Source organism: Flavobacterium hibernum, assembly GCF_000832125.1.
In the GTDB taxonomy this organism is placed as follows: domain Bacteria; phylum Bacteroidota; class Bacteroidia; order Flavobacteriales; family Flavobacteriaceae; genus Flavobacterium; species Flavobacterium hibernum.
The window spans coordinates 1-115,343 of the sequence record NZ_JPRK01000011.1 but is presented as its reverse complement, the minus strand read 5'-3'; the positions used below and the strand labels follow the sequence as shown (position 1 = coordinate 115,343).

98 protein-coding genes and 2 other RNA genes (1 of these 100 running past the window's edge) are annotated in these 115,343 nt (G+C 32.5%); 61 read left to right on the top strand and 39 right to left on the bottom strand.

What is annotated here, in order from left to right; translation table 11 throughout:
• Nucleotides 1-250 carry the start of a hypothetical protein gene (locus IW18_RS13370; protein ID WP_041518387.1) on the bottom strand. The gene continues 503 nt to the left of window position 1, outside the view, so only the first 250 of its 753 coding nucleotides appear in the window; it begins with the start codon at nucleotides 248-250; its stop codon lies beyond the left edge, outside the window.
• Nucleotides 251-491: 241 nt separating this feature from the next.
• Here IW18_RS13370 and IW18_RS13365 point away from each other — a divergent pair, with 241 nt between their 5' ends.
• The 4 genes from IW18_RS13365 to IW18_RS13345 all read left to right on the top strand — a co-directional run bounded on the left by IW18_RS13365 (nucleotide 492) and on the right by IW18_RS13345 (nucleotide 2,996).
• Nucleotides 492-782: a GNAT family N-acetyltransferase gene (locus IW18_RS13365; RefSeq protein ID WP_041518386.1), complete on the top strand. Its 291-nt coding sequence runs from the start codon at nucleotides 492-494 to the stop codon at nucleotides 780-782.
• A gap of 217 nt (nucleotides 783-999) precedes the next feature.
• On the top strand, nucleotides 1,000-1,269 hold the full coding sequence (locus IW18_RS13360; RefSeq protein ID WP_041518385.1) for a hypothetical protein: 270 nt from the start codon (nucleotides 1,000-1,002) through the stop codon (nucleotides 1,267-1,269).
• A gap of 145 nt (nucleotides 1,270-1,414) precedes the next feature.
• Nucleotides 1,415-1,831: a hypothetical protein gene (locus IW18_RS13355; protein WP_115098662.1), complete on the top strand. Its 417-nt coding sequence runs from the start codon at nucleotides 1,415-1,417 to the stop codon at nucleotides 1,829-1,831.
• Between the two features lie 511 nt (nucleotides 1,832-2,342).
• Nucleotides 2,343-2,996: a M15 family metallopeptidase gene (locus tag IW18_RS13345; RefSeq protein WP_041518382.1), complete on the top strand. Its 654-nt coding sequence runs from the start codon at nucleotides 2,343-2,345 to the stop codon at nucleotides 2,994-2,996.
• Here IW18_RS13345 and IW18_RS13340 read toward each other — a convergent pair whose 3' ends face one another.
• The 8 genes from IW18_RS13340 to tsaD all read right to left on the bottom strand — a co-directional run bounded on the left by IW18_RS13340 (nucleotide 2,997) and on the right by tsaD (nucleotide 10,281).
• Entirely contained in the window at nucleotides 2,997-3,563 is a 567-nt protein-coding gene (locus IW18_RS13340) for a hypothetical protein (protein ID WP_041518381.1), read from the bottom strand.
• 2 nt (nucleotides 3,564-3,565) lie between these two features.
• Nucleotides 3,566-4,753 carry a THUMP-like domain-containing protein gene (locus tag IW18_RS13335; RefSeq protein WP_041518380.1) on the bottom strand — a complete coding sequence of 396 codons (1,188 nt, stop codon included), beginning with the start codon at nucleotides 4,751-4,753 and terminating at the stop codon, nucleotides 3,566-3,568.
• A 2-nt stretch (nucleotides 4,754-4,755) separates the two neighbouring features.
• Nucleotides 4,756-5,847: an AI-2E family transporter gene (locus IW18_RS13330; RefSeq protein ID WP_041518379.1), complete on the bottom strand. Its 1,092-nt coding sequence runs from the start codon at nucleotides 5,845-5,847 to the stop codon at nucleotides 4,756-4,758.
• A gap of 110 nt (nucleotides 5,848-5,957) precedes the next feature.
• Complete coding sequence (locus IW18_RS13325; protein ID WP_041518378.1) at nucleotides 5,958-6,908, bottom strand: zinc metalloprotease; 951 nt, start codon at nucleotides 6,906-6,908, stop codon at nucleotides 5,958-5,960.
• A gap of 297 nt (nucleotides 6,909-7,205) precedes the next feature.
• A complete protein-coding gene (locus tag IW18_RS13320) occupies nucleotides 7,206-7,703 on the bottom strand; it encodes a TrmH family RNA methyltransferase (protein ID WP_041518377.1) in 498 nt (165 codons plus the stop codon).
• 10 nt (nucleotides 7,704-7,713) lie between these two features.
• On the bottom strand, nucleotides 7,714-8,352 hold the full coding sequence (locus IW18_RS13315; RefSeq protein WP_041518376.1) for a DUF4159 domain-containing protein: 639 nt from the start codon (nucleotides 8,350-8,352) through the stop codon (nucleotides 7,714-7,716).
• Between the two features lie 189 nt (nucleotides 8,353-8,541).
• The gene (locus tag IW18_RS13310) at nucleotides 8,542-9,255 is read right to left on the bottom strand and encodes a 16S rRNA (uracil(1498)-N(3))-methyltransferase (protein WP_041518375.1); all 714 of its coding nucleotides are present in this window, start codon (nucleotides 9,253-9,255) and stop codon (nucleotides 8,542-8,544) included.
• Between the two features lie 3 nt (nucleotides 9,256-9,258).
• Nucleotides 9,259-10,281 (bottom strand): tRNA (adenosine(37)-N6)-threonylcarbamoyltransferase complex transferase subunit TsaD, encoded by a 1,023-nt coding sequence (gene tsaD / locus IW18_RS13305; protein ID WP_041518374.1) that lies wholly within the window; start codon nucleotides 10,279-10,281, stop codon nucleotides 9,259-9,261.
• A 152-nt stretch (nucleotides 10,282-10,433) separates the two neighbouring features.
• Here tsaD and IW18_RS13300 point away from each other — a divergent pair, with 152 nt between their 5' ends.
• From IW18_RS13300 to IW18_RS13275, 6 genes are all read left to right on the top strand, one after another.
• A complete protein-coding gene (locus IW18_RS13300; protein WP_438359803.1) occupies nucleotides 10,434-14,978 on the top strand; it encodes a translocation/assembly module TamB domain-containing protein in 4,545 nt (1,514 codons plus the stop codon).
• Between the two features lie 309 nt (nucleotides 14,979-15,287).
• Nucleotides 15,288-16,274 (top strand): 6-phosphofructokinase, encoded by a 987-nt coding sequence (pfkA, locus tag IW18_RS13295; protein ID WP_041518372.1) that lies wholly within the window; start codon nucleotides 15,288-15,290, stop codon nucleotides 16,272-16,274.
• An 88-nt stretch (nucleotides 16,275-16,362) separates the two neighbouring features.
• Nucleotides 16,363-17,367: a type I glyceraldehyde-3-phosphate dehydrogenase gene (gap, locus tag IW18_RS13290; RefSeq protein ID WP_041518371.1), complete on the top strand. Its 1,005-nt coding sequence runs from the start codon at nucleotides 16,363-16,365 to the stop codon at nucleotides 17,365-17,367.
• A gap of 131 nt (nucleotides 17,368-17,498) precedes the next feature.
• Nucleotides 17,499-18,350, top strand: coding sequence for an N-acetylglucosamine kinase (locus IW18_RS13285; protein WP_041518370.1), 852 nt, complete (start codon nucleotides 17,499-17,501; stop codon nucleotides 18,348-18,350).
• Between the two features lie 15 nt (nucleotides 18,351-18,365).
• Complete coding sequence (locus IW18_RS13280) at nucleotides 18,366-18,740, top strand: methylglyoxal synthase (RefSeq protein WP_041518369.1); 375 nt, start codon at nucleotides 18,366-18,368, stop codon at nucleotides 18,738-18,740.
• Nucleotides 18,741-18,934: 194 nt separating this feature from the next.
• Entirely contained in the window at nucleotides 18,935-19,321 is a 387-nt protein-coding gene (locus tag IW18_RS13275; RefSeq protein WP_041518368.1) for a methylglyoxal synthase, read from the top strand.
• Here IW18_RS13275 and IW18_RS13270 read toward each other — a convergent pair.
• Nucleotides 19,302-19,682, bottom strand: coding sequence for a RidA family protein (locus tag IW18_RS13270; protein WP_041518367.1), 381 nt, complete (start codon nucleotides 19,680-19,682; stop codon nucleotides 19,302-19,304). The two genes, IW18_RS13275 and IW18_RS13270, sit on opposite strands and share 20 nt — an antisense overlap.
• Before the next feature lie 24 nt (nucleotides 19,683-19,706).
• Nucleotides 19,707-22,463, bottom strand: a complete 2,757-nt coding sequence (locus IW18_RS13265) for a putative LPS assembly protein LptD (protein WP_084607951.1) — start codon at nucleotides 22,461-22,463, stop codon at nucleotides 19,707-19,709.
• Nucleotides 22,464-22,512: 49 nt separating this feature from the next.
• On the opposite strand from IW18_RS13265, the gene IW18_RS13260 reads away from it, so the two are divergent.
• The 8 genes from IW18_RS13260 to IW18_RS13225 all read left to right on the top strand — a co-directional run bounded on the left by IW18_RS13260 (nucleotide 22,513) and on the right by IW18_RS13225 (nucleotide 29,987).
• Nucleotides 22,513-23,640 carry an N-acetylmuramoyl-L-alanine amidase family protein gene (locus IW18_RS13260; protein ID WP_041518650.1) on the top strand — a complete coding sequence of 376 codons (1,128 nt, stop codon included), beginning with the start codon at nucleotides 22,513-22,515 and terminating at the stop codon, nucleotides 23,638-23,640.
• A 50-nt stretch (nucleotides 23,641-23,690) separates the two neighbouring features.
• Entirely contained in the window at nucleotides 23,691-24,656 is a 966-nt protein-coding gene (locus IW18_RS13255; protein ID WP_041518366.1) for an MlaD family protein, read from the top strand.
• 4 nt (nucleotides 24,657-24,660) lie between these two features.
• Nucleotides 24,661-25,998 (top strand): (Fe-S)-binding protein, encoded by a 1,338-nt coding sequence (locus tag IW18_RS13250; RefSeq protein ID WP_041518365.1) that lies wholly within the window; start codon nucleotides 24,661-24,663, stop codon nucleotides 25,996-25,998.
• Between the two features lie 136 nt (nucleotides 25,999-26,134).
• The gene (locus tag IW18_RS13245; protein WP_041518364.1) at nucleotides 26,135-26,926 is read left to right on the top strand and encodes a (Fe-S)-binding protein; all 792 of its coding nucleotides are present in this window, start codon (nucleotides 26,135-26,137) and stop codon (nucleotides 26,924-26,926) included.
• A 1-nt stretch (nucleotide 26,927) separates the two neighbouring features.
• Nucleotides 26,928-27,530, top strand: coding sequence for a hypothetical protein (locus IW18_RS13240; protein WP_041518363.1), 603 nt, complete (start codon nucleotides 26,928-26,930; stop codon nucleotides 27,528-27,530).
• Nucleotides 27,531-27,629: 99 nt separating this feature from the next.
• Nucleotides 27,630-28,112 carry a hypothetical protein gene (locus IW18_RS13235; RefSeq protein ID WP_041518362.1) on the top strand — a complete coding sequence of 161 codons (483 nt, stop codon included), beginning with the start codon at nucleotides 27,630-27,632 and terminating at the stop codon, nucleotides 28,110-28,112.
• A 288-nt stretch (nucleotides 28,113-28,400) separates the two neighbouring features.
• Nucleotides 28,401-29,552, top strand: a complete 1,152-nt coding sequence (gene bshA, locus IW18_RS13230; RefSeq protein ID WP_041518361.1) for an N-acetyl-alpha-D-glucosaminyl L-malate synthase BshA — start codon at nucleotides 28,401-28,403, stop codon at nucleotides 29,550-29,552.
• Nucleotides 29,553-29,561: 9 nt separating this feature from the next.
• Nucleotides 29,562-29,987 carry a protease complex subunit PrcB family protein gene (locus tag IW18_RS13225; protein ID WP_041518360.1) on the top strand — a complete coding sequence of 142 codons (426 nt, stop codon included), beginning with the start codon at nucleotides 29,562-29,564 and terminating at the stop codon, nucleotides 29,985-29,987.
• A 140-nt stretch (nucleotides 29,988-30,127) separates the two neighbouring features.
• Here the strand turns inward: IW18_RS13225 and IW18_RS13220 are convergent, their stop codons facing one another.
• Together IW18_RS13220 and IW18_RS13215 are read right to left on the bottom strand one after the other, a co-directional pair.
• Nucleotides 30,128-30,625, bottom strand: coding sequence for a hypothetical protein (locus IW18_RS13220; RefSeq protein WP_041518359.1), 498 nt, complete (start codon nucleotides 30,623-30,625; stop codon nucleotides 30,128-30,130).
• Between the two features lie 158 nt (nucleotides 30,626-30,783).
• Entirely contained in the window at nucleotides 30,784-31,605 is an 822-nt protein-coding gene (locus IW18_RS13215; RefSeq protein ID WP_041518358.1) for a UDP-2,3-diacylglucosamine diphosphatase, read from the bottom strand.
• 188 nt (nucleotides 31,606-31,793) lie between these two features.
• Between IW18_RS13215 and aroC the strand changes: the two genes are divergently transcribed.
• The 3 genes from aroC (at nucleotide 31,794) to IW18_RS13200 (ending at nucleotide 36,514) form a co-directional block, all read left to right on the top strand.
• Nucleotides 31,794-32,852 (top strand): chorismate synthase, encoded by a 1,059-nt coding sequence (aroC, locus tag IW18_RS13210; RefSeq protein ID WP_041518357.1) that lies wholly within the window; start codon nucleotides 31,794-31,796, stop codon nucleotides 32,850-32,852.
• A gap of 54 nt (nucleotides 32,853-32,906) precedes the next feature.
• Entirely contained in the window at nucleotides 32,907-34,187 is a 1,281-nt protein-coding gene (locus IW18_RS13205) for a dicarboxylate/amino acid:cation symporter (RefSeq protein WP_041518356.1), read from the top strand.
• 140 nt (nucleotides 34,188-34,327) lie between these two features.
• Nucleotides 34,328-36,514, top strand: a complete 2,187-nt coding sequence (locus IW18_RS13200) for a response regulator (protein WP_041518355.1) — start codon at nucleotides 34,328-34,330, stop codon at nucleotides 36,512-36,514.
• Here the strand turns inward: IW18_RS13200 and IW18_RS13195 are convergent.
• Together IW18_RS13195 and IW18_RS13190 are read right to left on the bottom strand one after the other, a co-directional pair.
• The gene (locus tag IW18_RS13195) at nucleotides 36,511-37,761 is read right to left on the bottom strand and encodes a DEAD/DEAH box helicase (RefSeq protein ID WP_041518354.1); all 1,251 of its coding nucleotides are present in this window, start codon (nucleotides 37,759-37,761) and stop codon (nucleotides 36,511-36,513) included. The two genes, IW18_RS13200 and IW18_RS13195, sit on opposite strands and share 4 nt — an antisense overlap.
• A gap of 124 nt (nucleotides 37,762-37,885) precedes the next feature.
• Complete coding sequence (locus IW18_RS13190; RefSeq protein WP_041518353.1) at nucleotides 37,886-38,932, bottom strand: formimidoylglutamase; 1,047 nt, start codon at nucleotides 38,930-38,932, stop codon at nucleotides 37,886-37,888.
• Between the two features lie 94 nt (nucleotides 38,933-39,026).
• On the opposite strand from IW18_RS13190, the gene IW18_RS13185 reads away from it, so the two are divergent.
• A complete protein-coding gene (locus IW18_RS13185; RefSeq protein WP_041518352.1) occupies nucleotides 39,027-39,905 on the top strand; it encodes a hypothetical protein in 879 nt (292 codons plus the stop codon).
• Between the two features lie 175 nt (nucleotides 39,906-40,080).
• Here the strand turns inward: IW18_RS13185 and hutI are convergent, their stop codons facing one another.
• On the bottom strand, nucleotides 40,081-41,319 hold the full coding sequence (hutI, locus tag IW18_RS13180) for an imidazolonepropionase (RefSeq protein WP_041518351.1): 1,239 nt from the start codon (nucleotides 41,317-41,319) through the stop codon (nucleotides 40,081-40,083).
• Between the two features lie 88 nt (nucleotides 41,320-41,407).
• Nucleotides 41,408-42,460, bottom strand: a complete 1,053-nt coding sequence (locus IW18_RS13175; protein ID WP_041518350.1) for a glutaminyl-peptide cyclotransferase — start codon at nucleotides 42,458-42,460, stop codon at nucleotides 41,408-41,410.
• Nucleotides 42,461-42,548: 88 nt separating this feature from the next.
• On the opposite strand from IW18_RS13175, the gene ffs reads away from it, so the two are divergent.
• The 3 genes from ffs (at nucleotide 42,549) to IW18_RS13165 (ending at nucleotide 44,017) form a co-directional block, all read left to right on the top strand.
• Nucleotides 42,549-42,646: signal recognition particle sRNA small type (gene ffs / locus IW18_RS22945), an RNA gene on the top strand.
• A gap of 146 nt (nucleotides 42,647-42,792) precedes the next feature.
• Nucleotides 42,793-43,167 carry a hypothetical protein gene (locus IW18_RS13170; protein ID WP_041518349.1) on the top strand — a complete coding sequence of 125 codons (375 nt, stop codon included), beginning with the start codon at nucleotides 42,793-42,795 and terminating at the stop codon, nucleotides 43,165-43,167.
• A gap of 46 nt (nucleotides 43,168-43,213) precedes the next feature.
• The gene (locus IW18_RS13165; RefSeq protein ID WP_041518348.1) at nucleotides 43,214-44,017 is read left to right on the top strand and encodes an SDR family oxidoreductase; all 804 of its coding nucleotides are present in this window, start codon (nucleotides 43,214-43,216) and stop codon (nucleotides 44,015-44,017) included.
• Nucleotides 44,018-44,046: 29 nt separating this feature from the next.
• Here IW18_RS13165 and IW18_RS13160 read toward each other — a convergent pair whose 3' ends face one another.
• Nucleotides 44,047-45,333 (bottom strand): GAF domain-containing sensor histidine kinase, encoded by a 1,287-nt coding sequence (locus IW18_RS13160; RefSeq protein WP_041518347.1) that lies wholly within the window; start codon nucleotides 45,331-45,333, stop codon nucleotides 44,047-44,049.
• A gap of 258 nt (nucleotides 45,334-45,591) precedes the next feature.
• Here IW18_RS13160 and fsa point away from each other — a divergent pair, with 258 nt between their 5' ends.
• Together fsa and IW18_RS13150 are read left to right on the top strand one after the other, a co-directional pair.
• Nucleotides 45,592-46,248 carry a fructose-6-phosphate aldolase gene (gene fsa, locus IW18_RS13155; RefSeq protein WP_041518346.1) on the top strand — a complete coding sequence of 219 codons (657 nt, stop codon included), beginning with the start codon at nucleotides 45,592-45,594 and terminating at the stop codon, nucleotides 46,246-46,248.
• Between the two features lie 88 nt (nucleotides 46,249-46,336).
• Nucleotides 46,337-46,834 carry a hypothetical protein gene (locus tag IW18_RS13150; RefSeq protein WP_041518345.1) on the top strand — a complete coding sequence of 166 codons (498 nt, stop codon included), beginning with the start codon at nucleotides 46,337-46,339 and terminating at the stop codon, nucleotides 46,832-46,834.
• A gap of 141 nt (nucleotides 46,835-46,975) precedes the next feature.
• On the opposite strand, the gene IW18_RS13145 is transcribed toward IW18_RS13150, so the two are convergent.
• The 3 genes from IW18_RS13145 to IW18_RS13135 form a co-directional block, all read right to left on the bottom strand.
• Nucleotides 46,976-48,445 carry an MFS transporter gene (locus tag IW18_RS13145; protein WP_041518344.1) on the bottom strand — a complete coding sequence of 490 codons (1,470 nt, stop codon included), beginning with the start codon at nucleotides 48,443-48,445 and terminating at the stop codon, nucleotides 46,976-46,978.
• Between the two features lie 176 nt (nucleotides 48,446-48,621).
• Nucleotides 48,622-49,323: a LytR/AlgR family response regulator transcription factor gene (locus IW18_RS13140; RefSeq protein WP_041518343.1), complete on the bottom strand. Its 702-nt coding sequence runs from the start codon at nucleotides 49,321-49,323 to the stop codon at nucleotides 48,622-48,624.
• Complete coding sequence (locus IW18_RS13135) at nucleotides 49,313-50,365, bottom strand: sensor histidine kinase (protein ID WP_041518342.1); 1,053 nt, start codon at nucleotides 50,363-50,365, stop codon at nucleotides 49,313-49,315. Before IW18_RS13135 ends, IW18_RS13140 begins: the two co-directional genes overlap by 11 nt.
• Nucleotides 50,366-50,634: 269 nt before the next feature.
• Between IW18_RS13135 and IW18_RS13130 the strand changes: the two genes are divergently transcribed.
• From IW18_RS13130 to IW18_RS13100, 7 genes are all read left to right on the top strand, one after another.
• Entirely contained in the window at nucleotides 50,635-53,823 is a 3,189-nt protein-coding gene (locus IW18_RS13130; protein WP_160113204.1) for a SusC/RagA family TonB-linked outer membrane protein, read from the top strand.
• An 11-nt stretch (nucleotides 53,824-53,834) separates the two neighbouring features.
• Nucleotides 53,835-55,358, top strand: coding sequence for a SusD/RagB family nutrient-binding outer membrane lipoprotein (locus IW18_RS13125; RefSeq protein WP_041518340.1), 1,524 nt, complete (start codon nucleotides 53,835-53,837; stop codon nucleotides 55,356-55,358).
• Between the two features lie 88 nt (nucleotides 55,359-55,446).
• Complete coding sequence (locus IW18_RS13120; RefSeq protein WP_041518339.1) at nucleotides 55,447-56,472, top strand: glycosyl hydrolase family 18 protein; 1,026 nt, start codon at nucleotides 55,447-55,449, stop codon at nucleotides 56,470-56,472.
• Nucleotides 56,473-56,834: 362 nt separating this feature from the next.
• Nucleotides 56,835-59,882 carry a SusC/RagA family TonB-linked outer membrane protein gene (locus tag IW18_RS13115; RefSeq protein WP_041518338.1) on the top strand — a complete coding sequence of 1,016 codons (3,048 nt, stop codon included), beginning with the start codon at nucleotides 56,835-56,837 and terminating at the stop codon, nucleotides 59,880-59,882.
• Nucleotides 59,883-59,893: 11 nt separating this feature from the next.
• Complete coding sequence (locus tag IW18_RS13110) at nucleotides 59,894-61,471, top strand: RagB/SusD family nutrient uptake outer membrane protein (RefSeq protein WP_041518337.1); 1,578 nt, start codon at nucleotides 59,894-59,896, stop codon at nucleotides 61,469-61,471.
• A 111-nt stretch (nucleotides 61,472-61,582) separates the two neighbouring features.
• Nucleotides 61,583-63,520: a glucosamine-6-phosphate deaminase gene (nagB, locus tag IW18_RS13105; RefSeq protein ID WP_041518336.1), complete on the top strand. Its 1,938-nt coding sequence runs from the start codon at nucleotides 61,583-61,585 to the stop codon at nucleotides 63,518-63,520.
• A 158-nt stretch (nucleotides 63,521-63,678) separates the two neighbouring features.
• Complete coding sequence (locus IW18_RS13100; RefSeq protein WP_041518335.1) at nucleotides 63,679-65,745, top strand: beta-N-acetylhexosaminidase; 2,067 nt, start codon at nucleotides 63,679-63,681, stop codon at nucleotides 65,743-65,745.
• 311 nt (nucleotides 65,746-66,056) lie between these two features.
• Here IW18_RS13100 and IW18_RS13095 read toward each other — a convergent pair whose 3' ends face one another.
• Nucleotides 66,057-66,287: a hypothetical protein gene (locus IW18_RS13095; protein ID WP_041518334.1), complete on the bottom strand. Its 231-nt coding sequence runs from the start codon at nucleotides 66,285-66,287 to the stop codon at nucleotides 66,057-66,059.
• Nucleotides 66,288-66,707: 420 nt separating this feature from the next.
• Between IW18_RS13095 and IW18_RS13090 the strand changes: the two genes are divergently transcribed.
• Nucleotides 66,708-67,478, top strand: coding sequence for a TlpA family protein disulfide reductase (locus IW18_RS13090; protein WP_041518333.1), 771 nt, complete (start codon nucleotides 66,708-66,710; stop codon nucleotides 67,476-67,478).
• Between the two features lie 165 nt (nucleotides 67,479-67,643).
• Entirely contained in the window at nucleotides 67,644-69,263 is a 1,620-nt protein-coding gene (locus IW18_RS13085) for an ABC-F family ATP-binding cassette domain-containing protein (protein WP_041518332.1), read from the top strand.
• Between the two features lie 60 nt (nucleotides 69,264-69,323).
• Here the strand turns inward: IW18_RS13085 and IW18_RS23200 are convergent, their stop codons facing one another.
• From IW18_RS23200 to IW18_RS13075, 3 genes are all read right to left on the bottom strand, one after another.
• A complete protein-coding gene (locus IW18_RS23200; protein ID WP_165587334.1) occupies nucleotides 69,324-69,497 on the bottom strand; it encodes a hypothetical protein in 174 nt (57 codons plus the stop codon).
• Between the two features lie 394 nt (nucleotides 69,498-69,891).
• Nucleotides 69,892-70,650, bottom strand: a complete 759-nt coding sequence (locus IW18_RS13080; RefSeq protein ID WP_041518331.1) for a hypothetical protein — start codon at nucleotides 70,648-70,650, stop codon at nucleotides 69,892-69,894.
• A complete protein-coding gene (locus IW18_RS13075) occupies nucleotides 70,637-71,149 on the bottom strand; it encodes a putative phage abortive infection protein (protein ID WP_041518330.1) in 513 nt (170 codons plus the stop codon). The genes IW18_RS13080 and IW18_RS13075 overlap by 14 nt, the downstream gene beginning before the upstream one ends.
• A 666-nt stretch (nucleotides 71,150-71,815) precedes the next feature.
• Between IW18_RS13075 and pyrR the strand changes: the two genes are divergently transcribed.
• The 7 genes from pyrR to IW18_RS13040 all read left to right on the top strand — a co-directional run bounded on the left by pyrR (nucleotide 71,816) and on the right by IW18_RS13040 (nucleotide 77,089).
• Nucleotides 71,816-72,355, top strand: coding sequence for a bifunctional pyr operon transcriptional regulator/uracil phosphoribosyltransferase PyrR (gene pyrR / locus IW18_RS13070; protein WP_041518329.1), 540 nt, complete (start codon nucleotides 71,816-71,818; stop codon nucleotides 72,353-72,355).
• 101 nt (nucleotides 72,356-72,456) lie between these two features.
• Complete coding sequence (locus IW18_RS13065) at nucleotides 72,457-73,098, top strand: DUF6891 domain-containing protein (RefSeq protein ID WP_041518328.1); 642 nt, start codon at nucleotides 72,457-72,459, stop codon at nucleotides 73,096-73,098.
• Between the two features lie 84 nt (nucleotides 73,099-73,182).
• A complete protein-coding gene (locus IW18_RS13060) occupies nucleotides 73,183-74,109 on the top strand; it encodes an aspartate carbamoyltransferase catalytic subunit (RefSeq protein ID WP_029273654.1) in 927 nt (308 codons plus the stop codon).
• 250 nt (nucleotides 74,110-74,359) lie between these two features.
• The gene (locus tag IW18_RS13055; RefSeq protein ID WP_041518327.1) at nucleotides 74,360-74,692 is read left to right on the top strand and encodes a hypothetical protein; all 333 of its coding nucleotides are present in this window, start codon (nucleotides 74,360-74,362) and stop codon (nucleotides 74,690-74,692) included.
• A gap of 82 nt (nucleotides 74,693-74,774) precedes the next feature.
• Nucleotides 74,775-75,680, top strand: coding sequence for a ribonuclease Z (locus IW18_RS13050; RefSeq protein ID WP_041518326.1), 906 nt, complete (start codon nucleotides 74,775-74,777; stop codon nucleotides 75,678-75,680).
• Nucleotides 75,681-75,761: 81 nt separating this feature from the next.
• A complete protein-coding gene (gene pdxH / locus IW18_RS13045) occupies nucleotides 75,762-76,406 on the top strand; it encodes a pyridoxamine 5'-phosphate oxidase (protein ID WP_041518325.1) in 645 nt (214 codons plus the stop codon).
• Between the two features lie 170 nt (nucleotides 76,407-76,576).
• Complete coding sequence (locus tag IW18_RS13040) at nucleotides 76,577-77,089, top strand: CAP domain-containing protein (protein ID WP_041518324.1); 513 nt, start codon at nucleotides 76,577-76,579, stop codon at nucleotides 77,087-77,089.
• A 133-nt stretch (nucleotides 77,090-77,222) separates the two neighbouring features.
• Here IW18_RS13040 and IW18_RS13035 read toward each other — a convergent pair whose 3' ends face one another.
• The 4 genes from IW18_RS13035 to IW18_RS13020 all read right to left on the bottom strand — a co-directional run bounded on the left by IW18_RS13035 (nucleotide 77,223) and on the right by IW18_RS13020 (nucleotide 86,721).
• Nucleotides 77,223-79,157, bottom strand: coding sequence for an OmpA family protein (locus tag IW18_RS13035; protein ID WP_041518323.1), 1,935 nt, complete (start codon nucleotides 79,155-79,157; stop codon nucleotides 77,223-77,225).
• A gap of 11 nt (nucleotides 79,158-79,168) precedes the next feature.
• On the bottom strand, nucleotides 79,169-80,086 hold the full coding sequence (locus IW18_RS13030; RefSeq protein ID WP_041518322.1) for a PorP/SprF family type IX secretion system membrane protein: 918 nt from the start codon (nucleotides 80,084-80,086) through the stop codon (nucleotides 79,169-79,171).
• Nucleotides 80,087-80,251: 165 nt separating this feature from the next.
• A complete protein-coding gene (locus IW18_RS13025; protein ID WP_449404066.1) occupies nucleotides 80,252-83,719 on the bottom strand; it encodes a T9SS type B sorting domain-containing protein in 3,468 nt (1,155 codons plus the stop codon).
• Between the two features lie 146 nt (nucleotides 83,720-83,865).
• Nucleotides 83,866-86,721: a choice-of-anchor L domain-containing protein gene (locus tag IW18_RS13020; protein WP_041518320.1), complete on the bottom strand. Its 2,856-nt coding sequence runs from the start codon at nucleotides 86,719-86,721 to the stop codon at nucleotides 83,866-83,868.
• A 500-nt stretch (nucleotides 86,722-87,221) separates the two neighbouring features.
• On the opposite strand from IW18_RS13020, the gene IW18_RS13015 reads away from it, so the two are divergent.
• The 6 genes from IW18_RS13015 (at nucleotide 87,222) to IW18_RS12990 (ending at nucleotide 92,615) form a co-directional block, all read left to right on the top strand.
• Nucleotides 87,222-87,707 carry a SixA phosphatase family protein gene (locus tag IW18_RS13015; protein ID WP_041518319.1) on the top strand — a complete coding sequence of 162 codons (486 nt, stop codon included), beginning with the start codon at nucleotides 87,222-87,224 and terminating at the stop codon, nucleotides 87,705-87,707.
• Between the two features lie 5 nt (nucleotides 87,708-87,712).
• Nucleotides 87,713-89,794: a polyphosphate kinase 1 gene (gene ppk1 / locus IW18_RS13010; RefSeq protein WP_041518318.1), complete on the top strand. Its 2,082-nt coding sequence runs from the start codon at nucleotides 87,713-87,715 to the stop codon at nucleotides 89,792-89,794.
• Nucleotides 89,795-89,827: 33 nt separating this feature from the next.
• Nucleotides 89,828-90,718: a Ppx/GppA phosphatase family protein gene (locus tag IW18_RS13005; RefSeq protein WP_041518317.1), complete on the top strand. Its 891-nt coding sequence runs from the start codon at nucleotides 89,828-89,830 to the stop codon at nucleotides 90,716-90,718.
• A 106-nt stretch (nucleotides 90,719-90,824) separates the two neighbouring features.
• On the top strand, nucleotides 90,825-91,406 hold the full coding sequence (locus IW18_RS13000; RefSeq protein WP_041518316.1) for a TMEM175 family protein: 582 nt from the start codon (nucleotides 90,825-90,827) through the stop codon (nucleotides 91,404-91,406).
• A 12-nt stretch (nucleotides 91,407-91,418) separates the two neighbouring features.
• Nucleotides 91,419-91,979 (top strand): Crp/Fnr family transcriptional regulator, encoded by a 561-nt coding sequence (locus tag IW18_RS12995; protein WP_041518315.1) that lies wholly within the window; start codon nucleotides 91,419-91,421, stop codon nucleotides 91,977-91,979.
• A 57-nt stretch (nucleotides 91,980-92,036) separates the two neighbouring features.
• Entirely contained in the window at nucleotides 92,037-92,615 is a 579-nt protein-coding gene (locus tag IW18_RS12990; RefSeq protein ID WP_041518314.1) for an NAD(P)H-dependent oxidoreductase, read from the top strand.
• A 33-nt stretch (nucleotides 92,616-92,648) separates the two neighbouring features.
• On the opposite strand, the gene IW18_RS12985 is transcribed toward IW18_RS12990, so the two are convergent.
• A complete protein-coding gene (locus tag IW18_RS12985; protein WP_240475561.1) occupies nucleotides 92,649-93,023 on the bottom strand; it encodes a DNA polymerase III in 375 nt (124 codons plus the stop codon).
• A 275-nt stretch (nucleotides 93,024-93,298) separates the two neighbouring features.
• On the bottom strand, nucleotides 93,299-94,384 hold the full coding sequence (dnaX, locus tag IW18_RS12980) for a DNA polymerase III subunit gamma/tau (RefSeq protein WP_041518313.1): 1,086 nt from the start codon (nucleotides 94,382-94,384) through the stop codon (nucleotides 93,299-93,301).
• A 315-nt stretch (nucleotides 94,385-94,699) separates the two neighbouring features.
• Between dnaX and IW18_RS12975 the strand changes: the two genes are divergently transcribed.
• From IW18_RS12975 to IW18_RS12960, 4 genes are all read left to right on the top strand, one after another.
• The gene (locus IW18_RS12975) at nucleotides 94,700-95,755 is read left to right on the top strand and encodes a hypothetical protein (RefSeq protein ID WP_041518312.1); all 1,056 of its coding nucleotides are present in this window, start codon (nucleotides 94,700-94,702) and stop codon (nucleotides 95,753-95,755) included.
• A 56-nt stretch (nucleotides 95,756-95,811) separates the two neighbouring features.
• Nucleotides 95,812-96,294, top strand: a complete 483-nt coding sequence (locus IW18_RS12970; protein ID WP_123902495.1) for a hypothetical protein — start codon at nucleotides 95,812-95,814, stop codon at nucleotides 96,292-96,294.
• Nucleotides 96,295-96,472: 178 nt separating this feature from the next.
• The gene (locus IW18_RS12965; RefSeq protein WP_041518310.1) at nucleotides 96,473-96,952 is read left to right on the top strand and encodes a BON domain-containing protein; all 480 of its coding nucleotides are present in this window, start codon (nucleotides 96,473-96,475) and stop codon (nucleotides 96,950-96,952) included.
• A gap of 8 nt (nucleotides 96,953-96,960) precedes the next feature.
• A complete protein-coding gene (locus IW18_RS12960; protein ID WP_041518309.1) occupies nucleotides 96,961-97,332 on the top strand; it encodes a LysM peptidoglycan-binding domain-containing protein in 372 nt (123 codons plus the stop codon).
• Between the two features lie 500 nt (nucleotides 97,333-97,832).
• Here the strand turns inward: IW18_RS12960 and IW18_RS12955 are convergent, their stop codons facing one another.
• Nucleotides 97,833-98,126, bottom strand: coding sequence for a hypothetical protein (locus IW18_RS12955; protein WP_041518308.1), 294 nt, complete (start codon nucleotides 98,124-98,126; stop codon nucleotides 97,833-97,835).
• Between the two features lie 124 nt (nucleotides 98,127-98,250).
• Here IW18_RS12955 and rnpB point away from each other — a divergent pair.
• Together rnpB and IW18_RS12950 are read left to right on the top strand one after the other, a co-directional pair.
• An RNA gene (rnpB, locus tag IW18_RS22705) (RNase P RNA component class A) lies at nucleotides 98,251-98,568 on the top strand.
• A gap of 87 nt (nucleotides 98,569-98,655) precedes the next feature.
• Entirely contained in the window at nucleotides 98,656-99,576 is a 921-nt protein-coding gene (locus tag IW18_RS12950) for a ketopantoate reductase family protein (RefSeq protein ID WP_052480164.1), read from the top strand.
• Nucleotides 99,577-99,579: 3 nt separating this feature from the next.
• Here IW18_RS12950 and IW18_RS12945 read toward each other — a convergent pair whose 3' ends face one another.
• Complete coding sequence (locus tag IW18_RS12945) at nucleotides 99,580-99,774, bottom strand: hypothetical protein (protein ID WP_041518307.1); 195 nt, start codon at nucleotides 99,772-99,774, stop codon at nucleotides 99,580-99,582.
• Nucleotides 99,775-99,999: 225 nt separating this feature from the next.
• On the opposite strand from IW18_RS12945, the gene IW18_RS12940 reads away from it, so the two are divergent.
• Complete coding sequence (locus IW18_RS12940) at nucleotides 100,000-100,542, top strand: DUF3575 domain-containing protein (RefSeq protein WP_041518306.1); 543 nt, start codon at nucleotides 100,000-100,002, stop codon at nucleotides 100,540-100,542.
• A gap of 33 nt (nucleotides 100,543-100,575) precedes the next feature.
• Here the strand turns inward: IW18_RS12940 and IW18_RS12935 are convergent, their stop codons facing one another.
• A complete protein-coding gene (locus tag IW18_RS12935) occupies nucleotides 100,576-101,265 on the bottom strand; it encodes a response regulator transcription factor (RefSeq protein ID WP_041518305.1) in 690 nt (229 codons plus the stop codon).
• Between the two features lie 10 nt (nucleotides 101,266-101,275).
• Nucleotides 101,276-102,634 carry a sensor histidine kinase gene (locus tag IW18_RS12930; RefSeq protein ID WP_041518304.1) on the bottom strand — a complete coding sequence of 453 codons (1,359 nt, stop codon included), beginning with the start codon at nucleotides 102,632-102,634 and terminating at the stop codon, nucleotides 101,276-101,278.
• A gap of 239 nt (nucleotides 102,635-102,873) precedes the next feature.
• Between IW18_RS12930 and IW18_RS12925 the strand changes: the two genes are divergently transcribed.
• Both IW18_RS12925 and IW18_RS12920 read left to right on the top strand, forming a co-directional pair.
• Nucleotides 102,874-104,976 (top strand): outer membrane beta-barrel family protein, encoded by a 2,103-nt coding sequence (locus IW18_RS12925; RefSeq protein WP_041518303.1) that lies wholly within the window; start codon nucleotides 102,874-102,876, stop codon nucleotides 104,974-104,976.
• A gap of 238 nt (nucleotides 104,977-105,214) precedes the next feature.
• Nucleotides 105,215-105,871, top strand: coding sequence for a hypothetical protein (locus IW18_RS12920; protein ID WP_041518302.1), 657 nt, complete (start codon nucleotides 105,215-105,217; stop codon nucleotides 105,869-105,871).
• Nucleotides 105,872-105,937: 66 nt separating this feature from the next.
• Here the strand turns inward: IW18_RS12920 and IW18_RS12915 are convergent, their stop codons facing one another.
• Together IW18_RS12915 and IW18_RS12910 are read right to left on the bottom strand one after the other, a co-directional pair.
• Nucleotides 105,938-106,543, bottom strand: a complete 606-nt coding sequence (locus tag IW18_RS12915; protein WP_041518301.1) for an RsmD family RNA methyltransferase — start codon at nucleotides 106,541-106,543, stop codon at nucleotides 105,938-105,940.
• The gene (locus IW18_RS12910; RefSeq protein WP_041518300.1) at nucleotides 106,540-107,361 is read right to left on the bottom strand and encodes a DUF3822 family protein; all 822 of its coding nucleotides are present in this window, start codon (nucleotides 107,359-107,361) and stop codon (nucleotides 106,540-106,542) included. Before IW18_RS12910 ends, IW18_RS12915 begins: the two co-directional genes overlap by 4 nt.
• Nucleotides 107,362-107,792: 431 nt before the next feature.
• On the opposite strand from IW18_RS12910, the gene IW18_RS12905 reads away from it, so the two are divergent.
• Nucleotides 107,793-109,217, top strand: a complete 1,425-nt coding sequence (locus tag IW18_RS12905; RefSeq protein ID WP_041518299.1) for an ATP-dependent DNA helicase — start codon at nucleotides 107,793-107,795, stop codon at nucleotides 109,215-109,217.
• Nucleotides 109,218-109,314: 97 nt separating this feature from the next.
• Nucleotides 109,315-110,145, top strand: a complete 831-nt coding sequence (ygiD, locus tag IW18_RS12900) for a 4,5-DOPA-extradiol-dioxygenase (protein ID WP_041518298.1) — start codon at nucleotides 109,315-109,317, stop codon at nucleotides 110,143-110,145.
• A gap of 156 nt (nucleotides 110,146-110,301) precedes the next feature.
• On the opposite strand, the gene IW18_RS12895 is transcribed toward ygiD, so the two are convergent.
• Entirely contained in the window at nucleotides 110,302-111,636 is a 1,335-nt protein-coding gene (locus IW18_RS12895; protein WP_041518297.1) for an outer membrane protein assembly factor BamB family protein, read from the bottom strand.
• A 132-nt stretch (nucleotides 111,637-111,768) separates the two neighbouring features.
• Here IW18_RS12895 and kdsB point away from each other — a divergent pair, with 132 nt between their 5' ends.
• A complete protein-coding gene (gene kdsB / locus IW18_RS12890) occupies nucleotides 111,769-112,500 on the top strand; it encodes a 3-deoxy-manno-octulosonate cytidylyltransferase (RefSeq protein ID WP_041518296.1) in 732 nt (243 codons plus the stop codon).
• 333 nt (nucleotides 112,501-112,833) lie between these two features.
• Here kdsB and IW18_RS12885 read toward each other — a convergent pair whose 3' ends face one another.
• Nucleotides 112,834-115,245, bottom strand: coding sequence for an alpha-ketoacid dehydrogenase subunit alpha/beta (locus IW18_RS12885; protein WP_041518295.1), 2,412 nt, complete (start codon nucleotides 115,243-115,245; stop codon nucleotides 112,834-112,836).
• Nucleotides 115,246-115,343 lie beyond the last annotated feature (98 nt).

Genomic DNA, 115,343 nt, shown 5'->3' with positions numbered 1-115,343 from the left:
CTGTAAGTCCTGTAAAAGGAAATCCGTCTAAACCACCCATTTTAAAAGGGCCTAAAAATTCTAGTGCCCTGGCTGGATATTGAATACTGTTTACATCGTCGCTGCAAATACTATCGGCTAACATGATCTGAGCGGGCTCCAGATCTAGTTTTTCTTCAACATAATCAATAACTTTGTTTATAAAATCTATGGTAGTTAACGCATTAGGATAATGCTTTTTGATAATTTGTAGTTTTTCTCTTTTTTTCATTTTCTAAAGAATTAGAAGTTCTGCCACAATTTTAGAGCACAAAATGATGAATTTGCAAATGCTCTCTGCAATACGTTGAAAAATGTTGCAGTAGTAAAGTTATAAAATTTCACCTAGAGTAAAACTTCAGTTTAAGTTTGTTTTTAGAAATAATGAGTTTTGTTGTTCTGAATTTCTTGTCCTAGATTAAGCGTTGTGCGCTCTATTCTGTATTAATTTTACAACACTAAAAAAAATCATCATGGAATACACTGTAATAAATAATGAAAAAGATAAACGTTTTGAGATTCATCTTGACGGTAAAATTGCGTTTGAACAATACAAATTGTTTAGCGGTGGTATCGCTTATATTCATACCGAAGTTCCGCCGGAATTAGGAGGAAAAGGAATAGCTGCTTACATAGCAAAATATGTTTTGGATTATGCCGAGGAACATCATCTAAAAGTAAAACCTTATTGTCCGTATATAAAAGCTTATATCGATAAGCATCCGGAATATCAGGCAAATTCATTGTTTCATAATAAAGAATAAAAATAGCTTACGTAATTGTATTTTGTTATAATATGATAGTTATTAAATTAAAAAAGTACACGCAATTTTCGGCACTAAAAATGAAGTTTATTCATTAACGAAATCCATTAAAAAAAATATTCAGTAAAGCCAAAAGTTATAATTTTTGGCTTTAATACTTAAATAATAGTACCTTTCTGCAAAGTATTGTTTTAAAAAATCTAGTTCCAGATCGTTTATGAAAAAGAGTTTGTTTACCGTAATAATTATTGCAATAGTGTACTTTTTAGCAACAGCTTTATATAGTTTGTTGTTTGGACTTCCGCCATTTAATACGGGTTTCGTTGTGGGATATCCGGCAATATATTATCAATTTGACATTTCAGGAACCGAAACACAATCTGGTTTTATGGGAGGTATTAATCTTGTTACTAATGTTCTAATTGTTTTGATTATCTTCTTTATACTTAAAATTATAAAGAAAAAACGAGTGAATAAATTATCGTAAAATAATGACAGAAAAGATACTTTCAAAACGATGGATATACTTCGTGATGGTGTTTATATTAATTATCTTTCAAAGAGGATACAGATTGATTTTAAATTTTCCCTTTGTACTAAATGCGTCATTGTTTCTGTTTTCTTCTTTAATTATGTTTATACTTTTATTTCAATATAATCAAAAAGAAAAAGAAAAAAACAAAATCAAACTAACTAAAAAGAAACAGAAAGTATACGATAAAGTAGATCTGTTTATTGATCTTTTGGGATGTCTTATTTTGGCATTTTTTATTTTTATCACGATCAAAGTAGCCATTAATTTTTATTTAGAATGTAAAGCAAATGATTCGCCTACTCAGGAAATAAAGTTACCAATAGAAAATTATATTTCAGGCAGATCAGATTTAGTGTATTATCATTTTGAAGATAAAGGATATAGTTTGGGTTATAGTAATCCGGATCACTTGTCAAGAAAAAATATAATAGAACATTATATTCTGAACATAAAATATAGCAAATCTGTTCTTGATATGTATGTTATAAAAGAGTATAATATCGAAATCAAATGAAGAAAAAAGCTTTAATCTTGCTGCTAATTCTAATTAATATAAGTATCATATTTTATATTAATTTTAAAATCGAGACAGACATTTCGTATCATTCAGGAAAAGATGGTGGAATTTTTTCCGGATTTAAGATGATCATACTTTTAAGCTCTATTTACTTTCTGGTCTTAACAAAACATAATAAATTTATCTTTTTTATAATTGGTTTTCTTATTGGGATTGTTTCATTTCTCGTAAGTTATTTTGCTGTATTTTGGATTTCTAATTCCAGTGATATTTACTTTTATCTACTTGCAATGTTGCTTTTTGTTTTGTCATTTCATCTCATAGAAAAACATCGAACTATCGTAAAACTAAATGCTAAAAATTAAATTCAAAGTGTTTGCAATGGAAAAATGGTGAGTTTTAAAGGTAATTTAAAGGCTATCTAAATCTTACATTTTAAAGACTTTCTAAATATTAAATAAGAGAATGGATTTTTTTGTTTAATTTCATTTTTCAAATTTCACAGCTCATGTTACGATTTACTAAAACTCTATTCTTTCTGATTTCTCTTTTTTGGATGGTTTCTTCACAAGCTCAAAATGAGGTATATTCAAGCGAAACAACACAGGAAATTGCCGATACTACTTTTGTAAATTTAAGAGATTACAGCAGCGATTTTGTTTATGATATGAAATATGCTACCGAAGATAATTTTCTAAAAGCCAAAGTATACGATTGCGCCGAGTGTATGTTGCGCTATAAAACAGTTAAAGCATTAATAGCAGCCAATAAAGAGTTTATGAAAGACAACTGTAAGATTAAACTTTTTGATTGTTACAGACCTTTATCAATTCAGCAAAAAATGTGGGAGATTGTGCCAAAGCCAGAGTATGTTGCTGATCCAAAAAAAGGCTCCATCCATAATAGAGGAGGAGCCGTTGATATTACTTTAGTCAATGCTAATGGAGTAGAACTCGAAATGGGAACTTCTTTTGATTTCTTTGGGATTCAGGCAAGTCATAATTATAAAAAATTGCCCGTATCTGTAAAAGCAAATCGAAAATACCTGAAAGATATAATGATAAAAAATGGCTTCAACTCATTTGATTCAGAATGGTGGCATTATAATTTGAAAACAGGTTTAAAAGATAATGTTTCCAATCAAAAATGGGATTGCAATTAATTATTCAACACATCTAATGTTTTCGATGAAATACGTATTGGGATGATAAACTTTACCATTCAACTCCGAAGTTAAGTCGGCTTTTACAATATAATCTTCTGTATCTGTTAAGTATTTAATTCGCATGATTGAGATTGGAGATTTTTTTAGTTCTTCAAAATTATCTTTCATAAACATAAAAATTCCTGTGTTTACACGGTTATCAAAACCTTTATCATCGCGAATAAGCGTTCCGCAGTTTTCTTGGTTAATATGCATTAGCGTAACGATTTTTCCGTTTTCTAACTGCAAAAAGATTTTTGAGTTTTTATCGAAGCAATTCGCTTTTATAAAATCTTTGCTTTTTTGAATCAATTGTAAATTTAAAGTTGGTAAACCATCTGTCTGAGCCAACGAAAAGAAGATGTAATTAAAAGTACCACCAAAATACTTTTCGCTAACCATATATTCGTTAGTTACTTTATAACTACCAATAGAGTCATTTACATTTGCACTGTATTCACACGGTTTTTGGGCAAAAGCAGTAAAGGTTAATAAAAAAAGGGTTAGTGTAATTAGTTGTTTCATTTTTAAGTTATTTTTCTGCAAATTAAAACTATTTTGTTATCATTTTTATCAGTTGTAAAAAAACAATACAAATTTCCTCCATTTTTTATTTTCCATTTTTTTCGAATGTTTTCTACCGTGTCCGGAAAGTTTCGCGTTGTGATATTTGCTTGCTGATTAGCAAGTTCAGATTTCATTTCGTTTTTACTGTAACCAATCACTTTTTCGACTTCAAAACGACGTCCCGGAAAATCGATTAATTCATCAGAAGTATATAAATGAGAATGTTTGTGCAGTTTATTAATGTCAAAAATAGTGCTGACTTCATCAAAACCACCAGATTTCATAATGGCCGAATTTGGCTCGTAAACATACTTTTGTGGTAAATGATACGATGCGTAAACAGTTTCGTCGCCCAAAACAAATTCAAAAGTTTCAATCTTTTCTTTTAAAATATTGGCTGTTTTAATCGTGATTTCGCCTTTGTAATGATTGTGAATTTCAAACAGCAATTCTTTTACTTCATTTTCAAGTGCAATAATATGAATGTTTTTAACGAATTTGAGTTCAGATAAACCTGCCGAGATATCTAATAACGGAGCAGTTTTTATTAAAATAGAGTTGGCTTTCTCAAAATAGAAATCTAATAAATCCGGAACGTTTGGCAAACAGTCTTTTAGCATAAAAACTTTACCTTTAGCATCGTTTCTACGCGAAGGATCAATGTAAATCCAATCCCATTTAAAACCTGATGCAGCTTCGTTTAAGATGTTGGCAGAATCATCGGCATAACAAAAACAATTTTTTACACCTAATTGTTCAAAATTATATTTTACAATCTCCGATAATTCTTCATTGATTTCGCAATGTGCAACGACTTTAAATTTTTTGGAAAAGTAATAATCATCAACACCAAAACCTCCCGTAAGATCAATTAAAGTTTTTCCTTCAATTAAGGAAGCTTTATAAATTGCCGTTTTTTCAGATGAGGTTTGTTCTACAGATATTTTACTAGGATAAATAATGTTTTCAGTCGAAAACCAAGTTGGTAATTTTTCCTTTGCTTTAGATTTTGCTCCAATTTGATTTAGAATTAAAATCCAATCTATTTCAGGAAAAGGGTTTTTCTGAAGTGCTAATTTTGAAACTAAAACGCCACTATTTTCAGTTATAAAATCTTGAATATCCTGGCGTAATATAATAGTGTTCAATGCTAAATTCTTTCGGTTAATACAGATACAACTTTATTGTTAGGAAAAAATTCTTTTAAAATTACTTTTACCATCGTAAAAACCGGAATTGCAATGATCATTCCAACAATCCCAAAAGTAATTCCACTAATTAAAGTTACCAAGAATATTTCTAACGGGTGCGAATTTACACTTTTTGATGAAATTATCGGTTGACTGATGTTATTATCAATAGCCTGAACCAACAAAAATCCGATGATTACATATATTGTTCTCGGAAGAATTTCGGTCTGAAAATCACTTCCAATCATGCTAATCATAGTTAAAAGTCCAGCCAATATAGTTCCAATTATTGGCCCTATGTATGGAATAACATTTAAAATGGCGCATAAAAAAGCTATTACAAACGCATTCTTATTTCCAAAAATCATTAAAACAATTAGATATAAAATAAATACCACCGTTAATTGTAGTAGTAAACCAATAAAGTATCGGGTTAAAAAATGATTTATTTTTGCGATAGAGTTTAATATTTTATCCTCATTTGTGTCAGGAAGAATTTTTCTGGCACTTAGTTTAAAAGCATCCTGATCTTTAATAAAGAAAAAGGTGATAAAAAATACAGATACCAATCCCATTCCCATATTTGCCATAAAACCCAAGATTGAATTTAGAAAACCAGTAAAATAGGTAAAGTCAATAATAGACGTAATTTTAGAATCTTTTAGAACTTTATTTAAATCTACATGTTGAATATTAAAATAAGCTTCAATCGTATGTTCGGTTTCAATAAACTGCTGCTGTAAACTGTTAGTATCTAATAAAGATAAATTATTGGCTTGTGAAATTATTAAAGGCACAAATAATAATATAAATCCAACGATCGCCAGAATAAATAAAATAAGAGCAGTTGTTGCAGCAAGCGAGTTGCTAAATTTTAATCTGTGTTTTAAAAATTGTACCAACGGATTTGCAATTAAACACAATATTAGCGAAATACATAAATAAACAATTACAGTTTGTATTTCGTATAAAAAGTATAATACGGCCGCTACAATCAAGATAGTTGCTAAGGCTCTTAAAATTCCGTTCGAAATATTTTTTGATGTTGTCATGATTCTAATTTAGATGCTAAATATAGGAAAAAGCTTTTTAAATTTTAGTGAGAAACAAAAAAAAGCGAGATGATATTATCTCGCTTTTAGTTTTATTATTTTGTTGTCTTTTAGATTCCAAAAGCTGCTCTTGGACCACCGGAAGCAAATATAGCGGCCATTCTGCTTTTTTGCCCTTGCGAGAACATATACATAGCATTATCATCAACATAATCCATATAATTCATAGTCATTTCTACAGGAGTTCCTGTGCAAGTGCTATAATGAGGATATGCAGGAACACCGTAATTTTCTTCATTATGAGTAGGAGTATCTGCTACTAAATCGCTTCCGCAATTTGCATCTCCCCAAATATGACGTAAATTCATCCAGTGACCTACTTCGTGAGTTCCGGTTCTTCCTAAGTTGAATGGTGCATTTGCAGCGCCAGATAAGCCAAAATACTTAGAATCAATTACAACTCCATCTGTAGCAGATGCGCCACCAGGAAATTGTGCATAACCTAAGATTCCGCCACCAATGGCACATGACCATAAGTTAAGTTTTGTAGTTGGAGATGTTGGCGCAAGACCTCCTTGAGCCGTTTTTTTCATCGCATCGTTAGTTCCCCATGAAGTTTTGGTAGTCGATTTTCTAATAATCTGATCTAAAACAAATGTAATTCCAACATTAGCTTTTACCCCTGCAAAAAGAGCAGGAACATTATTGTAATCTGAGTTTAATGCATTGAAATCTTTGTTCAGTACATCAATTTGCGATTGAATTTGCGCGTCAGAAATATTCTGAGCTGCGGTTCTGTATAAAACATTTACAACAACCGGAATTTCGATTTTTCCATTTACAAGACGATTGGTAATCAAACTCCTGTTTGTAAAAGCTTCAATTTCATTCATTCTGATGGCTAACATCGGATCAGCTTTCAATTGAGCTTCTAACACTTGTTGTGATGCACATGCACGACGTGTTGCTGTATTAGTTTCTGAACCAGTAGATTCAGTTTGGTCATTTTGGCAAGCAAACAGCATTAACGCTGCAAGTGCGGTAAAAAGAACTTTTTTCATAATAATTTGGGTTTTTGTTATAAAAAATTAAATTTGGTTATTTATAACGCAATTTTATAACAAAATGATGTTGTAGCAAAATTTTTACAATAGAATATTTGTGAGAATTTTACAAACCCTTACAAACACTGATTCCTATAAAAAATGATTAAAAAATATTGATAAGTTTTTTCTGTCTTTTTAATTTTTTAAATGCATTTTGTCGTGATTATCTGTATTTCAACGATTATTTTATCAAATCAATTTGATGTAAAAAAAGGAAATGGTACTTCTAAAGGAAATTTTAGAGTTCAGTTTTTATAAAGAAGTAATCTCATAAAGGGCAATGCTCGCAGCTTGCACAACATTCATACTGGAGTTTTTTCCGAACATATTTATGTGTACAATTTGGTTCGAAATTTTTAAAAGTTCATCAGAAATCCCATCAATTTCACTTCCTAGCAATAGGGCTATTTTTTGATTTTTAGGAATTACAACTTCTTTTAGCGGTTTACTATTACTTGCAATTTCCAAAGCAATAATTTCAAAGTTGTTTTGAAGTAAGTAATCAACCAAGTCAGTTGTTTCTTCAATAACAATATGTGGTACATGTAAGTGTGTACTGCGTGAGGTTTTGTTTATTTTTCGGGGAGTTAATGGAATATCTTTTCCTAAAAAAATAATATTCTCGACACCAAAAGCTTCACTAATTCTAAATAATGAACCAATATTTTGTTGAAAGTAAATATGATCGCAAACCAGTGTAATTGGAAACGTTTTTCTTTCAAATTGATTTTCTTCGTGAGTTAGTTGCACTTTGTAGCGTTTAATTGGTAAAAATATAATTGATAATGTTGGCGCCCATTTTTAAAGCTTTTTCTCTAGCAGCGGCAGTGTCATTATGTACTTCAGGATCTTCCCATCCATCACCTAAATCACATTCGTAAGTATATAAAAGGACTAATTTATTGTCTACAAAAATTCCAAAAGCTTGTGCACGAGTACCATCATGTTCGTGAATTTTTGGTAAACCGTTCGGGAAAGGATATGGTTTTTGAAATATTGGATGATTTGCCGGAAGCTCTATTAAATTATTGTTTGGAAAAATCTTTTTAATTTCTTTTCGAATATATTGATCCATTCCATAGTTATCATCAATATGAAGAAACCCACCGCCATTTAGATAATTTCTAAGATTAGCAACATCATCATCACTAAAAACCACATTTCCGTGTCCTGTCATGTGTACAAAAGGATACGAAAGTAAATCTGGATTACTAGGCTCAACAGTAGATGGTTTTGCTTTTATTTTGGTGTTAATATTAGCATTACAAAATTTGATCAAATTGGGCAATGATGTTGGATTTGCGTACCAATCGCCACCACCACTATATTTTAGCAATGCAATTTCTTGTGAAAAAGAAGAAATTGAAAAAAGTAACAATAAGTAAACTATACGTTTCATATAATGATAAATTATTATGTAATATTTTTAAACGCTTTTTTGTCTTTCCTTTTTTTTTGTCATCCTGAGCGAAGTCGAAGATACACTAGTAACTCCGAACAGAATGTTGTCAATCTTTGTCGATCAACGAGTGAGATCTCTCGTTCCTCGAGATGACAAAACTAGCGTCATTGATGGGAATAAAGGACTTTAATTCGTTACTTCATTATAAAAAACAACACTATGGCAAGCCACAATCGCAGCAGTTTCTGTACGTAAACGAGTATTTCCTAACGCAACGGGCTGAAAATTATTTTCTAAAGCCAATGCAATTTCTTTATCAGAGAAATCTCCTTCTGGACCAATTAAAATTGTTACGTTTTCATTTGGTTTCAAAACTTCTTTTAAAGATTTTTTATCTGTTTCTTCGCAATGCGCGATTAATTGCAAGCCGTCATTTTTTTGTTTAATGAATTCCTTAAAAGAAATAGCTGGATTTAATTTTGGCAAAAAAGTTTCGTTAGATTGTTTCATTGCCGATAAAATGATCTTTTCAAAACGCTCTAAATTAATCACTTTTCGCTCAGAACGATCACAAATAACTGGAGTAATTTCCTGAATTCCAATTTCGGTAGCTTTTTCTAAAAACCATTCAAAACGATCGTTCATTTTGGTTGGAGCGACCGCCAAATGCAAACGGAATTTTGGTTCCGGAGATTTTGTTATCGAAAGAACCTTAACAATACATTTATTGTCTGATGCTAAAGTAATTTCGGTTTCGAATAATAAACCAAAACCATTGGTAACGTGTAATATATCTGAATCTTTTTTTCTTAAAACCTTTATAATGTGTCGGCTTTCTTCTTTATCAAAAGAAAAGCTTTCAGTTCTTTCATCAATATCAGGATTGTAAAATAATTGCATAATTTAAAATTGAATTCGCGCTTTCGAAACAACTGCTGAAGTTTCAAAACGACTTGATAAATATTTTTGATATCCTACAATTCCTATCATTGCAGCGTTATCGGTTGTGTATTCAAATTTAGGAACAAAGGTTTTCCAACCGTATTTTCCTTCACTTTCTTTTAATCTGGTTCTAATTCCTGAGTTTGCCGAAACTCCTCCGCCAATAGCGATTTGTTTGATTCCGGTTTCCTTAACCGCTAATTTTAGCTTGTCCATCAAAATTTCGATAATTGTGTATTGAATAGAAGCACAAATATCATTTAGATTTTCTTCGATAAAATTTGGATTCTCTAATTTTTGCTTCTGAATAAAATATAGAATTGCTGTTTTTAATCCAGAGAAACTAAAGTCTAATCCGGGAACTTTTGGTTTCGTAAAAGCAAAAGCTTTTGGGTTTCCTTCTTTTGCATATTTATCAATCAATGGCCCGCCTGGGTAGGGAAGACCAAGAATTTTTGCACTTTTATCAAAAGCTTCTCCAACGGCATCATCCGTAGTTTCTCCAATAATTTCCATATCAAAAAAGCCATTTACTTTTACAATTTGTGTATGACCGCCACTTATGGTTAAAGCTAAAAACGGAAATCCAGGTTTATCAAAACCTTCTTCGTCTATAAAATGAGCCAAAATATGGGCATGCATATGATTTACAGCAATCAACGGAATGTTTAAGGCCAATGATAACGATTTGCTAAAAGAGCTTCCTACCAATAATGACCCCATTAAGCCCGGACCTTGTGTAAAGGCAATGGCAGTTAATTGATCTTTTTGTACATTTGCTTTACGAAGTGCGGCATCTATTACGGGTACAATATTTTGTTGATGTGCTCTCGAAGCCAGTTCAGGAACTACACCGCCATATTGCGTGTGAATTAACTGGTTGGCAACAACATTTGAGAGTACTTTGTCGTTATGTAAAACCGCGGCAGCAGTATCGTCGCATGAACTTTCGATGGCAAGAATAAAAACCTCTGAATTTTGCATATAAAGGCACGAATTTTGAATTATATTTGACAAATCAAATATTTGATTTTCTTTTATTATAAGGAGAAGCCAAAATTAAAGAATTTTTATCAAAAACAGCCGTTCTTTGTCTGTTCAAAATAAATTTAAAAGAAAACTAAAATAAAAGAGCTATCAGAAAAGTAAAAAAAATAATATCACGAACCCTAATTGGGTTAATTTTACTTTTGTTAGCACTGGCTATCATATTGGCTTTGCCTGTTGTTCAAACAAAAATCGCAAAATACATTACCGAAACTTTAAACGAAGATTTTAAAACCGATATTTCTGTAGAGAAAGTTGCGATCAATATTTTTGGTGGTGTAAAACTCAAGAAGGTGCTCATTCTGGATCATCACAAAAAGACTTTAATTTACTCTGATATTATTACTACTGATATTGTAAGTGTAAAAAGATTAATCGATGGTGATTTAATCTTTGGCGATCTGCGTTTAACAGGATTGATTTTCAATTTGAAAACTTATAAAAACGAAGACGAGAACAATATTAATAAGTTTATCAAACGATTTGAAACTAGTCCACAAAGAACCAAATCGAGTAAGCACTTTTTGTTAACAGCAAAGAATGCTTATATTTCTAAAGGAGCTTTTTCTGTTATTGATGAAAATAAAGCGACACCTAAATTTCTGGATTTTAAAAAGTTGAACGCGTATATAAGTGATTTTAAACTTTATGGGCCAGATGTAAATACTACCATTCATAGGTTTTCATTTTTAGATCATCGTGGTTTGTACGTTTCAAATTTTGCAGGAAAATTTAGTTATACCAAAAAGCAGATAAAAGTTGAAAATTTGGCTATAAAAACCAAAAGATCATCAATTTACGGATTGGCTATTCTAAATTATAAAATAGAGGATTTTCTTGATTTTACAGATAAAGTAAAGTTTAATGTTGTTTTAGATTCTGCTTCGTTAGCGTCTAATGATATTCGCTATTTTTACGATGGTTTAGGTAAAAATCAGCACTTTAAAATTAAAACAAAAATACGAGGAACATTAAATGATCTTAATTTAAGACATCTTAATTTGAGTGATACAAATGGTTCTAAGATTAATGGTACCATAAATTTTAAAAATCTTTTGGGGAGCAAAACTCAAAAGTTTGCAATGGACGGAAAGTTTGATAAACTTGTTTCAAGCTATGATAATTTAGTCGTTTTATTGCCAGGTATTTTAGGAAAGAAACTTCCAAAAGAACTTCAGCGCGTTGGTAAATTTAATATTGTTGGAAAAGCAAAAGTTTCGACAACGGCTTTGGAGGCTAAATTTAAAATGGTTACCGACTTAGGTAATGGTGAAGCCGATTTACACATGAATAATATTGATTTTATCGATAAAGCATCTTATTCCGGAAATGTAATTCTGGAAAATTTTAATGTTGGTGCTTTGTTAGATCGAAAAGATATTGGAAAAACGACCTTAAATTTAGATGTTGATGGTGTTGGTTTTACTGAGAAATATCTAAACACGATTATAAAAGGTGATATCGCAAAACTGGATTATAATAAATATACTTATAATAATATTGTAGTTAATGGAAACTTTAAATTGCCCTATTATAAAGGACAAGTTTCTATAAATGATCCAAATTTAAATTTGACTTTTGATGGTTTGGTTGATTTGAGTAAACGCGAAAGTAAATACGATTTTCATATTAATGTAGAAAATGCCGATTTGCGTAAACTTAAATTTGTAAGCGATTCTATATCTTATTTTAGAGGTGATGCAATTGTTGCTGTTAGCGGAAATTCTATTGAAAATCTTCAGGGAAGCGTTTCGATCAAAGATGCTGTTTATCAAAATCCAAAATCAACGTATGCTTTTGATGATATTACAGTAAACTCTAATTTTGATGCTGATAAGTTGCGTACCATAACAATTAGCTCCAATGATGTTGTGAATGGAGAGATAGTTGGTAAGTTTCAGTTTGCACAATTGGATAAATTAGTAATGAATTCAGTTGGAAGTCTTTATACGAACTACAAGCCTTACAAAGTTAAAAAAGGACAATTTTTGCGTTTCAATTTTCATGTTTACGATAAAGTTGTTGAAATGCTGTATCCGGAAATTAATATTGATTCGAGTACTGTGGTGCGCGGAAAAATTGATGCCGATTTACAGGAGTTTAAGTTCAAATTCAACTCTAAAAAGATTACCGCAGCAAAAAATACATTTGATAATATCAGAATCAATGTCGACAATAAAAATGCGCTTTATAATGCTTTTGTCGAGTTGGATAGTATTAAAACTCCATATTATAAAGTACGTGATTTTAACTTAATCAATGTAACATCAAAAGATACCTTGTTTGTTCGATCTGAGTTTAAAGGTGGCGAAAAAGGCGAGGATTATTTTAATCTCGATTTGTATCATACTATTGATAAGAATAAAAATAATATTGTTGGTATCAAGAAATCTGAAATGAAATTTAAAGATTATCTGTGGTATTTAAATGAAGATGAAGAGAAAGATAATCAGATTGTATTTGATCAATTCTTTAAAAATTTTACCATTGACAATATTATATTATCCCACGAAAATCAGAAAATCGATTTAAATGGTGTAATAAAAGGAAGTGACTATAAGGACATTGTACTGAATTTTGAAGATGTTGATATCAATAAGATTACACCATTTAATTCTAAGTTTGTTTTTAATGGTAACTTAAATGGAAATGTCAATTATAAGCAGAATAAGAATGTTTTTCAGCCAACGGCATCCATTGTAATTGATCATCTTAATTTGAACAAGACTGATTTAGGAACTTTGAATTTTGATATTGCGGGAGACGAAACTTTTAAAAAGTTTACCATAAACTCGTCTATTCAAAATGGATTTGCAGAATCGTTTAGAGCAGGCGGAACTTTTGCAATCGAGAATAAGGAAACTTTCCTGGATTTGAATTTAAAACTGGAAGGATTTAATCTGGCTACTTTAGGTACAGTTGGAGGAGATGTTTTGTCTAACATTCGCGGATCAGTTTCGGGTAATGCTGCGGTGGTCGGGAATCTTAAAAAACCGGAAATAAACGGACGATTGTATGTTGAAAAGGCTGGAATGACAATTCCGTATCTTAATGTGGATTATGAATTGAGCGATCGTACCGTAATCGATTTAACAGATGAGAAGTTTTTGTTTAGAAATAATCAGCTTACCGATACAAAATACGGAACTAAAGGTTTGTTAAACGGAAGTATTGAACATCATAATTTTGGCGATTGGAAATTAGACTTAAATATTACCTCAAAAAGATTGGTGGCACTTGATACAAAAGATAGTGAAGATGCGGCGTATTTTGGTACAGCATTTATAAATGGATCTGCGAGCATAAAAGGACCAACAGAAAGTTTGTTTATAAAGGTAGACGCCAAATCTGAAAAAGGAACCGAAGTCAAGATACCTATTAATAATGCCCAGAGTGTAGGAGAGAGTAGTTGGATTCATTTTGTAACGCCAAAAGAAAAATACAACCTAGCAAATGGTATTGTAGAAAAGACAAGAAACTATAATGGTCTGGAACTGGAATTTGATTTTGATATTACGCCAGATGCAGAGGTCGAAGTAATCTTAGATAGGAATTCCGGACATGGTATGAAAGGAAAAGGTTATGGATCGTTGCTGTTTAAAATTAATACACTTGGTAAGTTTAATATGTGGGGAGATTTCCAGGCATACGAAGGAACATACAACTTTAAATATGGTGGATTAATCGATAAAAAATTCACCGTTAAAAAAGGAGGATCTATTATTTGGGAAGGAAACCCGATGAAAGCACAGTTAAATCTAGAAGCAGTTTATAAAACTTCGGCAAATCCGGCTGTATTGCTTGATAATACATCTTCGTTCAATAAAAAAGTACCTGTAGAAGTTGTGATAGGTTTAAGAGGAGATTTAACAAGTCCGGAGCCTAATTTTGATATTCAGTTTCCATCCGTAAGTAATGTATTAAAATCTGAAATACAATATAAGTTAGATGATAAAGATATTCGTCAAACGCAGGCATTGTATCTATTGTCTACAGGTTCGTTTATGAGTACAGACGGATTTAGTCAGGGCGATTTGTCAGGAACACTTACAGAAACAGCATCTAGTTTGTTAGGAGGTATTATTAAATCAGATAACGATAAAGTCAACATCGATTTAAATTACATATCTGCTGATAAAAGATTGGGTCAGGAAGCAGATGGACAATTTGTTGCAAATATAACCTCTCAGGTAAATGAAAGAATCACTATAAACGGAAAACTAGGAGTTCCGGTTGGAGGTGTTAATGAATCTGCGATTGTTGGAGATATCGAGATATTATACAGAGTAAATGAAGATGGCTCAATGAATCTTCGTTTATTCAATAAAGAAAATGATATCAATTATATAGGACAGGGAATTGGTTATACTCAAGGAGTTGGTATTTCGTACGAAGTAGATTTTGATACCTTTAGTGAGTTGGTTAATAAACTCTTTAAAAATCATAAATTAGAAAGAGCTAAAAAAGGTTCTTCGGATGATTTACAAGATTCATATTTAAATCCGGACTTTGTTAATTTCTCTAATAAAAAAGATGCCGAGAAGAATAAAAAGAAACCGGATAAGAAGGAGGAAGAGAAGAAAACTACTCAGCCGCAAAACAATCAAGGATTAATTCCTGATAATGATTATTAACTGATTTGTTAAAAATATATTATATAAAACCATTCACTGCGGTGAATGGTTTTTTTTGTGCTAATTTTAAAGATTGATTTTTTTAAAGACGTTGATATGAATAGTAGAATTTTATAACACTTCATTTATGTATTGTTAATTTTAAAGATTTAATTAAAAAAAGTACCTTTTATTATTTTAAATGAATTTTTTGCTATTAAAAAACTTATTAACGAAAACGTTTGAATTTAACATATTTTATTAATTTATTATAAACATAACCCGAGAAGTGGTGAATGTTTGCTAATTTTACACTTTAATACTTAAATAATGCCAAAAACAATAAAAAAAGTTGGTGTTCTAACATCTGGGGGAGACTCACCAGGAATGAATGCCGCAATACGATCAGTTGTTCGAACATGTGCTTTTCATAATATAGAATGCATCGGAATTTATAGAGGGTATCAAGGAATGATCGAAGGTGACTTCAAAGAAATGGGACCTCGAAGTGTAAATAATATTGTAAACAAAGGTGGAACGATCTTAAAATCGGCTCGTTCAGTTGAGTTTAGAACCCCTGAAGGTAGAAAAAAAGCACACGAAAATCTTTTAAAAGCAGGAATAGATGCTCTTGTTGTTATTGGAGGAGACGGAAGTTTTACCGGAGGATTAATTTTTAATTCAGAATACGGTTTTCCGGTAATGGGAATTCCTGGTACAATCGATAATGATATTTTTGGAACAAGTCATACATTAGGTTATGATACTGCTTTAAATACAGTTGTAGATTGTATTGATAAAATTAGAGATACAGCAAGTTCACATAATCGTCTGTTTTTTGTAGAGGTTATGGGTAGAGATGCAGGGCATATTGCTCTTAATGCCGGAATTGGAGCAGGTGCCGAAGAAATTCTTATTCCTGAAGAAGATTTAGGTTTAGATAGATTACTAGACTCTCTTCAAAAAAGTAAAGCTTCAGGAAAATCATCAAGTATAGTGGTAATTGCCGAAGGAGATAAAATTGGTAAAAACGTGTTCGAATTAAAAGATTACGTTGAAGCTAATTTACCTGAGTATGATGTAAGAGTATCTGTTTTAGGACACATGCAGCGTGGTGGTTCTCCATCTTGTTTTGATCGTGTTTTAGCAAGCCGTTTAGGTGTAAAAGCTGTAGAATCATTGATCGAAGGAAAATCGAATTATATGGTTGGATTACAGGCAGACAAAGTAGTTTTAACGCCTCTTGAACAAGCAATTAAAGGTAAATCTGAAATTGATAGAGAATTGTTGAGAGTATCTGAAATCATGTCAACATAAAATAAAAGTTTAAAAAGGAAAGAAGTTTATTGTGAGGAAATTAGACTTTAAATTAGTGTAATAAAAACAAAAGCAAAAATTAAGTAAAATGTCAAAAGTAAAATTAGGAATAAACGGATTTGGACGTATCGGAAGAATCGTTTTTAGAGAAACTTTCAATAGAGATAATGTAGAGGTAGTAGCAATCAACGATTTATTAGATGTTGATCACTTAGCTTACTTATTAAAATATGATTCTGTTCACGGACGTTTCAATGGAACTGTAGAAGTAAAAGAAGGAAAACTTTTTGTAAACGGAAGAAATATCCGTATCACTGCAGAAAGAAATCCAGCTGACTTAAAATGGAATGAAGTTGATGTTGATGTAGTTGCTGAATGTACTGGTATCTTCACAACTATCGAAACTGCAAACGAGCACATTAAAGGTGGTGCTAAAAAAGTGATCATTTCTGCTCCATCTGCAGATGCTCCAATGTTTGTAATGGGTGTAAACCACGAAACTGCAAAAGCTTCAGATTTAGTTGTTTCTAATGCTTCTTGTACTACAAACTGTTTAGCTCCTTTAGCTAAAGTAATTCACGATAATTTCGAAATTGTTGAAGGTTTAATGACAACTGTTCATGCTACAACTTCAACTCAAATGACTGCTGATGGTCCTTCTAGAAAAGACTGGAGAGGTGGACGTGCTGCAAGCATTAACATTATCCCATCTTCAACTGGAGCTGCTAAAGCTGTTGGAAAAGTAATTCCTGCTTTAAATGGAAAATTAACTGGAATGTCTTTCCGTGTTCCTACTGCTGACGTTTCTGTAGTAGATTTAACTGTAAAAGTAGCTAAAGAAACTTCTTACGAAGAAATTATGGCTGTTTTAAAGAAAGCTTCTGAAAATGAATTAAAAGGTATTTTAGGATATACTGAAGATGCAGTTGTATCTCAAGATTTTATTTCTGACAAAAGAACTTCAATCGTTGATGCTACAGCAGGAATTGGTTTAAATTCAACTTTCTTTAAACTTGTTTCTTGGTACGATAATGAGTACGGTTACTCAAGTAAATTGATCGATTTATCTGTACATATTGCAGGTTTAAAATAATATTATATATTTTTGTAAAGTCCCGTTATTTAATTGTAACGGGATTTTTCTTATTTTGTTACTTCTTTAATTAATGTAAAAAATACACTTTTTATTTAGCTAAAGAAAAACTAATCCAAAAACTAAATAAAATGAAATTAATAGTTGATAGTGGATCTACCAAAGCCGATTGGATTGCAATTGATGATAATGGAAAGGTATTATTCACGACACAAACTTTAGGATTAAATCCTGAAATCCTTGATAAACCCGAAATCATCGAAAGATTGAATGATCGTTTTGATATTTTACAAAATAAAAAGGAAGCTACACACCTGTTTTTTTACGGAGCTGGTTGTGGAACTGATAGAATGAAAACAGAGCTTTCGCAAGTATTTCAAGAATATTTTACTAACGCTATTGTAGAAGTTCAGGAAGATACTTACGCAGCAGTTTATGCTACTACTCCAAAAGGAGAAGAGGCAATTGTGAGTATTTTGGGAACAGGTTCAAACTGTAGTTTTTTTGATGGAAAAGTTTTACATCAAAAAGTTCAGTCATTAGGCTATATTGTAATGGATGACTGTAGTGGAAATGTTTTTGGAAAAGAATTGATCAGAAAGTACTATTTCAATAAAATGCCTAAAGATTTAGCTGTTGAATTTGAAAAAGAGTATGATGTTGATCCTGATTTTATCAAAAACAAATTATACAAAGAGCCAAATCCAAATGCTTACTTAGCAACTTTTGCAAAGTTCTTGATCAAGCATAAAGACTCAGAGTTTTGCAGAAAAATCATTTTCAAAGGAATGAAGTCTTTTGTAAAGAACTACATCAAGCAATTTGATAATTGTAAAGAAGTTCCTGTGCACTTCGTAGGTTCTATTGCTTTTTATTTAAAAGATGAATTACAAGAAACATTTGATAAGTATGAACTTCAATTAGGAAACGTTTTAAGACGTCCTATTGACGGATTAATTGCTTACCATGTTGCTAATCAATAAAAATATAAGTAAAATATGGAAATTGCTATAATAGCTCACGATGGAAAAAAAGCAGATATGGTTCAGTTTTTAAATAAAAACAAAACACTTCTTCTTAAGGAAAACATTAAACTAATCGCAACAGGAACAACAGGTAGTAAAGCAGTTAACGCTGGTTTTAAGGTAAAAAGAATGCTTTCTGGACCAATGGGAGGTGATGCGCAAATTGCTGCGCGTGTAGCCGAAGGTAAAACACAGATGGTTTTCTTTTTTAAAGATCCACTTGCAAGCCACGCTCATGAAGTCGACATAAATATGCTTATTCGTGTTTGTGATGTGCATAATGTACCATTAGCAACAAATGAAGCTTCGGCGCAATTATTGTTAAATGCTGTCGCGTTGCAATTATAGAAATTCCTATTTTTAGATATATATAAGAACCGTTTCATTTGATGAAACGGTTTTTTATTGCTTATAAATTCATGAAAATGATTTATTTGTAGTTTTTTATTGTTATTTATTTAAATGTTTGGTAATTAATATCTTACATTGAATTTATTTGCTTTTTTTAAAGTAAATTTGAGTAATATAATTACTGTTAAATCATGAAAAAACATACTTTAATTGCAATAATTGCTCATGATAATAAAAAGGCAGATATGATTCAGTTTTTAATTAAAAACGGAATTACGCTACAATATGATAAAATAAAGCTTATTGCAACGGGAATATTAGGAAGGAATGCAGAGAAGTCAGGATTTAAGGTAAAAAAAATGCTTCCGTGTTCAATGGGTGGTGATGCTCAAATAGCGTCTAAAGTAGCAGGAGGTAAAATCAACGTCGTCTTTATGTTTACAGATCCTTTAGTGACAAATGCACATGAGGTAGATATAAAGATGCTTGTCAGGATTTGTGATGTTCATAATGTGCCGTTGGCAACAAATGAAGCAACGGCACAATTGTTTTTAAACGCTATTGTACAGCGATTATAGAAATTTCTACATTTACATTTTTAGGTAAACATGCAACTTGTACCGTTTCGCGTGCAGGAGCAGTTTTTTCGTTAAAATAAGAGCCGTAAACAGTGTTTATAGCGCCAAAGTTGTTCATGTCCATAATAAAGATTGTTGCTTTAACAACGTTCTCAAAAGTCATATTTGCAGCTTCTAGTATAGCGGCAATGTTTTGCATTACTTGAGTCGTTTCGTCGTTGATATTGTCAGTAACCAGTTCTCCAGATGCTGGATTAATAGCAATTTGACCAGAAGCATAAAGTGTGTTTCCTGATAATACGGCTTGATTGTACGGACCAATTGGAGCCGGAGCTTTTTCTGTAAAGATGATTTTTTTCATAACTAATTATTTTGATTCGACGATTTATCGATTAGAAGTACTTCGTTTGTTCCATTTAATATCACTAAGCATTCCTGATTTAATTCCGATAAAGAAATTCCAGTTAGAATTTGTACCAAGTGGACTCCAGTTAAAAGCCATTCTCCAGCTCAACAAGTCTCTTTCAAAACGGAACTGAGTAAAAGTAACACCTTTTTGCACAAAATCGTAACCCGTAGAGATTCCGCCTTTCCATTTTGGAGTGATGTCCATATTGGCAGAAATCATAATAGAGTTTCCAGTAATTTTATTTTCTCTGGCTGCATTAGAATAAGTCAACGAGTACGCCATCGTCATATCCCATGGAATGTGAGAGTTGAAAAATTCGGTTATAACATCTTTGTCATCATCTTTTTTATTGGCAAACTGACTATTTCTACTGTCATTTAAGTCCGTATTAGTACCAAATAAATCATCATTACGTCCACCATTCCGCTGGCTTTGCGTGTTTTTTTCTTCATTGCCACTTCCTTTATTGGAGAAGGAATAATTTAAAGTAACGTTTGCGCTAGTCATTCTAAATAAACTTCCGCCATTATCGATGTTGTAGACATTCATTACTTTACCAGAGTTGTCAATTGCATACGGGTTTAAAACTGCTCCAAAATTGACATTCATCTTGTTGTCTAAAAGTTGTGTTCCACCGCTTAAAATAACAGGTTGCCAAGCAAGAACATCTTTTCCGTCGGCATCAAAATTATAACTTGTGCTAAGGTTTAAATTGTTTAGCAGCATAATTTTTTTAGGTTCTGTTTTTGTGCTGTCTCTGTCTCTAACTTTTGCTTCAAAAGTGTTGCTTAAAGCAAACGATACGATATTAGAATTACTTTTTCCAGGAGCGCCAAAAAGACCATTATCAAATGGTGAATATTGTCCAATTTTTCCAGAAGCATCTACAACGTAGTTGTTGTAATATTGATTAAAACTTGGTGTATAAGAGTAAGTTACGGTTGGTCTCATGACGTGACGAATCGATTGAATTTTTTTGTCGCTACCAAAATTAAAAGTACCATAGATTGTAGTTCCTAAATTTGTACTGAAATTATAAGTTCTGTAAGCATCAAATCCGTTTACGGTTTTGTCAACTACCTTAGCTTGCTCTGCGTCGTAAGTTCTTTCGATTGTTTTAGTTACCCATGTTTCCTGGTAGTTGGTTGAGGCTCCTGCACTAAAATATTTGAATAATTTAAAGTTAGTACTAATAGGAATCGAGTGTTGCATTCCTATTTGTGCGTCTTGAAACATCTGAGGTTTGAAAAACAGGGAATCTGTGGTCTTAAAATAGTTTTTACCGCTTAAGTTATATTGTAAGTTTATGTTTTTTATAAAACCTTTTTTTACACCATCTTTTCCAACAAATGGATATACACGATCAATACTTGCTTGTAACGACGGTAAAGTCATAATGATTTCTTCTGTTTGCGTGTTTTGTTGATGCGTCGCAGTTAACGAAATACGCGCCTGCGGAATTGTGTTGAATGTTTTATTGTATGAAATCGATGAGCTTAATGTGTTGTTCAAATTCGAACCAACGTTGGCTTGATTGATCGATCGCTTAAAGTATTTACTACTACCCATGTTGACAGAGGCAGAGAAAGTTGAATTTGGATTCGATTTAGAGTCTTTTGCATGAGACCACTGAATGTTGTAAATGTTTTGTTTAGAATAGTCGGGATATCCACGCTCACTATTAATTAAGTTTTCAAAACGAACATTTACGTTTCCTCTATATTTATAGCGTTTCGCATACGACGACTCAAAACGCATTGCATAACTACCATTGGTATAATAATCACCAAGAACAGTTAAGTCATAATTATCACTTAATGCAAAATAATAACCCATATTTTGTAGTGAGAAACCTCTAGTATTAGAGTCGTTGTAACTAGGAATAATAATACCCGAAATACTTTTTTCCTGACTCATAGGAAAAAAAGCAAAAGGTAATACTAGGGGTGTAGGAACATCGGCAATTACCATTTGAGTAACACCTACGACAACCTTTTTGTTAGGAACAAATTTTACTTTATTCGTTTTAAAATAGTATTCAGGATCGTCAATATCGGCTGCAGTTGTAAATCGAGCGCCTTTTAAAAAGTAAACAGAATCATTTTCTTTTTTGGTTACGGCCGCTTTGATTTTAAATTCTCCTTGTTCTGTTCTTGAATTATAAATTAATGCCCTTTTTGTTTTAAAATTAAAACGAATAGAATCGGGTTGGACTTCGTTTGAACCTTGTTTAAAGTTAGGATATTGAGTTAAAACTCCCGCAGAATCTTTTATACGACCCGCATAAACTTCGTCTTTGTCGAGATTTAAAACTATAATTCCAGATTTTAGCTCAATATCTTTATAGTAAAGTTCGGCTTCATTATATAAAGTAAGCGTTTTAGCTTTCTTGTCGAATTTTGCGTAATCTTTCGCTTTATATTTAGTAACAGCGTCCAGAGCGCTCTTTTTTGCCTTAACTGTATCGAGTTTTATAGTATCAGTAACGGGTTTTACAACATTGTCTGTTGATGCCGTTTTGGGTTTATCTGTTTGTTTTACAGTTGGTAACGGATTTTTTTTGTTTTTTATCTCTTGCGAATATAATTTACCACATCCTAAAGTTAGGAAAAATGATAAGAAAACGATATTAAATAAGTTTGTATGCAAAGGTTTAAATGCTATTTTTGTAAAATTATGGCCTGTTTTTTGACACGTCAAACTTACATATAATTTTTTGTCAAAAATAATCAATTGTAAAAATTATAGCAGTTGCGTTTTATTAAAATTAACTTTTAGATTTATGAATAGATTTAACAAAATTAAAGTAGTATCTACTTTTTTTCTAACGATATTGTCTTTTTGCGCTTATAGTCAGGCAAATGTTTTTAAGGTAACTCTTGATGCAGGACATGGTGATCATGACTTTGGAGCTGTTTATAGCGGTAGAATTGAAAAAAATATTGCTTTAGCAATTGTTTTAAAAGTTGGTAAACTTTTGGAGGCTAATCCAAATGTCAATGTAATCTATACGCGTAAAACAGATGTTTTTATCGATTTGGTCGAAAGAGCCAATATAGCAAACAGAGCAAATTCTAATATTTTTGTCTCAATACACTGTAATGCTAACAAAAATACAGCGGCAGATGGTACAGAAACTTATGTGATGGGTTTGAGTAAAGTAGCATCGAATCTTGAAGCTGCGAAAAAAGAGAACTCGGTAATTACGTTAGAAAAAGATTATAAACGTAAATATGATGGTTACGATCCAAATTCGCCAGAATCAATGATGGCATTAACCTTAATGCAAGAAGAATACTTAGATAACAGTATTTCGCTAGCCAGTAAAATTGAAGATAACTTTGATAAATTGGGTAAAAAACTTCGTCAAGGAGGAGTAAAGCAAGCACCTTTTATGGTACTTCATAAAGCTTACATGCCTAGAGTATTAGTAGAAACAGGATTTGTTTCGAACCCAACAGAAGGAAATATTTTAAATTCTGAAGAAGGTCAAAATGATATTGCAAAAGCAATTGCAGATGCGATTTTAAGTTATAAAAACGAATATTTTGGAAATGGAAACTCTGAAATTTCAGATGCAAGACCTGTAAGAGATACGTCGACTCCAAAAAAAGCTAAGGTTGTAGAAACAGTAGCAGTTGCTAAGAATGTTCCCAAAGGAACTTTTTTTAAAGTACAACTTATTGCAAGTATCAAGAAAACACCACTAGAGCCTAAAAACTTTAAAGGACTTAAAAATGTAACAATGGTGTACGAAAATAATATTTACAAATATTTTTATGAAGAAACTACAAGTTATGATGCAGCCAAAAAATATTTGGAAGAAGCTAAGAGTAAAGGATATGGGGCTGCTTATCTAATAGCAACCAGAGACGGAGAAAAAATCAGTATTCAAGACGCAATTAAATAATAGCTTCTAGTTCGAATATTTATATTAATTTTGTACAAACACTTAGAATTTTGAAACTAACAAGAGAAATTAAAACGGCTATTTTAGTCATCGCGTCAATTTTACTATTTATTTGGGGCTACAGTTTTTTAAAAGGCAAAGACCTTTTTACAAATTACAAAACATTATATGTAGAATATGATAATGTGGAGGATTTGTCAGCTTCAGCACCCGTTACCTTAAATGGACTTACTATTGGTAAAGTAAGTAAAATCACAATCAATGAAACAACAGGTAAATTATTAGTTGAACTTCAATTAAAAACAGATTTTCCAATTTCTAAAACAAGTAAAGCTTCTTTGTATTCACCAAGTTTAATTGGTGGAAAGCAAATTAAGATCTTGCCTAATTTTGCAGATAAAGATCTTGCTGTAGATGGACAAACTTTAGCGTCTAGTGTAGAATTAGGATTAACTGATTCTTTAGGCGGTAAAATAGAGCCAATTCAGCAAAAACTTGAAAAAATGTTGGTTAACATTGATAATCTGGTTAGCGGATTAAACAATGTTTTAGACAAAAAAGGACAAGAAGACATAAAGAAATCATTAGCAGAATTGAGCCAAACTATGGAGCAGTTTCATAAAGCTTCAGGAAGTATTAATTCTATTTTAGATACTAATAAAGGACAGATTAATGGAGTTGTAACAAACTTCAATAAAATGTCAAGTAACTTTAATAAAATATCTGACTCTTTAAGCAAAGCTGATTTAGGAAAAACAGTTAGAAACTTAAATCAAACTTTAGCTAAGGTTGACGTTCTTATGAGTAATTTAAACTCAGGAAAAGGTACTGCTGGTAAATTGTTGAGCGATGATGCTTTATATAATAACTTGGCTAAAACTTCAAAAGAGTTAGAGTTATTATTGCAAGATGTTCGTCTTTACCCAACACGTTATGTAAATGTTTCTCTTTTTGGAAAGAAAAATAAACCATATGTAGCACCAACAGAAGACGCTAACACAACTACTAAAAATTAATTAGATGAGTTATTTAGATAATATTTTATTCGCTATACTTCTTATAGTTGGTTTCGGTTTTTTTGCATCGAGCGTAAAAAAAATCATCCGAAACATTAATTTAGGAGTAGATGTAAATCGAAAAGATAATTCTAAAGCACGCTGGAAAAACATGGCATTGATTGCTCTTGGGCAATCAAAAATGGTGAGACGCCCTGTAGCCGGAATACTTCATATTTTTGTATATGTAGGTTTTGTAATTATTAATATCGAATTACTCGAAATTATAATCGATGGATTATTTGGTACACATAGAGTTTTTGCACCTTATTTAGGAGTAGTTTATGATGTATTGATCGCTTCATTTGAAATATTAGCAATACTAGTAATTTTTGCAGTGATCGTTTTTTGGATTAGAAGAAATGTGATTCGTTTAAAACGTTTCATTAATCCGGATTTAAACGGATTTCCTAAAAGCGATGCAAATTACATTTTGTATTTTGAAACCGTTTTAATGCTTTTGTTTTTATTGATGAATGCTTCTGATTTGCATTTGCAAAATGTACCAGGAGGATTTTCACATTTTCATAAAGCAGGAAGTTTTCCAATAAGTCAGTTTATTGCACCAATGTTCAACGGAATGTCAAACGAATTAGTAGCACTATTGTTTGAAGTTTTTTGGTGGGTGCATATTGCTGGAATTTTGGTTTTTATGAACTATTTATATTTCTCAAAACATTTACATATACTTTTAGCTTTTCCGAATACCTATTTTGCCAACTTAAATCCGGAAGGACAGTTTGATAATTTAGAATCAGTTACAAAAGAAGTTAAATTAATGATGGATCCAAATGCAGATCCATTTGCTGCGGCTCCAGTCGATGAAAATGCTGTTTCAAGTAAATTTGGTGCAAGTGATGTTCAGGATTTAAACTGGGTACAATTATTAAATGCATACACTTGTACAGAGTGTGGTCGTTGTACTTCATCTTGTCCGGCAAATCAAACGGGTAAAAAATTGTCTCCTCGTAAAATTATGATGGATACAAGAGATCGTTTAACTGAAGTTGGAAAAAATATTGACGCAAACAAAGGTGTATTTGTTCCAGATAATAAAACATTATTAAACGATTATATTACTCCGGAAGAGTTGTGGGCATGTACATCATGTAATGCTTGCGTAGAAGAATGTCCGGTAAATATCAGTCCGCTATCTATTATTATGGATATGCGTCGCTATTTAGTGATGGAACAAAGTGCTGCTCCAATGTCATTAAATGCAATGATGACAAATATTGAGAATAATGGAGCGCCTTGGCAATACAATCAGCAAGATAGATTGAACTGGAAAAACGAAAATTAGAACTAAAATCTTTTAATTAGTTATTTGTTTAACTGTTTAATGGATTTGAATAAAATATTTAAGGTTTTTAGTAGGGTTATAGTAATGAGTGCGATTAACCAAATAAACGATTAACCGATTTAACAACAAAAGTAAGATGTCAGAAAGTTTAGTGGTGCCAACAATGGCAGAAATGCTAGCCGAAGGGAAACAACCAGAAGTTTTATTTTGGGTAGGTTGCGCGGGAAGTTTTGATGATAGAGCAAAGAAAATTACAAAAGCATTTGTACGAATCTTAAATCGTACCAATGTATCTTTTGCAGTTCTTGGTACAGAAGAGAGTTGTACAGGAGATCCTGCAAAACGTGCTGGAAACGAATTTTTGTTTCAAATGCAAGCCATGATGAATATTGAGGTTTTAAATGCATATGAAGCAAAAAAAATAGTTACAGCGTGTCCGCATTGTTTTAATACCTTAAAAAATGAGTATCCTGAATTAGGAGGTCAATACGATGTAATTCATCATACAGAGTTTTTGAAGTCATTAATAGATGATGGAAGACTAACAGTTGAAGGCGGTCAGTTCAAAGGAAAACGAATCACTTTTCACGATCCTTGTTATTTAGGAAGAGCCAATAAAGTATATGAAGCACCAAGAGATTTAATTCAGAAATTAGACGTTGAATTAGTCGAAATGAAACGCTCAAAAGCAAATGGTTTATGTTGTGGGGCAGGAGGAGCGCAAATGTTTAAAGATGCTGAGCCAGGAAATAAAGAAATCAATGTAGAGAGAACAGAAGATGCTCTTGAAACAAAACCAGATATTATTGCAGCAGGTTGTCCGTTTTGTAACACAATGTTAACCGATGGAATCAAACATCAAGAAAAGGAAGGTCAAGTTAAAGTAATGGATATTGCAGAGCTAATTGCTAATGCACAAGATTTATAATATGAAAAAAGTATTTTTATTACTTGTACTATTGTGCGGTGTTGATGGATATTCTCAAGAAGTTTTTGATGTTATAGCAAAAGAAACATGTGAATGTTTACAGGCTAAAAAAGACAAACAACCCAATTTATCTGCTGACGATTTTAAAACTGAAGTTGGTGTTTGTATGATTAAAAGCTACTCAGATCATATGTCTGAATTTAAAGGTGTAGATAAAGTAGATTTTGGTGATAGTGAAGGAATGACAAAGTTAGGAGAAAAAGTTGCCATAAAAATGATGCAGTTTTGTCCTAATGTAATTCTTGAACTTGGAAAAAGTGCACAAAATGCCGAAAAAGAAGTTGAGAAAGAAGATGCATTTGTTGAAGGTGTTGTTGTAGATATTTTATCAGAGCAGTTCGTGACTTTACAAATGAAAGATCAAAAAGGAAGAAGTTATAATCTACTTTTATTAGATTATTTTGATACAGCATCTTTGTTGACTAATAATGAAATAAAGAAAAAAGACAAAGTTAAAGTTAGCTATTCCGAAATTGAATTATTTGATTCTAAAGCAAAAGAATTCAGATATTATAAAATTATAACCAAAATAGAGAGACAATAATTTTAAGGTTGAGAGTTGCTAAGGCTCTGAGTTTCTAAGTTTTTTTACTGAAACTTTCTAAAATCTAAAATTCAAATAATCTAAAATCTAAAATTAAAAATGTATATACCTTTTGAAAATTTACCTGGTGAATCCAAAATTTGGATTTATCAATCGAACAGAAAGTTTTCTGAGGAAGAATTTTCTGAAATAGAAGTCGACTTAAAAGCTTTTGTAGAAGGTTGGGCGGCGCACGGAACAAGTTTAGAAGCTTCGTATTTGTTGAAATATAACCGATTCATTATTTTGGCTGTAAATCAAGATGTGCAAGTGGCGACAGGTTGTTCTATTGATAGTTCGGTAGAGTTTATTCAGAGTTTAGAGAAAAAATACGACGTTGATTTGTTGGATAAAATGAACGTTACTTTTAAACTTGGTGAACATATTGCACACAAACCATTAATTGATTTCAAGAAAATGGTTAAAGATAAATCCGTTTCAGAGAATACGATTGTTTTTAATAATCTTGTAAATAATATCGAAGAATTCAACGAATCTTGGGAAGTTCCTGCTGCTGATAGTTGGCATAGCAGATTTTTCTAGGAAAAGTTTATAATATAGTAAAAGGCATAAAATTTAGATTTTGTGCCTTTTTTTGTTTTTTACGTTACGACAAACCCGACAGGTTTTTAAAACCTGTCGGGTTTAGTGATTAAGGTTCTCTGTATTTCTTAAAACAAGACTTTATAATTTATTGATCTAAAACATTCCAGTAATCTTAAGATTTGACAATTAAATCATGTGTTAAAACTAATATTCACATAAATCTAACAATCTAAATCTTCGATTAAAAGCTATTTTTGAGTACTTTCGTAGTATTAAATTTAATACATGAAAATAGCTATAGTTTGTTATCCGACATTTGGTGGTAGTGGTGTAGTTGCTACAGAACTAGGTCTTGAATTAGCCAGACGCGGACACGAAATCCATTTTATTACTTATAGTCAGCCGGTTAGGTTGGCACTTTTGAATCCTAATGTTCATTATCACGAAGTAAACGTTCCAGAATATCCACTTTTTCACTATCAGCCTTACGAATTGGCTTTGTCAAGCAAATTGGTAGATATGGTGAAATTGTATAAAATTGAGGTGTTGCATGTACATTATGCTATTCCACACGCATATGCAGGCTATATGGCGAAGCAAATGCTAAAAAACGAAGGGATTAATCTTCCAATGATTACTACACTTCACGGAACAGATATTACATTGGTAGGAAATCACCCTTTTTATAAACCAGCGGTGACCTTTAGTATCAATAAATCAGATTATGTGACTTCGGTTTCTCAGAGTTTGAAAGACGATACTTTGAAATTGTTTAAAATCAAAAATAAAATTAGAGTAATTCCTAATTTTATTGAGTTGGATAAAGTGGTAAAAGATCCGCAAGCACCTTGTCATCGTTATGTTATGGCAAAAGAAAATGAGAGAATCATTACACATATCAGTAATTTTAGAAAGGTAAAACGTATTCCGGATATCATTAAAATTTTCTATAATATCCAGAAAGAAATCCCTGCCAAATTAATGATGGTAGGAGATGGTCCGGAAAAAGAAAAAGCCGAAGCTCTGTGCATGGAATTAGGAATTTACGACAAAGTAATTTTCTTTGGAAATAGTAATGAAATTGATAAGATTTTGTGCTTTACAGATTTGTTTTTGCTTCCATCAGAAACAGAAAGTTTTGGTTTGGCTGCATTAGAGGCGATGTCTATGGGGGTTCCTGTGATTTCGAGTAATTCAGGAGGTTTGCCAGAAGTTAATTTTGAAGGCATTTCAGGATATTTAAGTAACGTTGGAGACGTTGAGGAAATGGCTGCAAATGCAATTAAAATTTTAAAAGAAGACGAAGTTTTAAATCAATTTAAAGTAAACGCTTTAGAAGTGGCTAAGAAATTTGATATTAAAAATATCTTGCCTAAATATGAAGCATTATACCAAAGAGCGATTGATGATTATAAAACGGAAAAACAACAATCTTAATAGTAAGAAATGAAAAAAGTACTTTCGGTTTTAGTGATTTTTGTCTTGGTTTCTTGTGGAGCAAAAAAAACATCAGAAGCAAAAACTGCTTTGTATGAAGTTTTGACGGTGCAAACTGATGGTGGCGGAAATATTAAGTTTTTTGAAATTCTGACAGAGCCTAATGAAATCAAAATGTTAGAAAATGATCCGCTTTTAACAGATAAAATGAAACAGGCAGATATTAGCAATTCGAATTATGTAATTCTGAATATGGGCGAGAAAAACACCGGTGGTTATTCTATAGGAGTTGATAAAGTTGAAGAAACCGATAAAAATATTATCATTACGGTTAAAGAAAATGCGCCTGCGACAGATGTGATGGTGATGCAGGTAATTACTTATCCTTATACAGTGGTGAAAATTCATTCTAAAAAAGAAATTATATTTAAGTAATTTATTTAAAAGAAAAAATATCTGGCCGAGCGTCCCGTGACTTCGCTAGAAGCCTTTTTATATTCTTAGCATAAAAAAAATCCTGTCGTTTTGAAGCGACAGGATTTTTTTTACAATTATTTTTTACTTCTATTCTTATTTTAGAACTTGAATTTGATTCCTAAACCAACATCAAATCCAAAGTTGTCATCGTCATAATATCCTGAACCAATTTCTGGTCTTGCATCTAAAGATATTAAAATTGGCACTTCTTTAAAGCCATATTCTATACCAATATCACCGGCAGCAAAAACGTAAGTTCCGCTATCATTATATTTAAGATTGTTGTTGTAATAATCGTGATCCCATGCCGCGATTCCTCCACCAACACCAGCGTACCAGTTAAAGCCACCATCAATATTCCAAACCCATTGGTAAAGCACTACACCTTTTATGGCGTCAACATCACTGCTGTTTCTCCATCCTAAATCAAATTCCAGACGATTGTTTTTAGATAATCCTCTTTGGTACGATACCTCTCCACCAAATCCGTTATTGTCTCCCAAACGTAAACCAAGTGCATTTTTTGCAATTTCTTGAGATTGAGCCGTAAACGCTAATCCTAGTAGCATAATGGCAGATAAAATAATTCTTTTCATAAAAATGGTTATTAATTTTTGTCAAATTTAATATGTGGTACCATTTTCAAACGTATATTATTTTTTGAAATTGTTATATAATTCACATTTTCTATACAACAAAAATAATCTTAATTATAGTTATTTAGTTGAAATGCAATGTTTTGTGTTTTTTAAGATTATCTAGTAATAATAGAAGCAATTAATTCTGAGCTTAGAATATCTTCCATTTCAAAAAGATTTTCTTCTTCAGAAAAATTACTTTCTACATACGAATATAGTTTCCAACGTTTCTTATGATACTCTAAAGCAGTTAGGTTTTCGACCCAGTCTCCAGAATTTAGATATAAAGTAGAACCGTATTTGTTTTCTTTAGTGATTATTTTTGGTTCATGAATATGTCCGCAAATGACATAATCGTATTTTTTTTCGATTGCTAAATCTGTGGCAGTAGTTTCAAAATCAGATATAAATTTAACTGCTTTTTTAACGCTTGCTTTTATTTTTTTAGAAAATGAATATGGTTCGCGACCAAGTTTTGCTAAACACCAGTTTGCAAATCGATTGCTTAAAATTAAATAATCATAACCAAGTCCGCCAAGTTTTGCAATCCATTTTGAGTGTTGAACAGAGGCGTCAAAAACATCTCCGTGAAAGATCCAGGCTTTTTTGTCGTCTAGTTCTAAAACTAATTTATCGACCAAAGCAAAATTCCCCATGTTCATATCGCTAAATTTTCGAAGAATTTCATCGTGATTTCCAGTGATATAATACACTTTTGTGCCTTTTGAAGCCATTCCAATTATCCTTTGAATGACTCTTAAATGAGCTTTTGGAAAATATGATTTTCTAAATTGCCAAGCATCAATAATATCGCCGTTTAGGACTAATGTTTTGGGTTTAATGCTTGATAAATAGTTATTTAATTCTTTAGCGTGACTTCCGTAAGTTCCCAAATGAACATCCGATAGGATGACCAATTCGACATTTCTTTTTTTCAATTTTTCTTTTTTTGAAGTTTAACAAATAAAAGAAACTCTAGTCAGATTTATTTTATCAAAAGGTTACCAATTTGGCGACAATTTTATTAAATTGTAATTTTTAAACTACTTAACCTTTACTTAATAATACTAATTTTAAATTTTTTAATTTAATTCATAAAACTTACATTTGCTCAAAACAAATTACGATGGCAGGAAATAGCTACGGCACACTATATAAGGTTACAACATTTGGAGAGTCTCATGGCGAAGCTTTGGGCGGAATTATAGACGGTTGCCCGTCAGGAATTGAACTTGATTTGGAAGCAATTGAGGTTGAAATGTCACGCAGAAAACCGGGACAATCAGCGATTGTAACACAAAGAAAAGAGCCAGATGCGGTTCAGTTTTTATCTGGAATTTTTGAAGGTAAAACTACTGGAACTCCAATAGGATTTATTATTCCAAATACCAATCAAAAGTCAGATGATTATTCACATATAAAAGATAATTACAGACCAAGTCACGCAGATTACGTATACGACCAAAAATATGGTTTTCGTGATTATCGCGGTGGCGGAAGAAGTTCTGCGAGAGAAACAGCAAGTAGAGTAGTAGCGGGAGCAATTGCCAAACAAATGTTACCCGAAATTAAAATTAATGCATACGTTTCTTCAGTAGGTCCAATTCATTTAGATACACCATATCAAGATTTAGATTTTTCTAAAATAGAAAGTAATCCAGTTCGTTGTCCTGACGAAAAATCGGCAGCAATAATGGAAGAGTATATTCGTGATATTCGTAAACAAGGAGATACCGTTGGTGGGATTGTTTCGTGTGTAATTCAAAACGTTCCGGTTGGTTTAGGTGAGCCTGTTTTTGATAAATTACATGCAGAATTAGGAAAAGCAATGCTTTCAATCAATGCCGTAAAAGGTTTTGAATACGGAAGTGGATTTTCGGGTTCTGAAATGAAAGGAAGTCAGCACAATGATTTATATAATCCTGACGGGACAACAAAAACAAATCTTTCAGGAGGAATTCAGGGTGGAATTAGTAACGGAATGGATATTTATTTCAGAGTTGCTTTTAAACCAGTTGCAACTATCATGCAAACTCAGGATTCATTAGATAATAAAGGAAACATTACACCAATGACAGGAAAAGGACGTCATGATCCGTGTGTTGTACCGCGTGCTGTGCCAATTGTAGAGGCAATGGCAGCAATTGTTTTGGCTGATTTTTATTTAATCAACAAAACATATTAATAAAAGTTAAAACAGTGAGGGTTTTAATATTTTAATTCTAAATAAAACAAATTAATGCAAGTTACAGAAACCAAAAAAAAATCATTTCTTTCAGGATTAACGGGGCAAATTATTGTTGCAATGATTCTTGGAGCAACTTTAGGAATTATTTTGCACAATTATATTTCGCAAGAAGCTGCACTATCCTTTAGTAATAAAATTAAAATGCTGGCAACAATCTTTATCAGATTGGTGCAAATGATTATTTCTCCTTTAGTATTTACGACTTTAGTAGTTGGAATTGCCAAATTGGGAGATTTGAAAACGGTAGGTAGAATTGGAGGAAAAGCACTTGGATGGTTTTTTACGGCTTCATTTATTTCTTTGTTAATTGGATTGTTTTATGTAAATATTTTAGAACCGGGAGTAGGTTTAAAATTAGATCACGTTGATATGTCTGCGGCTTCTGAGGTAACGGCTAAAACAACAACTTTGTCTTTTGAGAATTTTGTTGAACATATCGTTCCTAAAAGTATTTTTGAAGCAATGGCTACCAATGAAATTTTGCAAATCGTAGTATTTGCTATTTTTTTCGGATTAGCAGCTGCATCATTAGGAAATACTGTAAAGCCTGTTATAAATGCTTTTGATAAAATATCGCATGTTGTATTAAAAATGGTAAACTATGTAATGAACTTTGCTCCAATTGGAGTTTTTGGTGCAATTGCTGGAGTATTTGCGATTAGAGATGCCGAAGAATTAATGATTACATACTTTAAATTTTTCGGATCATTTTTAGTAGGGATAAGCACATTATGGATTGTTTTAATAGTTGTGGGTTATATTTTTCTGAAAGGAAGAATGACAGAGTTATTAAGACGCATTATAGGTCCTGTAGCAATTGCTTTTGGAACAACTAGTAGTGAAGCTGTTTTTCCAAAATTAACAGAAGAATTAGAAGAATTTGGTGTTAAGGATAAAATAGTATCATTTATGTTGCCTCTTGGTTATTCATTCAATTTGGATGGAAGTATGATGTATATGACTTTTGCCAGTATTTTTATTGCTCAGTTTTATGGCGTTCATTTGGATTTAGGATCTCAAATGGTAATGCTTTTAGTTTTAATGTTAACAAGTAAAGGTATTGCAGGTGTGCCAAGAGCAAGTTTGGTTGTAGTTGCGGCAACTTGTGGAATGTTTAAAATTCCAATTGAAGGAATCGCCTTAATCTTGCCAATCGATCACTTTTGCGATATGTTTAGAAGCGCTACCAATGTGTTAGGGAATGCTTTAGCAACATCTGTCGTTGGTAAATGGGAAGAAGGTAAAGAAATTGAAGTTGCTACTGAAGAATAACTTTTATGCTGTTTTTTCGTAAGAAAAAAACAGGAGTATTTAAAAGTTTTTAAATAAAAAGAGAAAAGCTGTATTTTTATAGGAAATACGGCTTTTTTTTATTTTTAAACGTATATTTGATCAAATTAGCCTACTTTTTTATGCCCCAAATGCGGATTTTTCTGTTGCTTTTTTTGTTACTGAATTGCTTTGCCAATTCGGCAATTGCGCAATCTGAAAGTTTACCCGAAGCAAAGATTAGTAAACTTGTAGATCAGGCTTGGGAAGATTATAAAGAATCGAATTTTGAAAAATCATTAATTACTTCGCGAATTGCTTTAAATTACGCTACAATTTCCAAAAACGATCTTTTAATCGCAAAAGCGTATAAAATTATAGCTGGAAATTATAGTGAATTATCAGAGTTTGATAAAGCCATTTTCTTTTATAATAAAGGATTATTCTACGCTAATAAAACAGACGATGATACTCTAAAATACAGACTTCATAACAACCTTGGAAATATTTATTGTTTCGAAAAAAAACAATTTAATAAAGGAATAAGTTATTATAAAAAATCGATCGCTTACAGTTTAAAAATTAATGACATGAGTCAGGTTTATTTTACGAACGTAAATATAGCCTGGGCTTATTTTGATATTAATAAATTTGAAGAAGGATATCCTTATTTAAAATTTGTGGGTAATAATTTTGAACGGTACGGCGACAAATCGACTGAAATTGCTGTGAATATGCTCAACGGAATGTATTTTAGTCATCGCAATGATTATAATAAAGCAGATTCTTTTTTTGTAAAAGCTATTCAAGCAGGAAAAAATAACGTAGAAAGATCCGATTTATCATATGCACATTTAGAGTATTCTAAGTTCTTAACCAAAATTAAGAAATACGAAGAGGCTTATAAAAACCTTGCACGTTATGATGAAATTGCAGAACAACTATACAACGAAGAAAAACTCAAGAAAGCTTCTACCGCTGGTTTTAATCTTGAGTTAGACGAATATAAAAGACAGATTGATAAAATTGAAAACGAAAAAGATTCCCAGTATCAAAGTCTTAAAAAATCTCGAATTATCGTAATCTTATTTATCCTGATTTCTCTAATTCTTTTATTTCTGATTATAACATTAATCAAAAATATCAGATTTAAGAAAAGACATAATTTAGAGCTCTTAAAAGCAAAAGAAATTGCTGAAGAAGCCTCATTGCTTAAAACTCAATTTATTTCGACTATAAGCCACGAATTACGTACTCCGCTCTATGGTGTAGTAGGAATAACGAATATGTTGTTGGAAGAACATAAAGAATTATCGCAAAGCACACATTTGAGTGCTTTAAAATTTTCGGCAAGATATTTATTGTCTTTAGTAAATGACATTCTTCAAATTAATAAGATTGAAGAAAATAAAGTTGTACTGGAAAGTTTGACCTTTAATATGTCGGATGAAATAACGATGATTAAAAATTCTCTTTCCTTTTTAGCACAAAAAAACAATAACAAAATATCAATTTCTATAGATCCCTGTATTCCAGAATATTTAATTGGAGATAAATTAAGGTTAGCTCAAATTCTAATGAATTTAGTGAGTAATGCATTAAAGTTTACAAAAGATGGTGAGGTTGGAATTATTGTGAAATTAGACAGAACAGAAGGGAAAATGTATTATCTGGATTTTCTAATTAAAGATAATGGCGTTGGAATTGCGGTTGTAGATCAGGGAAAGATTTTCGAAAAGTTCGTTCAGGTTGGGCGAAAAGATGAAGATTATCAAGGAACTGGCTTAGGATTGAGTATTGTAAAAAGATTATTAGGACTTTTTGGTACTACAATTAATCTCGAAAGTAATATTGGAGAAGGAACTTCATTTACATTTATCATTCCTTTTGAGTACGATCCTAAAAAAACAAAAAAGATTATTGAAGAAATTGAAGTTGATTTAACCTCAAATGAAGTCTATAAAATTTTAATAGTAGAAGATAATCTGATCAATCAATTGGTTACAAAAAAGATTATCGAAAAAAATAATTATACCTGCAAAGTAGTTGATGATGGTTTTGCTGCTTTGGATATATTAGAAAAAGAAGACTTTGATCTTATTTTAATGGATATCAATATGCCTTTGATGAATGGGTTTGAAACCTCCAGAAGAATTCGTTTAAAAGACACGAAAATACCAATCGTTGCTTTGACAGCTTTTGATAAAGACGAAATTACAGATGAAGCACTTTCTTCAGGAATAAATGATATTATTATTAAACCATTTGAACCAGTTAGGCTATTTAAAATTATAAACTACCTTATAAATGAAGCAAAAAACGCTGGTTAATACCAGCGTTTTTTATTTTGTTTAGAAGCATTTGACTTTCTCGATTTATGAGCGCCGCCACTTCGGTTTGAGTTTTTAGGTTTTTCTGCTGTCGCTTCAGGACTTCCAGAATGCCATGGATAAGGATGATCTGTAACGGTTGTTACATCTACCTTTATTAATTTCTGAATATCTTTCCAGTATCCGTGTTCGTCTTTACTACAAAATGAAATTGCAATTCCGCCATTTCCTGCACGTCCAGTACGTCCAATACGGTGTACATATGTTTCTGGAATATTTGGCAAATCAAAATTGATTACAAATGGTAATTGATCAATGTCAATTCCTCGTGCTGCAATATCTGTCGCTACAAGAACACCAACTTCTTTATTTTTAAAAGCATCTAAAACACGTTGTCTTGCATTTTGCGATTTATCACCGTGAATTGCTTCTGCGGGAATATCTTTTTTGCGCAGCGCTTTTACAACATTATCTGCACCATGTTTAGTTCTTGAGAAAACAAGTACGTTTGATAAGTTTTCGTTTTTTATTAAGTGGTACAGCAAGTTTCTTTTTTCTGTTTTTTCAACAAAATAAACACGTTGCTCTACATTTTCGGCTGTTGATGATACCGGAGAAACTTCTACTTTTGCAGGATCTTGAAGAAACATTTCGGCCAACTCACGAATAGCGATTGGCATCGTAGCAGAGAATAATAAAGTCTGACGGTTTTTAGGAGTTAGTTTTACGATCTTTTTTACATCGTTTATAAAACCCATATCCAACATCTGATCTGCTTCGTCTAGAACTAAAGTGTGCAAATGATCTAAATCAAGAAACCCCTGTTTTTGTAAATCTAATAATCTTCCCGGAGTTGCAACCAAAATATCAACACCATTTTTTAGAGCGTCAACTTGTGGGTTTTGAGAAACTCCACCAAAAATAGTCAATTGCGTTAAATTGGTATATTTAGCATAAGTGTCAAAGCTTTGTCCAATTTGAACCGCTAATTCACGAGTAGGAGTAACTATAAGTGCACGAATTACTTTGGCTTTTTTTGTAGAGCCAACAATTCTGTGTAATTGATGTATGATTGGAATAGCAAATGCGGCTGTTTTTCCTGTACCTGTTTGTGCGCAACCAATTAAATCTCTTCCAGCCAAGACAATCGGAATAGATTGTTCCTGAATAGGAGTAGGGTTAAGGTAGCCTTCTTCAAATACGGCTTTTTGTATACTTTTTGAAAGTGATAAATCTTCGAATAACATATCTTATGTATTAAGAATTTAGTTTTAAGTACTAAAATTCTGTGCAAAGATAGGTTTATTCGGTTAATCCTTTATTTGAATCTTGTATTATTTGGGAAATGTGTGGTTTTAACCCCGTTGACCTTCATTGCGTTTTTTCTTTTTCATTATTGGCTTTGATAAAATCAGTAACTAAATAACCAATTAATTTACCAATTAAATTATTGTTCGGAGAATCAGCAAGATCCGGAGCTCCTTCGCATATATGTAAATAAGTAGCATTTCGATGTTGTCCAAAAAATGAAATAAACTGACGTAATTCTTCAACAGAAAAACCGCTTATAGTCATTGCGCTGCTGGCAATATTTGGAATGGCATCTAAGTCTATTTCGATACCAAAAGAATCAGTTTTAATAAATTCTAATGCTAAAGCCATTTCGCGATTAAAATCTTTTTCTTTGCGAATGTTTACGCTATCATAAGTGTTGTAGCGAACGCGATCCTCTATTTTTTTAATAATGTCTAAAACACTTTTAGAGGTATAATTTTCGTGTAATCCAAAAATGAAATATTTTTTTAAGAAACCTTCTTCATATGCATATGAAAAGCCATTTCCGCTATGACGACCTTCTAAAATTCTAAAATCAGAATGAGCGTCAAAATTAATTGCATTTACTGGTTTTCCTTTGGCTAAAGCCGAACCCTTTATGTTTCCGTAAGCATTATTATGTCCGCCACCAATAATAATTGGGATTTTTCCTGCTTTAATAATTGTAAATATGATGTGCGAAACTTCCTTGTCAATTCGTTCGACTAACTGGCTTAGTTTTGATCGGTCGTCGATATCTTGAAAATCAAGATGTTCAACCTCACGCATTTCTTCAGAAACATTTAGTTGTCCTAAAACAATAATCTGGCTGCCTTTACAAAAACGATTGTGTTGAATGTTTGCAATACTTTTTATAGCATTTGACCAAGCCGATGCTGCGCCGGGTCTGCCAAAATTGGCACGTATACCAATATCCTCAGGAATTCCCAATAGAACATACTTAGCTTCGCTCTCTTTTAAAAATGTGATTTTGTCAACTCCCTTAGGAATAACAATCATTTTTTCTCCGAACTTTATTTCACCACTTCGATGATTTGTAACTTTTGCCAAATCATTAACAGTAAACGGGATTAGTTTCTCCATGAAAAAAATTTATTTCCAAAAATAATATAATTGTCGTAACTTACGTTATTAGCTTATATTAATTATTAAATTTGTTTAAAGAAAATTATTAAATATGGAAAACCCAAAGAACAACAACTCAAGTCTAAAGGCGGTAATCGCAGTTTTAGCAGTCCTACTAATTGGTAGCTTAGTGTATATTTTTAAATTATCTTCAGATACAGAAGTAGTTAAAACTGAACTTACAACGACAATGACAGAGAAAGAATCTGTTATGAAAGATTTGCAAGAATTGAAGTCAACTTATGATGCTGCAATTGCTGAAAATACTTCAATGTCTGATGAGTTAATTCAGGAAAGAGACAAAGTAGTAGCTCTAATGGATGATTTGAATAAGTCTAAAGGAGATGTGTCTAAATTTAGATCACAAGTTCAGGCGATGCAAGGTAAAATGAAGACTTTAGTTGCTGAGAATGACGAATTGAAAAAACAAAATGGTGTTTTAACAACTCAAAGAGACAGTACAATTGTAGTTTTAGGAGAATCTAAAAAATATAATGAAGTATTAGTTGGTCAAAACGAAGAATTGGCTAAAACTGTTGAAAAAGGTGCTAAGTTATCAGTATTGAATACAAAAACTGCTGCATACAAATTAAGAAGCTCAGGAAAACAAATTGAAACTGATAAAGCAAGTCGTGCTGATGTTTTAAAAATTAGTTTTACCATCGCTGAAAACCAAATCGCTAAATCTGGTGATAAAACATATTATGTACAGGTTATCGATTCTAAAAATAATGTTTTAGGAGAAAAGAAAACAGAAAGTTTTGGTGACAATAGTTTAACTTATAGTTTTAAAACTACTGTTAAATATGAAAACAAAACAGTAAATGTTAGTGAAGATTTACCAGGTAAAGATTTTGCTAAAGGAACTTATTTTATCAATGTTTATGATAATGACGAATTGGTTTCTAAAACAAGTTTTAACTTGAGATAATACGTCCAAACAGGAAATACCACTTAGATATTAAAGGTCTGTGATTTGCTTCACAGACCTTTTTTTATTTATAGCTATTTTCTTTTTTTTGGTTTGTTTCTCTTTGCTTTTTTGTCTGTTTACGTGACTTCTAAGATAAATTAGCAATTAGATTTGAATATTTTATAAAGGAGTGTTATTTTAGAATTTCTCCTTCTAGAAAAACAGTTTCAATTAAGTTACTTCCAAAAGCATAAGGAATTTGATAATAAGAAGAAATAGGTTTTGTAAGGATTAAATTTGCCTTTTTACCTTTTGTAATACTTCCATGAGTTTCTGAAATACCCATTGCATAAGCACCGTTTATTGTTGCAGCATTTATAGCTTCTTCCGGTGTCATTTTCATTTTGATGCAAGCAGTTGCGACGACAAAATTCATATTCCCGGATGGAGTAGAACCAGGGTTAAAATCTGTTGCCAAAGCAAGTGGTAAACCTGCTTTAATCATTTCGCGCGCTGGTGTATACGGAATGCTTAAAAAGTAAGAGCATGATGGCAACGCAACGGGCATTGTTTCTGTATCTTTTAAAGCTTCAATATCTTCAGGGTTCATAATTTCTAGATGATCAACAGAAAGGGCTTTAAATTTAATTCCGGCTTGAATTCCTCCAATAGAATTAAACTGATTGACATGAATTTTTGGTTTTAAGCCAAACTCAATTCCAGCTTGCATAATTTTCTCAGTTTCTTCGACCGAAAAATAACCGGTTTCGCAAAATACATCAACAAAATCAGCAAGTTTATTTTGGGCAATTTCGGGTAGCATTTTAGTTATGATTTCGTCAATATAACCCGCTTTATTTTCCTTGTAATGTAATGGAAAAGCGTGTGCGCCCAAAAATGTAGCTTTTATTGAAATGGGATAATTCTTGGCCAATTTTTTAATGACACGAAGCATTTTTAGTTCACCTTCGATTGTTAATCCATAACCGGATTTAATTTCGACAGCACCGGTTCCTAAATGCATTACTTCTTCTAAACGAAGTTTTGATTGCTCATATATTTCTTCTTCAGATTTTTCGTTGAGCTTTTTGGCTGAATTTAAAATTCCGCCACCACGATTAGCAATTTCCTCATATGAAAATCCGTTAATTCGGTCTACAAATTCCTGTTCGCGATTTCCTGCATATACAATATGAGTGTGGCTGTCGCACCAAGAAGGTAAAACAATTTTTCCTGTGGCATCAATTACTTTGTCGGCATTGATATCAGGAAGATTTTCCATAGAACCAAAATCTTCAATCAAATTATCCTTTAAAATTAAAAAAGCATTCTTGATAGTTGGAAGTATTGCCATCTCGGCTCCTGAAACTTTAGAAATTGAAGTTTCGCGAACCTGAAGTAATTCTTTTATGTTTGTTATTAATGTTGTCATTATTCATTAATGTTTTGTGAAACGAACAAGACCTAACAGGTTTTAAAAACCTGTTAGGTCTGATATAGATAAATTATTTTTTTCCGATCTATTCTGAAACTGTTATTTCAAAAAGTTTACTCCAATTTTTACCGGTTACAAAAATAGTTTTGGTTTTAGGATTGTAAGCAATTCCGTTTAAGACATCTTCAGAGGTAATGTCTTTCATCGATTTGCGTAGACCAGACATGTTTAAAATTCCTTCTACAGCTCCAGAAGTTGGATTTATAACTGCAATAGCGTCTTTTTGCCAAACATTTGCGTAAAGTTTACCATTGATATATTCCAATTCATTAAGAACTTTTATTTTTGAAGTTCCTGAATATACATTGACGTAATCAATAAGTTTTTGAGTTTCGGGATCCATTCTCCAGATTTTTTCAGTACCATCTGAGCGATAAATATATTTTCCGTCATTAGTCATTCCCCAACCTTCAATTTCTCTATCGTAGGTAAATGTTTTTTCTAGTTTTAATGTTTTGGCATCATAAATAAAACCTGTTTTTTCCTGCCAGGTTAATTGGAATAATTTTCCATTAATAAAGGTGATTCCTTCTCCAAAGTATTGTTTAGGTAAATCAACTTGTTTGATAACTTTTCCAGTTTTATAATCTACAGATCTAATATATGAATCTCCTTTTTGTCCTGTGCTTTCGAACAAAACATCGTCATGAAATTCTAAACCTTCAGTAAAGGCTTTTGTGTCGTGAGGATATGTATTTACAATTTTATAGTTCAATAATTTTGGTTCAACACTCGAAACTAATTCGATCCTTTTAGTTGCATCAGATGAATCTGATCCAAAATAAACAGTCGCTTTTAAGTATTGATATCCTAATTTTTGATCTTTTAATTCAAATTTAAATTTTTCAGCACCTTTTGTACTTCCCACTTTTTTATCATTAACGAAGTAAGCGACGCTATCAATTTCTTTCGAATTAGGGTTTAAAATTGCGATCGAAACTGCTTCTTGAGGAAGAAAATGGGCCGGAAAAGCCGAATCATCAATGTTAAATAAAGAATTTTCACCTTTTTTTGTATCTCCACATCCAATTAATGTGATTCCTAATAAAATGACAGTTAGGAAGTTATAATTTTTCATAGTTTAAATTTTGAATAAGCCAATATACGACGATATTTTTATAGCAACAAAGGTCTTGCAAAAATATAAAAAGATTGTATATTTGCACCGGCAAGTCCTACACGACCAGCTCCTGCAGACTCCCCCAGGATGGGAACATAGCAAGGGTACGTGGTTGAGCGGTGCGATGTAGGTCGCTTGCCATTTTTTTTTTAATCTGAACTTTATGTTCGGATTTTTTTTTAGAATTAATTTAAAAGTAGTCTTCCTTCGGGGGGATTTTTTTATTTTTGACCCATTGGGAAATTAGATATTGCATAAATTATATAATATTTGAACAGAATATTTGTCGGATGGAGAAATTTTCAAAAGTAATTTTAGTCTTTATAGGTATTGGATTGTTTTATCTTGTTCTTAAGGGGCGAAATTATAAAGAAGAAATTAGGGAATATGCCGGTCAAACTATTTGTAAATATACTTTATGTAAACCAACAAAAGGTTCTGGTATTGCATATGTGAAATATTATATTAAAGGTAAATTATACAGAAATAGAGCAGGAGGTTGTCCTGATAATTCTGAATTCAAGATAAATAAATATTATGAGCTAAATTATTCTCGTATTGATCCTGATAAAATTAGTGTTGATTTTTCAAAAGAGGTGAAAGATTCGATATTGATAAAAGAATTGGCTTCAAAACTTGAATTTAATTATTGGCTTGATCACTAATAATTGTCGTAACTCAAAATCATAACCTAAAATTTATAGCTAAGAAATGAATAAAGTCGTCTTAATTACCGGAGGATCCTCAGGGATTGGAAAATCAATTGGAGAATTTTTGCATAAAAAAGGTTTTGTAGTGTATGGAACGAGCAGAAATCCGGAAAAAGTACTGAATTCAATTTTTCCACTTGTGGCTTTAGATGTTCGAAATGCTGAATCTATTAAGACGGCTGTTTCGAAAATTATTGCAACTTCGGGACGATTAGATGTTGTGATTAATAATGCTGGTGTTGGAATTACTGGACCTTTGGAAGAAATTCCGATGGAAGAAATCAAAAATAATTTCGAAACCAATTTTTTTGGACCAATTGAAGTTATGAAAGCTGTTTTGCCACAAATGCGTGAGCAAAAATCTGGTCTAATCATAAATATTACTTCGATTGCTGCGTATATGGGTTTACCGTATCGTAGCGTTTATTCGGCTTCAAAAGGGGCTTTAGAATTAATTACCGAAGCTCTGAGAATGGAAGTAAAGCAGTTTGGTATTGAAATTACAAATGTGGCTCCAGGCGATTTTGCTACAAATATTGCTTCTGGTCGTTATCATGCTCCAGTTTTACATGGTTCTGCTTATGAAAAAGTATATGAAGAAACACTTTTGGCAATGAATGAGCACGTAGATGCAGGAAGTAATCCTAATGAAATGGCAGAAGCTATTTATAAAATCATGCAGGAAAAAAAGCCAAATGTGCATTATAAAGTTGGAGCTTTTATGCAGAAGTTTTCGATTGTTTTAAAACGTGCGCTTCCTGATAAAGTGTACGAAAAAATGTTGATGAATCATTATAAGTTATAAAGACTTGATTAAGGAGCGATATTTGTAAATTATTCTATTGGGATAAAGATATTAAATGTTGCTCCTTGATTTAGAATTCCTTCGGCTTTGATAAAGCCTTTGTGATTTTCTACAATTCGTTTTACAATTGTGAGTCCAATTCCTGTGCTTTTTAAAGGTTTTGTGTGTAGAGCCTGGAAAAGTCCAAATATTTTTTCACTATACGATTGGTCAAATCCAATACCATTGTCAGAAATGGTTATTTGATGATATTTAGTAAGTGGAGAAAGCTTGTTGAGTTCTTCATTTGTGATTTTTGAAGATAGGGTCACGATTAAATTTCGATCGGAACTTGCAAATTTCAATGAATTACTGATAAGATTGTATAGCAATTGTCTAAATTGAAAATCAATTATTTTTAGGCTACCTAAGTCTTTTATATCGAAGATGACAGATTTGGTTTTGACTTCTTCTTGTAAATCTTGTATAACATCATTTGCGATGGTATTTAAATCTTTTAGTTCGAATTTTCGTTCGTCAAATTTTGTTCTGGAATAGAGAAGCAGGTCATTTATTAAGGCTTGCATTCTAAAAGCTGAAGTTCGAATTTTTTGAAATGCTTCTTTTCCTTTTTCGGATAAATTATCGGCTTCTTCGTTTTCAATTTTATCTGTAAAAAGCTGAATTTTACGTAAAGGTTCCTGAAGGTCATGGCTTGAAATGTAATTGAAAGCCTCTAGTTCGCTGTTCATTTTTTCAAGCGAAATGTTTTTCTCAATAAGTTTTTCTTCTACGTCAGATTTTAGTCTTTCTGTTTTTTTAAGCAGGTTGCTTTTTTCGGTTAATTTTTTTTTGTTTTCCGTTGCCTGTTCAATAGCTGTTAAGTGAAATGCTATTAGTTCTGCAAATAAGTTAAACATTTCGCGGACTTTAAATACAGTAAGACTATTTGGCTTTGGGTCGATAGCGCATAATGTGCCAAAAAAGCTTCCGTCCTGACGAATAATTGGAACAGAAATGTAGCTTTGAAGATTATATATTTTTGGGGTATGATGATCATGATATTCAGGATCTTCATTTACATTATCGATAATTATTGGTCTGGGATTTTTTCTGATATCATCGCAAAGTGTTGTTTTTATTTCTAACTCATCTCCAGGTTTTAAGCCAAATTTTAAATTATCAAGAACACTACATGTTATCCATTTGTCTTCTGTTACTCTTGCTACCGCCGCAAACCCCATTCCTGTGGTTTGACATATAACATTGAGAAGGGTTGGAACAATTGAAATGTTTTCAATATTGATGATATCTTGTTTGAAATTTTCTTCTAGCACTTTGGGATATATTATTGTTTAAAAATACAATTTTTTTATTTAATGTTTTGATAAAGCTTTATATTGAAATTAAGAATTATTGATTAAATTTTATTTTTTGGAAATTATAAGTTGTAATTTTGCACCGGATTTGCGTTAGGGATAGTATCTGTATTATTTTTTCTTTCTATAACAAAAGATAGATTAGGTAATCCTGATAATCTCAATAGGAGTTAAAACGTACCCAATAATATTAACACAATTAAATTTAAATATATTATGAAATTTTTTATTGACACAGCTAATTTAGCTCAAATTAAAGAAGCGCAAGCTTTAGGTGTTTTGGATGGGGTTACAACTAACCCATCATTGATGGCAAAAGAAGGAATTACTGGAAAAAACAATATATTGAAGCATTATGTTGACATTTGCAATCTTGTAGATGGTGACGTAAGTGCTGAAGTGAATGCACTTGATTTTGATGGAATGATCAAAGAAGGTGAGGAATTGGCAGAATTACATGATCAAATCGTGGTTAAATTGCCAATGACAAAAGAAGGTGTTATGGCTGCAAAATACTTTTCTGATAAAGGAATTAAAACTAACGTAACTCTTGTGTTTTCTGCAGGACAAGCTTTATTGGCTGCAAAAGCCGGAGCAACTTATGTTTCGCCTTTTATTGGTCGTTTAGATGATGTTTCGACTGATGGATTAAACTTGATCGAAGAAATTAGATTGATTTTTGATAACTATGGTTACGAAACTCAAATTTTAGCAGCTTCTGTACGTCATACAATGCATATTGTAAATTGTGCAAAAATTGGTGCTGATGTGATGACTGGACCTCTTTCTGCAATTTACGGATTGTTGAAACACCCATTAACTGATATTGGTTTAGCTCAGTTCGTAGCTGATTTCGAAAAAGGAAACAAGTAGTACTTAGTATTTACAAATTAAAATCGTCATTTTTCATTAGAAAGATGGCGTTTTTTTTTACTTTTATATATCTCAAATCTAAGTATATATGAAAAAAGTAATCTTAATTCTGGCATTTTGGTTGATTAATTTCTCTATAAATGCCCAAGTCGCTAAAGTTTTAAAATCTGTTAATGAAGCGGGTGATGTTGCTACTTTTGAATTGGATTGTTCGAAGCAGTTTCAGACTTTGGCCAAAGGTTTACGTTACAATATTACGAGGCATGAGTTTAAAGGTCCGGAAATGAAAAACTCTTATCGATTGTTATTGGTTATGGATGGATTTTATTCTAGTACTTTAAATAAAACAATGACAATTTCTGCAGTTTTAAGTGATGGAACTATTATAGAGGCCAAGAAGATTATTGAGGATGATGGTTTTTTTGATGGAGCTTGTACGTTAAAAATAAAGGATCCAAAAGCGCTTTTAGAGGCGCATATCGATAAAGTTATCGTTCATGCTGATAAAGATGTTGTTTATACATTATCAGCGCAAAACAAGGCTGTTTTTAAGAAGAATTTAAATGCGATTATAACGGCTAAGTAAATTAGGAAAGGTTCAAAGGGACAAAGTTGCAAAGGTTCAGAGTTGTGTTTGCGTAAATTATAAGTTTTAGAGCAAAAAAAATCCCAAATTCCAATCTGTAAAATTGGAATTTGGGATTTTTTTATTGTTTTTTATTGAGAATTAGTGACCTCCGCCACCGCCTTCAACGTGATTGATTCCTTGTCTTTTTAATATTTTAGGACAGTAGTAACCATAGAATCCTAAATATGCAAAACCAATAAGTGGTACAACGTAAGAGAAATGTGTCCATGTGATGCCAAATATTCCTCCTGGGCTAGTTAAGTCGATATCACAGATACTTCCTTGAACTAAAGGAATAACTCCTCCTCCAAGAATCATCATGATTAAGAATGAAGATGCTTTTCCTGTATTTTTTCCTAAACCTGCGATCGCTAAATCGAAGATAGAAGGCCACATGATAGATAAGAATAATCCTCCTGAGATAAAGAAGAATTTAGCTATTTGTGGATCTGGACAAACTAATCCTGCAATCATCATTACTACACCTGATATTCCAAAAAGCATTAAAGTTTTTCCGGCATTTTTACCACCAATAAAACTGATCGCTATAAATAATAAAATCCAGATTGGGTAGATGTAAAATGAAGAAACATCATGTGCTGCAAAGATATTAGCGCCAATTATTACTCCAAATGCTACAGCAGGAACAATAAATTTAAGAGCCGTGTTTACTAAGTTTGATGTATTGAAAACGTTTACACCACCATTCCAACGACCAATCATTAAACTTCCCCAGTAAAGTGCGATAAAAGGAGCAATAGCATCTTCTAGTACATTACCAAATTCGGCAGTATGCAATAAAGCAGGTAAATTACTAATGATTGTAACCTCAGTTCCAACATAAATAAAGATTCCTAACATTCCTAAGTACAACTGTGGATAGTCTAGGATGTTGAATTTTTCGTGAGCAACTTTTACTACTTCTTCCTCTTCTTTTGCAGGATCTTCAATTTTAGAGAAGTTCATGAAAATAGCAACTGCAATAAATGCAAGTCCAAGAATAATAAAAGGTAATTTAATATCTTCTAATGAAAGTGATGTCTTTTTGTTGTCTCCCATTCCAAACAAAGCGATACCTAATAAAATAGCACCAATTGTTGTTCCGAAAGAGTTTATTCCTCCTGCCAAAGTCAAACGGTGAGCTCCGGTTTGTGGGCTTCCCATTTTAATAGCTAAAGGATTGGCTACAATTTGTTGAATTGAGAATCCTAGACCTACGGTAAATAAAGCTGTTAAGAAAAATGGAAAGCTTTCCATTGTTGCAGCTGGAATAAATAAAAATGATCCAAATGCTGAAAGGAGTAAACCAGCTGAAAGGGTTTTTTTATATCCAAATTTTTGTAAAACATCTAGTTTTAAAGAAACTAAGAAAAAAATCATTGATCCAACAAAGTAAGCTGCATAAAATGCCCATGCTACTAATTGTGATTGTACTTGTGATAAGGTAAATACTTTTTTGAAAACAGGAATAAGGATATCGTTAGCTGAACCAACAAAACCCCAAAAGAAGAAAACAATTATCAACGAGATAAACTGTCCCCATTTGGTTTGAACATTTTCTGAACTCATAATTAAAGAGGTTAATTTTTTATTTTATTGTTTTTTGAAGACCGTAAATATATTTGTTAAGTATATCAAAAAAAAATAAAAAGGCACAAATAATGTTAAATTTAAACCAACGGCATCATTTTTTCAACAATGTGTTAATTTTTACCAAGTTAGAAAATGGATATTTGAAGTTGAGTTTATTCCAGAATTTTGTTTTTTACCTCTTTACTGTAATTTCTGCCAATAGGAATGGTGTAAGATTGTATCTGAATGCGGTTTCCTTCTATAGATTTTACCTTGTTTAATGCAATTACGTATGATTTATGGATGCGTAAAAAACGATCTGCAGGTAATTCTTCAGATAAGGAGGTTAAGGATTTATGCGTAATATAGGTCTTATCCGGTGTTACAACTTTGATATACTCTTTCATTCCTTCTACAAATAGAATTTCTTCGATATTGATTTTCATCATTTTTTTATCGACTTTGATAAAGATATGAGAGTCACCTTTTGTGGTTTCGACCTTAATATTGTTTTTTAAATTGAATTCCGTTGTGATTTTATTAATGCATTTAATAAATCTAGGTAAAGGAATAGGTTTTACTAAATAATCTAAAACATCAAGATCGTAACTTTCTGCCGCAAATTCTCTAAAAGCAGTTGTAATAATGACTTTTGTTTTGTTTTCGATTAAGCTAATAAGTTCAAAACCAGTCATCATCGGCATATTAATGTCTAGGAAAACAGCATCAATCGTGTTGTTGTTTATGAAGTCTAGCGCTTCTAGGGAATTATTGAACGAACCAACTACTTCAAAGTCTGGAAAATTTGTAAAATAATTTTGCAGGACTTTGACCGCTAAAGGCTCATCATCAATCAAGACGCATTTAATCTTCATTATCAATTGGTATTTGCAAACGGATTATATAGTAATTTAATTTAGTGGTGTCTTTTAGACTGAAATTATTTTTGTAAATTAATTTTAATCTTTTTTTGGTATTGACTAAACCAATTCCTCCTTTTGAATTAAGATTTTGTGAAATTACAAAATTATTTAAGATTTCAAAGTCTAACATTTTATTGTCAATAACTTTACAATTGATTTTAATTTTTAAGTTATTGTTGTTTACGCCGCCATGTTTAAAGGCATTTTCGACCAATGATATAAATATTAAAGGAGGTACAACAATGTCTTCGATATTGGATTCTAGATTTATGGTAACTTCTACATTCTCAAAGCGTAACTTTTCGATTTCAATATAATTTTGAATATAGTCAATTTCTTTTATCAGGGGAACAAATTTGGTTCCTTTAACATCATACAAAACATATTCCATCAACTTTGACAGTTTTATAATTACATCCGGAACCTTGTTTGATGATTCTAATGATAAAGCGTATAAGTTATTTAAAGTATTAAAAAAGAAATGTGGTTGAATTTGGTTCTCTAGATACTTTAACTTGATCTTATACTGATTTTCTCTCAATGATCTGTTTCTTTCTCTTTCTCTCAGCCATGTTAAAGTTAAATATACTGATGATGCCATAGCAAGAACATACAATTCGCCAATACAAACTGCCAGTATGTGATTGATGTCAAAAGGATGATATTCTCTATTGGCTTCTGGCCAAATGTTTTCGGATATAATATAGTAGGTTAGAGCCGTTTTTAATAAATAAATTACAAAAAGACTTGCTATTAGTAATAAGGTATAGGTAATGTATTTCTGTTTTAATACGTATCGAGGTACTAGTATAAATAAGTTAAAATATACTAGTGGGATAACCAGAGAAAATTCGATTAGGTTTGATTTGAATGCGTATATATAATCATTGAAATAGGCACCCCATCTTAAATAATTGAGTGTGAAATAGACGCCCCAAAACCAAATATGGTTTTTTAGCTTAATGTCAAAATTTAATTTTTGAATTTCGTTCAACTTTTCTTTAACGCTTTAGTATTATTTGTTCTTTGCCTGGAAATATTGTGCAACTTTAAACAATTACTGGGTAAAACGCAATTCTTTTGAATAAAAAATTAAAAAAAATAGCAAAAAAAATAGATTATTATTCTGATAACGTTTTCGTAAAACATATTATTGATTGATTCATGTCGTTGGTTTAAGGTTTCGTGTTGTTTGTATAAATAGTTTTATTTATGATAATTTTAACAATAAATTTATCGCTTAACCAACAAAACCATGAGAATATGAAACAAATTATGTTAATCTTTATGATTGCATTTACAGCGCAGGTTTCGCTTGCACAGGTAAAAACAGTCAAAGGTTTAGTGAGCGATCCAAACGGATTGCCGCTCCCAGGAGTAACCGTTATTGTTCAGGGCGGAAAAATTGCTTCCCAATCTGATTATGACGGAAAATATACGATACAAGCATCGACAGGGGATGTACTTGTATTTTCGTATATCGGAGTTAAAACTAAAGCAGTAACAGTGGCTTCTTCAGCTACAATAAATGTTGTGTTGACTGAGGATACACAAAATTTAAATGAAGTTGTTGTTACAGCATTAGGGATTAAGAGACAAAAGAAAGAGCTGGGTTATGCCGTTCAGGATGTTAAAGGCGAGCAGTTAAACAAAGTGATTACAACCAATGTAACAACTGCGCTTTCTGGTAGAATTGCCGGAGTAGATGTTTCGATACCAGCTACAGGAGTTGCAGGGAGTACAAGAGTTATTATTAGAGGTATTTCAAGTATTGGCGAGAGTAACCAACCGCTATATATTGTAGATGGTATTCCTATTGATAATTCTGGTTTAAGCAATGATCAGGCCGCAACGAGTAAATGGTTTGACGGACGTGATAACGGAGATGGAATTTCGGGTATTAACCCAAATAATATTGAAAGTTTGACTGTGCTAAAAGGAGCGGCTGCGGCAGCTTTATATGGTTCGCGAGCTTTAAATGGTGTAATTTTAATTACAACTAAAAAAGGAAGTAAAGGAAGAATTCAGGTTGAATTAACCAGTGGCGTGAGTTTCGACCGAGTTAATGCGAATTACAAAGATTATCAAACTGAATATGGTACGGGATCAAACGGAGTATTACCAGATCCTATAAAAGCACCTACAGAAATTTATGGATATACTACAAATGCTTGGGGACCTAAGTTTTCTGAAACAGTAGGGCAACAAGTAAAAATATTTGATGGTTCTATGAAACCTTATGCAAGAGTTAAAAATAATATTCAAGACTTTTTTGGAACTGGATTTACAACATCAAATGGAGTAGCGGTATCTGGAGGAGCTGAAAACGCTTTTGTAAGATTTGGATTCAATAATTTGAAAAATGATGACGTAATTCCAAATTCAGGTTTAGAAAGAAACGATGCAAGTTTAAACGCAACTTTAAAATCGGATAAATTTAAATTAGATGCCAATGTAAATTACATTGCAGAAAATACTAATAATAGACCAGGTTTAGGAGATTCACCTAATAACGTTGGATATTCTTTAAGTGGATTGGCTCCAAACTTTGATCAGGCTTGGTTGAAAAATTATAAAAACGACGAAACGGGTCAGATTTATCCTTGGAACAATAATGTTTATCAACTGAATCCTTATTTTACTACAGAAGCAAATCATAACTCTTCTTTAAAAAATCGTTTTATTGGAAACGTTGCCGGAACGTATCAATTTAAAAATTGGGTAGCATTAACATTTAGAACAGGTTTAGATACTTATGCTTTTAGCTCTAAAGATTTTATGGCAGCAGGAAGTACTTGGCCAGGAAGAGACGAAGGATACCTTGGGTTAAACAATATCAATGTGTCTGAAATGAATACTGATTTGATTGCTACTTTTAGTGAAATTAAATTGGCTAATAACTTTACGTTTTCAGGAATTTTAGGAGTAAACAGAAGAGACTTTAGCAGAGATCAAAATTCAAGATTTGGAACAAAAATTATTGAACCGGGTACAGAGTACATTAGTAATTTTGTTAACCAGACAGAAAATGCACCTGTAGTAACAAAAACAAGAACAAATTCAGTTTATGGTTCTGCAAAGTTTGATTATAAAGGATATTTATATGCTGAATTTACAGGTAGAAATGACTGGTTTAGTGTAATTAATAAAGATGCTTTTTATCCTGCAGCTTCGTTAGGATTTGTATTCTCGGATGCATTTGGTATAAAAAGCGATGCATTTTCATATGGTAAATTTAGAGCTTCTATAGCGCGAGTTTCAAATGCGCCGGGAGCTTACAAAAATGCCTTGAACTACACCACTTTTGCTTCTTATAATGGTCAGAGTGTTGTAAATATTAAAAATAGTGCAGCTCCAAATCCTAATTTAACCTATCAGTCAAAAACAGGAGTTGAGTTTGGATTTGAAACAGCTTTCTTTAAAAATAGATTAAAAGCGGATATTACAGTATATCGCGAAGATACATCAGATCAAACGCTAGATTTACCTTCATCTGCAACATCTGGATATGAGTACATTTCAGTAAACGCAGGAGAATTAAGAAACGAAGGTATCGAGATATTTTTATCAGGAACACCAATAAAAACTAATAATTTCGAATGGGGAATTGATTTAAACTTCTCAAAAAACAAAAACTCAATTCTTTCTTTGCATCCGGATATTTCTACTTACACAATATCTGAAGCTCGTTGGGCTGGAGCTGCTATCGTAGCACAAGTTGGTGGTCAATACGGAACTATAATGGGTAGAGATTTCTTAAGAAATGAAGCAGGAGAAAAAGTAGTTGCTGCAAATGGTTTACCATTATTTACAGATGAAAAAGTAGCACTAGGAAAAGGACTTCCGGATTGGGCTGCTGGTTTAACCAATAGATTTAGCTATAAAGGTATTACACTGCAATTTTTAATTGATATGAAATTTGGAATGGATGTGTATTCTATGACCAATTCGCTTGCAGCAACAAAAGGACTTTTAGATGTTACTACAGAAGGTAGAGATGCATACAATCATGCAAGAGCGCAAGCAGTTGCCAATGATCCTAACTTTAGTCAGTCAACATGGGTACCAACCGCAGGTTATGTAGCAGAAGGTGTGGTAAACAAAGGAACAGATGCAAATCCAAATTATGTAAAAAACACTACACCAGTTAATCCTCAGGATTATTGGAATACTGTTTTTAATAATACACCAGCGCCGTTTGTTTACGATGCTTCATACGTAAAATTAAGAGAGGTTAGTTTAGGTTACACGATACCAAAAAGTGTTTTTGCAGGATCAAAAGTTAATTCAATTTATATCTCGGCATTTGCAAGAAATTTATTGACTTTTAATAAAGATCTGCCAAATGTTGATCCGGAGTCAATGTACACTTCTGGAAACGGACAAGGATTCGAATATGGTTCATTACCATTTAGAAGATCGTATGGTTTTAATATTAAAGTGACATTCTAAAAAAAGAAATTATGAAATTTAAACAGATAATAATAGCCATACTCGCATTGTTTACTGCAGTAGGCTGTACCGAAAATTTTGATGAACTGGAAAAAGATCCAGTTGCATTGTCTGCAAATCCAGCCGGACAACTAACGTTTACCCAATTGTGTATGTCGGGTGACGGATTTTACCAATGGAGAACCAACTTAATTTACTCTGGAGGTTTTGTACAGCATTATGCAGGGGCATGGAACGTAACTGAATTTGGAAGCAAATTTAAAAAAGACGATGGATATGCAACCGCTCTTTGGAGAAATGGATACTCAAACGAATTAAAAAATGTAGTAGATATTCTCGAAAAAACAAAAGACGATCCTAAAGCTGTAAATATGAATGCGGTTGCTAAAATTATGAGAGTAATGGTAGCGCAACGTATTACAGATATTTATGGAGATATTCCATATTCTGAAGCTGGATTAGGATTCTCAAAAGGAATTGTAACACCTAAGTATGACAAACAAGAAGATATTTATACTTCATTTTTTAAAGATTTAGATGATGCATATAATCAATTAAATGCAAGTGGAGGACCGATAAAAGGAGATTTATTTTATGGTGGAGAAATCATTCAATGGAAAAAACTGGCTAATACATTACGTCTTCGTTTAGGAATGAGAATTTCTGAAGTAAAACCTGCCGAGGCTGAAAAACAAGTAAAAGCAGCTTTACAAAATGGTGTTTTCGAAAATAATCGTGATAATTGTGTCATGAAACATTTGGATGCAACCTTTAATGATGATCCGGCTTCGATAGATTTTAGAGGAAATGGTTTGGCTTATGCTCTTGTAGGTAATGAAAACGGAGATCACTTTAGTACTTTGGTTATTGACTTTTTAAAAAATAACGGAGATCCAAGATTAACGATGTATGCAACACCTAAAACTACGAGTGGTCTTGCGTGGGGAGTACCGCCGCAACCTGGCGAGTCATTGTATGAAGGAGTTAAGCCAGGACTTTTTCAATGGGAAGTTCCAATGGGAGCAAGTTCAACATCAGGAATACAGGCTTATTTTAAGCAAAAAACAACACCGTTTTTGCATGTAAGTTATTCAGAAACACAATTATTGCTTGCAGAGGCAGCTTTTAGAGGTTGGATTCCGGGTTCGGCAGCAGATTACTATAAAAAAGGAGTTGAAGCAGGGATAAAACAATTAGAAATTTATGGTGCTACACCAGCAACTCAAACGGCAATCAATACTTATTTAACAGCTAAGCCATTAGTTGCAGGAAAAGAAAAAGAACAAATTGCAACACAGCTTTGGATCACTTATATCTTTAATAGTATAGAGGCATATTCAAACTGGAGAAGAACAGGTTTTCCTAAGCTAATTCCAATAACAAACCCAGATTCTGAAACAGGAGGAGTTACACCAACACGTTTGTATTATCCAAATGATGAGATGCAAAAAAATGAAACCAATTACTTAGAAGCTCTATCTAGAATGGGAGGTAAAAATGACTGGTTAAATAAAGTTTGGTGGGATAAAAACTAAAACATAATTACAAAAATAAAGTCATGCCTAATAGGGTATTATTTTCATTCTAATTAAAATTAAAAACAACAAGTTTAAATTAAAAATTATGATAAAAAATAAAGCCTTATTAGGCATCCTTTTTTTTATAAGTTCTCTTTTTTCTGCCTATAGTTGTTCAAACGAAAAAGAGACAAATTCAGAAAACTCAAAAACCAAAACGGCCAGAGTCGTTGGTTATTTATCGACGGATAATTTTAGCAAAATGAATTCAATTCAGTTTTGCAAATTGACACACCTTAATTTAGCATTTGCAAATCCGGACAAAAATGGCAATCTAGTTTTTAACGGAGATATTGATGGGCTTATTAAATATGTCAAATCGGTCAATCCTAATATTATAATATGCATTTCTGTCGCAGGCGGAGTTATCTCGGATGAACAGGCAAAAAATTGGTCTTACTTAATTGATAAACCTGAAAACAGACCCGCTTTCATTCAAAACATTATAAATTTTGTAGAGTTGCATCATTTAGATGGAGTAGATGTTGATCTAGAATGGAATGCAGTAACTACGGGTTATAGTGGTTTTGTTATTGAGTTAAAAAAGAGTCTTGCTGAACATAAAAAAATAATGACAGCAGCGTTACCCAATAATACAAGATTCGAAAATATAAATGCAGAAGCGTTAAATGCTTTCGATTTTTTGAATATTATGGCTTATGACAGCACTGGTCCCTGGACTCCAAATAAACCAGGACAACACAGTTCTTTCGATTTTGCAAAAGAGGGAATTGATTTTTGGCATAAACTTCAAAATGTTCCCAATGACAAACTTACCCTTGGTGTGCCTTTTTATGGGTATAATTTTACTTATCCAGAGGTAACCAGTTCTACTTTTGGTCAAATTGTAGAAGCAGGAACTCAATTTGCAGAAAAAGACGAATTAGGAAAAATTTACTATAACGGAAGAGTCACCATTGCGCAAAAAGTTGAATATGCTTCTCAAAATACAGGAGGAATAATGATCTGGGAATTAGCTCAGGATTCTTTCGATGAATATTCCTTATTAGAAGTCATTCATAAAAAATATACAACCTTAAAAGTCAAGACCACAGGATTATGTGGGAATTAAAATTGTAAGAAATCAATTTTAATAGAATAATCTAAAATAAAAAAATAAACAAGATTAAACTTATTTTTTGAACTGTGTTTATTATTGTTTTAGAGCTAAAACCCTTAAAAAGTATCTTAAATAGCACATTATTAGGTTTTTATTGTAAATGAGTTTTTTTTAATAAATAGGCATATTTACTAAGTTAAACACTAATTTATATACAAAAAATAAGAATATATTGATATTGAAAACGTTTTCGTGAAACGGATTATTGATTGATTTATGTCGTTCGTTTAAAATTTAAAGCTGTTTGTATAAATTATTTTTTTTAACAATCCCTTAAGAATAAATTTACACCATAACTAACAAAATAAATAAACATGAAAAAAATTTTCTTAATCTTTATGATTGTTTTTACGGCGCAAGTTTCGCTTGCTCAGGTGAAAAGTGTCAAGGGTGTGATTACGGATTCTGATGGGATGCCATTACCAGGGGCATCTGTTGCTGTACAAGGAGGTCAAAAAGGTTCTACTACCGATTTTGATGGTCTTTACACAATTGAGGTACAAAAAGGGCAAACTTTAGTTTTTAGCTATGTTGGTCTTGAAACACAAAGTATAGTTGTAGGTGATGCTACTACAATTAACGTAAAAATGATTACTGCAGCAACTAATGCACTTTCTGAAGTAGTTGTAACATCATTAGGTATCAAAAAATCAAAAAAATCTTTGACTTATGCAGCTCAAGAACTTAAAGGAGAAGAATTAACGAGAGTAAAAGATGCTAACGTTATAAATACAATTGCGGGTAAAATTGCCGGTGTTGCTGTAACAAAAAGTTCTGCTGGAACTGGTGGATCTACTAAAGTACTTATTCGTGGTAACTCTTCTATTATGAATAGCCAACCACTTTATGTTATTGATGGTATTCCTTTGTATAACGGAAGTTCAAATCAGCCAAACGATTCTTTTGGTAGTACTGCCGGAGGTAACCGTGATGGAGGAGATACAGTTTCTTTAATTAATCCAGATGATTACGAAGGAATGACAGTACTTAAAGGTGCGGCGGCTTCTGTATTATACGGATCACAAGGAGCAAACGGAGTTATCTTACTTTCGTCTAAGAAAAACAAAGAAAATAGAAGTAACCTAGCTGTATCTTCAGTTACTACTTTTGAATCTGTACATTCTTTGCCAAAATTCCAGACTGAATATGGAACTCCAAATGCACAATTTTCTTGGGGAGGAAAAGTTTCATCAACTGATTTTGCAAAAGACTTTTTTAACACAGGAGTTACACAAATTACTTCTGCAGCGTTTACAACAGGAACAGATGTAGCTACTACAAGTTTATCTTATGCAAATACATCTTCTTCAGGAATTATTGAAGGTAACGGATTAAAGAAAAATAACTTTGGAATTCGTCAAACAGCAAAATTCTTTGATAATAGATTAACAGTTTCTGCTGATGCAAAATATACAAGTCAAACTATTGATAACAGACCAGTAAACGGACTTTATTCAAATCCTCTAACAGGTGTATATTTGTTTCAAAGAGCAAATGATTTTAACTTTTACAAAGATAATTACGAAACATTTATTCCTTCTAGAAACTTATATGGTCAAAATTTCTATACACCATTGGATGCTGATATTTATGTTCAGAATCCTTATTGGTTAATTAACAGAAACAAATCTATTGACAAAGACAATTTCTTTAACGGAAATATAGCTTTAGATTTTAAAGCAAATAACTGGTTAAGTATTTCTGCCAGATATAGTTATAATAGAATTGAAAACGATTTTGATAAAAGAATTTATGCTACAACAAATAATTCTTTGTCAGGTGTCAATGGTAGATATATTAATGTAGCGACATTAAGTACTCAGCGTTATGGAGATTTAATCGCTAAAATTAATACTAACTTCAACGAAAACTTTAGCTTTAATGCTATTGTAGGTACAAGTATCAACAATACATTATCAAATCACGCTACGACTTTAGATTCTGGTATTACTCCGGGACTTATTAATGCGAACTTATTTACTTTAGGAAATTTTGGAAGTAACAAAGGAGTAGATAACTTAAATTTACAAGCTACAGGTTCTGCAAGAGAAGTACAGTCAGTATTCGCTTCAGCTACTTTTGGATACAAAAACATGTTATATTTAGATGTTACAGGACGTAACGACTGGTCATCTACTTTAGTAAATACTAGTACACCATCATACTTTTATCCATCTGTAGGAGCAACAGCTATTATTAGCGAAATGGCAACTATGCCAGACTGGATTAGCTTTGGAAAAGTGAGAGCTACATATGCGCAAGTTGGTAACGACGTTTCAGCTTTTGTAACTTCTCCAAAATCAACTGTTCAAGGTGGTGTAATTATCCCTCCTACAGTAGGGCCAAGACCAGGAGAAACTTTAAAACCAGAATTAAAATCAGAATATGAATTTGGTACTGAGTGGAGAATGTTTAACAACAGATTAGGATTTGAAGTTTCATACTACAACTCAGAAACTAAAAATCAATATATTCAAGTTCCAGCCCCTGCAACAAACCCTTTTGGTTATATAAACTACGGAATTAATGCAGGTAGTATTGAAAACCATGGTATAGAGCTTGTTCTTACAGGAAAAGTTATCGCTGGAGAAAAGTTTTCATGGGATACTACAATAAACTATTCTCAAAATAAAAACAAGGTTAAAGAAATTCCAGAAGAATTAGGAGGTACAATTCCATTAACTCCTGTAAATAATATCAACTACAGATATGCATTAACGGAAGGAAGACCATTTGGAGTTATTGAAGGAAAAGGTATTGTTAAAAACGATAAAGGAGAAATTCTTTTAGACGACAAAGGAAATTTAGCAGTTGAAGGAGCATTTCGCGAAGTTGGTAATGCAAACCCTGACTTTATGTTAGGTTGGTCAAACACATTTAAATTTGGTGCTTTTACAGCTAACTTCTTAGTTGACGGTCGTTTTGGTGGAGATGTAATGAGTATTACAGAGTCTATGAATGATTTTTACGGAGTATCAAAAAGAACCGGAGATGCAAGAAATGCAGGTGGTGTGCCAATAAATGCAGTTATGCCAAATGGTACAAAAGTAACTACAATGGATGCTCAACAATATTACAGTGCAGTTGGTGGTCTTAATGGTGCAACAGCTGAATATGTTTACAATGCAACAAACGTAAGTTTAAGAGAAGTTTCACTTGGTTATACATTCAATAAAAAAACATTACCATTTGTTAATACAGCAACTTTATCATTAATCGCAAGAAATTTATTCTTCTTTTATAAAGATGCACCTTTCGATCCAAACATTGCTTTAAGTACAGGTCAAGGTTTACAAGGAGTTGATATTTATGGTTTACCATCAACAAGAAGTATTGGTCTTAATTTAAATGTAACTTTCTAATTTAAAATATCATGAAAACAAATAATATAAAAAAATCATTAATCTGTTTCGGTCTTTTAGCCTTAGTTGGTTGTACAGATAACTTCGATGAGATTAATAGTAATCCTGATGCTTTTACCCAAGAGGAAATAACACAGGACTTTAACCATATATTAGGGCCTTTTAAAAATATGTTCGAGAATGTAATGGTAAATACTCCGGGATGGAAGTATCAAATTGCCATTGATTTATCTGGAAATACTTGGGGAGGTTATTCGACTGCGCCAGGTTTTGATGGAGCAAATAACCTTTCTTATGCACTTACTGATAAGTGGAATGGAGCAGGTTGGGAAGCTGCCTATGCGCAAGTGATGTCAAATTTCTTAAAAGTTGAAAAAGAATCTAAAGGAAAATATGACCAGTTTTATGCTCTTGCAACAATTATTAAAGTAGAAACTTTACATAAAGTAGCCGATGCTTGGGGACCAATTGTTTATTCTCAATTAGGTACTACAAATGCAGCAATCGGATACGATTCGCAACAAGAAGTTTACGGATTAATGTTTAAAGATCTAGACTTTGCAGTAACCGAATTAACAAAAAGAATTGATGCCAAAGAGCCAAGCTCATTTGTAAATACAGACCGTTCAACCTATTTAGGAGATTACGAAAAATGGGTAAGATATGCAAATTCATTGCGTTTAAGATTAGCAATGCGTATTGTAAAAGTAAATCCAGCATTGGCTAAATCAGAAGCAGAAAAAGCTATTAGCCAAAAGTTTGGTGTAATGACAGCTGCATCAGATACTTTTATGGTAGTTAAAGATGTTACACAACATCCACTTAGAGTTGCTTCTTATGAGTATAATGACAGCCGTATGTCTGCAGATATGGAGTCTATCATGGGCGGATACAATGATCCTAGAATGAAAGTGTACTTTGCAACATCAGAACAATATCCTGGAGAGTACAAAGGAATTCGTACGGGTGGAATCTTAGGAGACAAAACCTTACACATGAAATTTTCTAATTTCGGAAAAGTAATTAAGGACGACAAACAAGTAGTTTGGATGAATGCTGCCGAAGTTTACTTCTTAAGAGCTGAAGGAGCTTTAAGAGGTTGGAACATGGGTGGAGATGCCGAAACATTATACAAAGCAGGTATTGCAGCATCTTTTGATCAACTTTCTATTGGAGGTGCTTCAGATTATATCGCAAACAATGTGAATACTGCTAAAAATTATGTAGATCCAATCGCTCCGTTTAATAGTGGTTTAGCAGTAAACAAAGTTACTGTTGCTTGGGATAATACTGCAACTAACGAAGTAAAATTGCAAAAAATCATCACACAAAAATGGATTGCAAACTTTCCTGATGGTCTAGAAGCTTGGTCTGATCACCGTAGAACAGGTTATCCTAAATTATTACCAATCCTTAACAACCAAAGTGGTGGTTTAATTACAACTGAGTTTGGTGTAAGAAGAATAAACTTTGTTCAAACTGAAAAAGATGGTAATCCTGAAGGTTTAAAAACAGGTATTGCTAAACTTGGCGGACCAGATAATGGTGGAACTAGAACTTGGTGGGATGTTAACGCACCTAATTTCTAATAATTGAGCAAGAATAAAAGAATTTAAGTTTGGTTAGTAAATGGTATAGGCAATGCAAATTGTTTATACCATTTCAAAACCAACTTTATAATTACTATAAAAAGAAAAGAAATGAAAAGTGCTTTAGAAATAAAACCTGATATCAGTTATAAAAGCGCGGGAAAATTTGAAGAAACCAGATTTGAGAAAATCCACAACGAAATCTTCAAAAATTCTACCGAAGCTTCTATAATCGTAGCGCAGGAAATTGCGCAGTTAATTAGATCTAAACAAGAGAAAAACAAGTCTTGTGTATTAGGTTTAGCCACAGGTTCTTCTCCTATAAAAGTATACGAAGAATTAGTGAGAATGCACAGAGAAGAAGGATTGAGTTTTAGCAACGTAATCACTTTTAATTTGGATGAATATTATCCAATGACAAAAGAGAACAATCAGAGCTATCATCATTTCATGCATCAGCATCTTTTTAATCACATTGACATCAATCCTGAGAATGTTAATATTCCTGACGGAACTGTACATATTGATGAATTAAATCAATATTGTATCGATTACGAAATGAATATTAAAAGTGCTGGAGGTTTAGATTTTCAGTTATTAGGAATTGGTCGTACAGGTCACGTAGGTTTTAATGAGCCAGGATCGCACATCAATTCAGGAACCAGAATTATTACATTAGATCATATTACAAGAGTAGATGCCTCGTCTGATTTTAACGGAATTGATAATGTGCCAAAAAGAGCCATTACAATGGGAGTTTCTACCATTTTAAGATCAAAGAGAATTGTATTAATGGCTTGGGGACAAAACAAAGCCGACATCATTAAAAGAACTATTCAGGGAGATATTAGTTCAGAAGTTCCTGCAACATTTTTACAAAATCATCCTAATGCAACTTTCGTTTTAGACCAATCTGCTGCATCTGAATTAACACGTTTTAAAACACCTTGGTTAGTTGGAGAATGCATTTGGAATCAAGAATTAAAAAGCAAAGCGATTGTTTGGTTGTGCCAAAAAACAAAACAATCTATTTTAAAATTAACCGACAGAGATTACAACAACAACGGAATGTCTGATCTTTTGGCACAAGAAGGTTCTGCTTACGATTTAAACATCAATATGTTTAACGTATTGCAGCATACCATCACAGGATGGCCGGGAGGAAAACCCAACACAGACGATTCGTTTCGTCCGGAAAGAGCCAATCCGGCAAAAAAACGAGTAATTCTTTTTAGTCCACATCCAGACGATGATGTGATTTCTATGGGAGGAACTTTTTCAAAATTGATAAAACAAGGACACGATGTACACGTAGTATATCAAACCTCTGGAAATATAGCCGTTACAGATGACGAAGCATTAAAGTTTGCCGAAGTTGCCAAAGATTTTGTTGGAGAAACTTCGACAGCATTAAATTTCAAATCCATAATAGAATTTTTAAACAATAAATCAGAAAATCAAATTGATTCCCTTGAAGTTCGAAAACTAAAAGGATTAATAAGACGAAGAGAGTCTTATGCAGCAACGAGATACATTGGTTTAAAGGACGAAAATACACATTTTCTTGATCTTCCATTTTACGAAACAGGCCAAGTAAAAAAGAATCCGTTAGGAGCCGAAGATATTGCTATCGTAAAAGATATAATTGCCAAAATAAAGCCACATCAAGTATTTGCCGCCGGAGATCTTGCAGATCCGCACGGAACACACGAAGTTTGTTTGAACGCAATTTTTGCTGCCATGAAACAATTAAAGCCAGAGAAATACATGGACGATTGTTGGTTGTGGTTGTACAGAGGTGCTTGGCAAGAATGGGATATTAATGAAATCGATATGGCCGTTCCGCTTTCTCCATCAGAAGTTTTATTGAAACGTCATGCAATCTTGTACCATCAGTCTCAAAAAGACCGAGTAATGTTTCAGGGAAATGACTCAAGAGAGTTCTGGGTAAGAGCCGAAGACCGAAATAAAAATACGGCCATTTTATACGATGAGTTAGGATTGGCAGAATACGAAGCAATCGAAGCATTTAAACGTTTCGATTATTAAAACTATTTTTTTAAGATTCGGTTGAGAGCGAATCAAATTACAAAATTCGGATTGACTTTATAGCGATTTGTGAGGGTTCAATAGAAGTCTTTCTGAGTTTTGTTTCTTTTATTTATTAATGTTATCCAAAAATAACATCTTTTCAAAAACAGTAAAAAATGAAATATTTATTAGTCCTACTATTGGCAGGTGTAACCTCAAGTGCTCAAATTAAAAAAGAGCAACTAAATCTTATGCCGTGGCCTCAAAACGTTGTTTTAAACGATGGTAATTTTGCTTTAAACAAAAATTTTAAAGTTAACATTACCGGAAATCCTAATCCTCGAATTTTTGGAGCAGTAACTCGTTTTTTACGTCGTTTAGATGGTAGAACAGGTATTTTTTTCGAACAAGGTTTTATTACAAAACTAAATGAAGTTCCAACTGCCGAATTGCAAATTAATTGTACCAAAAGCGGAAAAATTGGTTTGTATGAAGACGAAAGTTATCATTTAGATATCAAACAAAACAAAATTACAATAAATGCAACAAGCGATTTAGGAGCCTTACATGGCTTAGAAACGCTATTGCAAATGTTACAAAACAATAGCACATCATTTTATTTTCCAACATCGCAAATTTCAGATTTTCCAAGATTTACATGGAGAGGTTTAATGATCGATGTTTCAAGACATTTTCAGCCAGTTGACGTAATTAAAAGAAATCTTGATGCTTTGGCGGCAATGAAAATGAACGTTTTTCACTGGCATTTAGTAGATGATCAAGGTTGGAGAATCGAAATGAAAAAACATCCAAAACTAATCGAATTAGCTTCGGATGGAATGTACTACACACAAGAGGAAATTAAAAATATCGTTAAATACGCCGATGAGCGCGGTATTTTGGTAGTTCCGGAAATAGATGTTCCCGGTCACGGATCTGCAATATTAACAGCATATCCGGAAATTGGAAGTAAGGTAATTACTTTAACAGGTGGAACTTCCGAAAAAAATATTCAGGGTACGGCAATCGCTACCTATGGAATTGAAAGAAATGCGGGTATTTTTTCGCCAACATTAGATCCTTCAAATCCTAAAACATACCAGTTATTAAGTGAAATCTTTGATGAGGTTTGTCCATTATTCCCAGGCGCCTATTTTCATATCGGGGGAGACGAAAACGAAGGAAAAGACTGGGATTCAAACCCAAAAATTCAAGAATTCAAAAAGAAAAATAAGTTAGCAACCAATCATGAACTGCAAACTTACTTTACAATGCAATTAGTTCCAATGCTTAAAAAACATGGAAAACAATTAATGGGATGGGAAGAAATTTTGACCAAAAACATGTCAAAAGATGCTATCATTCATGCTTGGAGAGGAGCTAACGAAGGAGTTGTTGCAGGACAATCATTAGTAGATGCAGTAAAAAAAGGATATAAAACAGTTCAGTCAAATGGATTTTATGTTGACTTACTATACCCAGTTGAAAGTCATTATTTAAACGATCCAATGCCAAAAGGTGTTGAATTAACAGCAGAAGAAAAAGCAAGAGTTTTAGGGGGTGAAGCTACAATGTGGACGGAACTTGTTACACCAACAACGATAGATTCAAGACTTTGGCCAAGAACAGCAGCGATTGCAGAAAGACTTTGGTCTGCCGAAGACGTTACAGATATGGCAAGTATGCGAAAACGTCTTGAAACAGTTTCTTTTAGATTAGAAGAATTAGGATTAACACACATTCGCAATAAAGGAGTGATTTTAAGAAACATTGCAAACAACCAAAATACAGAATCACTTAATGAGTTTTCGAATGTTTGTGAGCCTCTAAAAGGATATAAAAGAAATATTGGAGGAACAGAATATCAAATGTATTCTCCGTTTACACTTTTTGCAGATGCTTGTACATCAGATTCTAAAGATTCATTGGCTTTTGATGAAGCAGTAAGTCAATATTTAGGAAATAAATCTCCTGAGAACAAAGCAAAAGTAGCAGCCTTTTTTAACAAATGGATTACGGTTTATAAAAACTTAGGCGAATTGAGTGTGAATGCGCCTTTGGTGCAACCCGTTTTACCTTTGGCTAAAAAGTTAAATGATGCATCGCAAGAATTATTATTGGTTTTAGATAATAAGTCAACATTAAAAACAGATGACCTGAAAAAACTGATAGAATTATGCGATTCAAAAGATCATGCCGATGTTGAGCTTGGCGTATATAAAAGCTTGAAAAAATTAATGTAAAAGTTTGGTTTGAATTAGTTTAGTAAGTTAAGTTGCCCTAATGTTTAGTAATTCTGTTATCTCTACTAGATATTTCTAGTAGAGATAATTAAGAAAAAAACTAAATTATTTTCAAACATTATAATATAGAAATAAAAGATTGGGACGGTTAAAATTGAGTTTGGTTATTTATTTTTTAATCTAAAATTTTATTTCAAATAATGTCTCAAATTTAGATGATTTGTTATTTGGTTTTCGTCTAAAGGAGAACATTACAAACCTGGTAATTTTATTGCCAGGTTTTTTTATGCTTAAATAATTTCATTCATTATTTAAGCTTCCAAATACGGATCTAAAGTTTCTGCAAGCTTATTAAGCCAGTAAAAATTGTCATCAACATTTTTTATTTCAGATTCTATAGTTTCGCATCCTCTCATAACCGATAACGAAAGTGCATTGTTTACTTCGCGTATCAACTTTGCCATCTCTTTACAATCGATATTATCAGTAAAAAAAACGTTTAATCTGGTTTTAACTTCATTTGAAAATCTCTCTGTAATCATTATCTTATAATTTTAAACAAATTTAAAAAGTAATTATTTAAAATAGGACACAAATTTGTATCATGATGCTCTTTATCTTGATATCAGAAATTTTTTTAATTTTTATTCTAATTGAAATCAGCTTATAATGTTACTAATTCTTGCAAAAAAACAAATCTGCTAAATCTGCGAGAAACCTTTTGCAGACTTTATGTAAATCCTCTAGAAACTTATCGGTTTAATTACAATCTTTGTCGAGCTACTTGAGAAGATAGCTCGTTCCTCGGGATGACAAGATTATGTATGTACTATAAAATCCGTGTAAATCTGCGTTTTCGCGATAGCGAATCCGTATCATCTGCGAGCCATTTCTTCACAATCAAACCCAAAATGCAAACTATTTTAAGTACTTTTGACTTCAGAATAATTGCATAAAACTTCATGAAGAAATCCATAATTATAATAACACTTTTATTTTTTACTTTTTCTTTTGGTCAAAATAAATTAGGAAATCCAGAAGTTAATCCCATTCAAATTCAAAAAACTTTTAAAGATTGGTCTACTTATCAGAAAGAAAATATTATGCTTTCCAGAGATTTTATGGCGCTAAATCTTCTTTCAAAACAAATTTCAAAAGAATCATTTTTAAATGAATTAGTAAACGGAAATTACATTCCAATTCGATTAAAATCTACCGATTCAATCTATTACTATAAGCTATTTAAAATTCAGCCAAAATCAGATACAAGTATTAAAGCAACCATAAATCAGGAAGCTTTTGATGCATTGAAAAATTTTGAGATGGAAGGAAAACCATTCCCTAAATTTTCTTTCAACGATTTAAACGGAAATTTAGTTTCAAACGAAACAATGAAAGGCAAAATTATCGTTATAAAATGTTGGTATATTCATTGTGCAGCCTGCATCAAAGAATTTCCCGAAGTCAATAAATTAGTTGAGAAGTACAAAGATCGCAAAGACATACTTTTTGTAAGTCTGGCCGAAGATACACCAGAACAATTAAAAGTGTTTTTAGTCAGAAAACCGCTTTCATATTCTGTAATTCCAAATATGAAAGAATACATGAACGAAGCCTTACAATTAAACGCTTTTCCAACACATTTTATCCTAAATAAAGAAGGTTCGATTGCTAAAGTTTTAAATAATTATCAAAGTTTAGAAGTTGCTTTAGAAAAAGAAAGTAAATTGTAAAAAGTTAGATGTAAGAAACCTGATGTTGCTGTTTTTGAGGGAAATGCGATGTTTTATTTCTCGCAATTTACATCTTACAAAGTCAAAAAAACTTAGAACCTTTGCACCTTTGCAACTCTGAACCTTTTTCCGTACTTTTGCACCAAATTAATTAAAAAGACATTCATGTTAACAGTCAATAATTTATCAGTTCAATTTGGCAAACGAATTTTGTTTGACGAAGTAAATACCACATTCACTCACGGAAATATTTACGGCGTTATTGGAGCCAATGGTGCTGGAAAATCTACATTTCTAAAAATCATTTCGGGCGATATCGACCCAACTTCTGGGCACATTCATTTGGAGCCAGGAAAACGTATGTCGGTTTTAAACCAAAATCACAACATGTTCGACGAACATACCGTTTTGGAAACCGTTTTGATGGGAAATAAAGTTTTGTATGCTGTTAAAAAAGAAATGGATGAACTTTATTTAGACTACAACGACAAAAACGCAGACAGAATTGGAGAGCTTCAGGTTCAGTTTGAAGAAATGAACGGATGGAACGCAGATTCTGATGCCGCATCGATGTTGTCTAACTTAGGAATCAACGAAGAGCATCATTATACTTTAATGGGCGATCTTGAGGGAAAAATTAAAGTTCGTGTGCTTTTGGCGCAAGCACTTTTTGGAAATCCTGATTTGCTTATTATGGATGAGCCTACCAACGATTTGGATTTCGAGACAATCGCTTGGTTAGAAAACTTCTTAGCAAATTATGAAAATACAGTAATCGTAGTATCTCACGACCGTCACTTTTTAGATTCGGTTTGTACACATATTTCTGATATCGATTTTGGAAAAATCAATCACTACTCAGGAAACTATACATTCTGGTACGAGTCTAGCCAATTGGCGGCAAAACAACGTGCACAGCAAAACAAAAAAGCAGAAGAAAAGAAACAGGAATTAGAAGAATTTATTCGTCGTTTTAGTGCGAACGTTGCAAAGTCTAAACAAGCAACATCTCGTAAAAAAATGATCTCTAAATTGAATATTTCAGATATCAAACCATCTAGCCGTCGTTATCCTGCAATTATTTTTGATCAGGATCGCGAAGCAGGAGATCAGATTTTGAATGTAGAAAATTTAGAAGCTTCTGTAGATGGAGATCTTTTGTTTAAAGGTGTAGATTTGAATATGGCAAAAGGCGACAAAATTGTTCTTTTCTCGAAAGATTCACGTGCTACAACAGCTTTCTACGAAATCTTAAACAACCAGCAAAAAGCAGATGCAGGAACTTTTGATTGGGGAATTACAACCAACCAAGCTTATTTACCTGCTGAAAATCATTCATTCTTCGAAAACGATTTGACTTTAGTCGATTGGTTGCGTCAATACGCAAAAACAGAAGAAGAGCGTGACGAAGTATTTATTAGAGGTTTCCTTGGGAAAATGATTTTCTCTGGAGAAGAAGCTTTAAAAACAAGCCGTGTATTATCAGGAGGAGAAAAAGTGCGTTGTATGCTTTCTAGAATGATGATGGAGCGTGCTAATATTTTGATGCTAGACGAACCAACGAATCACTTAGATTTGGAGTCTATTACAGCTTTTAACAACTCGTTGAAAAACTTTAAAGGTTCTGTAATTTTTACAACACATGACCACGAATTTGCGCAAACCGTTGGTAATAGAGTAGTAGAGCTTACACCAAACGGAGCAATCGATCGTTACATGACATTTGACGAGTATCTTGATGATGAAAAAGTTCAGGAATTGAGAACAAAAATGTATGCTAAATAAAACATAGCTTTCTATAAAAAAGAAATCCCGTTCATATTCGTGAACGGGATTTTTTTATGTCTATTTCTTGCCAAAGATTTTGGCGAATATAAAGATGATTATGGCAACAATAAAGATTACAATAAAAATCCCGAATCCCATTCCTGCTTTAAAAATGTCTCCAATAACTTCGCAACTTGTAAATGAAAATAGTATTACGAATACCATTAACAAACGTGTAATGTTCTTTTGCATGATTTTACTTTTTTAATTGTTTTAATAGAATTTAGTATTCTAATTGTGTTAGAATAAAATTACTTCAAACAGTAAAAAAAGATCTTATATAATTTTCAAGAAAAGTTTTATGATTTGGACTATTCAGTGACGAATTACTTATTTGTATAGACATTCTCTTTTGTATAGATAAGTTTCAGCGGAGTATACTTTTATAGCTAATTGATTGTTTATGTAGTTTTAGCTCTGGCGGACCGTTTTTTTTATTTATTAATTTCGATAAATCTAATCGGGGAGGATTTGTTTGACGGGCACGGAAAGAATTTCCGCGCTATCGTTACGTATGTCCAAGCGATCGGGTTTAAGCATCAATGTAATTTCGAAGAAATTATGTCTTTTTAGTTTGCTACTTTATTTAATTGTTTTTTAGAATAAATTTTAGATCCTTAATTTCATCAGTTTTAAATATTAAAGTTTCTTCGTTTTCTTTATCAAACAAGAATATATATTTTTTTGTTTCTCCAACATAAATTGTTTTTTTGCTTGTTTTAATTGTTTTTCCATTATAATAGAAACAAACTAATTTTGACTGTTTACTTTGGTATCTTAGTCTGTATCCATTCTCTATAGAAGTTGATATAGTTAATAAATTAAAAAGCAACAATATTTGAAGCCCAAAGTATATAATAAAAGAAAGTATAGAGTCTTTGTTTATAATTATTTTTAATACTGTTTTTTCTGCTATCCTATTTATTATAATAAGTACAAGAAATCCAATGGGGAAAATTAATCCAATGTAATTGGCGAAAATTATGTCTACGATTATAAAAAATATCAATAGGATAATTAAAATCCATCCTCCTCTAGATATTTTTTGTTTTGTTTTTTCTGTCCTATGCTTTAATGCTTCAAGATCTTTTTTATTATCATTAATCTCTTGGGTGATTTTTTCATCAACTAGGTAAATAATGAAAATTATTGATATCAATAATAAAATAATTAATATCGACTTATTGAAAAATAATAATAAGATTTCTGATATTTCTAAATAATTAATTATTTCAATGTCAAAGAAATAATAGTAAGATTCAAGATTTACATACCCAATTGTTGTGAGGATAATAAAAATCAAAGGAAAAGATTTTATAATTGAATCAAGTTTAGTTTGTATCATTTGGATTACAGTAATTTGGATTTTTAACTTTCCAATCTTTTAATAAATTTTCTCTTTGACTTGATGGAGCAAATGCTACATCGTGATAGCTTTTCATTTGATTTTGATTAAATAATAAAGATTTATCCATGTTCTTAAGAAATGAGAAGTATTCTAAGAGAGGTTTGAAATGACTACTTCCATGACTATGAAGACCATTATGAAAAATCATTTCTAATTCATAAGCAGAAAGGGTTGCTCTAAGAATTGAAGAATATTTAAATTTTTCTGTGTCTGGTATTTCTGCTGATTTAATAAATTTTAATATATGATAAAGAAAACGGTAATAATGATGCAGATCATGCTTATAAAAATCTTGAATTTTGTCATAATTATTTTTAATTTTAGTAATGTCTTTCTCATTATCGACTTTCTTTTTAAATTTCTTATATATCCAACGGAAGCACTCATAGCCAGTTGCTTTTACTTTTGTTGAATCTTTTGATCCTCTAATGTCCATTGAATCTACATTTCTTTTATGGATATCTAAAAGCCTAAAAAATGTGTCTTCAAATCTTTGTTGTCGTACATAATTTATTTGAATTTTATTTGCTTTATATTGTGTCCAAAATGCTATAAAAGTAAGATAAGCAGCAATTATAGCTATAATTGGACCTATACTGTTTGAAATTATAGAAATAATTGCTGAAGCCGTGTCTGGAGTGATTTCATTTGTGGTTATCTGTGGTATAACTTTTTGAAATTTTGCATTAGAAAAAATTTCAAAATAAGAGTTGTAAAAGTAACGAGGGAAAAAGTTAATTAATAGATAGAAAAAAGGAGTTATTAAAAATCCAAAGAGTATTATTAAAGCCCATGGTGATTCAAAGAAAAATGTTTTAGTTTCATCTTGTTAATCATTACTAAATTTTGTTTGGGTATAAATTTACGTTATCAAATATTCTTGAAAGTATATTTTTTAACTTTGCTAAAATATATTTTATTACCTGAAAATTAGATAAAAAAGTAAGTTTTTATGGTTTAAAATTAGAAGATCATAATTCTTTGAAAAGCTGATGTATTTTATAATTTAGTATAATTTCAAAAATAAATATTTCCTTATCCAACACCGCAACAAATAAAATCTGATTTCGTATATTTGCGCAACCAAACATTACACTTAATTATGAGCCAAAAAGTATTACTTAATTCAAAAGAAGTTACTATCATACTCCATCGTTTGGCTTGTCAGTTAATCGAAAAACATCTTGATTTCTCGGATACTATTTTAGTCGGGATTCAGCCAAGAGGAGTTTTTTTAGCTGAACGTTTAAAACAAATATTAGAAATCGAATACAAGGTTCCTGAAATTTCTTTAGGATATTTGGACATCACTTTTTTTAGAGATGATTTTCGTCGTACTGATAAACCGCTGGAAGCCAATAAAACACAAATAAATTTTATAGTCGAAAACAAAAAAGTCATTTTTATCGATGACGTTTTGTTTACCGGACGAAGCATACGTTCTGCGTTAACCGCAATTCAATCTTTTGGGCGACCTTCAGAAATCGAATTGTTAGTGTTAATCGACAGACGTTTTAGCAGAAACCTGCCAATTCAGCCCGATTATCGTGGCCGTCAGGTAGATGCCATTAATGGCGAAAAAGTAAAGGTAAGCTGGAAAGAGAATGAAGGTGAAGACGCTGTTTATCTGATAACTAATTAGTTTAATGGTTAAATAGGTTAATTGTTTAATCGCAAAAAGTAAACGATTAAACAATCAAATAAATAAACGGTTAAACAAATAAACGTTTAAACAATAAAGTTATGACAGAGAATGAAACGTTTATTTATGAATCAATTTTTAATCAGATCAGAATGGGATTTCTTTCTCTTGATGAGATCCAGGAGAACATTTTAGAAGAAATTGAAGATAACGATTTTGCAGATGAAATCTCAGAAGAGTGGGCTTTTGATAAAATAAAAGAAGAATACCAAAAGTTACTGGCAGAAAGTAAACAATGGAAAAGTCCAACAGATACTGAAAGGCTTATAAAAGCGTTTGATGAATTGTGCGACGAGAATATATTAGCACTTCATAATGCAGGTTATACCACAACAGATGGAGAATATGAAGTTGTTGAGGTAGAAAGAGAATTGCAGGAAAACGAAGTAGAGTCTGATGGTTATTGTTTTTATCACGGACAGGATTTGGCAAGAGCTATTGCTGTTGAAGATTCGAATTTGTTTATCGCTTTTCAAAAAGTAGACAATTCTGATGATGCAACGACAATTGAAGTAGGTAAGCGAGTTGCCGAAGTTTTAATAAATAATGATTTTAGAATAATCTGGAATGGTTCTGCAAAAACAAAAATTGAAATTCCTGGTTTCAGATGGCAGAAGATTTTTGATGAAGATGCAAGAGATCTGCAGGATTACAGTGAGGTTGTAGACAGAATGCTTCAATAAGCCACTTCTCTTTTTTAGAAGTATTGAAAGACTGAGTATTTCAGAAATTCATGAATTTGACAAATAAATATTAAAGAAATAAAAATGAAAGAATTAAGCGTAAATCATTTATTAGGAATAAAATACATCAACGAGAATGATATTAACCTAATTTTTGAAACGGCAGATCATTTTAAAGAAGTCATTAATAGACCTATTAAAAAAGTTCCTTCATTACGAGATATTACTATTGCTAACATTTTCTTTGAAAACAGTACCAGAACAAAACTTTCGTTCGAGTTAGCACAAAAACGTTTATCTGCTGATGTTATTAGTTTTTCGGCAGCTCAGTCTTCGGTTAAAAAAGGAGAAACACTTATTGATACTGTAAACAATATCCTTTCGATGAAAGTTGACATGGTTGTAATGCGCCACTCCAATCCCGGAGCGGCTTATTTTTTATCCAAAAATGTCAAAGCTAGTATTGTAAATGCCGGCGACGGAGCGCACGAACATCCAACTCAGGCTTTGTTAGATAGTTATTCTATTAGAGAAAAACTGGGCGATGTAGCCGGAAAAAAAGTAGTTATTGTTGGTGATATTCTGCATTCGAGAGTTGCCTTGTCTAATATATATGCTTTGCAAATGCAAGGTGCCGAAGTAAAAGTTTGCGGACCAAAAACATTGATTCCAAGATATATTGAATCGCTAGGAGTTACGGTTGAACCAAATTTGCGTAAAGCATTAGAATGGTGTGACGTGGCTAATATGCTCCGTGTACAAAACGAACGTATGGATGTGAACTTTTTTCCATCAACGCGTGAATATGCTCAACAATATGGAGTAGATAAACCGCTTTTAGATTCTCTAGGAAAAGAAATCGTAATCATGCACCCGGGACCAATCAATAGAGGTGTAGAAATTACTTCTGAAGTGGCTGACTCAGATCATTCTGTTATTTTAAATCAGGTAGAAAACGGAGTAGCGATTAGAATGGCGGTGATTTATTTGTTGGCGTCCAAAATTCAGTAGTTTTTTTAATCTCAGTTTTCAGTCTCAGTGGCAGTTTTCAGTATTGATGAACGAATTCTGGTGGCGCTCAGTCTGACAAACCTGAAACCTGAAATTAATTTTTATCATAAAGCTTTGCGGGCTTTGTGTTTTCTAAACGTAATATTGGTTAAGAATCTTAGCGACCTTTGCGGTAAAATCTCATTTCACTTGAAATAAAAACCAAAAATATCGTAACTTAGCTCTCGCAAAAGAGCGCATAAATTATAAAATGAAAGTAGATCAAAAAGGACATACCGTTACGATTAAAAATACCCAAGGAGATTTAAATTCTTTTTTGGAAAAAGTAACGCAACAATTTAAAACCTTTGAAAAACAAAATATTATAATTGATTTGTCTCCTGATGCAGGTTTAACAGATAAGGATTTAAAACTCTTTTTACCACTTTCAAAGCAACATAGAAAAGCAAAAAAATCTTTTGTAATTGTAGTCTCAGATTTTGATTTTAATGCTGTTTCAGATAAATTAATCGTGGTTCCGTCTCTTTTAGAAGCTCATGATATTATCGAAATGGAAGAAATCGAAAGAGACCTGGGATTTTAATTGTAGATTTTAGAGTTCAGATTTTAGATTTTGAATGTTGAAGTCTAAAAAACAATCTAAAATCTAAAATCAACAATCTGAAATGAAGTTAACCATACTTGGCTGTTATGCCGCAACTCCCAGAACGATTACGAACCCCACTTCGCAGGTTTTAGAAATTAAAAATAGATTATTTTTAATAGATTGTGGCGAAGGAACTCAGGTTCAATTGCGAAAAAACAAGATTAAATTCTCTAAAATTAATCACATTTTTATTTCACATTTACACGGAGATCACTTTTTTGGATTAATTGGTACTATCTCCACTTTTGCACTTTTAGGACGTACAACAGATCTTCATATTTATGGACCAAAAGGAGTAAAGGAAATCATTACTTTGCAACTGCGATTATCAAATTCATGGACAACATATGAATTGTTTTTTCATGAACTAGAATCGAAAGAAAGTGAAGTTATTTTTGAAGACCATAAAGTAATTGTAAAAACAATTCCTTTAAAACATCGTGTTTATACAAATGGGTTTTTATTTCAGGAAAAACCAGGTGAGAGAAAACTAAACGTAGATGCGGTTCAGCAATACGATATTCATACAGCATATTATCAAAAAATAAAGAATGGAGGCAATGTTACGCTTGATGATGGAACTGTAATTGAGAACCAGAAATTATCTTTCGACCCAATTCCTTCAATGAGTTATGCTTTTTGCTCAGATACAGTTTTTAACGAATCTATTATTCCTATTATAAAGAATGTAGACGTTTTGTATCATGAGTCAACATTCTTAGAATCTGAAGCTGCTTTGGCTCAGAAAACGTTGCACTCTACAGCAAAAGAAGCTGCAACTATTGCATTTAAAGCAAATGCTAAACAATTAGTTTTAGGGCATTATTCGACCCGATACGATGGCATTGAAGCTTTTAAGAAAGAAGCACAAGAAATTTTTCCAAATGTTCTTCTTGGTGACGATGGAGTTTCTTTTGAGTTTTAAAAAAGTTATGAATTATGAGTTCTCTTATTAAGGTCAATTTCATATTAAAATTAATCTAAGAAGTCTAAAAATCTAAAAAAAATGAACGATTTAAGCAATTATAGAAAATCATACGAGAAAAGTGAATTGTTAGAAGATAATATTCCAGAAGATCCAATTAATCTTTTTAACAGATGGTTTCATGAAGTCGAAGAATTTGGTGCGAGCGGAGAAGTAAATGCTATGACAGTTTCGACAATTGGATTAGATGGTTTCCCGAAATCACGTGTCGTTTTATTGAAGAAATTTTCTGAGGAAGGTTTTATTTTTTATACCAATTACGACTCAGAGAAAGGAAAAGCAATTGCGGCAAATCCGCACGTTTGTTTATCTTTTTTTTGGCAGGAAATGGAACGCCAGGTAATTATTAAGGGAATTGCCGAGAAAACTTCTGAAAATATTTCTGATGGTTATTTTGATTCTCGCCCTGACGGCAGTAAACTTGGAGCAATTGTTTCGAAGCAAAGTGAAGTAATTCCGTCAAGAACTTTCTTGGAAGAAAATTTAAAGAAATTAGAAAAAGAATTTGAAGGAAAACCAATTCCAAGACCCGAAAATTGGGGTGGATTTTTAGTAACTCCGCTAGAAGTAGAATTTTGGCAAGGGCGACCTAATAGATTGCATGATAGAATACGTTATCAAAGTCAATCTGATTTTTCATGGAAAATAGAGCGATTATCTTCTTAATTGTAAGAAAATTATATTTGTTAAAAAAAATATTATGTATTTCATCGATTAATTTTGTAGTTTGGCGATAAATTGAATAAGTTTGAATAAGAAAATAAAGCAATTTGTCTCTATAAAGGTTTAAAGAATTTGCCCCAACATTTACTTTAAGAATTAAACTACTATTGATTATGAAAAAGATGATGCATGTCATGAAGTTCGTTGTAATAACTGCAATAGTTATTACAATGAACTCATGTTCAGCTGATACTGCTGATGGAGCTAATGATAGTACTACAACAAAAGCTTTGGTAGAAAACTACTCTTACAATACTACCGAGTTGGAAACAATGAAATTAATCAACGATTATCGAGTAAGTGTTGGTCTAAATGCTTTAGAGAGAATAAATCACATTTCTTTTAAATGCGAAGAGCATAACAAATACATGATTGATAACAATGTTGTCAATCATAACGATTTTACTTTGCGTTCTGATGATTTGATAAAAGTTTTGGGCGCAACTAGAGTAGGAGAAAATGTTGCTTATAATTATATTACTTCTCAGGCTGCTGTAAGAGCTTGGCTAGATAGTCCGGGGCACAAGGAGAATATCGAAGGAAATTATACTCATTTTGGTTTATCAGTTACTACTGATGCTAAAACAGGAAAGAAATACTATACTAATATCTTTATAAAGATTTAGAAATTAGGAAAAATATTGGACTGGTTGGTTTTTATTAGTCGTTGTAATTCTATGATTTGCAACGACTTTTTGGTATAAAAAAAGCTGTCCAAAATTTTAGACAGCTTTAAAAAAGTATGATAATCTTAATTAACTACAATGCAGTAATAATAAATTCGCTACGTCTGTTCATTTGATGTTGCTCTTCGGTACAATCTACTCCATCAGAACAGCCATTTACAAGTTGAGTTTCTCCATAACCTTTTCCAGTTAATCGACTTGGGGAGATACCATTTTTAACTAACCATTGTATAGTCGATTTGGCTCTTCTGTTAGACAATGCCTCATTGTATTTAAATGTTGCACGGCTATCTGTATGCGAGCGAATATCTAATTTCATGTTTGGATTATTGTTTAATACGTCAAGTATTTTTTCCAGATCCAAAGCTGCCTCAGTTCTAATGTTTGATTTATCTAAATCAAAATAAATCATTTTAATACCAAAGCATTTACCTAAATCATCGCCCACAGTTACTTTACAGATCGATTTATCAAGAGCGATTGGGAGATCTGTTTTTCCGGTTATTCTTCCAATTGTTACATTAACTTCTTTGGTTGTGTAATCTTCTTTTTCTGCTCTTACGTTATATGTTTTTCCACATTCAACAGCAAAAGAGTATGATCCTTTTGAGTCTGAAATAGTATTGGTTTTTACAACTGCCTGGTCGTCATACAAAGTAACTTTTGTTCCTGGTAAAATTGCATTAGTTTCAGAATCAGTAATAATCCCGTTTAATTCCTGAAGACATTTTAGCCTTCTGGTTTCCAGAAATTTATAAATATCGTCAGAACCCTGTCCGCCATCTTTATTTGAACTAAAATAACCTCTTCTGGTCACAGGATCTATAATATAAGCAAAATCATCTTTTGGAGAGTTAATATCGGCTCCAACATTCTGAATATCACTTATCGTTCCGTTGGCTTCAATTTTACCTACAAAAACATCTAATCCTCCCAATCCCGGACGTCCGTCTGAGGCAAAATAAATTTCATTTTCGCTAGTTACGTATGGGAATGTTTCTTTTCCTTCTGTATTAATTTTTTTTCCTAAATTTTCGGGAGACCCATAACCATTACCAGTGATACTTACTTTATAAATATCTGATTGTCCAAATGTTCCCGGCATGTCTGATGCAAAATATAATGTTTTTTCGTCAGGACTAAGTGCTGGATGTCCGGTACTATAATTATCACTGTTGAACGGAAGTTCGGTTATATTCCAGTTGTTATTTTCAAGGGTCGCTTTGTATATTTTTATTAAAGTAATTTTATTATCATCTTTTCCTTTTTTGCCGTTTACGTAGTTGTTTCTTGTAAAATAAACCGTTTTTCCGTCTTTGGTAAAAGCAGGAGAGGACTCATGAAATCTAGTATTCATGGTCGATTTAAACTTGCTTACTTTATTGCTTGTTCCGGTCGTAGGATCAACATCTGCAAAATATAGATTGGTAAAATATTCGCCTGTCCATTTATGTTTGCGTTGAGAGAAATTGCCTGTATCTCTTGCCGAGGCAAAGTATATTTTATTGTCGTATACAAATGTGCTGTAATCAGAATATTTTGAATTTATTCCTGCATCTTCAATTTTGTATCTTCCGGAATTTGCTTTAATCTCGTCGAGATAATTTGCATCTGCTTTAAAAAGTTTTCCTCTGTTGTCGTTTTTAAATTTGCTGCTAAATTCCTCCAGAATTTTATTTGCTTTGTCTGTTTGTCCAGTTGATTTTAGAGACTGAGCATATCTGTAGTAATATTCGGGTTCCACGCTAGTATTCATGGCAAATAGTTCACCATACCATTTTGCCGCTCCATCAAAATTAGAATTAAAATAATAAGAGTTTCCAAGTTTTTTAAATAAATCCTCAGATTTGTATCCTTTTTCAGCTACACGTTCGTATGTCTTAATCGCATCAACATAGGCATAGTTATCGTACTTTTTATCTGCAGAATTTACTTTTGATTGTTGCGAATAACTATCAAATGAAATAGAACAAATAAATGTTAAGCAGAAGAGTATATAATTTTTCATAATCATAATTTTTAGAAGAAACGTGGGGTTGTCATTTTACCATTGTTTTTGAAGAACTCGTAACGCAGGAATATTTCATGTGATCCAGAGTTATAGTTGTTTAGCTTTGTGGTTTCACGATCATAACCATATCCAATATACAGACCGTCTGTAATTTGAAATCCAGCCATTGCACTAACAGAAGCACTCCATCTATAAGCGACACCAAGCATGAATTTATCCATAAACATAAAGTTGGCTGAAACATCTACTTGTAGCGGTGCTCCTTCGACCATTTTGGCTAAGACTGCTGGTTTGAACTTGATGTACTGTAATTTATCGAGATCAAATACATAACCTCCCATCAGGTAATAATTGATTTTGTCTTTGTAAATGGCTACATCATTATCGTCATATCGATTGGTTTCGATGAAGTTTGGAACTGATAAGCCAATATAAGCTTTGTCAGAATGCCAATATACTCCCGCTCCAATATTGGGTGAAAATTTATTGTTTATGTCTTGAAATTGAGGATCGCCTTGAAACTCTGGGTTTAATTTATTAATGTCCAGATTGAATAGATTAGCTGTTCCTTTGATACCAAAAGAAAGTTTAAAATCTGCTGAAGTCTGAACAGTGTAAGAAAGGTCTACCGAAAGATTATTTTCATTGGTAGGTCCAATTTTATCATTGACTAAAGATACCCCTACACCCAAATTACTGTTGTTAATTGGTGAGTTTACAGAAAAGCTACTTGTTACCGGAGCACCGTCTAACCCAACCCATTGGGTACGATACAATCCAAAAATACTTAGAGCTCCTCGCGAACCAGCGTAAGCAGGATTTATGTTTATAGTGTTATACATGTATTGCGTATATTGTGCATCTTGTTGTGCATAACCAGCAACTGTTACAAACATAATGACGAAGAAAAATAATTTTGTTCTCATAGTAGATGTTTATTATTTTAATTATTACTATTGATTTTTTTTTCTCAATTAAGATTCTAAAAAAGTCAGTGTATTTGCATATTCAAAAATAAGGTTTTTTTTATTAATTATTTGTGAATCCATGTGTAAAACTTTATTATACAGTGTTTTGAGTGCTTTTTCATTCTATTTTGATAAATATAAATACCCATCTTTTTTGTTGTTTTGAAGAACATTATTAGAGTCTAATGATTTGTAATTTATAATGTAAAAATAAGTACCACTTGGTAATCCATCAGATTGTTTAACGGTTGTTCTACCTCTTGATGTTCCATCAAAAGCATTGGTTGTATTATTGTAATTATGAGTTTCAAATACCAATATTCCCCAACGATTATAGATTTCTACATCATTTTCAGGATAACAAGTTGTGTCATCAATACTTTCGATGTTAAAAAGATCGTTTATTCCGTCTCCATTTGGTGAGAAAGCATTATGAACTATAACATTTCCACATGGTAGTACTTTACAATCATCATTAATTTCCATGTTAAGTAAAATAGTTCTCGGACAAGTTTGGTCTGCCAATACATATTCGAATGTATAATTGCCGAGTGCTAAGCCTAGTGGATTAAATGTGTTTCCTTGTATACTATTAGTGTTTTTACTATCAACCCATGTTCCTGTTGTTGGAGTATTCTCCGGAAGTAATAAAAGTAAATTTATTAGTGATGAATCATCATTACAAGCTTTACTCGCAATTGTTGTTACGGCTCTTGGTGCAACTGTAATGGTTACGATCGCAGTATCGCAATTATCAGAACTTAATTTATCACAAATTTGGTACGTGTATGTATAAGTTCCGGCTGGAGTTAAACTCGTTACAGTTACATTTCCTAGTGCATCAAAAGTGATATTCGGATCTGTTTTTGTTGAATTTCCGGTTTGTGCCAATAGCGTAAAGTTTACAAGATCTAGTGATGCTCTTGTTATACCTTTTAAGTCATTACTCAATACGTTTCCAACCAATCCAAATGTATTACAACCAATATTGCTATAAGTATCGTCGTTTGCAACAACTGGTGTAGGTGGAGCAGGAGGATCAGATACTACGACGGTTACAATTGCTGTATCACAATTTCCAAAATCAGCTTTTTCGCAAATTTGATAGGTCAATGTATAAGTTCCGCCAGGCGCATTTGCAGCGAGGTCAATCGATCCATCTGGGTTTAGCGTTAAAATTCCTTTCGGATCTGGAGTTAATGTTGTAATAGTAATGTCACTTAAGGCGACAGCAGCTGCGTTTAATGTATCATTGGTTAATACATTGACAATATTTGTTTGTCCCGTGCTTCCAGAAATTGGTCCTACATTATCATCATTTGCTACAATTGCAAACGTAGGTCTTAGTGTACACAATGGCTCAGATGGCGGATATGTCACTGTTATTGTTTGACTAGGATTAAGAGTTATTGTTAGAGTAGCACTTGGACGCAGTGTTTCAAATCCGTCCGCACCTTGAATCCATTTATTATTTTGGAAAATCCATCCCGGCCAATCAATACCTTTACCTGCTTGATCTACTACAGCACCAGGCCATAATATACGTCCGGAAAGCGGTAAATCATTCATTGTGGTAATAACTGTATTACTACTATTTGCCCATGCAATTGTTACACCATTTATTGGAGTGAAGTTTACAGGAGTAACTACATAATCAACATACGGAACATCATTTACACAAATTGCGGTAGCGGTAACTGTAATTACTGGAGCTTCAATTGTAACTGTAACTGTTGCAGTATCACAATTAGAGGTTTGATCTGCTTCGCAAATTTGATATACTAATGTTAAAGTGCCTACCGGAGCATTTGGTAAAACATCTACAGAGCCATTAGAATTTAATTGTAAAAATGCATTTGGTGTCACTGTAGTTATAACAACATCAGAAGCTGTTACAGCTACACCTTCAAGTGTATCATTTTGTAGTACATTTAAAACATTTGTTGTGGTGTGATTTACTCCGGCAATTGGACCGGCAGTATCGTCATTGGCAACAATATCAGAGTATACTTTGCAATTTACTCCAAAGTCAGCATCCAAATGAACTAAATCTTGAGGTGTTACTGTTACAATATATCCAGCAGTACCACCAGTTGTTGAACAAACAGTATGTAATTGCGATTTACCAGTTTTACCAGTAACTTTTTTATCTGTTACAGATGGAAGAACTTTAACCAAACCAGTAGCTCCTAAAGCCGCTGCAACAGCATCAAAATTAGCATCTTTAACCAATTTAATGGTATAGTCACCGTAAGGATTTGGAGTGCTAGGTCTGTTTCTCCAGAAACCTTCAATACCAACGATTACTTCATCATGATATCCGTTTGGACCATCGATGATTACGTTTGGACTTAAAGAGTTTCCAAAACCACCGGCATTTAATTCTCCAACATTTGTTGGTCCTGCGTAGCTTCCATCTCCATTTAAATCAATCCATTCCCATTGGCTGTAATCGATCGCGCCAGTGCTGTCCGGAATATTTTTGGTTACAATGCCGTCATTATTTGCATCATACCATTCGTCTTGAACGCCATTGCTATTAGTGTCATACCACACGTAATCTCCTAGAACAGGTAAAGTCGATTTTTCATATTCAAAATTATGTTCCTGAAGAATACAATCTTGCAATGTTGTAAAGAATAAACTTGAATCAACAGGGTATAATTGATGCGCACTATTTAAATTAGCATCTTGAACTTGTACTAAATAACTTCCCGCAGACATTCCTGAGAAATTATATAGACCATCGGCGCCTGTAATACGCATTAAAATAGGACCGCTAGTCGTTCCTTGCGGAACCAATGTAACTGGTACATTTGCAATTGGCGAATTAGTATCTTTATTGAGAACTTGTCCAGATATTTTAATAGTGTAAGTTGGTTGAGATATTACAACTGTTGTTGTAGCAGAACAAGTTTGGTTACCGTTGTTTACAGCAGATATTGCTGTAAGTGTATAAGTTCCTGCTGGTAAATTAGTATTTCCAACAATTTCATTGTTTTGATTTCTAATAACTACAGTTGAACCAGGACTATTGGTAACTAAAATTGAACCATCATTTCCTCCAAAACAAGTTACATTAGAGGCAATTCCGGTAACTGAAACTTTATTTTCGACAGTAAAACTTTGTTTCAATTCAGTCTTATTACCTGCGCAATCAGTTAAAATATAAGTTCTGGTCAAGATATATGCATTTCCATCGCAACCACTTCCTCCATTGTTAGAATCACTAACTGTTATGTTTACCGTGCTACTGCAATTATCAGCTGCATCTTTAATATCACTTGGATTTCCAACAGGAATATCGGCAATGCTTTGTAAATTAGCAACATCAGTTGGTGCAGTTCCAGTAGGAGCAGTTGTATCTCTAACCGTAATGATTTGAGTATAAGTAGCGATGTTTCCAGCGCAATCACTTGTAGTCCATAAACGAGTTAATGTATAATTTGTAGCACACTCGTTTGAGATATTACTTTTGGTTTCTTTAAAAACGATAGGTAAATCTCCATTACAATTATCAGAAGCCTCAATATTAGCAGCTTGAGGCACAGCATCGCAAGAAACTGTAATATCAGTAGGAAGTTCTCCAATAAATGTTGGTTTCGAAGTATCTTGGATCGTGATAATTTGAGTGAAAGTATCCGAAGTATTTCCGCAATCATCTTTTACAGTCCAAGTATTGGTGTAAGTTCCTGCATTTGAACAACCCGCAGAAGCTACAAACGCACCGCTTACTTTTACTTTTTTGTAGCCGATGGGAACAATGCTTGAGCAGAGGTTAAAGCTGCCGCATCGCTACATTCGATCGTTTTATTTAAAGAATCCACCACAGTAGACCAAGTTGGTTTAGTATTATCTTGTACAATGATTACCTGACTAACTGGAAGTGAAGTATTTCCACAAGCATCTACAGCAGTCCACGTTCTTGTTTTAGTATAGGCACCTGCGCAACCACCTGGCGTTATTGCATCTACATAAGATAAAGTAGGAGTAGTACCGCTATTGTCTGTTGCTGTTGCCTGAGCAAAAACAGGCTCCGCTGGACAATTAATTGTCGAAGCTTGAGGTAACGGATTTATTACAGGAACAACAGAATCTCCATCGATAATCGTTACAGATTTTGTTATTGAACATAAATTGTCATCTTTAACAGTAACTTCATATGTTCCAGCCTTAAGCCCTGTAGCTGTAACTCCGGTTTGAACAGGGGTTGTATTCCAAGAATAGGTATATGGATTTGTACCTCCTGATGGAATTACTGTTGCAGAACCTGTTGTTCCGCCACCGCAAGTTACATTAACTTGTGTTGTGGTTGCGCTTAAAGCTTCCTGTGGTTGACTAATTGTAACATTACATGTAGTTGTGTAATTCAATTTATCAGTAACAATAACAGTATGCGAACCAGCAATTAAAGCAATAGCAGTTGAGGTTGTTTCGCCATTATCCCATTTATATGTATAATCTCCGTTTCCACCAACAGCAATTACAGTAGCTTTACCGTTATTACCTCCATAACATTTTACGGCTGCGTCTTGAGATATACTGCAAGATAATACATTTGGTTCTGTAATTTGTACTGTACATTCTGTAGTACAACCGTTTGCATCTGTAACTTTTACACTATGTAATCCAGCGTTTAATGCTGTAGCTTTTTGTGTAGTTTCGGCATTATCCCATAAATAGGTATAGTTCGTAGTACCACCAATTACAGTTACAGTTGCTTCACCATTACTTAATCCGTTTGCGGTTACTGGTTTGTTTTGTACAACGGAACATGATAAAGCTGCTCCCGGTTGGGTAATGGTAACAGCAAGCGGAGCAGAAGAGCATCCATTTGAATCTTTTACAACTACAGTATACGTTCCGCTAGCAAGTCCAGTTCGGTTTTGAGGATCATTAGTTCCTGCCAAATCTGCCCAGTCATAAGTATAAGTACTAGTTCCACCAGACGGTGTTATATTAATAGCTCCAGTAGAGTTTCCAAAACATAATACATCAGTTTGAGAAGCTTTAGTTACTGTTATACCTGCTGCTGGTTCAGTAATAGTTATTTGTTTTGTATTACTACATCCTTTTCCATCAGTAACTGTTACCGTATATGTTCCCGCTCCTAAATTAGTTGCTGTAGCGCCAGTTTGAACTGGAGAAGTATTCCAAGAATATGTATAAGGCGTAGTTCCTCCAGACACAGTTACGGCCGCAGAACCTGTTGCCGTTCCTTTACATTTTACATCAACATGCGAGGCAGTTGTTTCAGTAATTACAATATTCGTTTGACTAACGACAACTGGTTTTATATCGTAACAACCAGATTGATCATTTTTACCTTTTATGTAGTAAGTGCCTACAGGCGAAACCGTTGGTGTTGTATAAGGAATTGTCGCTGCAGCATCTTTCCAGTAAGTGTAAGTTAATCCTGCAGTACTTCCGGCTGTAATTGCTGGTAAGGTTATATTAGCAGTTCCATTAAGGCATACAGAAGCGGGATTGGTAATCACTAAAGTATTTGTTGCAAAACTTTTGGCTTTTAAAAATACACCAGAATCCCATTTTTGATCAGATGCATCGGCAATCGCCATTTTTATTTTATAATTTTGTCCCGGTGTAACAGTATAAGTTGCGGTAAGCACAACAGTAGATCCATCATATTCCATTGTAGTAGATCCTAGGGGATTATTAATGTAATATGCATCATTTTTCGCTGCAAAAGGCACGCCATTTACAGTCGATCCTGCAGAGTGTATATTGTTTACAGTTACTGCATCTCCATTAGTTAATTTGGCTAAGTTTATAGCGTTGTTAGTGTATGTACTATTAATGCCAGGACCACTCAAAAAGAATCCAAAAGCATCATTGAAGGAGCTATTAACATATTCAAGATATTCTTCTGAAGCAAAAACAAATTTAAATTCGACTAAATTTCCATCAGGTACAAAATTAAATTCCAAAATTGAAGCATCATACATAGTTCTACCTGAAATTGCAGCTAAATCTGGATCACTTGCTTCATCAACCATTTCATCAGATCTATTGGTGTAAGTATTGGGCCCCATTGCAGAACTAATTTTTCCGGTAGATAAAAGAAGCCCCTCATCTATAGGAAATGTTGAACTACCTTTACTGTAATAACCCAATTGGCGATCACCCGCTATTTCAGACCAGTCGTGATTAACCCAAGTCCAAGAGTTAGCATTGTTTCGTCTATAATAACCAAAACGAACATTGTTAATGGTTAAACAGCCAGATGTTAGTATGTTACGAACTAAATCATCGGGAGTGTAATTATTGTAACCTGCAGCAGGATTAGCTACATCTATAGACCCTGCTACAGCAGCAAGAGCACTAATCCCAGCGCTTTTTGCTGTAGATTTTGATGTTACTCTAGTTGTCGTTAAAGTATTTCCTGCTCGAAAAGGTATTTCTTGTGCAGATATGGTCGAAGAAAAGAACACACATCCTAAAATCAAAATTAAAAGAGATTTTAAACTAATTTTAGAAAAGGCTTCTTGCTGAATGTTTTTTTGAAATGGGAAAATATACTTACAACATTCTATGAATTCCCCCACTTCTTTTAGAGTAGATTTAGTTCTCATATTTTAGGATTTTATTTTTGAAGTATTTATCTAATATTAACAGAATCAAAGTTATATAGTCTGTATAATTTTGATTTTTTTTGTCTATAACTAACCTAAAAACTCGTTGAAGTGTCTTTTTTTTGTTATATAAAGGTTAAAAAAAAGGTTTTATTTGTCATTTTTAACAAATAGGAAAAGGTCTAAATTTTGGTTTTTTGATCAAAAACGCAATTTTTAAATTACGCTAAATGATTAATTATCAATTATTTGGTTAATTTTTTATCAATATGAGTAATGTCGACAAAATGCACGGTTTACTAGATGAACGACACTTTCTGATTAAAGAAGAAAGTTTAGTTTTTTTAATTTTTAATGCTTTGGAACTTGTTTATTCTTGTTAAAATTTTTATAATATGTTAACAGAAATAAAAAAAGAAGAAGGTTTAAGATTTCTTTTGTAAATTAGAAGTTCAATTAAAATATTAACCTCTACGAAGTGGTTTGTAAATCTTTTACTTATGAAAAATTTAGTTTTAATACGTCATGCAAAATCAAGTTGGGAAGCTCCTTTGAAAGATTTCGACAGACCTTTAATGAAAAAAGGAATTTTAGATGCTCATGAAGTATCAGCAAATATTTCAAAGTTTCTTCCAAAAACATATATAATGTGGAGTAGTACAGCAGCCCGAGCCTTAGAAACGGCGCTTATTTTTGCTCAAAATATTTCATATCCTATTGAAAGTATCATTTTTAAAGACGACCTTTATACCTTTGATGATAAACAACTGGAAAAGGTTATTAAATCATGTGATAATAGTTTCGAAAGCGTTATTCTTTTTGGACATAACGAGGCTATTACAAATTTTGTTAATAAATTTGGTGATGTATTTATCGAAAACGTTCCAACCTCAGGTTTTGTATCCTTGCAATTCGACGCAGACAGTTGGGACACTATTAAAAAAGGTAAAACTCATAAAACAATTTTCCCCAAAGATTTAAAATAAATAAAGTGTACGAACAAAAATATATCGATAGAGAAAAAAGTTGGTTAGCGTTTAATGCAAGAGTGCTTCAGGAAGCCGCAGATAACACAGTTCCACTTTTAGACAGACTGCGTTTTGTTGGAATTTTTTCAAACAATTTAGATGAATTTTTTAGAGTTCGATATGCTGCAATTCGTAGATTAAGCCTATCCGGAATTTCGGGCGAAAAATATTTAGGCGGAGTTTCAGCCCATCAATTAATTAAGGACATTACCGAAATTGTAATTCAGCAACAGTCTGAAAGCTTGCGTATTCTGGGTAATATTGAAACTGAATTGGAAGCTGAAAATATCTTTGTTATAAACGAAGATCAAATCACAAAAGATCAGGAAAGTTATCTAAAAGACTTTTTTACTCAAAAGTTAAGTCCGGAATTAGTAACAATCATTTTGAATGATTTGGCCGAATTTCCTGTATTAAAAGATACTTTAGGATATTTAGCAGTTCGTTTAGAAATGAATACAAACAATGAAGTTCGTTACGCCGTTATCGAAATTCCAAAAACAATGAACAGGTTTGTCGTGTTACCATCTGATGATGAGAAACATTACGTAATTTTAATTGATGATGTCATTCGATATAATTTGAAAAATATTTTTAATATTTTCGATTATAAAAGTGTCTCAGCACATATGATTAAAATCACGCGTGATGCACAATTAGATATCGATAGCGATTTGAGCAAAAGTATGCTTGAAAAAATCGCAACCTCAGTAAAAGATCGAAGAATAGGAGAGCCTGTTCGTTTTATATATGATAATTTAATTGAAGAAGATACTTTAAGATTCTTTCTCGATAAAATGAAAATTGTTGAAATGGATAGTATAATTCCCGGCGGAAGATATCACAATCGTCGTGATTATATGAGTTTTCCAAATCTTGGAAGATATGATTTACTTTATAAGCCAAATGAGCCTCTACCAATTCCAGGTTTGAGTTTGGGCGGAAGTATTTTGGAAAAAATCAGTAAAAAAGATTATTTATTACACGCGCCATATCAGTCATTTTCATACCTAACAAAGTTTTTGCGTGAAGCAGCTTTAGATCCAAAAGTGAGCAGTATAAAAATCACCTTGTATCGACTGGCAAAAAATTCGCAAATTATTAGTTCATTGATTAATGCAGCTAAAAATGGAAAAAAAGTAACTGTTCAAATAGAACTTCAGGCACGTTTTGATGAAGCGACTAATATTTCGTATGCCGAGCAAATGCAAACCGAAGGAATCGATTTGATCTTTGGAATAAAAGGTTTAAAAGTGCACAGTAAAATATGTGTAATTGAAAGATTTGAAGAAGGAAAGGCACGTCGCTATGGATTTATTTCGACAGGAAACTTCAACGAATCAACAGCTAAAATTTATACAGATGTTACGTTGTTTACTTGCCATCAGGGAATTTTGAAAGACATATCTAAAATATTTGAATTCTTTGATATCAATTACCGAGTACACAGGTACAAGCATTTAATCGTGTCGCCGCATTACACGCGAACCAAATTTATAAAACTAATAGATCGTGAAATTTTACACGCTTTGGCAGGTAGAAAAACACACATAAAGTTAAAAATGAATAGTTTATCAGATTTTAAAATGATCGATAAATTATACGAAGCCAGTAATGCAGGAGTAAAAATTCAGCTTCAAGTAAGAGGAATTTGCTCGTTAATACCTGGAATTCCGGGAATGAGTGAAAATATAGAAGCCATAAGTATCGTTGATAATTATTTAGAACATTCAAGAGTTTATATTTTTGGAAATGCTGGTTTAACCGAAGTCTATATTTCATCGGCTGATTTTATGACCAGAAATCTTGACGGAAGAGTCGAAGTTACATGCCCAATTTATGATCTCGCAATAAAGAAAGAATTAATAGATAATTTCAACATAGCTTGGAAAGGAAATGTAAAAGTGAGATACCATTCCTATAAATTAGATAATAAATACAAACCTAGAAATCATCATGCCCCTTTTAGAGCACAGTTTGAAACCTATAAATATTATCAAAATAAAATTGAGGTAATCGACGAAGTTGTTCAAGGTACAAACTAATAAAAACTATAAAAATTAAAATCATAAGTGAGCATGATTAATATAAGGAAACTTGCAGCAATAGATATTGGTTCAAATGCCATGAGGCTTTTGATATCTAACGTTGTAGAACAAGATGGCAAAGAACCACAATTTAATAAGAGTTCGCTTGTTCGTGTGCCAATTCGTTTGGGACAAGATGCCTTTACAGTAGGAGAAATTTCAGAAGAAAATATAGATCGAATGGTAGATGCTATGAAAGCATTCCATCTTTTAATGAAAGTACATAAAGTCGAGCGTTATATGGCGTTTGCAACTTCGGCAATGCGCGAGGCATACAATTCAAAAGAAGTTGTGGCTTTGATAAAGAAAAAAGCCGATATTAAAATTGAAATTATTGACGGAAAAAAAGAAGCCGCTATTATTGCTTCTACAGATTTGCTTCATTTATTAAAAACAGACGAAACCTATCTTTTTGTAGATGTTGGTGGTGGAAGTACAGAGTTTACATTATTTTCTGATGGAAAATTGATTAATTCAAGATCCTTTAAAGCCGGAACAGTTCGTTTGTTAAATAATATGGTTCATGACGTAGTTTGGGATGAAATCGAAAAATGGATTAAAACCAATACTGCTGATTACGAAGAAGTAACATTAATTGGTTCTGGAGGAAATATCAATAAATTGTTTAAAATGTCCGGGAAACAACAGGAAAAACCGCTTTCGTACATTTATATCAATTCACAATATGCCTTTTTAAACTCATTGACATACGAACAAAGAATTGCTGAATTAGGACTGAATTCAGATCGTGCCGATGTAATTATTCATGCCACCAGAATTTATCTAAATGCAATGAAATGGAGTGGTGCTCGCCAAATTTATGTTCCTAAAATTGGACTTTCTGATGGAATCGTAAAAGCAATGTACTACGGAAAAATTTAAAATATTGCCACAGATTAAATGATTTTTACAGATTTTGGTTTAATAAAGAAATCTTTTTAAATCATTTAATCTGTGGCAAAAAAAAAACTCAACAACAATTAACTACATGAATAAAACTAGACTTGAGGCCTTTAGTGATGGTGTTTTGGCAATCATTATAACCATTATGATTTTGGAGATTAAAGTGCCTGAAGGACATGAGTTCGCAGATTTAAAACCACTTATTCCTAAATTTCTAAGTTATGTTTTGAGTTTTATTTACGTTGGAATTTACTGGAATAACCACCATTATTTAATTCATAGTATCAACAAAGTCAACGGAAAAATACTTTGGGCAAACCTTCATTTACTTTTTTGGTTGTCTTTAATTCCCGTTGCAACAGGTTGGATGGGAGAACACAATTTTGCAAAAGCCTCTATGGGTTTGTATGGATTTGTGTTGTTGCTGTGTTCAATAGCTTACTTTATATTACAGCGAATTATAATTCTTAATGAAGGTAAAAACTCCATAATTGCAAAAGCGATTGGTAAAGATGTAAAAGGAAATATGTCTTCCGTTTTATATATTGTTGGGATAGTTTTTTCATTTTACAACGAATGGATTTCTGGAGTTGCCTATTTTACCGTAGCTATGTTATGGCTTATTCCTGATAAAAGAATAGAAAGATTTTTTCCGTCAAAAGAATAATTCAGTTTTAAAATGAAATCTATTTTTCAATCCATTCAAAATTTATCGCAAGCAGAATTAGATCAGTTAGATGATTTAATTACTTTTAAAACACTTAAAAAAGGAGAATTATTATTGCTGGAAAATCAGATCAGTAATGAGATTTACTTTATCAAAAAAGGAATTTTACGGTCGTATTTTTTCAATCATCAAGCCGATGAAATCACGAATTGTTTTGCATTCGAAAACGAATTTATGGCTTCATTTTCCAGTTTTATAACACAAGAAGTTGCTCAGGAAAACATTCAGGCTTTGGTAGATACAGAATTGCAGGTCATAAGTCGGGAAAGTCTGGAGAAATTGTATAGTCAGGGAATTCATTGGCAGGAAATTGGTCGTAAATTAACGGAGATGGAATATGTGACGCTTCAAAAACGAATGATTTCTTTTCAGAAATTATCCGGAACACAACGTTACGAAGAACTTTACAAAAATCATCAAAAATACCTACAGCTAATTCCGCTTCAATATTTAGCGTCTTATTTAGGTGTTACACCAAGACACTTAAGCAGGATTCGCAAAGCAGTATTATAGGACATTTGTCTAGTAACAATTTTCATTGAAACACTAATTTTACTAAAAAGGAATCATATGAAAAAAATACTGATTATAAACGGACACCCAAATCCGTCAAGTTTTAATTTTGCAATCGCTGAGTCATATTTAAAAGGCGCAATTGCTTCTGGTGCAGAAGTAGACACAATTACAATTGCCGAGTTAAAATTTAATCCCAATTTACAGTTTGGTTATCAAAAACGCACGGAGTTAGAGCCAGACTTAGTTGAATCTTGGCAGAAAATCCAAAAAGCAGATCATTTAGTATGGATACATCCCGTTTGGTGGGGTGGACTTCCAGCAATTACAAAAGGATTTATAGATCGTTTGTTTTTACCGGGAATGACATTTCAGTATCGCGAAAATTCAGTTTGGTGGGATAAGCTTCTAAAAGGAAAAACAGCCCATATAATTACAACGATGGATCAACCAAGTTGGTATTACAGATTTTTTTATGGAAGACCAAGTGTCAATCAATTAAAAAAAACAACCTTAGAATTTTGTGGTGTAAAACCGGTAAAAGTAACTTATGTCGGAATTATTAAAACCGCTGATTCTTCTAAAAGAGAAAAATGGTTGCAAAAAGTCTATAATCTTGGACTAGGAAATAAGTAAAAAAAGGTGCCTAAAATTCGTATGCTTAAAAAACTAAGAAGTTAAATCCAATCCAAATGTAGTACGCAAAAGATCTATATTTGGGTTGATTTCCAACAGTCGATTGTATCGATCCTGATCGTTAAGACTACGTTTAATTTCGATAGTTTCATTAACATTAACCTCAATCGTAATATCGTGATTGTGTAAGTGTCCTTTTAAATGTCCTAAAAGTCCATGAATCTGACCTTCAAAATCAAGTTTAGAACCTTCGTTGGGTAATTCAAAAGTAATAATAGTGCCGCTTAAAGTAGGATCGTTAATTAATAATAACGATTGCATGATTTTATGTCCCTTATCGCCCAAACGTTGCGCATATTTATTCCATTGCACCAACATTTCAGTCTCTGTAAATTCTTCTGTAGGCATTACAGAAGTAGGCTTTACATAAGATTGATTGGCTGCTTCTAATTCTTTTTTCTTGCGAATACTGGATAAAGAAAAAGCCGAAACTTTAGGCTCGTTGCTAACTTCAGGTTGCGGAGCTACAGGAGTTTCTTGTTGTTTTGAAGTTTGAGTTGGGTTATTTGCAGTTTCTACTCTCGAAATTGGATTTTGTGCTTCGGTTTGAGCTTCAACTTGCGGCTTTGGATTTTGAACTTCAACTATAGAATAACTACCATTTTTATAATAAGTAGGGGGAATTATGAATTGCTCAACTTTTTTTTTTCTCCATCAAAGCTGATAGAGGCCAATTGCATCAAACATAATTCGACTAAAAGGCGTTGGTTTTGACTTAATTTATACTTTAAATCACAGTCGTTTGCAATATCAATTCCTTTTAGTAAAAAGTCCTGAGAACATTTTTGAGCCTGAACACCATACATTTGTTGTGCTTGTTCGCCCACTTCAAGTAAAGCGATTGTTGCAGGAGTTTTGCTTACCAATAAATCTCTAAAGTGAGAAGCAAGACCAGCAATAAAATGGTGACCATCAAATCCTTTTGCAAGAATATCGTTGTATGCTAATAAAAGATCCGGAATCTTATTTTCTAAAAGTAAATCAGTAATACTAATGTAAGTTTCGTAATCTAAAACGTTTAGATTTTCTGTTACAGCCTGACGTGTTAAGTTTGTTCCGCAGTACGAAACAACACGGTCAAAAATAGACAAAGCATCACGCATTGCACCATCAGCCTTTTGAGCGATAATGTGCAAAGCATCGTCTTCAAAATTGATTCCCTGACTTGTTGCAACTTCTGCCAAATGTTCTTTAGCATCTTTTACAGTAATTCTCTTGAAATCAAAAATCTGACAACGAGATAAAATCGTTGGAATAATTTTGTGTTTTTCCGTAGTTGCTAAAATAAAAATAGCATGTTTTGGCGGCTCTTCTAATGTTTTAAGGAAAGCATTAAAAGCTGCCGAAGACAACATATGAACCTCGTCAATAATATATACTTTGTATTGTCCGGTTTGAGGCGGGATTCGAACTTGGTCAATCAAGCTACGAATATCATCAACCGAGTTGTTTGAAGCAGCATCTAACTCAAAAACGTTAAAAGCAAAATCTTCATTAGGATCATCATATCCAGGCTGGTTTATTTTACGAGCCAGAATACGAGCGCAAGTTGTTTTACCAACTCCACGAGGTCCTGTGAATAAAAGGGCAGAAGCAAGATGATTACTATCAATAGCATTCAACAAAGTGTTGGTAATGGCTTTTTGCCCTACAACATCCTTAAAGGTTTGTGGGCGATACTTACGAGCCGATACTACAAATTGTTCCATATTCTATTTTATTCGATAGCAAATATAGTCCGAAAATTGCCAATTCACAAATCTGAAATTGATAAATCTTTAAGGGGATTTTGAGTGTTTTGAATGTGAGGAAGTAACGCGTTTTTTTAGTAAAGGTTCTTTTATAATTTTAGAATCTCGAATTTAATTTTAAGAGATTAAAAAATCTGAATCTAAATTTTTTGTAATAAAAAAGAACTATTTTTAACAGCAAAAACGCAAATTTACCTATAGAAAGACTAAATCGATTACTTCTTTTATACTTGGAGAATTTGATGAATTTTGCGAAAAAAAAAACAGAAGAGAATGAAAAGAATAATACTGATTGGTTTGTTATTGCTTAATGGTGTGGTTTTTAGTCAAAATAGTAAAGTTGATAAAAGATATCTTGTACCTCAAGAAATTGACTTTAAAGGTTGTGTAAAAAAAATCACCTTAAAAAACTTAAGTCTCGACAGAATGAGTGCAAAAAAGGATTCTGTAAAAACTATTTCAGAAGTTTTCTTTTCAAAAAATGGAAAGATCCAATTAGTAAAGCTTTACGAGAATGATATAAAGGATTCATGGAGAGATATAGAATTTGATGCGTTGGAAAGAATCAAGAATATATCCCAAAATAATGGGATTTTGAAACTCACTTTTGTAAATCAATATTTTAGTAGTAATTCTGAATTTCCAGATTCAACAAAAAGCAGTGCAAATGAGAACTATAGAGAAAAATATATAAATAGATTCACTAATAATTTAGTAACGAAGCAAGAACATTATGTAAATGACACTTTGCAAGATTACAGGCTTTATAAATACAATAAAGAGAATCAGTTGATTGAAGATTTATATAATAATCCAGAAAATGATAGTGATGAAACATTAATTACAAGTGATTCGAAAGATGGATATAAATTATCATTTTATCCAGAAAGACAAACGCTGTATGAATATAAAAAAGATAAGGATACTACAATAGTCACAAAAATAAGTCCAAAGTACTCTCGCAGAGAAGTTACAAAAAGAGTAAAAAATAAAAATTTTGAAGTGAAAATTGTTGAAAATTATGAAAAGGACTTTTTAGAGAGAAAGGAAATTAATTGGACTTCAAAAGATTCTTTGTCCACTCGTGTTTACGTATACAAGGGTAATAAAGAAGTAAGGGATTATTATTTTAGTTTTCAAAATCCTAAAAAGATAGTGTATAAATCAAAAAGTAATTCTTATAATAATGAACAAGAAGAAGAAAAGATTACTGTTTATAATTTTGATATAGTGTATGATAAATTTAAAAATTGGATTAAAAAGACACGCTCAAAAGAAGGTAAAATTGAAAGTATTATAGAAAGGAAAATTGATTATTATTGTCACTAAACTAAAGCTAAATTCATCCATTTCCGGAAGTGATTTCTTAAACCAAAATAAATTCCATGCAGCAATTCAATTTCAAAAATAACATACTAAACCTAAAAGTCAAAAAATCACCATTAGCAATCAGAATTATAATGTTCTTTTTTGCTTTTGCATCTTTTATTTTACCAGTTTTTGGTACTATTTGGGGTTTAGTATTAGGTGGCGGATTAGAAATTGGTTATTTTATTGGTATAGGATTGTTTTCTATTATGGGCTTTTATCTTCTTAGAGTTGCTTTATGGAATACATATGGCGAAGAAACTATAGAAATTTTAGAAAATAAAATCATTTACGAAGCTAATTACGGTTGGTTTAAAGACGGAAAAAAAGAAATAGCGATTTCGGTTCCAAGTTATTCTTTTAAATCAGTAGGATATGAAGAAGACAATGAAGGAGTTTTAGTGATTAGTTCTGAAAACACTCAAATAGAATCTATAGTAAAAATGCCAATAGAGCAAATAGAAGCATTGCTGTTTGTTTTAGAACCAGTTAAAATTTAAGAGGAGAATAAACATCCATAATTAAAAATAGTAAAAGTCTTGAACAGTAAAATTCAAGACTTTTTTTATATACTGATTTTAAGAAATTAATAAGAATCTAAATTGTAAGATTGTTTTTTAAATATCTGTTATTTAATTTGTTAACTTAGAGGATTCATTAATTTTAAAAACTATCACTATGAAAATTAAATCGATTTTATTGGGATTAAGCCTAGCTTTATCTTTAGTAGCTTGTGGTCCTAAAGATGCAGACATTCAAAAAGAGATTGCAGCAAAAATGAGTGCTTTGCCAGGTGTAGAAGTTACTGTAAAAGATGGAGTTGCAACTATTTCTGGGATTTGCAAGGATGCTACTTTTAAAGAAAATGCCGAAACTATTATTAAAGGAATTAAAGGAGTGAAATCTGTTGTGAATAATTGCGAAATTGCTGCGCCTGAGCCAGTGATAGAAACTGCACCAGTCGAAATTAATTCAGATAGTGTTTTAAGTAATTCAGTAAATGAAGTTGTAAAAACGTACAGCGGTGTAAGTGCCACAGTTAAAGATGGTGTTGTAACACTTACAGGAGATATCAAAAAAGCGCAATTGCCCAACTTGATAAAAAGCGTACAGGAATTGAAGCCTAAAAAAGTTGAAAATAAGCTAACCATTAAATAAAAAAAGTCATGAGTTTACTAGATAAATATAGAGAGTTAACAGATTTGGCTACCAATTTGGGTGTAGCTAATTTGCAAGTAAGAGAGCAGGATAATGTGTTGTATATTGATGGAACAGCAAAATCTGCAGAGGATAAAGAAAAAATTTGGAGTGCCTACGGAAAACTTGACCCAGATTTTAGATCCGCAGATGCAGTAATTAATATTGCTGTTGCCGAAGGGAAAACTACAGATTATACCGTTGCAAGTGGTGATTCGTTATCTAAAATTGGCAAAGCACACGGAGTTTCATGGGAAGCTATTTTTGAAGCCAACAGAGATATCATTAAAAATCCTGATTTGATTCAGGCAGGATGGAAGTTAAAAATACCAACAGCATAATTTTTTTGTTTTTTTTTAGAAAGTCCGTCATTTTATGATGGACTTTTTTTGTGGTTTATTGGTTTGAGATGGTACGCGGATGACATAGATTCGCTAAGGCGAAAACACGGACTGAAGCAGATTTTTTTCTCGCTATTGTTTGTTTTATCTAATAATAAGCCAGGATTATTTAAGCTTAGCTTATAGGCAGAAAGTATACTCTCATTTTTGTCATCCCGAGGAACGAGGGATCTTGAAAGTAACTCGACATAGTTTTGTCAGGCTGAGCGTCCCGAGAATTTGGGAGAAGCTCATGTGTCAATTGGAATGCCCTTCTCCCGAATTCTCGGGACGCTCAGGGTGACAAGCAAAATCTGTATATTTACAATGAGTTAATTGGTTTATGTATGTCAGGCTGAGCGAAGTCGAAGCCCACGTGTCAATTGAAAAGCCCTTCGACTTCGCTCAGTGTGGCATCACCTGAGGATAAGGGAAAGTAGCAGGAATAGCTCCTAAAAAAATCACCTTCCTTTTATGCTCAAATCACTTAAAAACTTTTCAGTCTCCTGATCTGAGTCGGCGGAGAAACCTGATACATAAACACCTTTTTTACCTGTTGTTGATTTAATTCCGTATACAACTGCCTCATCGCCCGGGTCTGAATTACCCTCGTATCGATACACATGAACAATTTCAAATTTCGCAGGATTTTTTTTTATCATGTCTGAGTTTAAATTAAAATCAAACGTAAATCCTTTTTCATTCAATTGATCTAAAGCTTTTGAAACAGTTGCGTAGTGATACATTCTAATCATGATAATTGAATTTTAAAATTATGGATTTTAAAGATAACCAATTTAAAATTAAATCGTTACGAAAACAGCTTGAAAATCTAAAATTTAAAATGATTATTCTTAGTGTATAAATCGCTACTTTTGCCACGCAGACCGCCTTATCGTCGTCCCGATTCGTTGGGAGGGAGGAAAGTCCGGACACCACAGAGAAGCATAGCGGGTAACACCCGTCGGCGTTAGAAATAGCGCAAGGACAAGTGCAACAGAAAGTATGTACAGGTAATGCTGTAGTGAAACCAGGTAAACTCTATGCGGTGAAATACCAAGTATATCAGCATTTAAGGGCTTCTCGTCCGTTGTTGAAGGGTAGGTAGCTCGAGCTTATGAGTAATTATAAGCCTAGATAAATGATAAGGCTTTGATTTATCAGAGACAGAATCCGGCTTATAGGTCTGCATTTTTTTCTTTCTTTTCTTCAAACTAATTCTATAGACTTTTTTGATTTGTATCTTTGTGACTTAGCGCCTTTATGGCATTTTATTAAGTTATTATGAAAATAAGAATCGGAATTTTAGGACTCGGTGGAGTAGGCGGTTATTTTGGTGGACTTTTAGCCAAAGCATATTACAAGTCTGATGATGTCGAAATTATTTTTATCGCTCGTGGCGCAACTCAAAACGCAATTGCCGATAGCGGATTGAAAATCGTTACTGACGATACGGAAATGATTGTACATCCAAAATTAGTTTCAAATAATCCAGATGAAATAGGTGTTCTGGATTATTTAATTTGCGCCACTAAAAGCTACGATATTGAAGAAAGTTTAACTTCCCTGAAAAAGTGTATTACACCACAAACGGTAATACTTCCATTGTACAATGGTGTAGATGCTCCGGAACGTATTCAGAAAATTTTCCCGCAGAATGATGTTTTACTAGGTTGTGTTTATATTATTTCGATGATTACTTTACCGGGGACGATTAGAAAAATAGGTTTTTACGAAAAACTATTTTTCGGTTCAAAAACTGCCTCAGTTTCAAAATTAAATGAAGTGCAGCATATCTTTAAAAATGCTAAAATAGAAAGCTATTTGGTCGAAAACATTGAAGAAACCGTTTGGGAAAAATTCATTTTTATATCAGCTCTAGCTTCAACAACTTCTTATTTAAATCAGAATATTGGTGAAGTTTTAAGTATTGCAGAGTCAAAAGAATTATATGTACAATTGCTGAATGAAATTGATGCTGTAGCAAAAGCAAAAGGCTTAAAATTACCCAAAGAGATAGTGGGACAAACCATAATTAAATTAGAAAAATCACCTCAAGAGGCGACTTCATCAATGCACAGAGATTTATTGGCGGGCAAAAATACAGAAGCAATTTCATTGACTAAATTTGTAGTAAATGAAGGAATTAAATACAATGTAAAAACTCCTTTTTATGATAAAATTGCAAATGTATTATTGCCATAAATTTTAGGATTCATCTTTTGTAGCACGGACTAAACTTATTCCGGACATAAAAAAAACAATACCAAGTATACCAAAAATAATTAATGATTTAATATCTCGTGTTTCGCCAGATGTTCCTGCAAATATAACTGCAGTGTAGATTAATCCAACTATTCCAAGAATAGTAAGTAATCCTCCGAAAAATCTTTTTAAGTTCATGATTTTAGTTTTAAAGGTTGATAACAAATGTATTATGTTATTAATCTAAAGTGTTATACAATTGATTTTAAAACTTATATCATTCACAGTGTGTATTTGCTAGTAAGAATTTACTTTTTATAAGAAGCTTGAAGGTTTTGTTTTTTATGTAAGAAAATATTTTTATTTTCTATTGGTTTGTATTGTTAAAATCTTATTTTTGATGCAACTAATTTAAAACCAAATATGAAAAAAAATTACCTGTTTTTATTATTATCCGTTCTTTTTATTAATGCAGTCGACGCGCAGGATAGTGCTCCAACAACTGTCGAAAAAAATCAATTTAAGCTTAATTTATTTGTACCTGGTTTTGTGTATGAACATGGTTTTGATGCAAAAAACACGCTGCATTCTGAAGCAAGATTAGGTTTAGGATTTTCGGCAAACTCAAATAGTTCAAATTTTGCTATTTTTCCAAATATCGATGAGCAATTTCGTCATTATTACAATCTGGAAAAAAGAGCAAATAAAGGAAAGAGAACCGCTCGTAATTCAGGAAATTTTCTAGCCTTAAATGCCAATTACAATTTTGAGTCTATTTCGACAAATGTTGATTATAGAGAAGCAGTTCCTTCGTTTACTGTTGCAGCACTTTGGGGATTACAACGTACTTACAAAGGCCGATTTAATCTTGAGTTTAATGCAGGACCGGGAGTTAATTTTGATAAATATGATACTGAATTTGTTGCTGTAGTTAACTTTAGTATAGGTTGGGTTATTGGGAAATAATTAAAATATAATAAACAGAAAAACCTTGATTCGTCAAGGTTTTTCTATTTTAAATTCTAAACCAATATTTCGAACACTTTCAATACTAATTTTTGGATCAGAATTGAAATATTTTCTTAATCTACTGATAAAAACATCCATGCTACGTCCTGAGAAATAATCGTCTTTTTTCCAAACCGACATTAAAATTTGTTCCCTCTTTAATAACTGGTTATGGTTTAGATACAAATACTCAATAAGAGTAGCTTCTTTCTCTGTGAGCTGTTGAACATGATTTTTATTATTGAGCGTTAAACGTTCGTTGTCAAAAATATACGAACCAATTTCAATAGTATTAACTCCGTCTAAAGTTCTCTTTTGTTCGATTCTCTTCAATATATTCTGCAAACGCAAAATAAGTTCGTCGACTTCAAAAGGTTTTGCGATATAGTCGTCTGCGCCTAGTTTCAGTCCAATGATTTTGTCTTCTTTTAACTTTCTAGCGGTTAAAAAAATGAATGGAATTTCGGGATTGATTGTAATTATTTTTTCTGCCAAAGAAAACCCGTCCAATTTGGGCATCATTACATCAAGAATGCAAATATCAAAAGTTTGATTTTTAAAATAGTCTAAAGCTATTTCGCCATTTTCTGCCCATGTTACTTCGAATTGATGCAGTTCTAAATATTGTTTTAAAATTGCAGCAAAATCAAAATCGTCTTCGGCTAAAAGTAATTTTTTCAAAATAAGGTAATTAAACTTTTAATAAAATAGTAAACTGAGTTCCTTTTCCTAAATCGCTCATAACAGCAATAGAACCCTGATGTGCTTTTATAATTTGATCAACATAATAAAGTCCTAAACCAAGTCCTTTTGTATTGTGAAGATTGCCTTGTTCTACACGATAAAACTTCTCAAAAAGCAGCGGTTGTTTGTTTTTTGATATGCCAATTCCGTCATCTTCAATGCTTATTGAGAATTGATTTTGAACGAGCTTCGTTTTTAGAATAATGGTATTAGAACCATATTTTACGGCATTTTCGAGTACATTTAAAAGCGCAGTTGTCAAATGAAATTTATCTAAAACAAGATTTGTTTTATCAGTTTGAAAATCAGTTATAATATTGATTTTTGGATACGTAAGTTTAAAATCATCTATAATAGATCGTAGAAAATCTTCGGTTTCTATTTGTTCTTTTTGCAATTCGATTTGGTTTTCGGTCAATGAATTTGCCATTACCTGATCGATTAAATTTTGCAAACGATTGTTCTGACGTGAAATGGTATTGACAATAGCATTAAAACTTTCGTCATTATCTCGCACATCTTTTTTCTCCAGAATTTTAGTCGAAATGCCCAAAGTAGCCAAAGGCGTTTTGAGTTCGTGCGTAATGTTATTAATAAAATCAGTCTTAACATCGCTTACCTTTTTTTGTTTGATTAAGGCTTTTAATGCAATCACAAACAAAGTTATAAGTGTCAAAATAGAAAGAAGCGAGAGAATTAAAATAAACGTCATTCGTCTTAAAATAATCGTTTCCCAGTCAATTACAGAAACATACATCGAGTCTTCGGTCAATAATTGATAATCCTCATTATTATAAGTCCCGTTCGTGGTTCCCACATAATTTCGAACCAGAAAAGCATGATTTAAAGAAGCCAGATTTCCGTAAAGTTTATTTTTGATAAAAGGCTTTTCAGAGAAAATAGTATCCGCTTTTTTCGTGTTTTGAAACAGAATAAATTTGTTGAGAACAATAGCAAAATCAATTTTAAGATTGGGCAACTCTCTTTCAAACTTGCGCTGAATTTTTTGAGTTAATGCATCTTGATATTCATTATATAAAATACCAGTTTTAATATCAATTTTGCTCTTTTTTCCCTGAATGTAATTTTCAGATAATTGTTTGTAAAGCGCTTCCTTTCTTGAAACAAGTACCGAATCGATATCACTGTAATTGTTAGATATATTGGCGATTTCGTTTTTTATTTCGGTATGAAACTGGGCAACTTTATAATCGTAAGTAGTTTTTACTAAATAGCATTGCACCAACGACAAAACGATCAGAGCAACTACTGATAATGCGATTAATAAATTGATTCTTTGTTTCATCGTTACTTTAAAATTATGGCACGCGGATAACGCGGATTAGATAGGTTTACACCGATATTTTTTTTTACTAAACCGGTGTAAACCTGTTTAATCAGTAAAAACCCGTGGGCTATTTCTCCATTCAAAAATAATGCTTTTGTGAGACAATTTGCGCATTAACTCCGCATTAACCTTCAATTAACCTCCGGAACTCTTTTTTAGAAGCACTTTTGTTGCGTTTCAATCTAAAATCAATCAAAATGCCTTTAAAAATTTTTCTCATTGTATTACTGTTTTTACTTTCGTTAATCGCAAATGCGCAAAATGAAACGCCAAAAGATAGTGTTTCAAACAAATTGAATGAAGTCGTTATCAATCAAAACAAAAAGACTTTTACCAATACAAACGGTACTATAAAAGTAGATGTGGCAAATTCGATTTTCAGCTCGATTCCAAATGCAGTTGAGTTATTGGCAAAATTACCAACCGTGCAAGTTAGTGTAGATAGAGAGACTATCACCGTTGTTGGAAAAGGAAATCCTCTAATTTACATTGACAATCAAAAAGTGGGGTTGAACGATCTAAATACTTTGGCTGTCGTCGATATTAAAACCATTGAAATCATTCAGAATCCATCGTCTAAATATGAAGCCGAAGGACGATCTGTAATTTTAATTACAAGAAAATTTAGTAAAAAAGACAGTTTTAGAGCTGAAATTTCTGAAGTTGCTTCGTTCAAAAAAAATTATAATAACTACTTAGGATTTAATTCTAGTTTCAAAAAAAACAAGCTCGAATTAAAAGCTAATTTTAATTATAACAGACTTAATCCGTGGGAAAGTCATAGTATAGATTACCAGATTCCAAGTGCCGAAATTGCTTCTAAATATGATGTAACGGCTGACACGAAAAGAAAACAATATGTTTTTGGCGGTGGCTTGTTTTACAAAATAAATGAGGATGATTATTTTTCTGTAAATGTAAGCGGCAAATTGCAATCAGATACTTTTCCTATCAATACCATTACAGATAATAAAAATAAAGATGTAATAAATAATGTTGTTACTTATAGTGATAATAGCGGAAGAAAGAATTTTGTAAATTCATTTTTGAATTATCAAAAAAAAATAAAATCGATTGATGCGCAAGTTTTTACCGGATTGCAATATTCAAATTTCGATCAGACATCTTTAAGTAATGTTCAGGATAATTTTAATAATACTGAATTTGAATTAACGCAAAACCGAGATCAAAGATTTAAAGTTAATGTTTTTTCGGGAAGAATAGATGTGGAGAAAAAGTTTAAAAACGAAATGAAATTAGAAGCTGGCGGATTATACTCGTCTGCAAATTCAAAATCGGATATTGATATTTTTTACTATCAAAATAACAAAGATGAAATCAGTCATTACGATTTTAGCGAGCAAAATCTAGCCGGATATAGTCAGCTTTCCGGAAAAATTAAAAAGGTCGATTTTTCAGTTGGATTTAGAGTTGAAAACACAAATGTTGATGGAAAGTTTAAAAGTGATTTAGAGCCTTTAGTTGATAAAAATTACACCAAATTTTTCCCAAAAGCACAGTTTATATTTCCAATTGACAGTATAAAAAGTATTAGCGTAAATTATGCAAAAAGCATTTCAAGGCCTAATTATTCTTCACTAAGTCAAGGAGCAACTTATATAAATCCGTATTTTTTGTATGCAAGAAATATATTTTTAGATCCCACTATTATCGACGAAATTTCGACCACTTTTCAATATCATGATAAGTCCGTTAGATTTAGTTATTCTAAGGCCAAAAATCCGGTTTATAGTAGTTTTTCTTTTGATGATCAAAATAATATAATGACTTTTAAGGATATAAATTATGATAAAAGCTCTGCATTTACAGTCGATTTTACATTGCCATTCACCTATAAATTTTGGACAACAACTAATTCTTTGATTTTTATTTTAGAAAGAATCGAAGATCATACGGCTCAATTTAGGACTTCAAAACCCTATTCTTATTTTAGTTCTAATAACGAATTTAAACTTCCAAAAGAATACGCTTTGGTTTTGAATTTTTGGGGATTAACCAAACAATATACAGGAGTTTTTGAAACAAGTTCCAGATTTGTGGTCGATTTGGCCGCTTCAAAAACGTTTCTCAAAAAATGGAAATGTACCTTAAGCTGGAATAATGTTTTTAAAAACAATATTCAATCAGAACAGTTTACCATCAATAATGTTACTTCTAAAGCCAGGTATGTTGTGGATAACCATGAAGTTTCAATCGCGATACGATATTCTTTTGGTAAAATTGGTACAACAGAATTTAAGGAGAAAAATATTGATGAAAATGAAAATAGAATAAGATAATTTTCTTTGTGTGTATTCCTACTTATTTGAAAAAATAACGTTTCTTTAGATCATAATTGAAGAAAACCGTTGGATGTAATTAAAGTTTGAATGTCAGGCTGAGCGGAGTCGAAGCCCATTTTGGTCCAAAAGCCTTCGACTCCGCTCAGGGTGACATTCAGTTAAAAAGCGTTTTGTTATAAAAATTAGGATTAATTACAGCTATCGGGTTAAAGAAATAAAAATCTTATAAAGTATTATGAAAAGAAAAGTATTGATTTGTTTGTTTTTGATTAGTTCTATTGTTGTTAATTCTCAGGTTTTTAGACCTTATATTGGTGTTGGAGCCTATTTGCATACCGATTTTGAAAAATCAGTTTTTATGAGTTTTAAAACAGGAGGAGAATTTAAAGTAAATCGATATTTTAAGCCTGAACTCGAAATTAGCGGTATAATAGGAAGTTTGGAAACCCGCAGTATAGTAAACGATAATAATATAATGATTGAAGAATATACAAGAGCCGTGAGTGCTATTAATTTTAGTTTTTGTCCTAAAATAGTTTTAGGAAATGCTAAAGAATTAGATTCTTATTTTGTAATTCTTCCGCGGTTTTCGATCTCAAATGTAGAAGCCAATAAGAAATCATATCTTTATAATAATACAACAGGCACGCTAACTTCTGACAAAAAAGAAATTGTAAAAAACTGGAGTCAGTCTTTTGGGATTGGAATTGGTTATAATTTTGATCTTTCGGCAGAAAATTCAGATTCGATGTGTTTGATATTAGACCTTCAAAATGTTGATATGGGAAAAGCAATAAATGAACTAAGTACCAAGGCGAGTAGAGTAGATACAAAATGGACACTTGGTTTGGGACTTAATTATTATTTCAATTTAAAAAGAAAGAAATCATAACTTCAATAAAAAACAAAACTCCCTTAAAATTTTCAAGGGAGTTTTTTTATGATTCAAAAAAGGAAATTATCCTTCGTCTTCTTCAGTTGCTTTTTTCAATGTATCACCAGGAAGCTCTTCATCATCATCAGTTGAGTTTAATTCGAAGAAACTAAAGAAAGATCCGCCATAATTTTTCTGGAAAGAGAAATTACTCAAATGTTCCATTTTAGTGTATTTTGAATGCTCAATAATCATCATTCCGTCTTCGTGAAGCAAATCCCTTTCAAAAACTGTTAAAACAATTTTTTCAAAAGCATTTTGATCTAATCCGTAAGGAGGATCGGCAAAAATAATATCGTAAGACGTTTTGCAGTTTTCTAGAAATTTGTAGACATCGCTTTTAGTCGCAGCAATATTAAAATCATATTCTGATGCTACTTGTTTAACAAATTTTACGCATCCAAAATCGCCATCGACAGATGTTATGGGCTCACTTCCGCGCGAAGCAAATTCGTAACTAATATTGCCAGTTCCTGCAAAAAGGTCCAAAACCTTTAATCCATCAAAACTAAAATGATTGTTCAAAACATTAAACAATGCTTCTTTACTCATGTCAGTTGTGGGTCTTACAGGAAGGTTTTTTGGCGGAAAAATGCGGCGTCCTTTGTATTTTCCTGAAATGATTCTCATGATTGAAATAAGATATAATGTTTTTGATTTTGTGCAGTTGAAAAGCTGTTTTTTTGCTGTAAAGTACTTACATCAAAAAATGAAATGTTTCGGATATATTTATATGCTATAGCATAAAATGGGTCATTTTGATCAATTGTACCCAATAATTCAAGTTGAAAACTTTCCGGGTTTAAACTCAATTGTTCGGCCGTAAATAATAAGTAATAAATAAAATCTTCGGGAGTTTGATATTCAAACGAATTGAATAATAATAGTTTTTGATTCTGAACCACAATCACTTCAAAATGACCATAGTTAAAATTAACGATCATTTTCTTTTCGTCATTATTTCTCGAAGCATCCAGAATTTTTTCGACCAAAATACTGTTGGCGTGTTTGTAATCAAAAGCACCAAACTGATCGATAAAGAAATTATTGATATTAACATACGGAATATAAACCGCATTCATTTGATAATTAGAAACCTGATCGAAAGCAAAGAAATCAGTTTCAAAAACCTTTGTATTGTACTGCAAATAACTTCCAAGATAATTTTCGTCAAACAAAGCCGTTGGAACAAAAGTTGAAAGATTGTTGTTATGAATAACTAAAATCTCGTCGTAATTATCTTTTAATTCGGGATTGTTCTTGAAAGCATCTCCAAATAATTCTTCTATTTTGGTAGCTTTATGAAAAGTTTCAAAATGAATTTCTTTTAAAGATGTAATAGTGTTATTTAAAGTATCAAAACAACAAAACGACAATCCGGTCAAGGAAACCTGAATAGAAAGCTTTTTGTAATTTTTTGAAGTGATGTTAGTATTTTGTAATGACATATTGATTTACAATTCGTTACCTGTTTTACAAGAAAGAATTTAAGGCGACCACAAACTTACAAATTAAAAAGGAACAATTATAATTGCAATTTCAAAAAACAATTTTAAACCAAAGTTATGAAGACGTTATGGTACTATTGTTTTTTTTTTGAAATATAAATTTGAGATAAGTTAATGTATGTTTGAGATTAAATTATACACGGATGAAACGGATTCGCTATCGCGAAAACGCTGAAAAAAAACGGATTTAGTTTAAGAATTAAAAAATCCGTTAAAATCTGTGTCTTCGCGATAGCGAATCCGTTTCATCTGCGTCAATATTTTCAACAGCAAAACTTTTTAAATGAACTTATATTACTTATATGGTTTAAAAATTTTATAATTGAAATTGCCATTTAAAAAGCCGAACTTTGTATCTCAATTTTTCCCCTATGAATTCAGCACTGTTTTACGGCCTTTTACAAAAAAGATTTCCCTTTGCACCAACTCACAAACAAGATATATTTTTTCAAAAAATTGCTATTTTTTTGACTGACACGCATAATGATACCATTTTTGTTTTAAAAGGATATGCCGGAACAGGAAAAACAACTGTTATTTCGACCATTGTAAATAATCTTGGAGATATTAATAAAAAATTTGTTTTGCTTGCGCCAACGGGTCGCGCTGCAAAAGTAATTGCTAATTATTCGAATACGCCAGCTTTTACAATTCATAAAAAGATCTATTTCCCTAAAAAATCGACTGGTGGAGGCGTGGCTTTTACCAAACAATTAAACAAACATAAAAATACCATTTTTATAGTCGATGAGGCTTCGATGATTTCAGATAGCAACTCCGATTCTAAATTGTATGATAACGGATCGCTTTTAGACGATTTGATTTCCTACGTATATTCAGGAACCAACTGCAAAATGATTCTTTTGGGAGATACAGCTCAGTTGCCTCCCGTAAATTTAGATATTAGTCCGGCTTTAGATACACATACACTAGGAATTCATTACGGTAAAGAAATCGAACATATCGAACTTGACGAAGTAATGCGTCAGGAAGAAAGTTCGGGAATTTTATTTAATGCGACTGAATTGCGTGAATTGCTAAAAGACAGTTTTATAACTGAGTTTAAGTTTAATGTAAAAAAGTTTAAAGATATTGTACGTCTTACAGATGGTTATGATATTCAAGATGCTATAAATTCGGCATACAGCAATTATAGTATTGAAGATACTGCTTTTATTGTGCGTTCGAATAAAAGAGCAAACCAATACAACGAGCAAATTAGAACCCGAATTTTGTTTAAAGAAAGCGAACTTTCAGTTGGGGATTTTTTAATGGTTGTTAAGAATAATTATTTCTGGCTTAAAGAAACTGATGAAGCCGGATTTATTGCCAACGGAGATATTATTGAAGTTTTGGAAATGTTTGGAATTCAGGAATTGTACGGATTTAATTTTGCGAAAGTAAAAATTAGAATGGTCGATTATCCAGATCAGAAACCTTTTGAAACTGTTTTACTTCTGGATACCATTAAAAGTGAATCACCATCATTAACCTACGAAGAATCAAATCGTTTGTATGAAGAAGTGATGAAAGATTATGAAAACGAAACCACAAAATACAAGAAGTTTCAGAAAGTAAAAGAGAACGAATATTTTAACGGATTACAAGTAAAGTTCTCATACGCCATAACGTGTCATAAATCGCAAGGAGGGCAGTGGGATACCGTTTTTATAGAACAACCCTATTTGCCAAACGGAATCGATCGTGATTATATTAGATGGTTATATACCGCTATGACGCGTGCAAAAAATAAATTATATTTGATAGGGTTTAAAGACGAGAGTTTTGAGGAATAATTAGTTGCCACGAATTTCACGAATGAGCACGAATTTTTTTGTAACGGCTATGAATTAGTGTAATTAGTGAAATTCGTGGCGAAAAACAGCAACAACAATGACAACATTAAACGACTTACATTCGATTTCATCTACGTTTTCGAATACAGATAAAATGCCGGTTCTATTTTTAGGACACGGCAGCCCAATGAATGCAATAGAAGAAAATCAGTTTGTGGCTGGTTTTCGTGATCTTGCTAAAACATTACCACAACCCAATGCCATTTTATGTATTTCGGCGCACTGGTTTACAAATGGAACCAAAGTGACGTCTATGCAAATGCCAAGAACAATTCATGATTTTGGAGGATTTCCGCAAGCGCTTTTTGATGTGCAATATCCAGCAAAAGGAAGTCCGGAATTAGCTGTAGAAACTAAAAAAATACTAGAACCTGTTCATGTAGATTTAGACGAACATTGGGGGCTAGATCACGGCGCTTGGAGTGTAATTAAACATTTGTATCCAGAAGCAAATGTGCCCGTAATTCAATTGAGTATAGATTATACCAAGTCAGGGCAATATCATTTTGAGTTGGCTCAAAAATTACAATCATTACGTCATAAAGGCGTTTTAATTATCGGAAGCGGGAATATCGTTCACAATCTGCGTTTGGTCGATTTTAGAAATTTTGACAAAGACAATTACGGTTACGATTGGGCGATTGAAGCACGCGAAACAATCAATAATTATTTGTTAGACGGAAACTTCCAGCCTTTAATTGATTTCGAAAAACTAAATAAAGCAGCACAATTGGCGATTCCAACGCCAGATCATTATTTGCCTTTGCTTTATACTTTAGGTTTAAAAGAAGAATCAGAAGAACTGAGCTTGTTTAATGATAAATTATTGGCAGGTTCGTTGAGTATGACATCTGTAAAAATTATGTAGAGATTTTACCGCAAAGATTTTTATCTTTCGGTAAGTTCGTAAAATGCAAAGCTCGCAAAGCGATATTGATAAAGCTTTGCTAACTTTGCGTTTATACTAAGCGCATATAAGTAAAAAAAAACTTTGCGCTCTTTGCGGTTAAAATAAACTAAGAATTTATTTCGTTAGATTATAAGCATATAAATAACCATCGGCGCTACCAAAATAAATAGTGTTGTTACTGATAAAAGGTGTAGAAAGAATTGAACCCAGTTTATAAAACTGATCCATCATTTTTTTATTATTATCGTAAATTGAGAGATCAGTGTTTTGTGCGGTATATCCAGAATCAAGTAAATCATTTTTTAAAATAGACGAAGCCAATTGTTTGCGGTTTTCGGTACTTGTTAAATTAGATTTTTTCCCGTTTGAAAGTAAATCCAAGCTGAATAAATTTCCCGTAAAATCTCCAATATAAATCGTGTTTCCTGCAATTACTGGTGACGAATACGTCCATCCGTTTGTTTTAAATCTATATTTTTCGGTACCCGTTTTTGTATCCAAAGCCAATAAAGCATAAGTGTCAGATGTTCCAACATAAACAATATTGTCTTTGATTGTTGCAGAACTTAAAATCCAGGAATTCTCGGCATCGTATTTCCAAACGAGCTTTCCTGTATCAGCATTTAAAGCAAAAAAGAACGGTTCTCTTGCGCCAAAATAAACTTTACCATCGTGAACTGCTACAGACGATTGTATTCCTTTAAAACCAGTTTGTGTTCCTGTTTGAAATTGCCATATCAGTTTACCGCTTTCAGCTTCTAAAGCATACAAAGTCGCATCCCAACCGCCAACGTAAATTTTGTTTTTATCAATTACGGGAGTTCCGTGAACAGGACCATTTGTTTTAAACTTCCACTTTAGCTCTCCGTTTTTCGCATCTACCGAATAAATATTGCTATCACTACTTCCAAATAAAACGAATGCCGATTTTCCTTTTTCATAAACAACAGGCGATGACAAGTAAAAATCCCATAAATCTTCCATGTATTGCGTTTCAGGTTTCATTCCTCCCATACCAACTTCTCCAAGCCAATGTTCGCCACCAGTTTTAAATTTCCAAAGTAGTTTTCCGTTTTTGGTATTTACGGCATAATAATTTCCATCAAAACTGCCAAAATAAATGATGTTTTCGAATAAACTTAAAGAACTATGAATCGCTCCGTTCGTTTTAAATTTCCATTTTAGGTTTCCTGATTTTTCATCGATTGCAAAGAGAAAACCGTCTTCGCTGCCAATATAAACAATACCGTCTTTTGCAATTGGCGAAGAGAAAATTTTTCCATCAGTTTTATACTTCCATTTTAAGCTTTCGAGAGGTCCATATCCGTCACCATTAAAAACGCGATCTGAAAAAGCATTAAGTATTTTAGAATTGTCTTTTTGGCTTAAAGCCGAATTACTAAAAAATAAATTCACTAAAAGCAGTATCAGAATCAACGGTTTTTTCATGGTATTTTTTCTGATAAATATAATATTTTTTTTAAACTGTTGGAAGTCAGTTTTATAACGATCTGGTGAAATTATGTTTTTAATCTAAGTTTTGAATAGTTACATTTGTTTGACTTAAAAAATAAATTTATAATGAAAATAATAGCTGTAATTCCGGCGCGATACGCATCAACACGATTTCCTGCAAAATTAATGCAGGATTTGGGTGGAAAAACTGTGATTTTAAGAACTTATGAAGCGACCGTTGCAACAAAATTGTTTGATGATGTATTTGTGGTAACCGACTCAGATTTGATTTTTGATGAAATCGTAAATCATGGCGGAAAAGCCATTATGAGTATCAAAGAACATGAATCTGGAAGCGACCGAATTGCCGAAGCTATTGCAAATTTAGAGGTTGATATTGTCGTAAATGTGCAAGGCGATGAACCGTTTACAGAGGCTGGACCTTTAGAGCAGGTTTTATCTGTTTTTAAAAATGATGAAGATCGTAAAATTGATTTGGCTTCATTGATGCGTGAAATCACTGATGAAGACGAAATTAATAATCCAAATAATGTAAAAGTAGTTGTAGATCAATCGCAGTTTGCATTGTATTTTTCGCGTTCTGTAATTCCATATCCAAGAGATAAAGATGTTGGTGTGCGTTATTTTCAGCACATTGGAATTTATGCGTTTAGAAAACAAGCTTTATTAGACTTTTATAGCCTTCCGATGAAGTCTTTAGAAGCTTCTGAGAAGTTAGAACAACTTCGCTATTTAGAATTCGGAAAACGAATTAAAATGGTCGAAACTACACATGTTGGAATCGGGATTGATACGGCTGAGGATTTAGAAAAGGCTAGGGCTATTTTGGGGTCTTAGTTTGCGGGTAATGGGACGCGGATGAAACGGATTCGCTATCGCGAAAACGCGGATTTATGCAGATTTTAATAAAGAGTTGTTGTTAACGGATATCAGGCTGAGCGAAGTCGAAGCCCAAGTTCCAATTGGAGTGCCTTCGACTTCGATCAGGATGACAAAAGAGATGTTTTTTTTTAATGATATTATAGGTTAACATATGTCAGGCTGAGCGAATTCGAAGCCCAAGTTCTAATTGGTGCGCCTACAACTTCACTCAGGATAACAAAAAAAGTATAAAAAAAGCTCCAAATCATAATTTGGAGCTTTTTTTATATTAAAAATCGAACTAAATTCTTAGTATAAACTAGGGTATTTAGAAGGATTAACTTCATTCATCATGCTGTAAACTTTCTCAAAGATATCTTCGGCAGAAGGTTTAGAGAAATAGTCGCCATCAGTTCCGTAAGCCGGTCTGTGTTCTTTTGCGGCTAGAGTTTGCGGTTTACTGTCTAAATAGTTATAAGCATTTTGCTCTTCCAGAATTTGCTGTAAAATAAACGCCGAAGCTCCACCAGGAACATCTTCGTCGATTACTAAAAGACGATTTGTTTTAGCGATACTTTTTACGATGTCTTTATTAACGTCAAATGGAAGTAAAGACTGAATATCGATTACTTCGCAATCTATTCCCAAATCAAGTAATTCGATAGCAGCTTGCTCAACTAATCTTAAAGTCGATCCGTAAGAAACTAGTGTAATATCTGAACCTTCTTTTAAAGTTTCAACAACACCAATTGGTGTTTTAAATTCACCAAAATTCAAAGGTGTTTTTTCTTTTAAGCGGTAACCGTTCAAACATTCAATTACTAATGCTGGTTCGTCAGTCTCTAAAAGAGCGTTGTAGAATCCTGCTGCTTGTGTCATGTTTCTAGGAACAAGAACGTGAATACCACGAATAGCGTTAATAATCATTCCCATTGGAGAACCAGAATGCCAGATACCTTCAAGACGGTGCCCGCGAGTTCTAATAATTAATGGAGCTTTTTGTTTTCCAACAGTTCTGTATTGCAATGTTGCCAAATCATCACTCATGATTTGAATTGCATATAGTAAATAATCTAAATATTGAATTTCTGCAATTGGTCTTAAACCTCTTAAAGCCATTCCAATTCCTTGACCAAGAATAGTAGCTTCACGAATACCAACATCGGCAACACGAAGTTCTCCGTATTTTTCCTGCATTCCTTCCAGACCTTGATTAACATCGCCAATGTTTCCAACATCTTCTCCAAAAATCAAAGTTTCAGGATATTTCGTAAACAAAGCGTCAAAGTTATCACGCAAAATCATACGCCCGTCTAAATCTGCTTTGGCATTATCTGCGTATTCAGGAAGTACTTTTTGAACTGAAAATACATTAGAATCTGAATCAGAATATAAATTACTGCTAAATTTTGGTTGCGTAATTTCAATGTAATTTTTTATCCAGTTTGACAAAATAACTTTGCTGTTTGGAACTTCAATAAAGCGAAGAATTTTTCTGGCGATTACCAGCATTTCTTTCTTTAAAGGAGATTTTATTACACTTAATTCTGAAATGTATTTTCTAATTCTTTCTTTATGGTTGATGCTTGCTTCTGCAATTTGCTCCAATAAAGCCAAAAGATTTTTTTGATCTTCGATAATTGGGTTGATGAAAGAGCTCCAAGCTTCTTTTTTAGCTTCGAGAACCTCTTTTTTCAATTGGAAATCAATTTCAGACAATTCCTCAGGAGATGCAATATTGATGGCAATCATCCATAAACGCATCTGACGAATACAGTCGAAATCTCTTTCCCAAGCCAATCTTTCTCCGTTTTTGTAACGTTCATGAGAACCAGAAGTAGAATGTCCTTGTGGTTGAGTTAATTCGTTTACGTGAATTAAAACAGGAACGTGTTGCTCGCGTGCAACGGCTGCTGCTTTTTCATAGGTCGAAACTAACTCGGCATAATCCCAACCTTTAACTCTAAAAATTTCGTATCCATTTGCGTCTTCGTCGCGTTGGTATCCTTTTAGAATCTCAGAGATATTTTCTTTAGTAGTCTGATGTTTGGCGTGAACAGAAATTCCGTATTCGTCGTCCCAAACACTCATTACCATCGGAACTTGTAAAACTCCGGCAGCATTTATAGTTTCAAAAAATAAACCTTCAGATGTACTTGCGTTTCCTATAGTTCCCCAAGCTACTTCATTTCCGTTTACAGAGAATTTATCTTTGGTAGTAATTCCATCAACATTTCTGTAAATTTTTGAAGCCTGAGCCAATCCTAACAATCTAGGCATTTGCCCGGCTGTAGGAGATATATCTGCGCTTGAATTTTTTTGTTTTGTTAAATCTTTCCAAGATCCGTCTTCGTTTAAACTGTGCGTTACAAAGTGTCCGCCCATTTGTCTTCCGGCAGACATTGGATCATAATCTAAATCAGTGTGACCGTATAAACCTGCGAAAAACTGTTTAGGAGTTAATTCGCCAATAGCCATCATAAAAGTCTGATCGCGGTAGTATCCGGAACGGAAATCTCCGTTTTTAAAGGCTTTTGCCATAGCAAGCTGTGGCACTTCTTTACCGTCGCCAAATATTCCAAACTTGGCTTTTCCTGTTAATACTTCTTTACGACCTAGAAGACTACATTCGCGGCTGGTTACTGCAATTCTGTAGTCGTTCAATACCTCAGTTTTGAAATCTTCAAATGTCAGTGTAGTATTGTTTTTTTCTTTTATCATAATCTTGTAGGGTCATGTTGAGACTGCGAAATTACTTAAAAACAATCAATAATCATAATTCTTTAAAATAAATATAATTTAATTATTTGTATTTAAAT

What these genes read in the sequence shown, in the direction of transcription:
- IW18_RS13365 (WP_041518386.1), top strand. Translation starts at nt 492, where the DNA reads ATGGAATACACTGTAATAAATAATGAAAAAGATAAACGTTTTGAGATT.
- IW18_RS13360 (WP_041518385.1), top strand. Translation starts at nt 1,000, where the DNA reads ATGAAAAAGAGTTTGTTTACCGTAATAATTATTGCAATAGTGTACTTT.
- IW18_RS13355 (WP_115098662.1), top strand. Translation starts at nt 1,415, where the DNA reads ATGTTTATACTTTTATTTCAATATAATCAAAAAGAAAAAGAAAAAAAC.
- IW18_RS13345 (WP_041518382.1), top strand. Translation starts at nt 2,343, where the DNA reads ATGTTACGATTTACTAAAACTCTATTCTTTCTGATTTCTCTTTTTTGG.
- IW18_RS13340 (WP_041518381.1), bottom strand. Translation starts at nt 3,563, where the DNA reads ATGAAACAACTAATTACACTAACCCTTTTTTTATTAACCTTTACTGCT.
- IW18_RS13330 (WP_041518379.1), bottom strand. Translation starts at nt 5,847, where the DNA reads ATGACAACATCAAAAAATATTTCGAACGGAATTTTAAGAGCCTTAGCA.
- IW18_RS13325 (WP_041518378.1), bottom strand. Translation starts at nt 6,908, where the DNA reads ATGAAAAAAGTTCTTTTTACCGCACTTGCAGCGTTAATGCTGTTTGCT.
- IW18_RS13315 (WP_041518376.1), bottom strand. Translation starts at nt 8,352, where the DNA reads ATGAAACGTATAGTTTACTTATTGTTACTTTTTTCAATTTCTTCTTTT.
- IW18_RS13310 (WP_041518375.1), bottom strand. Translation starts at nt 9,255, where the DNA reads ATGCAATTATTTTACAATCCTGATATTGATGAAAGAACTGAAAGCTTT.
- tsaD (WP_041518374.1), bottom strand. Translation starts at nt 10,281, where the DNA reads ATGCAAAATTCAGAGGTTTTTATTCTTGCCATCGAAAGTTCATGCGAC.
- pfkA (WP_041518372.1), top strand. Translation starts at nt 15,288, where the DNA reads ATGCCAAAAACAATAAAAAAAGTTGGTGTTCTAACATCTGGGGGAGAC.
- gap (WP_041518371.1), top strand. Translation starts at nt 16,363, where the DNA reads ATGTCAAAAGTAAAATTAGGAATAAACGGATTTGGACGTATCGGAAGA.
- IW18_RS13285 (WP_041518370.1), top strand. Translation starts at nt 17,499, where the DNA reads ATGAAATTAATAGTTGATAGTGGATCTACCAAAGCCGATTGGATTGCA.
- IW18_RS13280 (WP_041518369.1), top strand. Translation starts at nt 18,366, where the DNA reads ATGGAAATTGCTATAATAGCTCACGATGGAAAAAAAGCAGATATGGTT.
- IW18_RS13275 (WP_041518368.1), top strand. Translation starts at nt 18,935, where the DNA reads ATGAAAAAACATACTTTAATTGCAATAATTGCTCATGATAATAAAAAG.
- IW18_RS13270 (WP_041518367.1), bottom strand. Translation starts at nt 19,682, where the DNA reads ATGAAAAAAATCATCTTTACAGAAAAAGCTCCGGCTCCAATTGGTCCG.
- IW18_RS13260 (WP_041518650.1), top strand. Translation starts at nt 22,513, where the DNA reads ATGAATAGATTTAACAAAATTAAAGTAGTATCTACTTTTTTTCTAACG.
- IW18_RS13250 (WP_041518365.1), top strand. Translation starts at nt 24,661, where the DNA reads ATGAGTTATTTAGATAATATTTTATTCGCTATACTTCTTATAGTTGGT.
- IW18_RS13245 (WP_041518364.1), top strand. Translation starts at nt 26,135, where the DNA reads ATGTCAGAAAGTTTAGTGGTGCCAACAATGGCAGAAATGCTAGCCGAA.
- IW18_RS13240 (WP_041518363.1), top strand. Translation starts at nt 26,928, where the DNA reads ATGAAAAAAGTATTTTTATTACTTGTACTATTGTGCGGTGTTGATGGA.
- IW18_RS13235 (WP_041518362.1), top strand. Translation starts at nt 27,630, where the DNA reads ATGTATATACCTTTTGAAAATTTACCTGGTGAATCCAAAATTTGGATT.
- bshA (WP_041518361.1), top strand. Translation starts at nt 28,401, where the DNA reads ATGAAAATAGCTATAGTTTGTTATCCGACATTTGGTGGTAGTGGTGTA.
- IW18_RS13225 (WP_041518360.1), top strand. Translation starts at nt 29,562, where the DNA reads ATGAAAAAAGTACTTTCGGTTTTAGTGATTTTTGTCTTGGTTTCTTGT.
- IW18_RS13220 (WP_041518359.1), bottom strand. Translation starts at nt 30,625, where the DNA reads ATGAAAAGAATTATTTTATCTGCCATTATGCTACTAGGATTAGCGTTT.
- aroC (WP_041518357.1), top strand. Translation starts at nt 31,794, where the DNA reads ATGGCAGGAAATAGCTACGGCACACTATATAAGGTTACAACATTTGGA.
- IW18_RS13205 (WP_041518356.1), top strand. Translation starts at nt 32,907, where the DNA reads ATGCAAGTTACAGAAACCAAAAAAAAATCATTTCTTTCAGGATTAACG.
- IW18_RS13200 (WP_041518355.1), top strand. Translation starts at nt 34,328, where the DNA reads ATGCCCCAAATGCGGATTTTTCTGTTGCTTTTTTTGTTACTGAATTGC.
- IW18_RS13195 (WP_041518354.1), bottom strand. Translation starts at nt 37,761, where the DNA reads ATGTTATTCGAAGATTTATCACTTTCAAAAAGTATACAAAAAGCCGTA.
- IW18_RS13190 (WP_041518353.1), bottom strand. Translation starts at nt 38,932, where the DNA reads ATGGAGAAACTAATCCCGTTTACTGTTAATGATTTGGCAAAAGTTACA.
- IW18_RS13185 (WP_041518352.1), top strand. Translation starts at nt 39,027, where the DNA reads ATGGAAAACCCAAAGAACAACAACTCAAGTCTAAAGGCGGTAATCGCA.
- hutI (WP_041518351.1), bottom strand. Translation starts at nt 41,319, where the DNA reads ATGACAACATTAATAACAAACATAAAAGAATTACTTCAGGTTCGCGAA.
- IW18_RS13175 (WP_041518350.1), bottom strand. Translation starts at nt 42,460, where the DNA reads ATGAAAAATTATAACTTCCTAACTGTCATTTTATTAGGAATCACATTA.
- IW18_RS13170 (WP_041518349.1), top strand. Translation starts at nt 42,793, where the DNA reads ATGGAGAAATTTTCAAAAGTAATTTTAGTCTTTATAGGTATTGGATTG.
- IW18_RS13165 (WP_041518348.1), top strand. Translation starts at nt 43,214, where the DNA reads ATGAATAAAGTCGTCTTAATTACCGGAGGATCCTCAGGGATTGGAAAA.
- fsa (WP_041518346.1), top strand. Translation starts at nt 45,592, where the DNA reads ATGAAATTTTTTATTGACACAGCTAATTTAGCTCAAATTAAAGAAGCG.
- IW18_RS13150 (WP_041518345.1), top strand. Translation starts at nt 46,337, where the DNA reads ATGAAAAAAGTAATCTTAATTCTGGCATTTTGGTTGATTAATTTCTCT.
- IW18_RS13145 (WP_041518344.1), bottom strand. Translation starts at nt 48,445, where the DNA reads ATGAGTTCAGAAAATGTTCAAACCAAATGGGGACAGTTTATCTCGTTG.
- IW18_RS13140 (WP_041518343.1), bottom strand. Translation starts at nt 49,323, where the DNA reads ATGAAGATTAAATGCGTCTTGATTGATGATGAGCCTTTAGCGGTCAAA.
- IW18_RS13130 (WP_160113204.1), top strand. Translation starts at nt 50,635, where the DNA reads ATGAAACAAATTATGTTAATCTTTATGATTGCATTTACAGCGCAGGTT.
- IW18_RS13125 (WP_041518340.1), top strand. Translation starts at nt 53,835, where the DNA reads ATGAAATTTAAACAGATAATAATAGCCATACTCGCATTGTTTACTGCA.
- IW18_RS13120 (WP_041518339.1), top strand. Translation starts at nt 55,447, where the DNA reads ATGATAAAAAATAAAGCCTTATTAGGCATCCTTTTTTTTATAAGTTCT.
- IW18_RS13115 (WP_041518338.1), top strand. Translation starts at nt 56,835, where the DNA reads ATGAAAAAAATTTTCTTAATCTTTATGATTGTTTTTACGGCGCAAGTT.
- IW18_RS13110 (WP_041518337.1), top strand. Translation starts at nt 59,894, where the DNA reads ATGAAAACAAATAATATAAAAAAATCATTAATCTGTTTCGGTCTTTTA.
- nagB (WP_041518336.1), top strand. Translation starts at nt 61,583, where the DNA reads ATGAAAAGTGCTTTAGAAATAAAACCTGATATCAGTTATAAAAGCGCG.
- IW18_RS13100 (WP_041518335.1), top strand. Translation starts at nt 63,679, where the DNA reads ATGAAATATTTATTAGTCCTACTATTGGCAGGTGTAACCTCAAGTGCT.
- IW18_RS13095 (WP_041518334.1), bottom strand. Translation starts at nt 66,287, where the DNA reads ATGATTACAGAGAGATTTTCAAATGAAGTTAAAACCAGATTAAACGTT.
- IW18_RS13090 (WP_041518333.1), top strand. Translation starts at nt 66,708, where the DNA reads ATGAAGAAATCCATAATTATAATAACACTTTTATTTTTTACTTTTTCT.
- IW18_RS13085 (WP_041518332.1), top strand. Translation starts at nt 67,644, where the DNA reads ATGTTAACAGTCAATAATTTATCAGTTCAATTTGGCAAACGAATTTTG.
- IW18_RS23200 (WP_165587334.1), bottom strand. Translation starts at nt 69,497, where the DNA reads ATGCAAAAGAACATTACACGTTTGTTAATGGTATTCGTAATACTATTT.
- IW18_RS13080 (WP_041518331.1), bottom strand. Translation starts at nt 70,650, where the DNA reads ATGATACAAACTAAACTTGATTCAATTATAAAATCTTTTCCTTTGATT.
- IW18_RS13075 (WP_041518330.1), bottom strand. Translation starts at nt 71,149, where the DNA reads ATGGACATTAGAGGATCAAAAGATTCAACAAAAGTAAAAGCAACTGGC.
- pyrR (WP_041518329.1), top strand. Translation starts at nt 71,816, where the DNA reads ATGAGCCAAAAAGTATTACTTAATTCAAAAGAAGTTACTATCATACTC.
- IW18_RS13065 (WP_041518328.1), top strand. Translation starts at nt 72,457, where the DNA reads ATGACAGAGAATGAAACGTTTATTTATGAATCAATTTTTAATCAGATC.
- IW18_RS13060 (WP_029273654.1), top strand. Translation starts at nt 73,183, where the DNA reads ATGAAAGAATTAAGCGTAAATCATTTATTAGGAATAAAATACATCAAC.
- IW18_RS13055 (WP_041518327.1), top strand. Translation starts at nt 74,360, where the DNA reads ATGAAAGTAGATCAAAAAGGACATACCGTTACGATTAAAAATACCCAA.
- IW18_RS13050 (WP_041518326.1), top strand. Translation starts at nt 74,775, where the DNA reads ATGAAGTTAACCATACTTGGCTGTTATGCCGCAACTCCCAGAACGATT.
- pdxH (WP_041518325.1), top strand. Translation starts at nt 75,762, where the DNA reads ATGAACGATTTAAGCAATTATAGAAAATCATACGAGAAAAGTGAATTG.
- IW18_RS13040 (WP_041518324.1), top strand. Translation starts at nt 76,577, where the DNA reads ATGAAAAAGATGATGCATGTCATGAAGTTCGTTGTAATAACTGCAATA.
- IW18_RS13035 (WP_041518323.1), bottom strand. Translation starts at nt 79,157, where the DNA reads ATGAAAAATTATATACTCTTCTGCTTAACATTTATTTGTTCTATTTCA.
- IW18_RS13030 (WP_041518322.1), bottom strand. Translation starts at nt 80,086, where the DNA reads ATGAGAACAAAATTATTTTTCTTCGTCATTATGTTTGTAACAGTTGCT.
- IW18_RS13020 (WP_041518320.1), bottom strand. Translation starts at nt 86,721, where the DNA reads ATGAGAACTAAATCTACTCTAAAAGAAGTGGGGGAATTCATAGAATGT.
- IW18_RS13015 (WP_041518319.1), top strand. Translation starts at nt 87,222, where the DNA reads ATGAAAAATTTAGTTTTAATACGTCATGCAAAATCAAGTTGGGAAGCT.
- IW18_RS13005 (WP_041518317.1), top strand. Translation starts at nt 89,828, where the DNA reads ATGATTAATATAAGGAAACTTGCAGCAATAGATATTGGTTCAAATGCC.
- IW18_RS13000 (WP_041518316.1), top strand. Translation starts at nt 90,825, where the DNA reads ATGAATAAAACTAGACTTGAGGCCTTTAGTGATGGTGTTTTGGCAATC.
- IW18_RS12995 (WP_041518315.1), top strand. Translation starts at nt 91,419, where the DNA reads ATGAAATCTATTTTTCAATCCATTCAAAATTTATCGCAAGCAGAATTA.
- IW18_RS12990 (WP_041518314.1), top strand. Translation starts at nt 92,037, where the DNA reads ATGAAAAAAATACTGATTATAAACGGACACCCAAATCCGTCAAGTTTT.
- IW18_RS12985 (WP_240475561.1), bottom strand. Translation starts at nt 93,023, where the DNA reads ATGCCTACAGAAGAATTTACAGAGACTGAAATGTTGGTGCAATGGAAT.
- dnaX (WP_041518313.1), bottom strand. Translation starts at nt 94,384, where the DNA reads ATGGAACAATTTGTAGTATCGGCTCGTAAGTATCGCCCACAAACCTTT.
- IW18_RS12975 (WP_041518312.1), top strand. Translation starts at nt 94,700, where the DNA reads ATGAAAAGAATAATACTGATTGGTTTGTTATTGCTTAATGGTGTGGTT.
- IW18_RS12970 (WP_123902495.1), top strand. Translation starts at nt 95,812, where the DNA reads ATGCAGCAATTCAATTTCAAAAATAACATACTAAACCTAAAAGTCAAA.
- IW18_RS12965 (WP_041518310.1), top strand. Translation starts at nt 96,473, where the DNA reads ATGAAAATTAAATCGATTTTATTGGGATTAAGCCTAGCTTTATCTTTA.
- IW18_RS12960 (WP_041518309.1), top strand. Translation starts at nt 96,961, where the DNA reads ATGAGTTTACTAGATAAATATAGAGAGTTAACAGATTTGGCTACCAAT.
- IW18_RS12955 (WP_041518308.1), bottom strand. Translation starts at nt 98,126, where the DNA reads ATGATTAGAATGTATCACTACGCAACTGTTTCAAAAGCTTTAGATCAA.
- IW18_RS12950 (WP_052480164.1), top strand. Translation starts at nt 98,656, where the DNA reads ATGAAAATAAGAATCGGAATTTTAGGACTCGGTGGAGTAGGCGGTTAT.
- IW18_RS12945 (WP_041518307.1), bottom strand. Translation starts at nt 99,774, where the DNA reads ATGAACTTAAAAAGATTTTTCGGAGGATTACTTACTATTCTTGGAATA.
- IW18_RS12940 (WP_041518306.1), top strand. Translation starts at nt 100,000, where the DNA reads ATGAAAAAAAATTACCTGTTTTTATTATTATCCGTTCTTTTTATTAAT.
- IW18_RS12930 (WP_041518304.1), bottom strand. Translation starts at nt 102,634, where the DNA reads ATGAAACAAAGAATCAATTTATTAATCGCATTATCAGTAGTTGCTCTG.
- IW18_RS12925 (WP_041518303.1), top strand. Translation starts at nt 102,874, where the DNA reads ATGCCTTTAAAAATTTTTCTCATTGTATTACTGTTTTTACTTTCGTTA.
- IW18_RS12920 (WP_041518302.1), top strand. Translation starts at nt 105,215, where the DNA reads ATGAAAAGAAAAGTATTGATTTGTTTGTTTTTGATTAGTTCTATTGTT.
- IW18_RS12915 (WP_041518301.1), bottom strand. Translation starts at nt 106,543, where the DNA reads ATGAGAATCATTTCAGGAAAATACAAAGGACGCCGCATTTTTCCGCCA.
- IW18_RS12910 (WP_041518300.1), bottom strand. Translation starts at nt 107,361, where the DNA reads ATGTCATTACAAAATACTAACATCACTTCAAAAAATTACAAAAAGCTT.
- IW18_RS12905 (WP_041518299.1), top strand. Translation starts at nt 107,793, where the DNA reads ATGAATTCAGCACTGTTTTACGGCCTTTTACAAAAAAGATTTCCCTTT.
- ygiD (WP_041518298.1), top strand. Translation starts at nt 109,315, where the DNA reads ATGACAACATTAAACGACTTACATTCGATTTCATCTACGTTTTCGAAT.
- IW18_RS12895 (WP_041518297.1), bottom strand. Translation starts at nt 111,636, where the DNA reads ATGAAAAAACCGTTGATTCTGATACTGCTTTTAGTGAATTTATTTTTT.
- kdsB (WP_041518296.1), top strand. Translation starts at nt 111,769, where the DNA reads ATGAAAATAATAGCTGTAATTCCGGCGCGATACGCATCAACACGATTT.
- IW18_RS12885 (WP_041518295.1), bottom strand. Translation starts at nt 115,245, where the DNA reads ATGATAAAAGAAAAAAACAATACTACACTGACATTTGAAGATTTCAAA.